Source organism: Pseudomonas poae, from assembly GCA_028869255.1.
GTDB lineage: Bacteria > Pseudomonadota > Gammaproteobacteria > Pseudomonadales > Pseudomonadaceae > Aquipseudomonas > Aquipseudomonas poae_C.
In genome coordinates this window covers 809,594-924,936 of record CP110972.1, presented here as the reverse complement: position 1 = coordinate 924,936, position 115,343 = coordinate 809,594, and the positions used below count along the sequence as shown (strand labels likewise).

The 115,343-nt window shown below is 61.9% G+C and carries 94 protein-coding genes and 4 pseudogenes (2 of these 98 running past the window's edge); 32 read left to right on the top strand and 66 right to left on the bottom strand.

What is annotated here, in order from left to right; genetic code table 11:
* Both LRS56_04290 and LRS56_04285 read left to right on the top strand, forming a co-directional pair.
* Positions 1-787: the 3' portion of an NCS2 family permease gene (locus LRS56_04290; protein ID WDU63761.1), read on the top strand. Its footprint begins 560 nt before the window's first position; only the last 787 of its 1,347 coding nucleotides appear in the window; its start codon lies beyond the left edge, outside the window; it ends in the stop codon at positions 785-787.
* A gap of 15 nt (positions 788-802) precedes the next feature.
* Positions 803-1,438, top strand: a complete 636-nt coding sequence (locus LRS56_04285) for a LysE family translocator (protein ID WDU63760.1) — start codon at positions 803-805, stop codon at positions 1,436-1,438.
* Here the strand turns inward: LRS56_04285 and LRS56_04280 are convergent.
* Complete coding sequence (locus LRS56_04280; GenBank protein WDU63759.1) at positions 1,425-6,620, bottom strand: hypothetical protein; 5,196 nt, start codon at positions 6,618-6,620, stop codon at positions 1,425-1,427. The genes LRS56_04285 and LRS56_04280 overlap by 14 nt on opposite strands.
* A gap of 154 nt (positions 6,621-6,774) precedes the next feature.
* Entirely contained in the window at positions 6,775-7,128 is a 354-nt protein-coding gene (gene uraH / locus LRS56_04275; protein ID WDU63758.1) for a hydroxyisourate hydrolase, read from the bottom strand.
* 391 nt (positions 7,129-7,519) lie between these two features.
* Between uraH and puuE the strand changes: the two genes are divergently transcribed.
* From puuE to LRS56_04235, 8 genes are all read left to right on the top strand, one after another.
* On the top strand, positions 7,520-8,446 hold the full coding sequence (gene puuE, locus LRS56_04270; GenBank protein WDU63757.1) for an allantoinase PuuE: 927 nt from the start codon (positions 7,520-7,522) through the stop codon (positions 8,444-8,446).
* Positions 8,443-8,958, top strand: coding sequence for a 2-oxo-4-hydroxy-4-carboxy-5-ureidoimidazoline decarboxylase (gene uraD, locus LRS56_04265; GenBank protein WDU63756.1), 516 nt, complete (start codon positions 8,443-8,445; stop codon positions 8,956-8,958). The genes puuE and uraD overlap by 4 nt, the downstream gene beginning before the upstream one ends.
* 79 nt (positions 8,959-9,037) lie before the next feature.
* Positions 9,038-10,033 (top strand): allantoicase, encoded by a 996-nt coding sequence (alc, locus tag LRS56_04260; GenBank protein ID WDU63755.1) that lies wholly within the window; start codon positions 9,038-9,040, stop codon positions 10,031-10,033.
* A gap of 147 nt (positions 10,034-10,180) precedes the next feature.
* Positions 10,181-10,684, top strand: a complete 504-nt coding sequence (locus tag LRS56_04255) for an ureidoglycolate lyase (GenBank protein WDU65689.1) — start codon at positions 10,181-10,183, stop codon at positions 10,682-10,684.
* Between the two features lie 51 nt (positions 10,685-10,735).
* Positions 10,736-12,037 carry a urate hydroxylase PuuD gene (locus LRS56_04250; GenBank protein WDU63754.1) on the top strand — a complete coding sequence of 434 codons (1,302 nt, stop codon included), beginning with the start codon at positions 10,736-10,738 and terminating at the stop codon, positions 12,035-12,037.
* A 194-nt stretch (positions 12,038-12,231) separates the two neighbouring features.
* A complete protein-coding gene (locus tag LRS56_04245) occupies positions 12,232-13,578 on the top strand; it encodes a nucleobase:cation symporter-2 family protein (GenBank protein ID WDU63753.1) in 1,347 nt (448 codons plus the stop codon).
* Between the two features lie 44 nt (positions 13,579-13,622).
* Complete coding sequence (locus LRS56_04240; protein ID WDU63752.1) at positions 13,623-13,991, top strand: hypothetical protein; 369 nt, start codon at positions 13,623-13,625, stop codon at positions 13,989-13,991.
* 23 nt (positions 13,992-14,014) lie between these two features.
* Entirely contained in the window at positions 14,015-14,800 is a 786-nt protein-coding gene (locus LRS56_04235) for a hypothetical protein (GenBank protein ID WDU63751.1), read from the top strand.
* 109 nt (positions 14,801-14,909) lie between these two features.
* Here LRS56_04235 and LRS56_04230 read toward each other — a convergent pair whose 3' ends face one another.
* Together LRS56_04230 and LRS56_04225 are read right to left on the bottom strand one after the other, a co-directional pair.
* Positions 14,910-16,040, bottom strand: coding sequence for a patatin-like phospholipase family protein (locus LRS56_04230; protein ID WDU63750.1), 1,131 nt, complete (start codon positions 16,038-16,040; stop codon positions 14,910-14,912).
* Positions 16,041-16,075: 35 nt separating this feature from the next.
* Positions 16,076-17,008, bottom strand: coding sequence for a lipid A biosynthesis lauroyl acyltransferase (locus LRS56_04225; protein WDU63749.1), 933 nt, complete (start codon positions 17,006-17,008; stop codon positions 16,076-16,078).
* 118 nt (positions 17,009-17,126) lie between these two features.
* Between LRS56_04225 and minC the strand changes: the two genes are divergently transcribed.
* From minC to LRS56_04190, 7 genes are all read left to right on the top strand, one after another.
* Positions 17,127-17,864: a septum site-determining protein MinC gene (minC, locus tag LRS56_04220; GenBank protein WDU63748.1), complete on the top strand. Its 738-nt coding sequence runs from the start codon at positions 17,127-17,129 to the stop codon at positions 17,862-17,864.
* 201 nt (positions 17,865-18,065) lie between these two features.
* The gene (gene minD, locus LRS56_04215; protein WDU63747.1) at positions 18,066-18,878 is read left to right on the top strand and encodes a septum site-determining protein MinD; all 813 of its coding nucleotides are present in this window, start codon (positions 18,066-18,068) and stop codon (positions 18,876-18,878) included.
* Between the two features lie 3 nt (positions 18,879-18,881).
* Complete coding sequence (minE, locus tag LRS56_04210; protein WDU63746.1) at positions 18,882-19,136, top strand: cell division topological specificity factor MinE; 255 nt, start codon at positions 18,882-18,884, stop codon at positions 19,134-19,136.
* Positions 19,137-19,232: 96 nt separating this feature from the next.
* Positions 19,233-19,868 (top strand): RluA family pseudouridine synthase, encoded by a 636-nt coding sequence (locus LRS56_04205; protein WDU63745.1) that lies wholly within the window; start codon positions 19,233-19,235, stop codon positions 19,866-19,868.
* 173 nt (positions 19,869-20,041) lie between these two features.
* Entirely contained in the window at positions 20,042-21,331 is a 1,290-nt protein-coding gene (locus tag LRS56_04200) for a M18 family aminopeptidase (GenBank protein ID WDU63744.1), read from the top strand.
* Between the two features lie 193 nt (positions 21,332-21,524).
* Positions 21,525-21,692, top strand: a complete 168-nt coding sequence (locus LRS56_04195; GenBank protein ID WDU65842.1) for a hypothetical protein — start codon at positions 21,525-21,527, stop codon at positions 21,690-21,692.
* Between the two features lie 52 nt (positions 21,693-21,744).
* The gene (locus LRS56_04190) at positions 21,745-23,910 is read left to right on the top strand and encodes a mechanosensitive ion channel family protein (GenBank protein ID WDU63743.1); all 2,166 of its coding nucleotides are present in this window, start codon (positions 21,745-21,747) and stop codon (positions 23,908-23,910) included.
* A 212-nt stretch (positions 23,911-24,122) separates the two neighbouring features.
* Here the strand turns inward: LRS56_04190 and LRS56_04185 are convergent, their stop codons facing one another.
* The 5 genes from LRS56_04185 to LRS56_04165 all read right to left on the bottom strand — a co-directional run bounded on the left by LRS56_04185 (position 24,123) and on the right by LRS56_04165 (position 29,719).
* On the bottom strand, positions 24,123-24,344 hold the full coding sequence (locus LRS56_04185; GenBank protein WDU63742.1) for an MbtH family protein: 222 nt from the start codon (positions 24,342-24,344) through the stop codon (positions 24,123-24,125).
* 82 nt (positions 24,345-24,426) lie between these two features.
* Entirely contained in the window at positions 24,427-25,839 is a 1,413-nt protein-coding gene (locus LRS56_04180; protein ID WDU63741.1) for an aspartate aminotransferase family protein, read from the bottom strand.
* 975 nt (positions 25,840-26,814) lie between these two features.
* Positions 26,815-27,582: an N-acetylmuramoyl-L-alanine amidase gene (locus LRS56_04175; protein ID WDU63740.1), complete on the bottom strand. Its 768-nt coding sequence runs from the start codon at positions 27,580-27,582 to the stop codon at positions 26,815-26,817.
* 122 nt (positions 27,583-27,704) lie between these two features.
* Positions 27,705-29,027 carry an ATP-binding protein gene (locus LRS56_04170; protein ID WDU63739.1) on the bottom strand — a complete coding sequence of 441 codons (1,323 nt, stop codon included), beginning with the start codon at positions 29,025-29,027 and terminating at the stop codon, positions 27,705-27,707.
* Entirely contained in the window at positions 29,024-29,719 is a 696-nt protein-coding gene (locus LRS56_04165; protein ID WDU63738.1) for a response regulator, read from the bottom strand. Before LRS56_04165 ends, LRS56_04170 begins: the two co-directional genes overlap by 4 nt.
* A gap of 175 nt (positions 29,720-29,894) precedes the next feature.
* On the opposite strand from LRS56_04165, the gene dsbD reads away from it, so the two are divergent.
* From dsbD to dsbG, 3 genes are read left to right on the top strand one after another with little or no spacing between them, the layout of a single operon-like run.
* Entirely contained in the window at positions 29,895-31,634 is a 1,740-nt protein-coding gene (gene dsbD / locus LRS56_04160) for a protein-disulfide reductase DsbD (GenBank protein WDU63737.1), read from the top strand.
* On the top strand, positions 31,634-32,479 hold the full coding sequence (locus LRS56_04155) for a TlpA disulfide reductase family protein (protein WDU63736.1): 846 nt from the start codon (positions 31,634-31,636) through the stop codon (positions 32,477-32,479). Before dsbD ends, LRS56_04155 begins: the two co-directional genes overlap by 1 nt.
* Entirely contained in the window at positions 32,455-33,231 is a 777-nt protein-coding gene (gene dsbG / locus LRS56_04150) for a thiol:disulfide interchange protein DsbG (GenBank protein ID WDU63735.1), read from the top strand. Before LRS56_04155 ends, dsbG begins: the two co-directional genes overlap by 25 nt.
* A 115-nt stretch (positions 33,232-33,346) precedes the next feature.
* Here dsbG and LRS56_04145 read toward each other — a convergent pair.
* A pseudogene (locus LRS56_04145) lies at positions 33,347-46,244 on the bottom strand (non-ribosomal peptide synthetase).
* A 53-nt stretch (positions 46,245-46,297) separates the two neighbouring features.
* The gene (locus LRS56_04140; protein WDU63734.1) at positions 46,298-47,050 is read right to left on the bottom strand and encodes an alpha/beta fold hydrolase; all 753 of its coding nucleotides are present in this window, start codon (positions 47,048-47,050) and stop codon (positions 46,298-46,300) included.
* Between the two features lie 301 nt (positions 47,051-47,351).
* Here LRS56_04140 and LRS56_04135 point away from each other — a divergent pair, with 301 nt between their 5' ends.
* The gene (locus LRS56_04135) at positions 47,352-47,903 is read left to right on the top strand and encodes an RNA polymerase factor sigma-70 (protein ID WDU63733.1); all 552 of its coding nucleotides are present in this window, start codon (positions 47,352-47,354) and stop codon (positions 47,901-47,903) included.
* 65 nt (positions 47,904-47,968) lie between these two features.
* Here LRS56_04135 and LRS56_04130 read toward each other — a convergent pair whose 3' ends face one another.
* Positions 47,969-48,757, bottom strand: a complete 789-nt coding sequence (locus LRS56_04130; protein ID WDU63732.1) for a transporter substrate-binding domain-containing protein — start codon at positions 48,755-48,757, stop codon at positions 47,969-47,971.
* Positions 48,758-48,850: 93 nt separating this feature from the next.
* Positions 48,851-49,474: a TetR/AcrR family transcriptional regulator gene (locus tag LRS56_04125; protein WDU63731.1), complete on the bottom strand. Its 624-nt coding sequence runs from the start codon at positions 49,472-49,474 to the stop codon at positions 48,851-48,853.
* Positions 49,475-49,627: 153 nt separating this feature from the next.
* On the opposite strand from LRS56_04125, the gene LRS56_04120 reads away from it, so the two are divergent.
* From LRS56_04120 to LRS56_04085, 8 genes and pseudogenes are all read left to right on the top strand, one after another.
* The gene (locus tag LRS56_04120) at positions 49,628-51,406 is read left to right on the top strand and encodes a DUF1446 domain-containing protein (protein ID WDU63730.1); all 1,779 of its coding nucleotides are present in this window, start codon (positions 49,628-49,630) and stop codon (positions 51,404-51,406) included.
* 12 nt (positions 51,407-51,418) lie between these two features.
* A complete protein-coding gene (locus LRS56_04115) occupies positions 51,419-52,291 on the top strand; it encodes an SDR family oxidoreductase (protein WDU63729.1) in 873 nt (290 codons plus the stop codon).
* Positions 52,292-52,294: 3 nt separating this feature from the next.
* Positions 52,295-53,911, top strand: coding sequence for an acyl-CoA carboxylase subunit beta (locus LRS56_04110; protein WDU63728.1), 1,617 nt, complete (start codon positions 52,295-52,297; stop codon positions 53,909-53,911).
* Between the two features lie 16 nt (positions 53,912-53,927).
* Positions 53,928-55,085: a citronellyl-CoA dehydrogenase gene (gene atuD, locus LRS56_04105; GenBank protein ID WDU63727.1), complete on the top strand. Its 1,158-nt coding sequence runs from the start codon at positions 53,928-53,930 to the stop codon at positions 55,083-55,085.
* The gene (locus LRS56_04100) at positions 55,082-55,843 is read left to right on the top strand and encodes an enoyl-CoA hydratase-related protein (protein WDU63726.1); all 762 of its coding nucleotides are present in this window, start codon (positions 55,082-55,084) and stop codon (positions 55,841-55,843) included. Before atuD ends, LRS56_04100 begins: the two co-directional genes overlap by 4 nt.
* Positions 55,844-56,686: 843 nt before the next feature.
* Positions 56,687-58,608, top strand: a pseudogene (locus LRS56_04095) (acetyl/propionyl/methylcrotonyl-CoA carboxylase subunit alpha).
* 74 nt (positions 58,609-58,682) lie between these two features.
* Positions 58,683-59,225, top strand: a complete 543-nt coding sequence (locus LRS56_04090; protein WDU63725.1) for an exonuclease domain-containing protein — start codon at positions 58,683-58,685, stop codon at positions 59,223-59,225.
* Between the two features lie 63 nt (positions 59,226-59,288).
* Positions 59,289-59,573, top strand: a complete 285-nt coding sequence (locus tag LRS56_04085) for a pyrimidine/purine nucleoside phosphorylase (protein WDU63724.1) — start codon at positions 59,289-59,291, stop codon at positions 59,571-59,573.
* Positions 59,574-59,637: 64 nt separating this feature from the next.
* Here LRS56_04085 and LRS56_04080 read toward each other — a convergent pair whose 3' ends face one another.
* Together LRS56_04080 and LRS56_04075 are read right to left on the bottom strand one after the other, a co-directional pair.
* Positions 59,638-60,444, bottom strand: a complete 807-nt coding sequence (locus LRS56_04080; GenBank protein WDU63723.1) for an MOSC domain-containing protein — start codon at positions 60,442-60,444, stop codon at positions 59,638-59,640.
* A gap of 39 nt (positions 60,445-60,483) precedes the next feature.
* Entirely contained in the window at positions 60,484-61,419 is a 936-nt protein-coding gene (locus LRS56_04075; GenBank protein ID WDU63722.1) for a chemotaxis protein CheV, read from the bottom strand.
* A 559-nt stretch (positions 61,420-61,978) separates the two neighbouring features.
* On the opposite strand from LRS56_04075, the gene LRS56_04070 reads away from it, so the two are divergent.
* The 3 genes from LRS56_04070 (at position 61,979) to LRS56_04060 (ending at position 64,311) form a co-directional block, all read left to right on the top strand.
* On the top strand, positions 61,979-62,428 hold the full coding sequence (locus LRS56_04070; protein ID WDU63721.1) for a hypothetical protein: 450 nt from the start codon (positions 61,979-61,981) through the stop codon (positions 62,426-62,428).
* A gap of 333 nt (positions 62,429-62,761) precedes the next feature.
* A complete protein-coding gene (locus LRS56_04065; GenBank protein WDU65688.1) occupies positions 62,762-63,655 on the top strand; it encodes a sensor histidine kinase in 894 nt (297 codons plus the stop codon).
* On the top strand, positions 63,652-64,311 hold the full coding sequence (locus tag LRS56_04060; GenBank protein WDU63720.1) for a response regulator transcription factor: 660 nt from the start codon (positions 63,652-63,654) through the stop codon (positions 64,309-64,311). Before LRS56_04065 ends, LRS56_04060 begins: the two co-directional genes overlap by 4 nt.
* Here the strand turns inward: LRS56_04060 and yegS are convergent.
* From yegS to LRS56_03805, 51 genes and pseudogenes are all read right to left on the bottom strand, one after another.
* On the bottom strand, positions 64,270-65,190 hold the full coding sequence (gene yegS, locus LRS56_04055) for a lipid kinase YegS (protein ID WDU63719.1): 921 nt from the start codon (positions 65,188-65,190) through the stop codon (positions 64,270-64,272). The genes LRS56_04060 and yegS overlap by 42 nt on opposite strands.
* Before the next feature lie 943 nt (positions 65,191-66,133).
* The gene (locus tag LRS56_04050; GenBank protein ID WDU63718.1) at positions 66,134-66,526 is read right to left on the bottom strand and encodes a DUF2802 domain-containing protein; all 393 of its coding nucleotides are present in this window, start codon (positions 66,524-66,526) and stop codon (positions 66,134-66,136) included.
* Positions 66,527-67,009: a chemotaxis protein CheW gene (locus tag LRS56_04045; GenBank protein WDU63717.1), complete on the bottom strand. Its 483-nt coding sequence runs from the start codon at positions 67,007-67,009 to the stop codon at positions 66,527-66,529.
* Positions 67,010-67,088: 79 nt separating this feature from the next.
* Positions 67,089-67,889 carry a chemotaxis protein CheW gene (locus LRS56_04040; GenBank protein WDU63716.1) on the bottom strand — a complete coding sequence of 267 codons (801 nt, stop codon included), beginning with the start codon at positions 67,887-67,889 and terminating at the stop codon, positions 67,089-67,091.
* Positions 67,889-68,677: a ParA family protein gene (locus LRS56_04035; GenBank protein ID WDU63715.1), complete on the bottom strand. Its 789-nt coding sequence runs from the start codon at positions 68,675-68,677 to the stop codon at positions 67,889-67,891. Before LRS56_04035 ends, LRS56_04040 begins: the two co-directional genes overlap by 1 nt.
* A 51-nt stretch (positions 68,678-68,728) precedes the next feature.
* Positions 68,729-69,616 (bottom strand): flagellar motor protein MotD, encoded by an 888-nt coding sequence (gene motD, locus LRS56_04030; GenBank protein WDU63714.1) that lies wholly within the window; start codon positions 69,614-69,616, stop codon positions 68,729-68,731.
* 223 nt (positions 69,617-69,839) lie between these two features.
* Complete coding sequence (locus LRS56_04025; GenBank protein ID WDU63713.1) at positions 69,840-70,580, bottom strand: flagellar motor protein; 741 nt, start codon at positions 70,578-70,580, stop codon at positions 69,840-69,842.
* Complete coding sequence (locus tag LRS56_04020; GenBank protein ID WDU63712.1) at positions 70,580-71,716, bottom strand: chemotaxis response regulator protein-glutamate methylesterase; 1,137 nt, start codon at positions 71,714-71,716, stop codon at positions 70,580-70,582. Before LRS56_04020 ends, LRS56_04025 begins: the two co-directional genes overlap by 1 nt.
* Positions 71,717-71,764: 48 nt before the next feature.
* Positions 71,765-73,984: a chemotaxis protein CheA gene (locus tag LRS56_04015; GenBank protein WDU63711.1), complete on the bottom strand. Its 2,220-nt coding sequence runs from the start codon at positions 73,982-73,984 to the stop codon at positions 71,765-71,767.
* Positions 73,985-73,995: 11 nt separating this feature from the next.
* Entirely contained in the window at positions 73,996-74,784 is a 789-nt protein-coding gene (locus LRS56_04010) for a protein phosphatase CheZ (GenBank protein ID WDU63710.1), read from the bottom strand.
* Positions 74,785-74,802: 18 nt separating this feature from the next.
* Positions 74,803-75,177: a chemotaxis response regulator CheY gene (locus LRS56_04005; protein WDU63709.1), complete on the bottom strand. Its 375-nt coding sequence runs from the start codon at positions 75,175-75,177 to the stop codon at positions 74,803-74,805.
* A gap of 170 nt (positions 75,178-75,347) precedes the next feature.
* Entirely contained in the window at positions 75,348-76,088 is a 741-nt protein-coding gene (fliA, locus tag LRS56_04000) for an RNA polymerase sigma factor FliA (GenBank protein WDU63708.1), read from the bottom strand.
* Positions 76,085-76,918: a flagellar synthesis regulator FleN gene (fleN, locus tag LRS56_03995; GenBank protein ID WDU63707.1), complete on the bottom strand. Its 834-nt coding sequence runs from the start codon at positions 76,916-76,918 to the stop codon at positions 76,085-76,087. The genes fliA and fleN overlap by 4 nt, the downstream gene beginning before the upstream one ends.
* A gap of 105 nt (positions 76,919-77,023) precedes the next feature.
* The gene (gene flhF, locus LRS56_03990; GenBank protein ID WDU63706.1) at positions 77,024-78,340 is read right to left on the bottom strand and encodes a flagellar biosynthesis protein FlhF; all 1,317 of its coding nucleotides are present in this window, start codon (positions 78,338-78,340) and stop codon (positions 77,024-77,026) included.
* Between the two features lie 12 nt (positions 78,341-78,352).
* On the bottom strand, positions 78,353-80,482 hold the full coding sequence (flhA, locus tag LRS56_03985; protein ID WDU63705.1) for a flagellar biosynthesis protein FlhA: 2,130 nt from the start codon (positions 80,480-80,482) through the stop codon (positions 78,353-78,355).
* A gap of 233 nt (positions 80,483-80,715) precedes the next feature.
* Complete coding sequence (locus LRS56_03980) at positions 80,716-80,919, bottom strand: cold-shock protein (protein ID WDU63704.1); 204 nt, start codon at positions 80,917-80,919, stop codon at positions 80,716-80,718.
* Positions 80,920-80,963: 44 nt separating this feature from the next.
* On the bottom strand, positions 80,964-81,164 hold the full coding sequence (locus LRS56_03975) for a cold shock domain-containing protein (protein ID WDU63703.1): 201 nt from the start codon (positions 81,162-81,164) through the stop codon (positions 80,964-80,966).
* A 164-nt stretch (positions 81,165-81,328) separates the two neighbouring features.
* Positions 81,329-82,465, bottom strand: a complete 1,137-nt coding sequence (flhB, locus tag LRS56_03970; GenBank protein WDU63702.1) for a flagellar biosynthesis protein FlhB — start codon at positions 82,463-82,465, stop codon at positions 81,329-81,331.
* A 3-nt stretch (positions 82,466-82,468) separates the two neighbouring features.
* The gene (gene fliR / locus LRS56_03965) at positions 82,469-83,254 is read right to left on the bottom strand and encodes a flagellar biosynthetic protein FliR (GenBank protein ID WDU63701.1); all 786 of its coding nucleotides are present in this window, start codon (positions 83,252-83,254) and stop codon (positions 82,469-82,471) included.
* A 4-nt stretch (positions 83,255-83,258) separates the two neighbouring features.
* Positions 83,259-83,528: a flagellar biosynthesis protein FliQ gene (gene fliQ / locus LRS56_03960; GenBank protein ID WDU63700.1), complete on the bottom strand. Its 270-nt coding sequence runs from the start codon at positions 83,526-83,528 to the stop codon at positions 83,259-83,261.
* Positions 83,529-83,532: 4 nt separating this feature from the next.
* Positions 83,533-84,276: a flagellar type III secretion system pore protein FliP gene (fliP, locus tag LRS56_03955; GenBank protein WDU63699.1), complete on the bottom strand. Its 744-nt coding sequence runs from the start codon at positions 84,274-84,276 to the stop codon at positions 83,533-83,535.
* A complete protein-coding gene (gene fliO / locus LRS56_03950) occupies positions 84,276-84,719 on the bottom strand; it encodes a flagellar biosynthetic protein FliO (protein ID WDU63698.1) in 444 nt (147 codons plus the stop codon). Before fliO ends, fliP begins: the two co-directional genes overlap by 1 nt.
* 1 nt (position 84,720) lies before the next feature.
* On the bottom strand, positions 84,721-85,188 hold the full coding sequence (gene fliN, locus LRS56_03945) for a flagellar motor switch protein FliN (protein ID WDU63697.1): 468 nt from the start codon (positions 85,186-85,188) through the stop codon (positions 84,721-84,723).
* A 39-nt stretch (positions 85,189-85,227) separates the two neighbouring features.
* On the bottom strand, positions 85,228-86,196 hold the full coding sequence (gene fliM / locus LRS56_03940) for a flagellar motor switch protein FliM (GenBank protein ID WDU63696.1): 969 nt from the start codon (positions 86,194-86,196) through the stop codon (positions 85,228-85,230).
* A 9-nt stretch (positions 86,197-86,205) separates the two neighbouring features.
* Entirely contained in the window at positions 86,206-86,706 is a 501-nt protein-coding gene (fliL, locus tag LRS56_03935; protein WDU63695.1) for a flagellar basal body-associated protein FliL, read from the bottom strand.
* A 219-nt stretch (positions 86,707-86,925) separates the two neighbouring features.
* Positions 86,926-88,272, bottom strand: coding sequence for a flagellar hook-length control protein FliK (locus LRS56_03930; protein WDU63694.1), 1,347 nt, complete (start codon positions 88,270-88,272; stop codon positions 86,926-86,928).
* 922 nt (positions 88,273-89,194) lie between these two features.
* Positions 89,195-89,543 (bottom strand): annotated as a pseudogene (locus LRS56_03925) (Hpt domain-containing protein).
* 30 nt (positions 89,544-89,573) lie between these two features.
* Positions 89,574-91,292 carry a fused response regulator/phosphatase gene (locus LRS56_03920; protein WDU63693.1) on the bottom strand — a complete coding sequence of 573 codons (1,719 nt, stop codon included), beginning with the start codon at positions 91,290-91,292 and terminating at the stop codon, positions 89,574-89,576.
* The gene (locus tag LRS56_03915; GenBank protein ID WDU63692.1) at positions 91,289-91,594 is read right to left on the bottom strand and encodes an STAS domain-containing protein; all 306 of its coding nucleotides are present in this window, start codon (positions 91,592-91,594) and stop codon (positions 91,289-91,291) included. The genes LRS56_03920 and LRS56_03915 overlap by 4 nt, the downstream gene beginning before the upstream one ends.
* Positions 91,595-91,670: 76 nt before the next feature.
* Complete coding sequence (fliJ, locus tag LRS56_03910; protein ID WDU63691.1) at positions 91,671-92,120, bottom strand: flagellar export protein FliJ; 450 nt, start codon at positions 92,118-92,120, stop codon at positions 91,671-91,673.
* 3 nt (positions 92,121-92,123) lie between these two features.
* Complete coding sequence (fliI, locus tag LRS56_03905) at positions 92,124-93,482, bottom strand: flagellar protein export ATPase FliI (protein WDU63690.1); 1,359 nt, start codon at positions 93,480-93,482, stop codon at positions 92,124-92,126.
* The gene (gene fliH / locus LRS56_03900; protein ID WDU63689.1) at positions 93,472-94,236 is read right to left on the bottom strand and encodes a flagellar assembly protein FliH; all 765 of its coding nucleotides are present in this window, start codon (positions 94,234-94,236) and stop codon (positions 93,472-93,474) included. The genes fliI and fliH overlap by 11 nt, the downstream gene beginning before the upstream one ends.
* 10 nt (positions 94,237-94,246) lie before the next feature.
* Positions 94,247-95,266, bottom strand: a complete 1,020-nt coding sequence (gene fliG / locus LRS56_03895) for a flagellar motor switch protein FliG (protein WDU63688.1) — start codon at positions 95,264-95,266, stop codon at positions 94,247-94,249.
* The gene (gene fliF / locus LRS56_03890) at positions 95,259-97,037 is read right to left on the bottom strand and encodes a flagellar basal-body MS-ring/collar protein FliF (GenBank protein ID WDU63687.1); all 1,779 of its coding nucleotides are present in this window, start codon (positions 97,035-97,037) and stop codon (positions 95,259-95,261) included. The genes fliG and fliF overlap by 8 nt, the downstream gene beginning before the upstream one ends.
* 16 nt (positions 97,038-97,053) lie before the next feature.
* Positions 97,054-97,383: a flagellar hook-basal body complex protein FliE gene (gene fliE, locus LRS56_03885; GenBank protein WDU63686.1), complete on the bottom strand. Its 330-nt coding sequence runs from the start codon at positions 97,381-97,383 to the stop codon at positions 97,054-97,056.
* A gap of 131 nt (positions 97,384-97,514) precedes the next feature.
* The gene (locus tag LRS56_03880; protein ID WDU63685.1) at positions 97,515-98,894 is read right to left on the bottom strand and encodes a sigma-54 dependent transcriptional regulator; all 1,380 of its coding nucleotides are present in this window, start codon (positions 98,892-98,894) and stop codon (positions 97,515-97,517) included.
* A gap of 7 nt (positions 98,895-98,901) precedes the next feature.
* Positions 98,902-100,112 (bottom strand): annotated as a pseudogene (locus LRS56_03875) (ATP-binding protein).
* 110 nt (positions 100,113-100,222) lie between these two features.
* Positions 100,223-101,698, bottom strand: coding sequence for a sigma-54 dependent transcriptional regulator (locus LRS56_03870; protein WDU63684.1), 1,476 nt, complete (start codon positions 101,696-101,698; stop codon positions 100,223-100,225).
* 168 nt (positions 101,699-101,866) lie between these two features.
* Positions 101,867-102,163 (bottom strand): flagellar protein FliT, encoded by a 297-nt coding sequence (gene fliT, locus LRS56_03865; protein ID WDU63683.1) that lies wholly within the window; start codon positions 102,161-102,163, stop codon positions 101,867-101,869.
* A gap of 41 nt (positions 102,164-102,204) precedes the next feature.
* The gene (gene fliS / locus LRS56_03860) at positions 102,205-102,609 is read right to left on the bottom strand and encodes a flagellar export chaperone FliS (GenBank protein WDU63682.1); all 405 of its coding nucleotides are present in this window, start codon (positions 102,607-102,609) and stop codon (positions 102,205-102,207) included.
* A 139-nt stretch (positions 102,610-102,748) separates the two neighbouring features.
* Complete coding sequence (gene fliD / locus LRS56_03855) at positions 102,749-104,152, bottom strand: flagellar filament capping protein FliD (protein WDU63681.1); 1,404 nt, start codon at positions 104,150-104,152, stop codon at positions 102,749-102,751.
* Positions 104,153-104,232: 80 nt separating this feature from the next.
* The gene (locus LRS56_03850; GenBank protein ID WDU63680.1) at positions 104,233-104,583 is read right to left on the bottom strand and encodes a flagellar protein FlaG; all 351 of its coding nucleotides are present in this window, start codon (positions 104,581-104,583) and stop codon (positions 104,233-104,235) included.
* Positions 104,584-104,657: 74 nt separating this feature from the next.
* Positions 104,658-106,115, bottom strand: coding sequence for a flagellin (locus LRS56_03845; protein ID WDU63679.1), 1,458 nt, complete (start codon positions 106,113-106,115; stop codon positions 104,658-104,660).
* A gap of 265 nt (positions 106,116-106,380) precedes the next feature.
* Positions 106,381-107,310 carry a ketoacyl-ACP synthase III gene (locus tag LRS56_03840; GenBank protein WDU63678.1) on the bottom strand — a complete coding sequence of 310 codons (930 nt, stop codon included), beginning with the start codon at positions 107,308-107,310 and terminating at the stop codon, positions 106,381-106,383.
* Between the two features lie 276 nt (positions 107,311-107,586).
* A complete protein-coding gene (locus LRS56_03835; protein WDU63677.1) occupies positions 107,587-109,224 on the bottom strand; it encodes a flagellar hook-associated protein 3 in 1,638 nt (545 codons plus the stop codon).
* A gap of 14 nt (positions 109,225-109,238) precedes the next feature.
* Complete coding sequence (gene flgK, locus LRS56_03830) at positions 109,239-111,293, bottom strand: flagellar hook-associated protein FlgK (GenBank protein ID WDU63676.1); 2,055 nt, start codon at positions 111,291-111,293, stop codon at positions 109,239-109,241.
* A gap of 10 nt (positions 111,294-111,303) precedes the next feature.
* Positions 111,304-112,569: a flagellar assembly peptidoglycan hydrolase FlgJ gene (flgJ, locus tag LRS56_03825; GenBank protein ID WDU63675.1), complete on the bottom strand. Its 1,266-nt coding sequence runs from the start codon at positions 112,567-112,569 to the stop codon at positions 111,304-111,306.
* A gap of 4 nt (positions 112,570-112,573) precedes the next feature.
* Positions 112,574-113,662 (bottom strand): flagellar basal body P-ring protein FlgI, encoded by a 1,089-nt coding sequence (locus tag LRS56_03820; protein WDU65687.1) that lies wholly within the window; start codon positions 113,660-113,662, stop codon positions 112,574-112,576.
* Positions 113,663-113,689: 27 nt separating this feature from the next.
* Positions 113,690-114,385: a flagellar basal body L-ring protein FlgH gene (gene flgH / locus LRS56_03815; GenBank protein ID WDU63674.1), complete on the bottom strand. Its 696-nt coding sequence runs from the start codon at positions 114,383-114,385 to the stop codon at positions 113,690-113,692.
* Positions 114,386-114,438: 53 nt separating this feature from the next.
* Positions 114,439-115,224 carry a flagellar basal-body rod protein FlgG gene (gene flgG / locus LRS56_03810; protein ID WDU63673.1) on the bottom strand — a complete coding sequence of 262 codons (786 nt, stop codon included), beginning with the start codon at positions 115,222-115,224 and terminating at the stop codon, positions 114,439-114,441.
* A 65-nt stretch (positions 115,225-115,289) separates the two neighbouring features.
* Positions 115,290-115,343 carry the 3' portion of a flagellar basal body rod protein FlgF gene (locus tag LRS56_03805; GenBank protein ID WDU63672.1) on the bottom strand. 687 nt of this gene lie beyond the right edge of the window, so the window shows 54 of its 741 coding nt (coding positions 688-741); the start codon falls outside the window, past its right edge; the stop codon is at positions 115,290-115,292.

The window sequence follows — 115,343 nt, the reverse complement described above, 5'->3', positions numbered from 1 at the left end:
TGAGCCCGCGCCGCTGCTGGCGGCGGTGTGCTTCCTGTTGATCGCGATCCTCAGCTACCACCGGGTGTTCGGCGCAATCCTGATCAGCATCATCGCCGTGACGCTGGCCGGCTGGAGCCTGGACCTGGTGCACTACAACGGCATCCTTTCGACCCCACCAAGCCTGGCACCGACCTGGATGGCGATGGACATCAAGGGTGTATTCAATGTCAGCATGATCAGCGTGGTATTTGCCTTTCTGTTTGTGCACATGTTTGATACTGCCGGTACACTGATGGGCGTTGCACAACGCGCCGGGCTGGTGAATGCCGACGGCAAGATCGATAACCTGTCCCGCGCCCTGAAGGCGGACAGCGCCTCCAGTGTGTTCGGCGCCATGGTCGGTGTGCCGCCAGTGACCAGCTACGTAGAAAGCGCCGCCGGTGTGGCTGCCGGTGGCCGTACCGGGCTGACGGCGGTGACCGTGGGCGTGCTGTTTGTGGCGGCGATGTTTTTTGCACCGCTGGCCGGCATGATCCCGGCCTATGCCACGGCGGGTGCGCTGATTTACGTGGCGATGCTGATGATGGCGAGCATGGCTCACATCAATTGGGATGAAGCGACCGACAGCATCCCGGCGATCGTCACCGCGATCATGATGCCGCTGACCTTCTCGGTCGCCGACGGTATCGCCCTGGGCTTTATCACTTACGTGGCGCTCAAGGCCGGCACCGGCAAGTACCGCGAGATTTCCGTGAGCCTGTGGGTGTTGTGCGCGATCTTTATCGCCAAGTTCGTCTTTCTATAAAAAAAGGAGCAAGCAATGAGTCTGGAAACCTGGCTGCTGTTCAGCGGCGCTGCGCTGGTGGTGATCCTGATCCCGGGGCCGCTGTCGTTGCTGATGATCAGCAACAGCCTGAACTACGGCCTGCGCCGCTCGTACCCGGCGTTTCTCGGTGGGGTGATCGCCTCGATCTGCCTGTTGAGTGCGTCGGCCCTGGGCCTGGGCGCATTGCTGCTCGCTTCGGAGCAACTGTTCAGTGCACTGAAGATCGTCGGCGCGCTGTACCTGTTCTACCTCGCCTGGCAAAGCTGGCAACAGTCGCTGCAACCGGCCCACGGCGCCGACGTGCCGCAGGTGACCAGCACGCCACGCTTTCGTGCGCTGTTTGGCCGGGCCTTTGTGCTGGGCGCCAGCAACCCGAAAGACATCCTGTTTTTCGCCGCCTTCCTGCCGCAGTTTCTAAGTGCCGAACAGGCATTTTTACCGCAGTTGCTGATCATGATCGCGACCTGGACCGTGCTCGACCTGCTGTGCAAGCTGGCCTATGGCCTTGGGGCCCATGGTGCGGCGCGGTACCTGCGCAGCGGCAGCGGGCAAAGCTGGTTCAACCGCATCAGCGCCGCCCTGTTCGGCTGCGCCGGCGCGGTCTCGCTGCTCAAGGCTAGAGTCGGTTGACCCTGGCAAAGTAAACGCTGGGTGGGACATTGCCGTGGGTGGGCCATTGAATACCGGCGGCGATCGGTACCAGGCGCTGTTCCTCCATAGCACTTCTGACGCGTGCGGATAAGGCCGAAGCACTACCTGCATGGGCGACTGTATTCAGCCAGTTATCCGTGAGTCGCGTTTTCAACTGGACGGTCCCGCGCCCGATCCACTGATAGACCATGTAGTACAGCCTGTTCGAACGGGGGTGGGTCACCACCCATTCCCGCGTGGATTTCCTGCCACGTCGCATGCTCAATTCCTCGACATTGAAGCCCTGCTGTTCCAGCACCGTCCGGATCGCCACACGCTGCGCGGTGTTTCTCTCTGCCGAAACCCGTACACCACCAGATCGCAGTCTGGGGTCCAATGCAACGGGCGGGCTGAAGTCGACACGCGTGAAGCCGGGTGCCTTGCCTTCAAAACCGATGTAGAGGGTATTCAGGCCCCTGTCGCTGGGCCGAAGCATCGCCAGCAAGTCATCGGTCTGGCCAAGCCTGACCGGATCAGGGGTCAGCCATCGGTCCAGGGTCGCACGCAGATTCAGCAGATGGCTGGCGGTTACCGAGCGGGCAGAGTCGGACAATTCAATTAATCGTGCGACTGCAAACTCGCGGCTCTTTCGCGTCATGCCAGGGAAAGCCCGTCCCACCAGCGGCTCCAACGGCCCCTCGAACAGCGGAGCATGGAGCTGCCAAGCACCTGCTGTAGTACGAGAGGTCGGAATCGGTTGTTCATGAAGGTCGGTGGTTGTCCAACGCCCAATATCCACCTGAGCTTTTGATACCAGCGGCCGGTCCGGGGCGATAAACGCGATGTCGCCCAACGGCGCGTGGTCGCCCTGGTGAAGCAACCGGTAGTAGCCCGCCGCAGATTGCGCCGGGGTGTCATACGTGCCACCCACGTAGATGACATCGTAGGGAAACCCCGGCGGGTCCAGATGAACATGGCATATCCCGGAAGCTCCGGGGCCAAACGGCTGGTTTTCAGGAACCCGAGTGCGCCAACTGAACCAGTTATTGCCCTGTACCGATGACTGCTGAATCCGCCTGTACGTCGCCGCACGCTCGACGGAGGGCTGCCAGCCCGCTGGCTGCAAAGGCACCGGCTGCGGCCGGACTGCCCGCGAGCTCGGGCCGGCCACCGGCGCATCCGCGCCTAACTGCCAGTCCGTAGGCTCATGGATCGTCAGGATCAACTCATCCGTACCCGGCGCCTCTTTGTTCTTCAAGCGCAAAAAGCGTTCGTCGCCTCGCCGGTAAACCGGGTAGTGGTGGGTATCATCCACAATGAAGCGCTCGCCGTTCTTCACGTAGACCCCTCTTTCGCCCGGCCCCCTCAACGCCACGGCGTCGCGAGGCAACCCCTGAACCTTGAACCGCTGCAGAGGTGTGAGCCGCGCAGCCGGCGATGGCGACGGGGACAGCAGAGAAAACCGGCCAACCTGCGCAACGGTTGAATGATGAATGCGATTCAAACCCCTCACCATCAAATCCGTCCTGGGGCGCGGTAACGTTCCCGCCTTGAGTTTGGGGCCAGGCGCAAAACTCAGCAAAAGGTCCACCGCCAGAAATATCACCCCAAAGGCCACGTTCACCGCATCGCGAGGGTCGCCATAGCGGTGATAACGCCGGGCGGCGAGCAGCAATTCATACACCTGATTACCCAAGCCGAAAAACGGCACGAACATCGCCAGAATGGCGCGCAGGCGGGTATCACTCTGCTCGCCCAGGCGTTGTTCACGGTACTTCTCCAGGGTCCTGCCAGAGTTACTGCCGGCCTGCGCCTGATGCTGCAGATCGAGCACCCGCGCCCGATACAACAGGGCCATGGCATCGTCGTGGGAAGTGGGCACCAGGGCCAACCAGTTCAGCGCGTCATGGGCAACCTGCTCATGGATCTGCTGTTCAATGCTGTCGACCAGCGCTGTGGGTATCAAGTGCTTGACCGCAAATGAACGCACGAACTCAACGCCGTGCCAGGCCCCCTGCACCAATGCCGAGCCGGGGAGCAATGAAAACGCCTCGAAGCGCTGATCCCTGCGCGCGTCACCTGGGTGATGGGTGATGGCTTCGAACGCCCACCCCGGCGCGACGTGCCGGGCCAGTGCCTTGACCGTGCCGGGTAGCGCCCAACTGCGGTTCACATGCTCCCGTGCCAGTTGCAGGCTGGCGTATTCACTAAGGTTGGCGGCCCCCGAAGCGGTGGGCCAGTAGACCACGCAGTGCTGGGACCGCAGGTCGTGAATCACCAGGACGCCGGCGATATAACGGTCATGCTGCAGCGTGTGGCCCACCAGATGCACCACCAGCAGTTGCACTTGCTGAGCCAGCCCATGCAACCCTGCCATTGCCAAACTGAATAGACGTTTCCCATCTGCCGAGAGCCCTTGTTGAACCGCCGAATACAGATCAGCCTCGGCACCCGCCTGCAAAGCGCGCCGCAACAGTTGCGGGACACGGGCGTCGTCAGCGCTCGCGGGCGGGTAAAAAACGCCGTCGATCAATGCCTCGTAGCGTCCGCCGATATCCAGCGAGGACACCATGGTGATCAAGTAATGTGGCGTCAGCTGCGGCTGCCAGGCCGGGATCAGGTAACGGGCGTACCTGAAACGCCACCAGGTGGGCATCATCTGCGGGTCCAGGTTCTGCAACGCCAGTTGCAGCAGGCTCAAGCATGTACGCGCCGCACTGGGGCTGAGGACTTCGCCACGCTCGCCCACCACACACGTGCTTTCCCAGGCACAGAACCGCCCATCGACGTGGTCCGGCAATTCGATGAAGGGTGTGTCGATGTCCAGTTGCAGGCCGTCTTCGCGCAACCGGGCAACCAGCACATGGCGGGCGTAGGCATGCAGGTCAGGCAAGCGTTGCGTGAGGAGCTCTTCAAAGGCAAACGCGCTGCCCAGGTAGTGGCGCTGCAAGTGCCTGAAGCGGTTACGCTGGGTCACGCTGGCATCGGCCAGCCAGCTCGGCAGTCGGTGTTTTGCGCTCGCGGCTTTGCGCACCAGTTCGACATGCGCCCGTGCCTGAGCCCGAGCGGCGTTGGCGGGCGCATTCAGGTGTTCATCCAATTCCACCGCCAGAAGCAGTCGGCTCAATGGGGTGTCATGGGTTTCACTGAAAACGTGCGCACTGCCGTCAAGCCGCTTCTGCTGGACCAGGTACCCCTTGAGTAGCCGCTTGAATGCCAACGCCAGCGGGTTGCCCTCAATGGGTTCATACCGCAGCGCCAGGGTTCGGCCGGCCACCTGTTCCGCGACCGTTGCGCGGTGTTCGCGCTCGACATAGCGCCACAGTACCGAGCCATCGCGGGCGCCGAGGCTGGCCTGGATGCCACGGGATAACGCCCCAAGCCTGGCAAACTCGAGCACCCCGCCCTCCCGTCCGAACGCACACAGCACCACCGGCACGCGCCGTTCCGGCTCGCCCAGCGCGGCGGTGCGGGTGATCGCAAACAGGCTGTGCAAAGGATGCATGGCAATGCCTTCGCCCCCCACCAGCACCGACAGAACGCAGGTTTCACTGCCCCCGCGTTTACTCGCCAGGGGCGTGTCCAGCACCTCGACCAGTAGGTCCCGATGGGCTGTCGAGATCAGCTTGAGTAGATGCTGCAACTGGGTTTCGCTGCGCAGCAGCTCGGCCCAGCTGTGGACGAGCATAACCAGGCGATTACGCTCACCTGTGGGGCGCGCCTTCCAGAACGCCGTCTCGAACAGTGTGAGTGGCGCGCCCTGCAGCAGCCTGCGCAAGGTGTTTGTCTGCTCCTTGAACCGCTCCTCAAGGGTAATGAAATCCTGCCAGCCTTGGGTATCTGCACCGGGGTCCTGCGAGTCCAGCAGCGTCATCAGGCCTTTTTCATAGCGCTTGACCTGTTGCAGCGCCGTTTGCACGGGCAACTCCGGTGCGCAACTGGCAAACATAATGTGCTTGTGCCGCCGCTGCTGATCCCATTCCTGCACTTCATGGCGAATGCTCCCCAGGCGCGCCTTGCCTGCCCAGTGGTGCCTGGCGCGTTCGATGTAAGTCAGAAAACGTGTAGGGTTCTCCACAGCAGGCTGGCGCCTGTCGGAATAGACCTGCGCAAGATTGATCGACACCGCGCAGGCCAGCTCGTTGTCCCATTGCCCCTCCAACACTGCCAGTGCACTGCTCTCCAAAGCATCGCCCTGCAGGGCGCAACTACGCCCCACCGCAAGGTTGGCGCTGGCAGTCCCGACCTCGGGCCGGCACACCTCATGCCGGCGGCGCAGCGGCAGGCACTGCCACAGGTTGTCGAACAAGGTGCCATTGATCAGCCCCGCCAATCCACATTGCAACTGGTCGAAGGACGGGTACTCGTAGTAATTACGCTGCACACCCGGCAGGTAGATCACATGAGGCGCACCTGGCGGCTCACCCTCACGATAAAGATGCAGGGCGCCGGGGATCGCCATCAATCGCGGCCCCACCCCCGGCCAGAACAACTTGCACACCTGCAGGCTGGCCCATTGCGCCCCGGCGTGCTGGCGGGCCTGCGCCGTCGGAGCGTCCACCAGGGCCTGGACCATTTCCAAGCCTGCAGTCGACAGCTCATCCAATTGCCGCGCCACAAAGGCCTGGTCGGCGAACAGCTGTGCGTGCAATTGCACCCAGCGCTCAGTGCGTTTCAGCCAGGAGCACGGCACCAGTGCCTGCCAATAGTCCCTGCGCGCCTGGGCCAGCCGCCCGAACAGATTGAGCGCAATCACCCGTCGCAATGCCTCCAGCGGCGTGAAAGGCAAGCGTCGCACGGGGTCGCCCTTGAGGCTGACGGCCGTAAAATGATTGAGATTGATCGGCAACGACGGCAGCACCAGCAGCTGCAATGCGCGGTCGGTCAAGGTGTCGACTTTGCGCGCGACTGCCGGCGGCTTGGGTTCGGTAAAGAGCACGCTGTCCGGGTCCAACTCGAAAGCCTTGCGTAACTCGGCACGGATCACCCGCAGGATCCTGGGCGCCTTGGAAATCAGGCGCAACCGATGGTGGGCCGCGTCGGCACAACGCAGGTCGGCAGCCGTGAGCCGATTGATCAAGAGGCTGGGCTGGGGGCTGCTGTCGATCCGCTGCGTCAGCTGAATACGCATGGACTGCAACGCATCGTCGTCAGACGCATCGGGGTCGGTAGGTAAGGTCACGGCAGTATCTTCGTCGAGGAAAACACCTAGCCTATGCAGCGCGCCCCCTCATCAGGCGCTAGATAATTGAACGGTGCACCGGGCAAAAAAAAGCCCGCAGTGTGGGCGGGCGAAAACCAACGAAGAGCTTTGGGGGTGTGAAGCGAGGTGACGCTCAGCTACCGCGATAGGTGGAGTAGCTGTAAGGCGAAATCAGCAAGGGCACATGGTAGTGATCCTGTTCGGCACTGATGCCGAAGCGCAGCACCACCACATCCAGGAAGGCCGGCTCCGGCAACTGAACTCCACGGGCGCGGTAGTAGTCACCCGCACTGAATTGCAGCTGGTAGACGCCGCTGCGGTACTCATCCCCCTGCAGCAGCGGCGCATCACAGCGGCCGTCGCTGTTGGTCACGGCGCTGGCGACCAGCTCCAGTTGCGCGCCTTCGACGCGGTATAGCTCAACCTGGATGGCGCTGCCGGGGCAGCCGTGGGCTGCGTCCAGTACGTGTGTGGTCAGTCGTCCCATGGGGTGGGGCTCCCTTGTATGAGGTGAAATGGGCCGCATCTTTTTGGGGCGCGCATGAGGCCTGCAAAAGTCGGCGACGGGCTGATTAAGACACTTTTAATAAAAGTTGTACACAATAAAAATCACAAAGTTTGGCATACCCTCGCCAGCCGTGATCCTCATTACGAATTCTCAACACGCCTTGCTTTTAAACGACCTTTTATCCATTTACTGACCAGCCAGGCAAGTTTCTTGCAGTACTAAGCTGGGGCAACCGCTTGGAAAAAATGCAGAAATACAGGCTTACAAAGTGACCATCAAGTTGTATACAATCAGCCCATCGCTGTGACGCCACCCAGTCTTTACGCTGGCCGCCACACACTTGCTACCACGAACAAGAAGGAAGACTGCAGTGAGCGCTGACTACCCACGCGACCTGATCGGTTACGGCAGTAACCCTCCTCACCCCCACTGGCCGGGCAAGGCGCGCATCGCTTTGTCGTTCGTACTCAACTACGAAGAAGGCGGCGAGCGTAACATCCTGCATGGCGACAAAGAGTCCGAAGCCTTCCTCTCGGAAATGGTCTCGGCCCAGCCGCTGCAAGGCGAGCGCAACATGAGCATGGAATCGCTGTACGAATACGGCAGCCGTGCCGGCGTGTGGCGCATCCTCAAGCTGTTCAAGGAATTCGACATTCCGCTGACCATCTTCGCCGTGGCCATGGCCGCCCAGCGCCACCCGGATGTGATCCGCGCCATGGTCGAGGCCGGCCATGAGATCTGCAGCCACGGCTACCGCTGGATCGACTACCAGTACATGGACGAGGCCCAGGAGCGCGAGCATATGCTCGAAGCGATCCGCATCCTTACCGAACTGACCGGCGAGCGCCCACTGGGCTGGTACACCGGCCGTACCGGCCCCAATACCCGCCGGCTGGTGATGGAGGAAGGCGGCTTCCTGTATGACTGCGACACCTACGACGACGACCTGCCCTACTGGGAACCCAACAACCCCACCGGCAAGCCGCACCTGGTGATCCCCTACACCCTGGACACCAACGATATGCGCTTCACCCAGGTGCAGGGTTTCAACAAGGGTGATGACTTTTTCGAGTACCTCAAAGACGCGTTCGACGTGCTCTACGCCGAAGGCGCTGAAGCACCGAAAATGCTCTCCATCGGCCTGCATTGCCGCCTGATCGGCCGCCCGGCGCGCCTGGCTTCGTTGAAGCGGTTTATCGAATACGCCAAGAGCCATGAGCAGGTGTGGTTCACCCGCCGCGTCGACATTGCGCGCCACTGGCACGAAACCCACCCGTATACGGGAGCGGCGAAATGACTGCGTTCCAAACCTTGAAACCGTCGACCTTAAGCCGTGACGCATTTGTCAAAGCCTTCGCCGATATCTACGAACATTCGCCATGGGTGGCCGAAAAGGCTTTCGACCTGGGCCAGGATGCGTCGATCGACCAGATCGAAACCCTGCACCAGCGCATGAGCGACCTCCTGTTGAGCGCTGATCACACCCGTCAACTGGCGCTGATCAACGCTCACCCGGACCTGGCAGGCCGTGCGGCCGTCCAGGGCCAACTTACCGAAGCCAGCACCCATGAACAGGCTGGCGCCGGTATTCACCAATGCACGGCCGAAGAGTTCTCGCGCTTCACCGAGCTGAACGATGCCTACAAGGCCAAGTTCAAGTTTCCCTTCATCATGGCGGTAAAAGGCAGCAACCGGCACCAGATCCTCGCCGCGTTTGAAACGCGTATTCACAACTCGGTGGAAGCCGAGTTCAAATGCGCCCTGGACGAGATCAACAAAATCGCGTTGTTCCGATTACTGACTCTTTAAGCAGACCTGGCCCGAGCGCTCATGACGCCCAGGGCCTGGCGAGCATCCCAAGCCACTTACTTTAAGGCAGACAAGAAGAATGAAAGCGCAACCCGTACCTTTCGAGAAGTTCGTCAACTTGGCCGACGCCCGCCTGGGCACCAAGATCATCTCCGTCACCGATGACTGGTTCGCCGACGCCAACCGCCTGTTCCAGCCGACCCCGGCCGTGTGGAAGGAGGGCGTTTTCGATGATAACGGCAAGTGGATGGACGGCTGGGAGTCGCGCCGCAAGCGCTTCGAAGGTTACGACAGCGCGGTGATCCGCCTGGGCGTGCCGGGCTCGATCAAGGGTGTGGACATCGACACTTCATTCTTCACCGGCAACTACCCGCCGTCGGCCTCGCTGGAAGCCTGTTTCCTGGCCTCGGGCGAGCCGGATGACAACACTCAATGGGTAGAAGTGCTCTCGGCCGTCGAGCTGCAAGGCAACAGCCACCACTACCACGCGATCAACAACGACCAGGCGTTCAGCCACCTGCGTTTCAACATCTACCCGGACGGCGGCGTGGCGCGCCTGCGTGTGTACGGCGTGCCGTTCCGCGACTGGTCCGCAGTGGGCGACAACGAACAGGTCGACCTGGCTGCGGCCTTGAACGGCGGCCGTGCGCTGGCCTGCTCCGATGAACACTTCGGCCGCATGAGCAACATCCTCAACCCGGGCCGTGGCGTCAACATGGGCGATGGCTGGGAAACCGCACGTCGTCGTACACCGGGCAATGACTGGGTGATCGTCGCGCTGGGCCACCCAGGCGAGATCGAGAAAATCATCGTCGATACCCTGCACTTCAAGGGCAACTACCCGGACACTTGCTCGATCCAGGGCGCATTCGTGAAGGGCGGTACCGACAGCCAGATCGAAACCCAATCGCTGTTCTGGCGCGAATTGCTGCCGGCGCAGAAACTGGAAATGCACGCTGAACACACGTTCGCCGAGCAGATCAAGGCGCTGGGGCCGATTACCCATATCCGCCTGAACGTGTTCCCGGACGGCGGTGTAAGCCGCCTGCGGGTATTGGGCAAGGTCGCCAAATAAGCGCAGAACCCCTGTGGCGAGCGGGCTTGCCCGCGTTGGGCCGCAAAGCGACCCCAAAAGATGGGCCTGCTGCGCAGTCCAACGGGAGCAAACTCCCTCGCCACAAAAGCAGACCAAACAACACAGCATTCGGAAAAGAAGACAGCCATGCGCACACTGATGATCGAACCCCTGACCAAAGAAGCCTTCGCCCCTTTCGGAGACGTTATCGAAACCGACGGCAGCGATCACTTCATGATCAACAACGGGTCGACCATGCGCTTTCACAAGCTGGCAACGGTCGAAACCGCCCAGCCGGAAGACAACGCGATCATCAGCATTTTCCGCGCCGACGCGCTGGATATGCCGCTGACCGTGTGCATGCTGGAGAGACACCCGCTGGGCAGCCAGGCTTTCATTCCGCTGCTCGGCAACCCCTTTCTGATCGTGGTCGCGCCACTTGGCGATGCACCTGTATCGGGCTTGGTCCGCGCCTTCGTTACCAACGGCAGGCAGGGCATTAATTACCATCGCGGCGTCTGGCACCACCCGGTGCTGACGATCGAAAAGCGGGATGACTTCCTGGTGGTTGATCGCAGTGGCACAGGCAATAACTGCGATGAGCATTTTTTTGAAGAGGATGAGCGGTTGATCCTCGCCCCCCACCAATAAGAGAAGGCCGGATCACCCGACAACAAGGGTGACAGGCGAGAGGTAAAGACTGTGGAAGCACATCTGTTGGAATGGCTGAACCTTAGCGTGCGCTGGGTTCACATGATCACTGGCGTCGCGTGGATCGGCGCTTCCTTCTATTTCGTCTGGCTGGAAAACAACCTTAATCGCGTCAACCCCAAGGACGGCTTGGCCGGTGACTTGTGGGCGATCCACGGTGGCGGTATCTACCACCTGGAAAAATACAAACTGGCCCCACCGACCATGCCGGACAACCTGCACTGGTTCAAATGGGAAGCCTATTTCACCTGGATGTCGGGCGTCGCGCTGCTGTGCGTGGTGTTCTACGCCAACCCGACCTTGTACCTGCTGGCTCCGGGCAGCAGCCTCAGTGGCCCCGAAGGCGTACTGCTGGGCATCGGCTCACTGTTCGCCGGCTGGTTCATCTACTCGTTCCTCTGCGACTCGGCCCTGGGCAAACGCCCTGCCTTGCTCGGTTTTATCCTGTTCGTGCTGTTGATTGCCGCCGCGTACGGCTTCAGCAAAGTGTTCAGCGGCCGAGGCGCGTACCTGCACGTGGGTGCGGTGATCGGCACGATCATGGTGGGTAACGTGTTCCGCATCATCATGCCGGCGCAACGCGCACTGGTGGCGGCAATCGCAGAGAACCGCACGCCCGACCCGGCCCTGCCGGCCAAGGGTCTGCTGCGTTCACGCCACAACAACTACTTCACCTTGCCGGTGCTGTTCATCATGATCAGCAACCACTTCCCGAGCACCTACGGCAGCCAATACAACTGGCTGATCCTGGCCGGCATCGCGGTGGCAGCGGTGTTGGTGCGCCACTACTTCAACACCCGGCATAACAGCCAGAAGTACGCGTGGACCTTGCCCGTTGGCGCATTGGCGATGATTTGCCTGGCGTACGTGACCGGCCCGAAACCTGTGGCAACCTCACCGGAAGTGGCCAAGGCACCGGCCGCCATCGAGTACCAGCCATTGCCGGAAACCGCATTGGGGGGTGGCTTGAAACCTGCTGTGCCAGCCGCTCCGGCAGAACCTGCTGCTCCCGCCGCACCGGCGCAGGCCACGATTGATTTCGACAAGGTGCACGGGGTGATTCAGGAACGCTGCGCCGTGTGCCATTCGGCCAAGCCGACCAGCCCGCTGTTCAGCACCGCGCCGGCGGGTGTGATGTTCGATACCCCGGCACAGATCCAGCAGCAGGCGGCGCGCATTCAAGCGCAGGCCGTAGCCAGCCAGATCATGCCGCTGGGCAACATCACCCAGATGACCCAGCAGGAACGGGATTTGATCGGCACCTGGATCAATCAGGGGGCCCGCACCAACTGACAGCCAGACGCAGATCCAAATGTGGGAGCGGGCTTGCTCGCGAATGCGGTGTGTCATTCAACACTTCAGGTGACTGAACCACCGCATTCGCGAGCAAGCCCGCTCCCACAGGGATCTGCAGTGTTTGAAAGATCCCGCTCCACCCGGCAATTGAATGCCGAACAACACAACAATAAAAAGATCCGAGGTGTTGCATGACCGAGTTAGTCGAACCGCAGATTCCTGCCGCACCCGCCATGGTGCGGCTGCCCCTCTTGCAACTGATTCTGGTAGGCCTGCAACACGTCTTGCTGATGTACGGCGGCGCCGTCGCCGTGCCCTTGATCATTGGCCAGGCCGCGGGCCTGAGCCGTGAAGAAATCGCCTTTCTGATCAACGCCGACCTGCTGGTGGCCGGCATCGCCACGGTGGTGCAATCATTCGGCATCGGCCCGGTGGGCATTCGCATGCCGGTAATGATGGGCGCCAGTTTCGCCGCCGTCGGCAGCATGGTCGCCATGGCCGGCATGCCCGGGATCGGCTTGCAGGGGATCTTCGGCGCGACCATCGCCGCCGGGTTCTTCGGCATGTTGATCGCACCGTTCATGTCCAAGGTCGTGCGCTTCTTCCCTCCGCTGGTGACCGGCACGGTGATCACCGCTATCGGCCTGTCGCTGTTCCCGGTGGCCGTGAACTGGGCTGGTGGCGGCAGCGCGGCGGCCACCTTCGGCTCGCCGATTTACCTGGCGATTGCCGCCCTGGTGCTGGCCACCATCTTGCTGATCAACCGCTTTATGCGCGGCTTCTGGGTGAATATCTCGGTGCTGATCGGCATGGGCCTGGGTTACGGCCTGTGCGGTGTGATCGGCATGGTCGACCTCAGCGGCCTGGCCCAGGCACCGTGGGTGCAGGTGGTGACGCCGCTGCACTTTGGCATGCCCACATTTGAATTGGCGCCGATCCTGTCGATGTGCCTGGTGGTAGTGATCATCTTCGTCGAGTCGACCGGGATGTTCCTCGCACTGGGCAAGATCACCGGCCAGGACGTCACCCCGAAGATGCTGCGCCGGGGCCTGCTGTGTGATGCCGGCGCCTCGTTCTTCGCCGGGTTCTTCAACACCTTTACCCACTCCTCGTTCGCGCAGAATATCGGCCTGGTGCAAATGACCGGCGTACGTTGCCGCTCGGTGACGATCATGGCCGGCGCCTTCCTGATCGTACTCAGCCTGCTGCCCAAGGCCGCATTCCTGGTGGCGTCGATCCCCCCGGCGGTGCTCGGGGGCGCGGCGATTGCCATGTTCGGGATGGTCGCGGCCACCGGGATCAAGATCCTCCAGGAAGCCGACATTGCCGACCGCCGCAACCAGTTGCTGGTGGCCGTCAGTATCGGCATGGGGCTGATCCCGGTGGTGCGCCCGGAGTTCTTCGCACAACTGCCGTTGTGGATGAGCCCGATTACCCACAGCGGAATCGCCATGGCCACCCTCAGCGCGTTGTCGCTGAACATCCTGTTCAACATTCTCGGCGGTGCTGAACGCCCCGCCGTCGCACAAACGCATTGATTCCTTTGTTAGTAAAACAATAACAACAGACAGGGAACACTCACATGCACGCCATTCACCCGGGGCCGGCCATACGCCGTGCCCCATTCTCGCCCCACGCGCTCTTTAACAGCGCACTTGAGCCAAGGCTTTGGAGCCAGTATTCTCCGCGCCCGCTCGAATCGACTCAAAAAAAAACAGCGAATGTAAAAGCTGACTGCAAGGCCAACTTACCCCGGCCTTATGTCTGCTGCCAACGTGCACAAAAGTCCTCTGAATTCGACTGCATCCACTGCAGCCGACGGGGATTTTTTGGCTTTTTAAACACCTTGGCGCAGCTCTTGCTAAAAGCATCAAAGCTGACCGAACAGACGATTTTTGCAGCGAACCAAAAGGCGCCACACCAGAGCGCCTGCGTAGAAGAAAAACCATAAAACTTTAACTCGGGAGCAACCGAATGAAACCTATGTTCAAAGGCCTGATGCTGGCGGGATCCCTGCTGGCTGGTGGCCAGGCCGTGGCCGGTGACCTGTTGCAGTGGCAGAACAACAGCCTGACCTACCTGTGGGGCAAGAGCTTTACCGTTAACCCGCAGATCCAGCAAACCGTCACTTTCGAACATGCCGATGCATGGAAGTACGGCGACAACTTCTTCTTCCTCGACCGCATCTTTTACAACGGCAAGGAAGACGGCAATGTCGGCCCAAGTACTTACTACGGTGAGTTCAGCCCGCGCTTATCGTTCGGCAAGATTCTGGACAAGGACTTGTCCTTCGGCCCGATCAAGGACGTATTGCTGGCGTTGACGTATGAGTTCGGCGAAGGCGACAACGAGTCCTATCTGGTGGGCCCGGGCTTCGACCTGAACATCCCCGGTTTCGATTACTTCCAGTTGAACTTCTACCAGCGCCAGACCGAAGGCAATCGCCCGGGTGACGGTGTGTGGCAGATCACCCCAGTGTGGTCGTACACCCTCCCCGTGGGCAGCTCCGACATCCTGATCGACGGTTTTATGGACTGGGTCACGGACAACGACAAGAACGCCCGTGGCACTTACCACGCCAACCTGCACTTCAACCCACAGGTCAAATATGACTTGGGCAAGGCCCTGCACTGGGGCGACAAGCAGCTGTATGTGGGCTTTGAATACGACTACTGGAAGAACAAGTACGGCATCGAGGATTCCGGCGCGTTCAAGACCAACCAGGACACGGCGAGCTTCCTGGTCAAGTACCACTTCTAACTGAACACCACCGATCTAATGTGGGAGCTGGCTTGCCTGCGATAGCGGTCTGTGCGTGCCAAGTGCATTGAATGACCCGCTGCCATCGCAGGCAAGCCAGCTCCCACATTTAGAGTGGGGAAAGGCCGAGGAATCGTGTGATCTCCTCGCGTTTGGCCAACGCATCGCGCCGGCCCAACTCAATCAACTCGCTGCAATACCCCGCCTCGAACAACAAGTAACTCAACACCCCCGCCCCGCTCGTCTTGGTCGCCCCCGGGCCACGCAAGAACAACCTTAAAGCCGCCGGCAATTCCTGCCGATGCCGCGCCGCGATTTCGTCGATCGGCTGGCTGGGAGCAATCACCAGCACTTCCACCGCTGCCACGCCAGGTGCGGCATGGCTGTACTGATTCAAGCGCTCCAGCAGCTCGATATCACTTTCCAGGCTGTCGATAAACGTGCTGTTGAGCATATGCCCACCGATCTGCGCCAGCGTCGGCTCCTGGCCGGTGTAGGTGCGTTGCATCGACGGCTCGTTGCCCCGTGGGTTGCCGCTGACCCCCACCACCAGCACACGCGTAGCCCCCAGGTGCAACGCCGGGCTGATGGGCGCCGATTGCCGCACGGCGCCATCGCCGAAATATTCCTGGTCAAGTTTCACCGGGGCAAACAACAAAGGGATCGCCGAACTGGCCAGCAGATGCTCGACCGTCAGTTGAGTCGGCATGCCGATACGCCGATGGCGCAGCCAGGCGTCGATGGTGCCGCCGCCCTGGTAGAAGGTCACGGCTTGCCCGGATTCGTAACCGAAGGCAGTCACCGCCACTGCATGCAAATGCTGGTGGCGAATCGCCTCGTCGATGCCGCCCAGGTTCAAGCGTTCCTGCAGCAGGTCACGCAACGGCGAGCTATTGAGCAAGGCGACCGGTACCTGGGCGCCGATGCCCAGCAGGCTGTGGATAAAGAAGCGGCTTGCCTGGCGAATCACCCCCGGCCAGTCACTGCGCAGCACCAGGTGGCTGCGAAAGCCCTGCCAGAACGCGGTAAGACGCTGGATGGCCGCCGTGAAGTCCATGGCGCCACTGGCCAGGCTCACCGCATTGATCGCACCGGCCGAGGTGCCGACGATCACCGGGAAAGGATTGGGCGCCCCCGGCGGCAACAGCTCGGCAATCGCCGCCAACACCCCCACCTGATACGCCGCTCGCGCCCCGCCGCCGGAAAGAATCAAACCTGTAACCGGTTCAGCTGGGCGCATCGCATCACTCCATGTGTAGAAATAGAGACTTCAGATCAACGGCGTTTGTCGTACAGCTTGGGTTCGCCCGGTGGCCGGCTCTTGAAGCGGCGATGGGTCCATAAGTATTGCTCGGGGCATTCGCGCACCGAGGCTTCGACCCACTGGTTGATGCGCAGGCAGTCGGCCTCATCGCTTTCGCCGGGGAAGTCGGTCAATGGCGGGTGGATCACCAGGCGGTAACCGCTGCCGTCCGCCAGGCGCTGCTGGGTGAACGGCACCACCAGCGCCTTGCCCAGCTTGGCGAACTTGCTGGTGGCGGGCACCGTAGCGGCCTGGATGCCAAACAGCGGCACGAAGATGCTTTGCTTGGCGCCGTAGTCCTGGTCCGGTGCGTACCAGATGGCACGGCCGGCGCGCAGCAGCTTGAGCATGCCACGCACGTCCTCGCGCTCGACGGCCAGGGAATCGAGGTTATGGCGCTCGCGGCCACGGCGCTGGATGTAATCGAACAACGGGTTGCCGTGCTCGCGGTACATGCCATCAATGGTGTGCTTCTGCCCCAGCAGAGCCGCGCCGATTTCCAGGGTGGTGAAATGCAGGGCCATCAGGATCACGCCCTTGCCATCGAGCTGGGCCTGCTTGAGGTGCTCAAGGCCCTCGACATGGGCCAGGCGTGCCAGGCGCTGGCGCGACCACCACCAGCTCATGGCCATTTCAAAGAAGGCGATGCCGGTGGAGGCGAAGTTTTCCTTGAGCAGGCGCTTACGCTCCTTGGCGGATTTTTCCGGGAAGCACAGTTCCAGGTTGCGTGCGGCGATGCGCCGACGTTCGCCGGCCACTCGGTACATGCCCGCACCCAGCAGGCGACCAATGGTCAGCAGCGCACGGTACGGCAACTGGGTGACCAGCCACAGCAGGCCGAGTCCCAGCCATAACAGCCAAAAACGCGGGTGAAAAAATACAGCTCGAAAACGCGGGCGATCCATTACAGATTCCGGTAAAGACAGGGCCGCGCATTCTACAACGGTTCGACTCGGCTTGCGGCCAGTGAGTGTTCTCGTTATAAGTCTCGACACTTTTCGTGACAAGCCGCTTTTGCCGACCATGAGCCAAACCGAACCGCTAGACCAAGATCCCGTGTTCCAGCTGAAAGGCAGCATGCTCGCCATCACCGTGCTGGAACTCGCCCGCAACGACCTCGACGCCCTGGACCGCCAGCTCGCCGCCAAGGTCGCCCTGGCGCCGAACTTCTTCAACAACGCCCCGCTGGTGCTGGCCCTGGACAAACTGCCGGCCGGCCAAGGTGCGATTGACCTGCCTGGCCTGATGCGCGTGTGCCGCTCCCATGGGCTGCGCACCCTGGCGATTCGTGCCAGCCGTATCGAAGACATTGCCGCCGCCATCGCCATTGAACTGCCAGTATTGCCGCCGTCGGGTGCGCGTGAGCGTCCGCTGGAACCTTTGGTCGGCGAAGTGAAGAAAAAACCGGAAAAACCGCCTGAGCCGACGATCAAGCCTACAAAGATCATCACCTCTCCCGTACGCGGCGGGCAGCAAATTTACGCCCAGGGTGGCGACCTGGTAGTCATCTCCTCGGTCAGCCCCGGCGCGGAACTTCTCGCCGATGGCAACATCCATGTATACGGCCCGATGCGCGGACGTGCCCTCGCCGGCATCAAGGGCGATACCAAGGCTCGAATTTTTTGCCAGCAGTTGACCGCTGAACTAGTGTCCATCGCAGGCCAGTACAAGGTTTCAGAAGATTTGCGCCGTGATCCGCTGTGGGGGGCCGGGGTGCAGGTCAGCCTGTCGGGCGATGTGTTGAACATCATCCGTCTTTAACGGATACTGCCGCATTTTCCAAGCATCTCTAGACTCTGATAGCAAAGCGAAACCGGCAAGACTTACGTAGGAATAATTGGAAGTTGGCGTTTGCCTCGCGCAAACCACATCTTTTCCCTACAAGGGCTGTCCGCCTGCAGCGAGTTTCAAGAGATGTTTTTCAGGGACTGAAAAGTCCTTTTTCCTTAGGGGTGAAACACCTTGGCCAAGATTCTCGTGGTTACATCCGGCAAGGGTGGTGTGGGTAAGACCACCACCAGCGCCGCTATCGGTACCGGTCTCGCTCTGCGCGGCCACAAAACAGTCATCGTCGACTTCGACGTCGGTTTGCGTAACCTCGACCTGATCATGGGCTGCGAACGCCGCGTGGTGTATGACTTCGTCAACGTGGTCAATGGCGAAGCCAACCTGCAACAGGCCCTGATCAAGGACAAGCGCCTTGAGAACCTGTACGTACTGGCCGCCAGCCAGACCCGTGACAAAGACGCGCTGACCAAAGAAGGCGTGGGCAAAGTCCTTGCCGAGCTGAAAGAAACCTTCGAATACGTGGTATGCGACTCCCCGGCCGGTATCGAAACCGGTGCTCACCTGGCGATGTACTTCGCCGATGAAGCGATCGTGGTGACCAACCCGGAAGTCTCCTCGGTACGTGACTCGGACCGCATGCTCGGCCTGCTGGCCAGCAAGTCCAAGCGCGCCGAAGAAGGCCAGGACCCGATCAAGGAGCACCTGCTGCTCACCCGTTACAACCCTGAGCGCGTCAGCAACGGCGAAATGCTCGGCGTTGAAGACGTGAAGGACATCCTCGCAGTGACCCTGCTGGGCGTGATTCCAGAATCCCAGGCGGTCCTCAAGGCTTCCAACCAGGGTGTTCCAGTGATTCTTGACGACCAGAGCGACGCCGGCCAGGCGTACAGCGATGCAGTTGATCGCTTGCTGGGCAAGACCGTGGAACATCGCTTCCTCGATGTTAAGAAGAAGGGATTCTTCGAGCGTATCTTTGGAGGCAACTAAACAATGAAATTTCTCGACTTCTTTCGCGCCAACAAAAAGCCAAGTACCGCGTCGGTAGCGAAAGAGCGTCTACAGATCATCGTGGCGCACGAACGCGGCCAACGCAGCACCCCGGACTACCTGCCAGCCTTGCAGAAGGAACTGGTCGAGGTGATCCGCAAGTACGTCAATATCGGCAACGATGACGTGCATGTCGCCCTGGAAAATGACGGCAGCTGCTCGATTCTGGAACTCAATATCACCCTGCCTGATCGTTAATCGAAAAGGCGGCTGCCACGGCGGCTCGTTCACCCTGGTCCCTGTTGGGGAACCGGGTGGGCGAGCCGCCGTTGGCGTTTGTTACGAGGCTGTTTGATGCCGCTGTCCAATATTCATATCCTGCATCAGGACGACGCTGTCCTGGTGGTGAACAAACCGACCCTGCTGCTTTCGGTGCCTGGGCGCGCCGACGACAACAAGGACTGCCTGATCACCCGCCTGCAGGAAAACGGCTACCCCGAAGCCCGCATCGTCCATCGCCTGGACTGGGAAACCTCGGGGATCATCCTGCTGGCCCGTGATGCCGACACCCACCGCGAGCTGTCCCGCCAGTTTCACGACCGCGAAACCGAAAAAGCCTACACCGCATTGGCCTGGGGCCAGCCGGAACTGGACAGCGGCAGCATCGACCTGCCCCTGCGCTACGACCCGCCGACCAAGCCACGCCACGTGGTCGACCACGAATTCGGCAAGCACGCGCTGACCTTCTGGAAAGTCCTGGAGCGTTGCGGCGACTGGTGCCGCGTCGAGTTGACGCCGATCACCGGGCGCTCGCACCAACTGCGGGTGCATATGCTGTCGATCGGCCACCCGTTGCTCGGTGATGGCCTGTACGCCCACGAACAGGCTCTGGCGGCCTGGCCACGCCTGTGCCTGCACGCGAGCATGTTGAGCTTTACGCACCCGCAGAGCGGCGAGCGTTTGCGCTTTGAGTGCCCTGCGCCGTTCTAAAATTGGCAATATGATCAAAATGTGGGAGCGGGCTTGCTCGCGAAGGCGGTGGATCAGTCAGCATATTCAGTAACTGACACACCGCCTTCGCGAGCAAGCCCGCTCCCACATTTGTTCTGTGCACTTCTTGCCATCGAACGGTAAACTCCGCGCATTGCTGTCTGGAGCTATTTATGCGCGAAGCGTTGAATCAAGGCCTGATCGACTTCCTCAAGGCCTCCCCTACTCCTTTTCATGCCACTGCCGCCCTGGCGCAGCGCCTCGAAGCGGCCGGTTACCAGCGTCTCGACGAGCGCGAAACCTGGGCCACCGAGGCCAACGGTCGCTATTACGTGACCCGTAACGATTCCTCAATCATCGCCTTCAAGCTCGGCCGCCACTCGCCGCTGCAAGGCGGGATTCGCCTGGTCGGCGCCCACACCGACAGCCCGTGCCTGCGGGTCAAACCCCAGCCGGAGCTACAGCGCCAGGGTTTCTGGCAGTTGGGCGTGGAAGTCTACGGCGGCGCGCTGCTGGCCCCGTGGTTCGACCGCGACCTGTCGCTGGCCGGCCGCGTGACCTTCCGCCGCGACGGCAAGGTCGAGAGCCAACTGATCGACTTCAAGCTACCCATCGCGATCATTCCCAACCTGGCCATTCACCTGAACCGTGAAGCCAACCAGGGCTGGGCGATCAATGCCCAGACCGAGCTGCCACCCATCCTCGCGCAATTTGCCGGTGACGAGCGCGTGGACTTCCGCGCCGTGCTCACCGAACAATTGGCCCGCGAACACGGCCTGAACGCCGATGTGGTGCTCGACTACGAGCTGAGCTTCTACGACACACAAAGCGCTGCGGTGATCGGCCTGAATGGCGACTTCATTGCCGGCGCACGCCTCGACAACCTGCTGTCCTGCTACGCCGGCCTGCAAGCCTTGCTCACCAGCGAAACCGACGAAACCTGCGTGCTGGTGTGCAACGACCACGAAGAAGTCGGCTCCTGCTCAGCGTGCGGTGCCGATGGCCCGATGCTGGAACAGACCCTGCGTCGTCTGTTGCCGGAAGGTGATGAGTTCGTACGCACCATTCAGAAATCACTGCTGGTGTCTGCGGACAACGCCCACGGCGTACACCCGAACTACGCCGAGAAGCACGACGCCAACCATGGCCCCAAGCTCAACGCCGGCCCGGTGATCAAGGTCAACAGCAACCAGCGCTACGCCACCAACAGCGAAACCGCCGGGTTCTTCCGCCACCTGTGCATGGCCCAGGAAGTGCCGGTGCAGAGCTTCGTGGTGCGCAGCGACATGGGCTGCGGCTCGACCATCGGCCCGATCACCGCCAGCCACCTGGGCGTGCGCACCGTGGACATCGGCCTGCCGACGTTTGCCATGCACTCCATTCGTGAATTGTGCGGCAGCCATGACCTGGCACACCTGGTGAAGGTTTTGGGGGCGTTCTACGCCAGTCACGATCTGCCTTGAGACCGAGGCGCGGCCATCGCGGGCAAACCCGCTCCCACACGTGGAATGCATTTTCCTGCGGGAGCGGGCTTGCCCGCGATAGCGATTTCAGGCGCACACAAAGCTATCTGACTCACATCAACTCGCTTTTCTGCAATCCGACCTAAACTTGTCAGTATTCCCACTCTGACAAGGCCGTCGCCCCATGATCTCCATGTCCTCCTTTCACGCCATGCTTATCCCCATCCTGATCGGCATGATCATGCTCGCGGTCGGTTTCAACTTTCGCGACAAGCCCCTTGGCGTGTTCGGCATGTGGCTCGGCATGCTGCTGATCCTGGGCACCGTGGTGTACAAGATCCTCGCCAAACTGGCCGAATGACGATTGCACTCGTACACTCGCTCAACCCGTCGTTTTCAAGGTTGACCGCCTCGTGCTTTCCCGTCTGTTTGCCCTGCCCTGCTACCTCCTGATCGCCCTGCTCACGCTGCTGCCGCTCTCGCCTGCCCAAGCCGTGAGCCTGCCCGGCATGCTGGGCAGCACCCACAAAACCCAGCCCCAGGCAGACGTGCCCCTCGGTCAATCCCTGGACGAGGTGATCAAGACCCTGGAAAACGACCAGCAACGCACCCAATTGCTGAGCGACCTGAAAAAACTTCGTGAAGCCACACAGAAGGCCCAGCCGGCCGCCGAACAAGGCGTGCTGGGGCTAATCGGCAGTACGCTGTCGGGCCTGGAGCAGCAGTTTTCCGGCGCCGACAGCCCGCTGGGGCGCTGGTCCAATGAGGTCGATCTGGCCAAGGATGAACTCAGCGCGCTGATGCTGCCGGCCAGCGAATGGCTGCCGATCATTTTCGGTTTTGCCTTGATCCTCGCGGTGTGGAGCCTGCTGGCCGCCGCGCTGATCTGGCTCAGCCACCGCGTACGCGAACGCTTCGGCCTGCCCGAAGAGCTGCCGCAACACCCGCGAACCTGGGATATGGTGCGCTTTGCCCTGCGCAAACTCGGCCCGTGGCTGATCGCCCTGGTGATCACGGTTTACCTGAGCTACGCCCTGCCCTCGTCCCTGGGTAAATCCCTGGCGATGGTATTGGCCTACGCGCTGGTAGTCGGCACTTGTTTCTCGGCCATCTGCGTAATTGCCTTTTCCGTGCTCGACGGCCCGCATCGCCATCGTGCGCTGTATATCCTGCGCCACCAGGCCTTCCGCCCACTGTGGTGGATCGGCAGTTTTGCCGCCTTCGGTGAAGCCTTGAGCGACCCGCGATTGGTCCAGGCCCTGGGCCAGCACCTGTCCCATACCGCCGCGACGGTCGCCAATGTCATGGCGGCGCTGTCGACCGGGGTGTTCATCCTGCGGTTCCGGCGGCCGATTGCGCACCTGATCCGCAACCAGCCGCTGTCGCGTCGCCTCACGCGCCGTGCCCTCAGCGATACCATCGAAATCATCGGCTCGTTCTGGTACATCCCGGCCCTGCTGCTGGTGGGTATCTCGCTGTTTGCCACGTTCGTTTCCGCCGGCGATACCAGCACCGCCTTGCGCCAGTCGCTGCTGTGCACCGTGCTGCTGGTGTTGTGCATGGTGATCAACGGCCTGGTGCGCCGCCACGCGCTCAAGCCGCAACGCGGGCACAAGCGCCATGCGCTGTATTCCGAGCGCCTGAAAAGCTTCGTCTACACCCTGGCTCACCTGGCGGTATGGCTGGTGTTTATCGAATTGGGCCTGCGGGTTTGGGGCCTGTCGCTGATTCGTTTTACCGAAGGCGACGGCCATGAGGTCAGCGTCAAACTGTTCGGCCTGGCCGGCACCCTACTGTTTGCCTGGCTGATCTGGATCCTCAGCGACACCGCGATCCACCACGCCCTGACTCGCTCGCGCAAGGGCCTGGCCAACGCCCGTGCGCAGACCATGATGCCGCTGATCCGCAACGTGCTGTTCGTGACGATCTTTATCATCGCCGCCATCGTCGCACTGGCGAACATGGGCATGAACGTCACGCCGCTGCTGGCCGGTGCCGGTGTAATCGGCCTGGCGATCGGCTTTGGTGCGCAGTCGCTGGTGGCGGATTTGATCACCGGCCTGTTCATCATTATCGAAGACTCGCTGGCCATCGATGACTACGTGGATGTCGGCGGCCACCTCGGCACGGTGGAGGGCCTGACCATCCGTACCGTGCGCCTGCGCGATATCGACGGCATCGTGCACACCATCCCGTTCAGTGAGATCAAGAGCATCAAGAACTACTCGCGGGAGTTCGGCTACGCGATCTTCCGGGTGGCGATCCCCTACAACATGGAAATCGACGATGCGATCAAGCTGATGCGCGATGTCGGCCAGAAAATGCGCAACGACCCGCTGCAACGCCGCAATATCTGGTCGCCGCTGGAGATTCAGGGTGTGGAAAGCTTCGAGTCCGGCAGCGCGATTCTGCGTGCACGGTTCAAGACGGCGCCGATCAAACAGTGGGAAGTGTCGCGGGCGTTCAACTTGTCGCTGAAACGGCACCTGGACGAAGCCGGTCTGGACTTGGCCACACCGCGCTTGAGTGTGCAGGTGGTGACGGGGGCTTCGGGCGTGTTGGCAAAAGAGACTGAATAATTCTGGCAAACGGGCTTGTGTGGCGAGCGGGCTTGCCCGCGTTGGGCTGCGAAGCGGCCCTAATCAATACGCATGCGGTGTATCAATTACAACTTAGCGGCGGGCTTTAGGGCTGCTTCGCAGCCCAACGCGGGCAAGCCCGCTCGCCACACAAGCCCGTTTGCCACATAGTCCCGCTTGCCACAGAAAGCCCGCTTGCTGCTGAGGTTGGGTCAGGCCAGCGCTGCGCCGTCCATCTTCTGGCGCAGGCTCAACGGGCGCATATCGGTCCAGACTTCTTCGATGTAGGCCAGGCACTCTTTTTTCATGCCGCTCTTGCCCACAGTGCGCCAGCCCTCCGGGACGGCCTTGTAGTCAGGCCAGATGGAATACTGTTCTTCGTGGTTGACCACTACCTGAAACAGGATGTCGTCGCGGTCAAATACTGAGGTCATTGCTGTTCTCCGTCGCTCAAAGGCTGGCTGCGCACCACGCGCAGCGCTGATATCTGTAGAAACGTACCAAGGCGCCAGAAAATTAGAGGCTGGCGACCGCTGCCGCCAGGGCGCGTCCGAAGATCTCGGCCACCCGGTCGACTTCCACGGCGGTGATCACCAGCGGCGGCAGGAAGCGCACCACGCTGCCATGCCGGCCGCCCAACTCCAGGATCAGGCCGCGCTTGAGGCACTCACGCTGCACCAACGGCGCCAACTGGCGATGTACCGGTGGGTGGCCTTGAATGTCAGGCGTGCCATCCGGGTCTACCAGCTCCACGCCGAGCATCAGCCCACGCCCACGAATATCCCCCAGGTGCGGGAACTCGCGCTGCAGGATGCGCAAGTGTTCGCCCAGGCGCTCGCCCATGGCCGTTGCGTGGCCGGCCAGGTCATGTTCCTTGAGGTAGCGCATCACCGCCGAGCCCGCCGCCATGGCCATTTGATTGCCACGGAAAGTCCCGGCATGCGCGCCCGGCAACCAGGTGTCGAGCCAGTCGCGATACACCACCACCGCCAGCGGCAGGCTGCCGCCGATGGCCTTGGACATCACCACCACGTCCGGGATGATGCCCGCGTGCTCGAAGGCAAACATCTTGCCAGTGCGGCCGAACCCGCTCTGGATCTCATCCACGATCAGCGCCACACCGGCCTGCTCGGTAATGCGCCGCAGGCCGCGCAGCCAGTCGAGATCGGCCGGGATCACCCCGCCCTCGCCCTGCACCACCTCGACAATCACCGCAGCCGGCAACAACACCCCGGCTTCCGGGTCATTGAGCAGGTTTTCCAGGTAATGCAGATTGACCCGCACACCCTCCGCGCCGCCCAGGCCGAACGGGCAGCGGTAGTCGTAGGGGTAGGGCAAAAACTGCACGCCATTGCCGAGCAAGGCGCCCAAAGGTTTCTTTGGGCCCAGGCTGCCCATCAGGCTCAACGCGCCCTGACTCATGCCGTGATAACCGCCCTGGAACGACAGCACAGTGCTGCGCCCGGTGGCGGTGCGCACCAGCTTCAACGCCGCTTCCACCGCATCGGTGCCGGTGGGTCCGCAGAATTGAATTTTCGCCTCGCGCGCCAGTTCTGTCGGCAGCAGGCCGAACAGGTCCTGTACGAATTGGTCCTTGACTGGCGTGGTCAGGTCCAGGGTATGCAGGGGTAATTCGTCACTCAGGACTTGCCGGATGGCGTCGATTACCACCGGGTGGTTGTGCCCCAGCGCCAATGTGCCGGCGCCGGCCAGGCAGTCGATGAAACGGCGGCCTTCGACATCTTCGACATAAATACCCTTGGCGCGCTTGAGCGCCAGGGGGATACGTCGCGGGTAACTGCGGGCGTTGGACTCCTGCTGACGCTGGCGGGCGAGTAGCGGGGTCTCGTCGAACTGGTAGAGCGTTTCCGCGGGTGCCGGGCTGGCGTGCACCGGGGCATCTTCGATACGGCTGGTAGCGACTGACATCTCTCGATCCCTCAATACGCTGGTGGGGGTGACCAAACTGCCGATCCGTTGGCGTCTGGCCCAAGGGCATGCGCACGGATTTCCTGTTCTGGAGACGCACCAGCGTGGGGGGATTTAGGGCTTTGGTCGTTTTTGATCTGAGTGCGTATCGGTTATTTGGGTAACGGCGGGTATTGGTTCCGCCCTTACGGCGGGTCACTTTTGGAAAGAGCCCAAAAGTAACCAAAAGGCTCTTGCCCCACCACTCGGCACCTCGCCTCCGGCTCGGTGTGCCCGCACGCAGACTTGAATCCGTGGGCCGCCGCGATGGGCCATCCTTGGCCCAGCGCGGCTAACCCGGCGTCCTGCCGGGTTACCCACGGATTCAAGCCTGCGTGCGGCCAGCGTGGTTAATGGGGCGCCTAGATCAAAATCAAAAGCAGAGCACGGCGGCCTAGTAGCCGACCTGAGTGGTGTAGATCAAGAGCGGGATGTCAGTGGATTGGCTTTTCTGTGGGAGCTGGCTTGCCTGCGATGCTAACAACTCGGTACATCAGGCACACCGAGTTGATGCTTTCGCAGGCAAGCCAGCTCCCACATTTGAACCGAGTACGGCTTCAATGCTCAGGTCGGCTGTCAGGCCGCCTTGCTTTGCTTTGTTTTTGCCGTGGCCCTTACATCATTACCGCTGACGAAGTCAGCGATCTTTTGATCTAGGCTTTTGATCTGAGGCGCCCCGTCAATCACGATGGCCGAACGCAGGCTTGAATCCGTGGGCAACCCGGCAGGACGCCGGGTTAGCCGCGCTGGGCCATGGATGGCCCATCGCGGCGGCCCACGGATTCAAGCCGGAGTGAGGGCACACCGAGCCGGAGGCGAGGTGCCGAGTGATGGGGCAAAGCGTTTTTGGTTACTTTTGGCGCTCTTCCAAAAGTGACCCGCTGTAAAAGCGGAACCAATACCCGCCGTTACCCCAACAACGGATATGTACACACATCAAATCCCCCGATACCTCTCATTCAACGCATACAAAACCGCACACGTCTCAGCATCCAACCCCCCAGAATAATCCCGCGCCCGAAAGTGCATCTGAAACGCCCTGGTCCTCAGCTCAAACGCCCGACGATTCTGCGCCGGCTTATACCCATACCGCTGAAACGCCCGCTCCACCTCCACCTCCGGCGGCAACCCCATACAAAACCGCCGCTGATACATCGCCCGCGTCGGCTCATCAAACCACGCCCCCACCCCAGCCTCGAACAATTCGCGCCAGGGCAACCGCGGCCCCGGATCACTCTTGCGCCAGTACGCCACATCCGAATGCCCCAAAATGTCGGCCGGCCCAATCTGCGGGTACCGCCCAAGGATGTCGAGCACCAACGCAATCAACACATCCACCTGCTCCTGGCCATACGCAGGGAAGGTAAACACGCCGTCATCATCCCGCGCCTGGTTAACGATCTCGATACCGATCGCCCGACTGTTGAGATTATCGCGCCCGCCCCAGTGGCTGACCCCGGCATGCCAGGCGCGCTTGTCCTCGCCAACCAGGCGAAACACACGCAATTCGTCATAGCCGGCGGCGCGATAGCCGGGCTCATCGGGGTCAGGCAGCAGATAGTGAGCGCTGACCCCATCCTGCGTCAGGGTCCGCAAGGAGGACGCGAAAGGCACCGCCGTGTAATGCAGGACCACTTGCCGCACGGGCTCGCCGTTACGTTCGTTGAAGCCCCTGGCAGGGAAACTGGTATCAATGACCAACATAAGAACTGTCCTTTTCAGTACAGGCCGAATCTTTCGGCCCGATCAAGCGCAAAAAATTACCGCCATCCTGAAGGGTTGAACTTCAAGAGGGCGGTAACTATTTGTTCGCGCATGAAAAAGGATCAGTGACGCAGTGGCATGCCCAGGTCAACACGCAGGCCATCCGCCTGGCTGTCGAACTTTAATGAGCAGGAGCAGCGCTGGACAATCGCCTGCACGATCGCCAGGCCCAGGCCGCAGCCCTCGCTGCTGCCGTTGCGCCAGAAGCGTTGGGTCAGGTATTGCAGGTCTTCGGCAGCAATCTGCTTGCCGTGGTCACGTACGCGGAACACCACATTATCGGCGGCGGTAAACACACTCAGCTCCACGCGGGTATCGCCCGGGGTGTGGCGCAGGGCGTTATCCAGCAGGTTGCGCAGGGCCGCGACCGCCAGGGCCACCGGCATCTCCACCGGGGTTTCACTGAGGTTATCCGCCAGGATCAGGTCAATACGCCGATTATCGCCGGCGTTGGCGTCCTGGACCGCCAACCGTGCAACTTGCTCGGCGCTCGATTGCAGGCCGTCGTCGAACGACAGGCTGCCCTCCACCCGCGCCAACAGCAGCAATTGCTCAAGGGTGCGGTGCAGGCGGTCGGCGCCCTCCTCGGCATGCGCCAGGGACTGGTCACGTGCCGCGCCTTCGGTCATGCGCGCCACTTGCAGGTGGGTCTTGATCGCCGTCAGCGGGCTGCGCAGTTCGTGGGCGGCATCGCCGGTGAGGCGCCGTTCGCGCTCGATGGTCTTGGCGATGCGCTGCAATAATTGGTTCTGGGTGTCGAGCAGCGGCTTGAGTTCGCTGGGCAACGGGTGAATCTGCAGCGGTTCGAGGGAGTCGGCACTGCGGCGCATCAGCGCGTCACGCATACGGTTGAGTGGCAGCAGGCTCTGACCGATGCCCAGCCACAACAGCCAGAGACAGCCAAGCAGCGCCACGCCCACCGGCACCGAAGCCGCCAGCAGGATCGACAGGTTCAGTGCCTCGCGCTCCACCTGGCGGTCGGCGGTGGTGATCAGCAGGTCGCCACGGGACAGGGTGAAACTGCGCCAACCCACACCATCGATGACCTGGTCGCGAAAGCCGCTCTTGCGCGACTCCAGGCCTTCATCCGGGGTGGTGTGGCTGCGCGCAAGAATTTCCCCGCGCAACGAGCTGACCTGGCAGGCCATGCCACCCGGTACATTCAGTTGGTCGGTGCGCAATTGCGTGCCGCCGCTCACGCTGGCCAGGCCCGGCATCTGCTCGGTCAGCCCCGCCACCATGCGTGCGGACGCCACCAGCCGCTGGTCGAGCGAGAACATCATCTGGTTGCGCAGGTCGTTGAGCATCCAGGCCGCCGCCAGCACCCAGATCAACACAAACGCGGCGCCCAGCTTGAACGTCAGGCGCAGGCGCAGGCTTTTCACGAAACCTTCTCTCCCTCACCCGCCGGGCCGCCATCCGCCGTGCCCAGGCGGTAGCCGAGGCCACGTACGGTTTCAACGATGCCATTACCCAATTTGCGCCGCAGGTGGTGGATGTGCACGTTGAGGGCGTTGCTCTCGAGTTCATCGCTGAAGCCATAGACGCTGTCCTTGAGCTGCTCGCTGGACAACACGCGGCCCTTGTTATGCAGCAGGGCTTGCAACAGCGCCTGTTCACGCCGCGAGAGGTCCACCGGCTCACCACCGAGGAAGGTCTCGCGGCTGCTCGGGTCGTAGGCCAGGCGGCCGTGTTCGATCAGGTTGACGCTGCGCCCCGCCACCCGTCGCAGCAGGGTTTGCAGGCGGGCGGCGAGTTCACGCAGGTCGAAAGGCTTGAGCAGGTAGTCATCGGCACCGGCTTGCAGGCCATCGACACGGTTGGTCACAGAATCGCGCGCAGTCAGGATCAGCACCGGAATTTCCAGGCCCTGGCTGCGCTGCTGTTGCAACAACTTGAGACCGTCTTCATCGGGCAGGCCGAGGTCGAGCACCATGATGTCGAACGTGGCCGCCTTGAGCATCGCCCGTGCGGCAGCGGCCGTGGCCACGCGCTCGACGGTAAAGCCCTGGGCGCCGAGACCGGCCACGATGCCGCTGGCGATCAGTTCGTCGTCTTCACAGACCAGTACGTGCATGGAGAACCCTTCATGAAAGATGCGGGAATTAAAGGCGGCGCGGATTAAGCGCAGATTATGCCGTGAAAAGAGGCGCGCTCAGCCACGCCCTTCACTTTAGAATAGCGCCTGGTTAATCATCGGTTAATCAACGCCACACATTGTGTGCCTACTTGCATCGAACAAAGGCTTGACCATGCGGCATCTGTTTACCTTTTTACTGGTAATGTTCGCGGGATTCGCCCAGGCAGCGTCTGGTAACAATCCTTTCGAGACCCAATCCAAGTTTCCCTCGGCAGAGAAAGTCTTCGTCTTTACCTCCGAACGCCTGGCTTCCGGCGAAACCCAGCTGTATTGGCAGATTGCCGACGGTTATTACCTGTACAAACAACGCATGAAGTTCGATGGCCTGGCCGAAAAGCCGGTGCTGCCGCAAGGCGAGCCGCACAGCGATGAGTTTTTCGGTGAACAGGAGGTGTATCGCCAGGGCCTGGAAGTGAAGATTCCCGCCGGCACCACCGGCCAGGTCAAGCTGGGCTGGCAGGGCTGCGCCGATGCCGGCCTGTGCTACCCACCGCAATCGATCACCGTAGACCTGGGCGGGCCTTCCGTGGCCCCGGCCACTGCCGACACCGGTACTGCTGACGACCAGCAACTGGCGAAATTCCTCGGCGAAAGCAACCTGTTCTGGAGCCTGCTGGCCATCTTTGGCCTGGGCCTGCTGCTGGCCTTCCTCCCCTGCTCATTGCCTATGTTGCCGATTCTTGCCGGCCTGGTCGTCGGCAGCGGCGCAAGCCCTCGTCGCGGCTTTGCGCTCGCCGGCAGCTACGTGGTGAGCATGGCGCTGGTGTACGCAGCGCTAGGCGTTGCCGCCGCCTTGCTGGGGGGCAACTTGCAGGCGTGGCTGCAACAACCCTGGATCCTTGGCTCATTCGCCGCGCTGTTTGTGGTGTTGTCATTGCCGATGTTCGGGTTCTTCGAGCTGCAACTGCCGGCGTTCCTGCGTGACCGCCTCGACAACCTCAGCCGCCAGCAAAGCGGCGGCAGCCTGCTGGGCGCCGGGATATTGGGTGCACTGTCCGGGCTGTTGGTGGGCCCATGCATGACCGCACCGCTCGCCGGCCTGCTGCTGTACATCGCCCAGACCGGTAATGTGCTGTTCGGTGGCCTGGCGCTGTTCACCCTGGGCATCGGCATTGGTGTGCCGCTGCTGCTGCTGGTGACCGTGGGCAACAGTGTGCTGCCCAAGTCCGGCACCTGGATGAACCTGCTCAAGGGCATCTTCGGCTTCCTGTTCCTGGGTACGGCGCTGGTGCTGATTCAGCCACTGCTCGGCGATGCGGTATGGGTGGGCGCGTGGGGCGCGCTGGCAATACTGATCGGCTACTGCGGCTGGCGCGTTGCCCGCGACACCGGGCGCGCCGCCATGCTGGTAGGCGCCTGCTCCCTGCTGCTGGGCCTCTGGGGTGGCGCGCTGGTGATCGGCGCCGCAGGCGGCAGTGATGACGTGTTGCAACCGCTGAAAGTCTACAGCGGCGCTCGAATCGCTGCCGCACCGAACGCTCACGAGGCCTTTACCACCGTCAACACGCCCAGCGCCCTGCAAGGCCAGCTCGACGAAGCCAAGGCCCAGGGCCAATGGGTGCTGCTCGACTACTACGCCGACTGGTGCCGCTCCTGCAAAATCATGGAAAAGAACGTGTTCGGCAAACCCGAGGTCATGGCGGCCCTTAACGGCGTGCGCCTGCTCAGGGTTGATGTGACGGCGGACACTGCCGCCAGCCGTGAGCTGTTGGAACGCTACAAGATTCCCGGCCCGCCGACCTTCATCTGGATCGGGCCCAACGGTGAAGAACGCCGCGCCCAGCGCATCACCGGCGAAGTGGATGCCGACACCTTCCTGCAACGCTGGAATCAGACCCGAGAAGCCCTCTGATGCTGACCCTGACCATCGGCACTTTCGCCATCGCCCTGAATCACATCCTGCTGATCAGCGCGCTGATTCTCGCCACCCTGGTGGGTTGGCGCGTGGCCAAGCGTGGCGGTGAAAACCCGGAGTCAGTGCTGTTCAGCCTGTTCCTGCTGGGGATGTTGGTCGCCCGTGTCAGTTTTGTGTTGATGTACTGGAGTGACTACAGCCACGACCCGCTGCAGATGGTTGACCTGCGCGACGGCGGTTTTCTCGCCTGGCCCGGCGTGATCGCGCTGGTGCTGGGCGCGCTGGTCTACGGCTGGCGCCGCCCTGCCCTGCGCAAACCGCTGAGCGCCGGGGTGATCACCGGGCTGGTGTTCTGGGGCATGACCAGCCTGTCCCTGAGCCTGTACGACAAGGGCTCGCAATTGCCGGAAATCACCTTGCTAAATGCCAATGGCGAGGTGGTGCAACTGGCCGACTACAAAGGCGGCCCGCTGGTGATCAACCTCTGGGCCACCTGGTGCCCACCCTGCCGGCGCGAAATGCCGGTGCTGGAACGCGCGCAGCATCAACGCCCCGATGTGACCTTCCTGTTCGTCAACCAGGCCGAAAGCATGCAAAGCGTTAGCACCTTCCTCGCCACCCAGGGCCTGACCCTCGACAACGTGCTGTTCGACGCCAGCGGCCGCCTCGGCCAGGCCGTGGGCTCCATGGCCTTGCCGACCACGCTGTTCTACCAAGCCGACGGGCGCCTGATCAACAGCCATCTGGGCGAGCTGTCCCAAGCCAGCCTGGCCCGCGCCATGGAACCCTTCGACACCGTCCCTGCAAGGAAACCGACATGCCAAGCCTCCGCCACCTGCTGACCCTGCTGCCGCTGACCTTCTTGTCACTCAGCGCGACGGCGACCCTGGCCCAGGCCGAAGACTGGCCGGCCCCGATCAAACAGATCGAAGCCAAGGGCGCCAAGATCCTCGGCAAGTTCGACGCCCCCAGCGGCCTCACCGGCTACGCCGCGCAGTACCAGAACCGTGGCATGGCGCTGTACCTGACCGCAGACGGCAAAAGCGTGCTCGCCGGCAACCTGTACGACGCCCAGGGCAATGACCTGAGCAGCGCGCCGCTGGAAAAGCTGGTGTACGCGCCGATGGCCAAGGAAGTCTGGGCCAAGATGGAAAAGAGCAGCTGGATCCAGGACGGCGATAAAAACGCGCCGCGCATCGTCTACCTGTTCAGCGACCCCAACTGCCCGTACTGCAACATGTTCTGGGAGCAGGCACGCCCGTGGGTAAAGGCCGGCAAGGTGCAGTTGCGCCACATCATGGTCGGCATCATCCGCGAAGACAGCCCCGGCAAATCGGCCGCGCTGTTCGCCGCCAAAGACCCGCAAAAAGCCCTGGAAGAACACGAAGCCGCCGGCAAAGCCAGCAAGTTGCAAGCACTGGACAAGATACCGGCCACTATCGAGGCCAAACTCGATGCCAATATGAAGCTGATGGATGAGCTGGAGTTGTCGGCGACGCCGGCGATTTTCTATCTGGATGACAAGGGTGGCTTGCAGCAACAGCAAGGCGCGCCTTCGCCGGAGAAGCTGCTGAAGATTATGGGGCCCAAATAAGCGGCGCCGGGTCTGACGCCATCGCAGGCAAGTCAGCTCCCACATGTTGAACTGTGAATACAGTCAAGTGTGGGAGCTGGCTTGCCTGCGATGCGGCCCTCAAAGGCACTGAAGACTAAAGCCCCTCCAGCTCCGCCATCAAATCACTCAAGCGATCCACTTTCTCCGCGCTGATTTCATTGGCTGCCAGCCCATCAATGTACTCGGCCAACTCCGCCACCGTGCTGCACTCGAACATCGCCCGCAGCGGCACATCGCGTTGCAGGTTTTTCTGCACCCGCGAGGCAATCTGCGTGGCCAGCAGCGAATGCCCGCCCAGTTCGAAGAAATTGTCCTGCACGCCGACCTTTTCGACTTTCAACACTTCGGCCCAGATCGCAGCCAAAGTGGTTTCCAGCGCGTTGCGCGGCGCCAGGTAGTCCTGGCTGTGCAACTGGCCGATCTCCAGTGCCGGCAGGGCGTTGCGGTCGAGTTTGCCATTGGCGTTAAGCGGCAGGCGGTCGAGCCATAGCCAGTGCAGCGGCACCATGTACTCCGGCAATTCGGCGCGCAGGCGTTGCTTGATGCGGTCCAGGCGTTCGCTTGGGTTGAGCGCCGCGTCGGCGGCTACCAGGTAACCCACCAAATGCTTGCCGTTGACGCCTTCCTGCACGCCCACGGCCGCGTCACGCACTTGCGGTTGCTCGTGCAGACGCGCTTCGATTTCACCCAGTTCGATGCGGTAACCACGAATCTTCACCTGGTGGTCGATACGCCCGACGTACTCCAGCACGCCATCGCTGCGCCGACGGGCCAGGTCGCCGGTGCGATACAGGCGCTCACCCGGTGCGCCGAACGGGTTCGGCACAAACACCTGGGCGGTGCGCAATGGATCGCTGACATATCCGCGCCCCACCCCGGTACCGGCCACGCACAGTTCACCCACGGCGCCCTGCGCAACCAGCTCCAGCGCGCCGTCCAGCAGGTACAGGCGGTTGTTGTCGGTCGGCGTGCCAATCGGCAAGTAAGTGCCACGGGTGGAGGCCGGATCGACGCGGAAGAACGCCACATCGTCCGAGCATTCCGCCGGGCCGTAGGCGTTGACCAGGCCAATCTGCGGATAACGTTGCAACCACTGGTGAGCCAGCTCCGGCGGCATCGCTTCACCCGTCGGCAACATCCAGCGCAAGCCGTCCAGGCTTATGCGCTCCTGAGCGAGCATGCCCTGGATCAGCGACGGCACGCTTTCCAGCACGGTAATGCCCTGCGCCTGAACATGCGCCAGCAAGCCTTGCGGATCATGCGCAAGGGTGTTCGGCACAATATCTACCCGCGCACCGAACAGCGGCGCCGCGAGGAATTGCCACACGGAAATATCGAAGCTTTGCGACGCGGTCTGGGCGATCACATCCGCAGGGCTCAGGTCCAGGTACGGCACCTTGCTCAACTGGTTATTGAGCATGCCGCGCTGCTCCACCATCACGCCTTTGGGCAGGCCGGTGGAGCCTGAGGTGTAGATCACGTAGGCGAGGTTGTCCGGCGCACTGTAAACCCCGGGGTTTTCCCCACGGCCAGGCACTTCCTCCCACACCAGCAACTGGCAGTCGGTGCCTTCCAGCAGTTCAATGGCTTGCTCGCGACACGCCTCGGTGCACACCAGCAACGGCGTACGGCTCAGCTCGATGATGCGGCTCAGGCGCTGGTGCGGCAGCCCTGGGTCCAACGGCAGGTAACCGGCACCGGCCTTGAAGCTGCCGATGATCATGCCCAGCAGGTCGAGGTTGCGCTCGGCCAGCAACGCCACCGGTTGATCCAGTCCGACACCGGCCTCGGTCAGCGCGTAGCCCAGGCCGTTGCTGCGCCGGTTCAACTCGTCATAGGTCCATTGCTGATCCAGGCAACTGGCGGCGATACGCTGCGGATGCGCGGCCACCTGGGCTTCGAACAGCTCGACATAGCTGCGCTCCAGCGGGTAGGCGTGCTCGCTCTGGTTGCAGCCGTCCACCAGGAACGCCCGCTCCTGCTCGCCAATCAACGGCAGGTCGGCCATCTCGCCATGGAAGCCCTGCACCAGCGCCAGCAGCAGGCGCTTGAACTCGCCCAGCATGCCTTGCACGGTGGTTTCGTCAAAGTAACGCTGGTCGTAAGACAGATGCAGGCCAAGGTCATCGCCCGGATAGCACACGGCGGTCAGCGGGAAGTTGGTGTGGGTGCGGCCGGAGTCCGAAGTGGCATTCAGGCTTTGCGCACGGTCGAGTACCGAGGTTTCAACCGGAGCGTTTTCAAACACGAACAGGCTGTCGAACAGCGGCTGGCCCTTGGGCAGTTCGCTGTGCTCCTGGATGGTCACCAGCGGCAGGTATTCGTACTCGCGCAGCTGCATATTGCTGTCGAGCAGGCCGCTCAGCCACTGGCGCACGCTGCAAGGCTGGTCGTCCTCAGGCAGTTTCACCCGTAGCGCGATGCTGTTGATAAACAGGCCGACAGTGCGTTGCATTTCGGGCATTGCCACCGGGCGCCCGGCCACGGTGACGCCGAACAACACGTCACGCTCGCCGCTCAAGCGCCGCAGTACCAGCGCCCACGCCGCCTGGGCGAAGGTGTTGACGGTGAGTTGATGGGCCTGGGCCAATTCGCGCAGTAGCGCACCGTCGCGGGCATCGAGACGGGTGTAGCAGTCGCCCACCACCATGCCGCCGCTGTGACCTGCATGTTCGCGCAGGAACGGCCGGTCGCTCGGGATCGGCGTGGTGCGCTCAAAACCTTGCAGGTTCTGCTGCCACCACTGGCGCGCTTCATTCAGATTCTGGCGTTGCAGCCAGGCGATGTAGTCGCGATAACGCGGCGGCGTCGCCAGTTGCGCCTCGCGGCCTTCACCGAGGGCCATGTAGATCTCGAAAAAGTCATTCATCAGCAGCGAACGGCACCAGGCATCGATGAGGATGTGGTGGTTGCTCATCATGAACCAGTAGCGCGCTTCGCCGACGCGGATCAGACGCAGGTGGAACGGCGCCTGGTTAAGCAGATCGAAACCGGCTTCGCGCTCGGCCTTGAGCAACGCTTGCAGACGAGGCTCCTGCTCGTCCTCGGGATCGGCGCTCCAGTCCAGGTAGTCAATCGGCGTGCTGCCCGGTTTGTGGATCACTTGCAGCATGTCTTCGCCGACATTCCAGCAGAACGAGGCGCGCAAGGCTTCGTGGCGGGCGATCACCGCCTGCCAGGCCTGGGCGAAACGCTCGGGGTCCAGCGCGCTGTTGATGCGGTAGCGGTCCTGCATGTAGTACAGGCCGGTGCCCGGTTCCAGCAGAGTGTGCAGCAGCAGGCCCTCCTGCATCGGGGTCAGCGGGTACACGTCTTCGATGACGCCTGCCGGCACCGGCAGGCTGTCGAGTTGCGGTTGGGTCAAGTGCGCCAGCGGGAAGTCGGACGGCGTAAGGCCACCGGCATCGTCCTGCAGGCAGTGCTGGATCAGGCTTTGCAATTCGGCCAGATACGCATCGGCCAATTCGCGCACGGTAGGCTGATCGAAACGTTCGCGGCTGAAGGTCCAGCGCAGCACCAGTTCGCCGCCGTACACCTGGCTGTCGATACTCAGCTCGTTGGGCAGCGGCGCATCCGGGTCATGGGCCTGGCCGGCGGATTCATCCAGCGGGTGGAACAGCGCATCGGCGCCGAAGCTCTGGTCGAACTGCCCGAGGTAGTTAAAGGTGATGTCCGCCGTCGGCAATGCGGCCATCGTCTGTTGGCACAGGCCGTCCGCCAGGTAGCGCAGCACGCCGTAGCCCAAGCCTTTGTGCGGCACGCCGCGCAGTTGCTCCTTGATGGCCTTGATCGAGTCACCCTGCCCGGCTTGCGGGGTCAGACGCAGGGGGTAAGCACTGGTGAACCAGCCGACGCTGCGAGTCAGGTCGACGTCATCGAACAGGCTTTCGCGGCCATGACCTTCCAGCTGGATCAGCGCCGACGCGTGGCCACTCCAGCGGCACAGCACGCGGGCCAGGGCGGTCAACAGCAGGTCGTTGACCTGGGTGCGGTAGGCGCTTGGGGCCTGTTGCAGCAGCTGGCGGGTGTGTTCGGCATCCAGACGCACACTGACGGTGTCGGCATCGCGGTTGCGCAGCGAGCCTTGGGGGCGATCCACCGGCAAGGCGACAGCCGGGCCGGCCAACTGCTGCTGCCAGGTGTGCATTTCTTCGCGCAGTGATTCGCTGCCGGCATAGGCCTGCAAGCGGGCGGCCCAATCACGCAACGCGCTGGTCTTGACCGGCAGGCTGACGGACTGGCCGTCGCTCAGTTGGCGGTAGACCGCTTGCAGATCTTCCAGCAAGACGCGCCACGACACGCCATCCACCACCAGGTGATGGATCACGATCAGCAGGCGTTGCTGGCCCTGCGGCCCGTCCACCAGCAAGGCACGCAACAGCGGACCGTGTTCCAGGTCGAGGCTGCGCTGGGTGTCGGTGAACAGGGCGCTGCACTGCTGAATATCGCGCACTTGCGCCTGCATCAGCACGCCGCCTTGTGGCACGGCCAAATGTTCGGCGTGCCATTGCGCGTCGCGTGGCGTGAAGCTCAGGCGCAGGGCGTCATGGTGCTCCAGCACGGCCAGCAGCGCTTGCTCCAGGCGATGGGGTTGCAGCAGTTGCAACGGTTTGAGCAACAGCGCCTGGTTCCAGTGCTGACGATTGGGAATCTGCGTGTCGAAGAACCAGTGCTGAATCGGCGTGAGACCCGAGCTGCCGGTCAGCACGCCCTGCTCGGCCGTGACCTGCTCGGAGCGCGTGGCGACGGCGGCCAGGGTTTGCACGGTCTGGTGCTGGAACAGGTCGCGAGGGCTGAAATGAATCCCCGCCTGCCGCGCACGGCTGACCACTTGGATCGACAGGATCGAATCGCCGCCCAGCTCAAAGAAGTTATCGTCGAGGCCGACTTGCTGCACGTTCAACACCGCGCACCAGATCGCCGCCAGGGTGTGCTCCAGTTCGTTGCGCGGCGCGACATACTGTTGGCGGTTCGCCTCGGGGTCGGGCTGCGGCAAGGCGCGGCGGTCGAGTTTGCCGTTGGCGGTCAGCGGCATGCTGTCCAGCACGATCAGGTGTGTGGGCACCATGTAGTCCGGCAGTTGCGCCTTGAGGTGCGCCTTCAGCGCCTCGCGCAATGCGCCGTGCTCGGCATCGCTGACCAGGTATGCCACCAGCTGTTTGCCGCTCGGTGAATCCAGCGCCAGCACCACCGCCTCGCGCACGGCCTCGTGCTCCAGCAGGCGCGTTTCGATTTCGCCCAGCTCGATGCGGAAACCGCGAATCTTCACTTGATGGTCGATACGGCCCAGATACTCCACCAAACCATCGGCACGCTGGCGCACCAGGTCGCCGGTGCGGTACAGGCGCCCGCCATTGGCGGCAAACGGGTCGGCGACAAACCGCTCGGCGGTCATGCCCGCACGCTCATGGTAACCCTGGGCCAGACCGGCGCCGCCGACGTACAACTCACCGGTCGCACCTTGCGGCACCAAGGCCAGGTCGGCGTCGAGAATATAGGCCACACGGGCCCCGATAATGCTGCCGATCGGCACGCTGCCGGCACCCTCCTCCAGGTGCTGCGGCGCCAGGCTGGCCAGCGGCATCACCACGGTTTCGGTCGGGCCATAGGCGTTGAAAAACACCTCGGGCTGGAAGGCGGCGCGGATGCGCTGCAGGTGTTCGCCGGTCAGCGCTTCGCCCCCGGTGATGCACATGCGCACCGGCAAGGTCTGCTGCTGGGTCGCCAGCCATTGCGCCAACTGGCTGCCGTAGCTCGGAGTAAAGCCGAGGATATTGATGCGATGGGTGCGGATCAGCGCGCAGATCTCTTCGGCATCCCACTGGCCCTGCGCACGCAATACCACCTGCGCACCACTGAGCAACGGCACCAGCAGACGCTCGGTGGCGGCGTCGAAGTTGATCGAATAGAAGTGCAGTTCGCAGTCGTCCGGGCGCATGCCAAAACGCTCGATCACCGCCTGGCAGTGCATGGCGATTTCACCGTGGGCCACCACTACGCCTTTCGGCTTGCCGGTGGAGCCCGAGGTGTAGATCAGGTACGCCTGATGCTGCGGCAGACTGATAAACGGCAGCTCGCCAGCCGGGTAATTTGCCAACACCGGCAGGTCATCTTCCAGGCACCAGCACGCGACGGTGGCCGGCAGTTCACCCAGCGCTTCGAACATCGCCGCGTCGCTGAGCAACAGGCCAATGCCGCTGTCTTCGATCATGTAGTGCAGGCGGTCCAGCGGGTATTCCGGGTCCAGCGGCACGTAGGCGCCGCCCGCCTTGAGAATCGCCAGCAGGCCGATGACCATTTCCAGGGAACGCGGCAGCGCCAGGCCGACACGCACCTGCGGGCCTACCCCGCGTTCGCGCAGCATCCAGGCCAGGCGGTTGGCGCGGGCGTCCAGTTCGGCGTAGCTGAGGGTAACGCCGGCAAAAGTCAGCGCCGGGGCGTCGGCGCGCTTGGCCGCCTGTTGGCTGAAGAGTTGCTGGATGCACTGATCGAGGCGGTGCTCGCCGGCTTCCACGCCGAGGCTGTCCTGCAACGCAGACTGCTCAACGCGGGTCAGCAACGGCAGTTCGCTGAGGCGTTGTTGCGGATCGGCGATCAACGCCTCGAGCAGGTTGCGCCAATGTTCGGCCATGCGCGCAATGCGCGGCTCATCGAACAAGTCGGTGCTGTAGGTCAGGCAGCAACCCAGGCGATGGTCGAGGTCGGTGACTTCCAGGTTGAGGTCGAACTTGGTCGCACGGGCATCGTTGGCCAGGTATTCGACGGTCATGCCGGCCAGTTGGCGGCGCTGTTGGAACTCCCAGCGCTGCACGTTGCACATCACTTGGAACAGCGGGTTGTACGCCGCACTGCGCGGGGGTTGCAGGGCTTCCACCAGGTGGTCGAACGGCAGGTCCTGGTGGGACTGGCCTTCGATCACCGTGTGGCGCACGTGCTCGAACAACTGCGCAACACTCATCTGCCCGTTGAGCTGGCAACGCAGCACTTGGGTGTTGAGGAAGGCGCCGATCAAGCCTTCGCTTTCCGGGCGGATGCGGTTGGCTACCGGCGCGCCGATGCGCAGGTCGGTCTGGCCGCTGTAGCGGTAGAGCAACACGGCCAGGGTGGCGGTCATGGTCATGAACAGGGTGAGGCCGCGCTCGGCGTTGAACGCACGCACACGGGCGGCCAGGTCATCGCTCAGGTCAAAACGGTACAGCTCGCCCTGGTAGCTTTGCACCGGTGGGCGTGGGCGATCGCCGGGCAGTTCCAGCAATGGATGTTCGTGACCCAGTTGCGCAACCCAGTAATCCAGCTGGCGCTGGCGTTCGCCGCCTTCCAGCCACTGACGCTGCCACACGCTGTAATCGAGGTATTGCACCGGCAACGGCGCGAGCGGCGACAGGCGTTCGTCGATAAAGGCTTCGTACAAGGCACTGAGTTCACGGGCAAAGATGTCCATGGCCCAGCCTTCGGTGACGATATGGTGCAGGGTCAGCACCAGAGTAGTGTTCCTGTTCGCCGGCCTTGACCAGGCACGCACGCAGCAACGGCCCGGTCTCCAGGTTGAACGGCGTGTGCGCCTCCTGATCGGCCAATTGCTGCAGACGTTGCTGGCGTTCGGTTTCATTCAAGGCCGAGAAATCCTGCCAGTCCATGCGCAGGCCGGTCTGCGCCGAGACCTTCTGCCAGGCCACGCCATCGACACTCGGGAACGTGGTGCGCAGGGTCTCGTGGCGCATGATCAAGGCTTGCAACGCCGCCTCGAAACGCCCCACATCCAGCACGCCGCGCAGGCGCGCCATACCGCCGACGTTGTAGGCCGGGCTGTCCGGTTCCATCTGCCACAAGAACCACATGCGCTGCTGCGAATAGGACAACGGCACAGGCACGCTGCGGTCGACCCGGGCGATTGCGGTTTGCTGGTTACGCTGGCCGGCCGCCTGGATCAGGCGCACTTGCTCGGCAAAGGCGCCCAACTCGCTGGCTTCGAACAGGGTACGCAACGGCAACTCCACGTCGCAGGCCTGGCGGGTGCGGGAGATGATTTGCGTGGCGAGCAACGAGTGGCCGCCGAGGGCGAAAAAGTCATCGTTCAGGCCAATACGCGCCAGCCCCAGCACTTCGCGCCAGATCGTCGCGACCTGCTGCTGCAGCGGCGTCTCGGGTTCAACGTGCTCGCGGGTGTGCCACACCGGCTCCGGCAAGGCGCGACGCTCGAGTTTGCCGCTGGGGCTCAGGGGCATCGCGTCCAGGCGCATCAACCGTGCGGGCACCATGTACTCCGGCAGCTCGGCGGCCAGGGCGGCTTTCACGTCCTGTTCATCCACTGCAGTGCTGGCGGTGTAGTAGCCGATCAGTTGCGCGTCACGCACCAGCACCACGGCCTGGGCGATACCGTCCAGGGCCAGCATCCGCGATTCGATTTCTTCCGGCTCCACACGGAAACCACGCAGCTTGACCTGCTGATCGAGGCGGCCGAGGTATTCGAGCACGCCATCCGCGCTCCAGCGCGCACGGTCGCCAGTGCGGTACAGGCGTGCGCCCGCCGCGCCCAGGGGGTCGGCGACAAAACGTTCAGCGGTCAGCCCGGCACGCCCAAGGTAACCGCGCGCCAGGCCGATACCACCAATGCACAGTTCACCTGGCACCCCGGCCGGCAGCGGGTTGAGCTGCTCGTCCAGCACGCGGCAGATCACATTGCCCAGCGGGCGGCCGATCGGCGAACGCTCGCCATCTTCGGCGGTGCAGTGCCAGTGGGTGACGTTGATCGCGGTTTCGGTCGGGCCATAACGGTTGTGCAATTGCACCGCCGGCAACTGCGCCAGCACCCGGTTGCGCAACTCGGCAGGCAAGGCTTCGCCGCCGGAGAACAGTCGACGCAGGCTGGTGCATTCGGCCACCAACGGCTCGTCGATAAACAACTGCAACAGCGGCGGCACAAAGTGCAGCGTGGTCACGCCATGCTCCTGCACAAGCTGCGCGATGCGATGCGGGTCACGGTGCTCGCCGGGGCCGGCCAGCACCAGGCGGCACCCGGTGATCAACGGCCAGAAGCACTCCCACACCGACACGTCGAAACTGATCGGCGCTTTTTGCATCAGCACGTCGCTGTCGTTCAGCTGATAGGTGGCCTGCATCCATTGCAAGCGCTCGGCCAGGGCCGCATGGGTATTGCCCACGCCTTTGGGCTGGCCGGTGGAACCGGAGGTGTAGATCACGTAGGCAAGGTTATCGCCATGCAGATGCAGGCCCGGCGCCTGGGTCGGCCAGCTGTCGAGGTGCAGGCTGTCCATGGCGACCACGCACACGCCCTCGGCGCTCGGCACGCGGTCCAGCAAGGCGGTCTGGGTCAGCAGCAGGTGCACGCCGCTGTCCTGGAGCATGTAGGCCAGGCGCTCGGCCGGGTAATCCGGGTCCAGCGGCACATAGGCGCCACCGGCCTTGATGATTGCCAGCAGACCGATCAGCAGTTGCGGCGAACGCTCGGCGGCGATGGCCACGCACACATCCGGGCCGACACCTTTGTCGCGCAGGTAGTGGGCCAGCCGGTTGGCCTGGGTGTGCAGTTGGGCGAAGGTCAGGCTACCGTCCTGCCAAACCAGCGCAGTATTGTCCGAGGTCTGCAGGTTGAGCAGTTCGGGCAGCCACTGCCGGGCAGGCGCACACGGCGCTTCGCTCCAGGGCTGTTGGTCGTCGTGCTGCAGCAGTTTGAGGTCGCCGATGGCCTGTTGCGGTTGCTCGCACACGGCCTGCAGCAGGTTGATGAAATGCTCGGCCAGGCGCTGAATGGTGGCGCTGTCGAACAGTTCATCGGCGTAGTCGAACGACAGGCTCAGGCGCCCATTACGATCCTCTTCGCTGTGCAGTTGCAGGTCGAACTTGGCCTCACGGCTGTGCCATGGCAGCTCATCGGCCAGCATGCCCGGCAGGCGGCGCAACGCACTCAAGTCGCGCTGCTGGTGGTTGAACATGACCTGGAACAGGCCCTGCTCGCGGGCCTGCGGGAACGCCTCCAGCAGTTGTTCGAACGGCAGATCCTGATGAGCCTGGGCACCCAACGCAGTCTGGCGGGTGGCGGCCAGCAACTGGTTGAACGGCAGGCGCCCGTCCAGCTCGGCGCGCAGCACCAGGGTGTTGATGAAAAAGCCGATCAGGCCCTGGGTTTCCTGGCGTGGACGGTTGGCATTCGGCACGCCGATGCGGATATCGCGCTGGCCGCTGTAGCGGTAGAGCAAGGTCTGGAACGCCGCGAGCAACAGCATGAACGGCGTGGATTCATTAGCCTGGGCGGTCTGGCGAAGCGCTGTGCTCAGGCTCGCGTCCAGGCGCACAGTGTGGCGCGACGCGCTATGGCGCTGTTGCGCAGACCGTGGGTGATCGGTGGCCAGGCTCAGGCTCGGATGCTCGTCGCCCAACTGCGCCTTCCAATACGCAAGCTGCCGCTGGCCTTCGCCTTCCGCCAGCCATTGGCGCTGCCAACTGCCATAGTCGGCGTACTGCAGCGCCAACGGCGGCAGCGTCAGGGGTTGGCCCTGGGAAGCAGCGGCGTACAAGCGCGAGAACTCGTCGATCAGGATATTCAACGACCAGCCGTCGGCGATGATGTGGTGCAGCGTCACCAACAGTTGGTGATCTTCATCGTCCAGGCGTACCAGCGTCACCCACAGCAGCGGGCCGTTTTGCAGGTCGAACTGGGTGCGTGCTTCGTCTTCGCGGATCTGCTGCGCACGCGCCTCGCGCTCGGCGACAGGCAGGTCGCTGAGGTCGATGACGTGCAGGTCGAATTCAACCCGCGCATCCACACGCTGGAAGGCTTGGCCGTCGCGCTCGTAGAAACGCGTGCGCAGAGCTTCGTGGCGCTGGATCAAGTGCTGGAGGCTTGAGCGCACCGCGTCTTCATCCAGCTCGCCACGCAAGCGCAGGGCACCCGGGATGGTGTAGGCGCTGCTGTTTGGGTCCAGCTGCCAGGTGATCCACAGGCGGTTCTGTGCCAGCGACTGCGGCAGCTCGCCCTGGCGCGACAAGGCATGGATCGTGCCTTGGGCCACGCCACCGTCGTGCTGCAATTGCGCGACATTCGCCGCAAAGGCGGCGAGCGTCGGCGCCTCGAACAGCAGACGCAGGTTCAGCTCCAGGCCGAGGGTTTCGCGCAGGCGGGCGACCACCTGAGTGGCGGTGATGGAGTTGCCGCCGAGCAGGAAGAAATGGTCATCGGCCGCCACCGTGGCGACTTGCAACTGCTCGCACCAGATCGCTGCTATCTGGCTCTGCAGTTCGGACTCCAGTGCGGAATCGCTCGCTCGCACCTGCAGGTCCGGGAACTGTGCATAGCGGTCGAGGCTGCCATCCTTGTGGCGCAGCGCGCAGGCCGCACGCTGCACCTTGCCGCTGGACGTCTTGGGCAAGGCGCCGGGGTTGAGCAGCACCACCACACTCGGCGCCTCTTGACAGGCTTCGGCCACCGCTTGGCGAATGGCCTTGATCAGCGCTTCGGGCGGCAGGATTTTCTGCACGCTGCGGCTGATTTCCGCCGCAATGCCGATGCCCTCCAGGCCCTGGTCATTCACCGCAAATGCCGCGACCCGGCCCTTGCGTACCACTTCCACTTCGCGCTCGATGGTTTGCTCGATGTCCTGGGGGTACAGGTTGTGGCCGCGCACGATCAGCAGGTCTTTCAGGCGGCCGGTGATATACACCTCGCCCTCGCGGATAAAGCCCAGGTCACCGGTGCGCAGCCAGGTACGGCCGGCGTGCTGCACGAAAGTCTTGGCGCTGGCCTCGGGGTTGCGCCAGTAGCCGTGAGCAATGCTTGGGCCGGTGGCCCAGAGTTCGCCGACGCTGTTATCCGCTAACTCATTGAGCGTGCTCGGATCGACGATCAACACCGCGTGATCCGGCTGGCTGGTACCGCAACTCATGATCGCGCTGCCCTGCCCAGGCTCGGCGCGGTTGGCCGCCAGGGCCTGTTCGTCGACCCGCAGTGCGGGGATGCCATGGCCACGGCGGCCGCCGGCGACAAACAGGGTCGCCTCGGCCAATCCATAAGAGGCGAAGAAATTATCCGGGGTAAAACCGCAGGCGGCGAACTTCTCGGCGAAGCGCTCCAGGGTGTCGAGGCGGATCGGTTCGGAGCCCGAATACGCCACGCGCCAGGTGCTCAAGTCGAGGCGCTCCAACGCCGAGTCGCTGACCCGCTCACTGCACAGGCGGTAGGCGAAATCCGGGCCGCCGCTGATGGTGCCGCCGTATTCACTGATCGCCTCCAGCCAGCGCAACGGCCGGCCCAGGAAGTAGGCCGGCGACATCAACACGCACGGCACGCCGCTGAAGATCGGCTGCAGCAGGCCGCCGATCAGGCCCATGTCGTGGTACAGCGGCAGCCAGCTGACGATCACGTCGTCGGGGTTCAAGTCGATGCCGAAGCCGCGACGGATCAGCACTTCATTGGCCACCAGGTTGCCGTGGCTGACCTGCACGCCCTTGGGCAGCGCGGTGGAGCCTGAGGTGTATTGCAGGAACGCGATGTCGTCGGCGTGTAATTCGGGTTCGACCCAGGCGTTGGCGAGGTGCGCCTCCAGGGTGTCGACGCTCAGCACCGGCGGCGCGTTTTCGAGCTGCGCCAGGCCATCGCCCAGGCTGGCGATGGTCAGCAGCAGGCGCGGTTCGGCGTCGCTGATGATCGAGAGCAGGCGCTCCTGGTGATGACGGCGGGTGGACTCCGGCGGATAAGCCGGCACCGCGATCACCCCGGCGTACAGGCAACCAAAGAACGCCGCGACGTAGTCCGGGCCGCTGGGGAACAACAGCACCGCCCGATCACCCAGTGCCGCATTCGCCTGCAAGGCGGCAGCGATGGTGCGGGCGCGTTGATCCAGGTCGCGATAACTCAGTACCACACTGTGCTCGGCCGACTCGGCCAGGAAGCGCAGAGCCACCTGGTCCGGGGTCTGCGCGGCGCGACGTTGAAGGGACTGGACCAGGGTGCGGGGAAGTTCGAAGGCGTCCATCATGGGGTTCCTGCCTGAAATCGGCTTACGGGAAATTCGGGAATTGGAAGCAGCGTTCAGCCGGCGGCCAGTTGCCGCGCCGCGCCATTGCGCCAGCGGGCCAGGTGCTCATCGGCGTAGCGCCGCACGCAGCGCAGTACCGCGCTTTCGTGCTGCACGAGGAAGAAGTGGTGGCCGTCGAACATGTCGAGGGAAAAGCCGCTGGAGGCATCGAGTTGCCAGTCGAGCAACTGGTCGGCGCGCACGCTGTCCTGCTTGCCGCCGAACACGTGGATCGGCATGCCCAGCGGCTCGCGCACGCCGTAGCTGAAGCTGCCGCACAGCAGGAAGTCGGCGCGCAGAATCGGCAGCATCAATTGCATCAATTCGGGGTTGGCCAGGGCCTCTTCGGCGGTGCCCTGCAGCTCGCGCAGGCGAGCGATCAATTGTTCATCGGTCTTTTCGATGGCGTATTCGCTGACATCGCGGCGCGCCGGGCCAGCCGTACCGGAGGCAAATAACGCCAGGGGCGCGGGCACACCACGCTCACGCAACGCATGGGCCAGCTCGAACGCCAGCAGACCTCCAAGGCTGTGGCCGAACAAGGCGTAGGGGCCGCTCAGGTCGCAGCTGATTTCATCTGCCAGCTGCGCCGCCAGGGCCTTGATATCACGCTGCAGGGGCTCATCCATGCGCATGCCACGCCCGGGCAATTCCAGCGGGCACACCTGCAGCCAGTCCGGCAAAGCGCGGCGCCAACGGGCATAAACCATGGCGCTGGCCCCCGAATAGGGCAGGCAGAACAGGCGCAGTCGAGTCGGCGTACTCATCACTTGAGTACTCCAAACTGAAACACGCTGTGTGCACGATAAAAACCCATGTCGCCCTCCTGGGGGTGCTGATCCTTGGTCGTTTTACTAACGGACCTGTCACCCAGAAGAACGGACGGCGGTGGCAAATAATTAGTCGCCGGGACGAGCGAGACACGGTTCACACCTTTCAGAAAGGCATAAGATTAGTTCGCCTTCTCATTTGACAATCATTATCATTAAGCATAATTTGTTGCCCGATGTGTAGGAGGCCTCAGCAAGGACGCCCTCCCCTAACCTCTTTTGCGACAAGGTGATTTCCATGACGGAACAAGTATCCACAGGCAGGTGCGACTCACCGCTTCTCCAGGCTTTTGTCGATAATCGACTGATTCTGGTGAAGATCGCGGCGCGCATTACCGGTTGCCGCTCCCGTGCCGAAGACGTAGTGCAGGACGCCTACTTCCGGCTGCAATCGGCGCCAACGATCACGTCATCGTTCAAGGCCCAGCTCAGCTATCTGTTCCAGATCGTGCGCAACCTGGCGATCGATCACTACCGCAAGCAGGCCCTGGAGCTCAAATACTCCGGGACGGAAGAGGAAGGCTTGAATGTGGTTATTCACGGCGCTTCACCGGAAACCTCGCACATCAATTTCAATACCCTGGAAAACATCGCCGACGCCCTGACGGAGCTGCCCCAGCGCACCCGCTACGCGTTCGAGATGTATCGCCTGCACGGCGTGCCGCAAAAGGACATCGCCAAGGAACTCGGCGTATCGCCGACCCTGGTGAACTTCATGATTCGTGACGCGCTGGTGCATTGCCGCAAGGTCTCGGGCAACCACAGCGATACGTTTGCGCGCAGGGTCTGAAAATAGCGCAATGCCAATGTGGGAGTGGGCTTGCCCGCTCCCACATTTGGCTCACTACTTTGATCTCAGGGCACCGGCATTACATCGATGCGATACGGCTCGAAGATCTTCAACATCTGCCCGTTATCGCGCAAATGCCTGAGCAGCACGGAAAACGCCTCACCCGTAATCGGCGCCTTGGGCCGCAGTAAGGCGTAGTGGTGATAGACCTGGTCGATGCGCTCCGACACCAGGAACTGCCCGGCCATATCAGCATTGCGCACCATGAAATCACTCAGGTACGAGCGCGTCACCAAGGCAATATCGGCACGCCCGCGCACCACCATCAGCAGGTTGCTGTCATGGGAGTAAGTCAACGTGGCGTTGAAGTGCTCGGCCATGTACTTGGGGTCGGGGTTGAAGTTGGCGAAGGCGTAGTGATAGCCGCTGAACACTGCCAGGCGTTTGCCGGCAAGGTCGGCGAAATAGTCCTGGCCGCGATCGGGCTTACGCTGGGCGACGAAAATTTCTGCGTCTTCCAGGCCCATGTCGACGCTGGTGTGGGGAATCTTCTGCCAGCCCCAGTCAGGGTTTTCGAAGATCGCCATGTCGACACGACCTTGCTCGAAATCCCGAAAACGCCGCGGGATGGAGGTGGGCACCAGCACAAATTGGTAATCGGTCTGTGAGGCGTTCAGCGCCTCGACCAGCTGCGGCAGCAAACCGGTGTCGGCGCCCTGCTCGGGGCGCACGGTGTAAGGCGGGAAATGCGCCGCGCCGATGCGCACCAATTGCGCAGCCGAAGCCGGCATCCACCACGCGGCGCCCAGTGCCCAAAAAGTAACTCCTGCAGCCAGCCGCCATGGCGAAAACATTGAGGCACGCACCGTTGAATACTCTGATGGCGATAAGCTAGGCGTTTTTGTCTGAGGAGACAACTTTCCACCGGTAAATTAATAGCTTGCGCCTCAATCGGCCTTCAAAACCATCAAAAGGGCCTCTTCGGCCAACTGTTCGAGGGTGAGGCTGCCTTCGGCGCGAAACCACGTGGTGGTCCAGGACAACGCACCGGTGAGGAAACGTCGAGCAATAAACACATCGCCCTTGATATACCCGGCGGCCTTGGCCTCGCCCAGCACCTGCAACCAGAGCGTTTCATACACATCGCGCAGCGCCAGCACCTGGGCCTGGCCCTCGTCCGACAGCGAGCGCCACTCATACACCAGCACCGCCATCGCCTCGCCGCTGCCGCCCATGATCGATTGCAATTCGCAGCGAATCAGCGCCAGCACACGCTCACGCACGTTCGTCGCTTCCTCAAGCGAGGCGCGCATCAGCGCGGTGTTGTAGTGGATGGTTTCCTCCATCACCGCCCGCAGGATCTCGTCCTTGCTCTTGAAGTGATGAAAGATGCTGCCGGACTGAATGCCCACCGCACTCGCCAGATCACGCACAGTCGTGCGCTCAAAACCCTTGTTACGAAACAGGTGAGCCGCGGTTTGCAGTAACTTGCCCCGGGCACTGTCGGGGTCGGTCAATTGGCCGGCGTCGACCATGGTGCGCATCACCCGCAGGGCTTTGTGCTCATCCATGCTGCTCTCCTTCACTTGTGCTGACGTCTTGGGCGGCAATTTAGGCCGTGGCAGCCACCCAAGCAAGCGCTTGGGTAAAACTTGCGGTCGGAGTTTACAAACCAAGCGCTTGCTTGGTAGTCTCGACCGCAGCCATTCGAGGAAGGATTTCTCATGAGCAAGACGGTTCGTATTGGCTGCGCCAGCGCCTTCTGGGGCGACACTTGCACCGCCGCCGCCCAATTGGTGCATGGCGGCGCGCTGGACTACCTGGTGTTCGACTACCTGGCGGAAGTCACGATGTCGATCCTCGCCGGGGCGCGGATGAAAGACCCTCACGCCGGCTACGCCACGGATTTTGTCGACGTGCTCACCCCGCTGCTGGCCGATATCCAGCGCCAGGGCCTGCGCGTGATCAGTAACGCTGGCGGCATCAACCCGCTGGCCTGCGCCGCCGCTCTGCAAGCGGCCTGCGACAAGGCCCGACTGCCCTTGAAAATCGCCGTGCTGCTGGGCGACGACCTGCAACCCCAGCTCAAGCACCTGCACGGCATCCACGACATGTTCAACGGCACGCCGCTGCCGCCGATGTGCGTGTCTGCGAATGCCTACCTCGGCGCGCCGGGCATCACCCAGGCGCTGAAGCTGGGCGCGGATATCGTGATCACCGGGCGCGTGGTCGACAGCGCGGTGGTCAGCGCCGCGCTGGTGCATGAGTTCGACTGGTCGTGGCAGGACTACGACCGCCTGGCCCAGGCCGCGCTGGCCGGGCATATCATCGAATGCGGCGCGCAGTGCACCGGCGGCAATTTCACCGACTGGCGCGACGTGCCGGACTACGAACACATCGGTTTCCCCATCGTCGAAGTCAGCGCCGACGGCCAGTTCACCGTCAATAAAGTCGACGGCACGGGCGGGCTGATCAGCGAACTCAGCGTGGCCGAACAACTGCTGTATGAAATCGGCAACCCACACGCTTACCTGTTGCCCGATGTGATCTGCGATTTCAGCCAGGTCAAAGTGCAGCAGCAAGGCAAACACAGCGTGCGCCTGCACGGCGCCACGGGCTTGCCGCCAACCGCGCAGTACAAGGTCAGCGCCACCTACCCGGACGGCTTTCGTTGCACCGCCAGTTGCCTGATCGCCGGGATTGATGCGGTGGCCAAGGCCGAGCGGGTCAGCCAGGCGATCATCCACAAGACCAGCGAACTGTTCAGCCTGCGCGGCTGGGCGCCCTACACCGAAGTGAATATCGAACTGCTCGGCAGCGAAGCCACCTACGGCGCCCACGCCCGGCGCCAGGATTGCCGCGAAGTGGTGGTCAAGCTTGCGGTGCGCCACCCAAGCAAAGCGGCGCTGGTGTTGTTCGCCCGTGAAATCGCCCAGGCCGCCACCGGCATGGCGCCGGGGCTGACCGGGATTGTGGGCGGGCGGCCAACCGTGTACCCGCTGATTCGGCTGTTTTCGTTTCTGATCGATAAGGCCGCCTGTGAGCGGGTGATCGACTTCCAGGGCGAACGCCACGTCTGCGCGCTGCCCCTGGCCGATGCCCCCACCCTGCCTGCCGCGCCGGTTGATCCGCCCAAGCCCCAAGGCCGCGCCGACGCCAGCGTGCCGCTGGTGAAGCTCGCCGTGGCGCGCTCCGGCGACAAGGGCAACCACAGCAATATCGGAGTGATCGCCCGCGCCCCCGAGTACCTGCCGTGGATCGCCGAAGCGCTGACCCCGCAAGTGCTCGTCGACTGGATGGGCCACGTGCTCGACCCCGTGCACGGCCGCGTCGAGCGCTGGTATTTACCGGGCAGCCACAGCCTCAACTTCCTGCTGGAAAACGCCCTGGGCGGCGGCGGCATCGCCAGCCTGCGCATCGACCCGCAAGGCAAAGCCTTCGCCCAGCAGCTGTTGGAAATCCCCATCGCCGTGCCGCAACACATCGCTGACTCACTCACCTAAAGGACCGTCGCCGTGGCCTTCGACTCGATCTTCAGAGCCCAGCTGTTCCAGGGGCAAACCATCATCGTCACCGGCGGCGGCAGCGGAATTGGCCGCTGCACCGCCCATGAACTGGCGGCCCTCGGCGCCCGCATCATCCTGGTGGGGCGCAAGCCCGAAAAACTGCAAAAGGTCGCGGCGGAAATAACCGAAGACGGCGGCGCCGTCCATTGGCAGACCTGTGATATTCGCGATGAAGAGGCGGTGCAGGCGTTGGTCGCACAGGTGGTTCAGGCGCACGGGCCGATCCATGGCCTGGTGAACAATGCGGGCGGCCAATACCCGTCACCGCTGGCGTCGATCAACCAAAAAGGCTTTGAAACCGTGCTGCGCACCAACCTGGTCGGCGGTTTTCTGATGGCGCGGGAAGTGTTCAACCAGTCGATGAGCAAGCACGGTGGGGCCATCGTCAATATGCTGGCGGACATGTGGGGCGGCATGCCCGGCATGGGCCACTCGGGCGCGGCGCGTTCAGGCATGGACAACTTCACCAAGACCGCCGCCTTCGAGTGGGGTTACGCCGGTGTGCGGGTCAACGCCGTAGCGCCGGGCTGGATTGCTTCCAGCGGCATGGACACCTACGAAGGCGCGTTCAAGGCGGTGATCCCGACCCTGCGTGAACACGTGCCGCTCAAGCGCATCGGCACCGAGTCGGAAGTCAGCGCGGCCATCGTGTTTCTGCTCAGCCCGGCCGCCGCCTTCGTCAGCGGCAGCACCCTGCGCATCGACGGGGCCGCCAGCCTGGGCAGCCGTGCCTGGCCGCTGCACAAGGCCCAGGCGCCGAGTGAAGCGTTCAACGGCTTCCACCGCGCTTACCTGCCGGATGTGCTCAAGGCGGAGAAATAACCCATGCCGGTGATTGAAAGCCTGATCGACCCCCACAGCCCGCAATTCGCGCAGAACCGCGAAGCCATGCTCGAAGGCATCCAGCACCTGCGCCAGCTGGAACACACCCTGCTCGCCAAGGCGCAGGAAGCCAAGCCCAAGTTCGACAAACGCGGCCAACTGCTGCCACGCGAGCGTCTCAACCTGCTGCTGGACCCGGGCGCGCCGTTCCTCGAACTGGCGAGCCTGGCCGGCTACAAACTGCACGATGACAAGGACGGCAGCGCCGCCGGTGGCGGCTTGATCGCCGGTATCGGCTACGTCAGCGGCGTGCGCATGCTGGTGGTGGCCAACAACAGCGCGATCAAGGGCGGCACCATTTCCCCCTCCGGCCTGAAAAAATCCCTGCGCCTGCAACAGATCGCCATGGAGAACAAACTGCCGGTGGTGACCCTGGCCGAAAGCGGCGGCGCCAACCTCAACTATGCCGCCGAGATTTTCGTCGAGGGCGCCCGCAGCTTTGCCAACCAGGCGCGCATGTCGGCCATGGGCTTGCCGCAAATCACCGTGGTGCACGGCTCGGCCACCGCCGGCGGCGCGTATCAGCCTGGGCTGTCGGATTACGTGGTGGTAGTGCGCGGCAAGGCCAAGCTGTTCTTGGCCGGGCCACCGCTGCTCAAGGCCGCGACCGGCGAGGTGGCGACCGATGAGGAACTGGGCGGCGCCGAGATGCACGCACAGATCGCCGGCACCGCCGAATACCTGGCACAAAACGATGCCGACGGCGTGCGCATCGTGCGCGAGATTGTCAGCCTGCTGCCTTGGGACGATCGCCTGCCACCGGCGCCTAAGCGGGCCTACAGCGAGCCGCTCTACCCCATCGACGACCTGCTGGGGTTGATCCCCGACGACCCGAAAAAACCCTACGACGTGCGCGAAATCCTCGCCCGCCTGGCGGATGCCTCGCAGTTCCTCGAGTTCAAGGGCGAGTTCGATGCCCACACCGTCTGCGGCCATCTGCACATCCAGGGCCGCGCCGTCGGTGTGATCGGCAACAACGGCCCGATCACGCCAAAGGGCGCAAGCAAGGCGGCGCAGTTTATCCAGCTGTGCGACCAGAGCCGCACGCCGCTGCTGTTTTTGCACAACACCACCGGTTTTATGGTGGGCACCGAGGCGGAACAACACGGCGTGATCAAGCACGGCGCGAAGATGATCCAGGCGGTGGCCAATGCACGGGTGCCTAAACTCACCGTGGTGGTCGGCGGCTCCTACGGCGCTGGCAACTATGCGATGTGCGGGCGTGGGCTGGACCCGCGCTTTATCTTCGCCTGGCCCAACAGCCGCACGGCGGTGATGGGCGGCGCGCAGGCGGGCAAGGTGCTGCGGATTGTCACCGAGGCCAAGCAATTGAAAAACGGCCTGGTGCCCGACCCCAAGGTGCTGGACATGCTGGAACAGGTCACCGCGCAAAAGCTCGACAGCCAATCCACGGCCCTCTATGGCAGTGCGAATTTGTGGGACGACGGGCTGATTGACCCTCGGGATACCCGCACGCTGCTGGGGTTGCTGCTGGATATCTGCCATGAAGCCGAGGTGCGGCCGTTGCAACCCAACAGCTTTGGTGTGGCGCGTTTTTAACAGGAGAACAACAACAATGATCTTCACCCAAGAACACCAGGAACTGCGCCGCACCGTCCGCGCCTTCGTTGACCGCGAGATCAACCCGCATGTGGATGAATGGGAGAAAGCCGGGCGCTTTCCCATCCACGAAATCTTTCGCAAGGCCGGCGAGCTGGGCCTGCTGGGCATTTCCAAAGCGGAAAAATTCGGCGGCATGGGCCTGGACTACAGCTACTCGATCGTTGCCGCCGAAGAATTCGGCAGCATCCGCTGCGGCGGTATCCCCATGTCCATCGGCGTGCAGACCGACATGTGCACCCCCGCCCTCGCCCGCTTCGGCAGCGATGAACTGCGCGAAGAATTCCTGCGCCCGGCCATCAGCGGCGAGCAGGTGGGCTGCATCGGCGTTTCGGAAACCGGTGCCGGTTCCGACGTGGCCGGGCTGAAAACCCATGCGCGCAAGGATGGCGACGACTACGTGATCAACGGCAGCAAAATGTGGATCACCAACTCGCCCAGCGCCGACTTTATCTGCCTGTTGGCTAACACCTCCGACGACAAGCCACACATCAACAAGTCGCTGATCATGGTGCCGATGAACACCCCCGGCATCAGCGTCAGCCCGCCCCTGGAAAAGCTCGGCATGCACAGCTCCGAGACCGCCCAGGTGTTCTTCGACGGCGTGCGTGTGCCCCAGCGCAACCGCATCGGCCATGAAGGCGCGGGCTTCATGATGCAGATGCTGCAGTTCCAGGAAGAACGCCTGTTTGGCGCGGCCAACATGATCAAGGGCCTGGAGCACTGCATCGACAGCACCATCGAATATTGCAAGGAGCGCCAGACCTTCGGCAAGGCGCTGATCGACAACCAGGTCATCCACTTTCGCCTGGCCGAACTCTCCACCGAAATCGAATGCCTGCGCGCCCTGGTCTACCAGGCCACCGAGCAGTACATCAAAGGCCAGGACATGACCCGCCTGGCGTCCATGGCCAAGCTCAAGGCCGGGCGCCTGGGCCGCGAAGTCAGCGACAGTTGCCTGCAATACTGGGGCGGCATGGGCTTTATGTGGGACAACCCGGTGGCGCGGGCCTATCGCGATGTACGCCTGGTGTCGATCGGCGGCGGCGCCGACGAGATCATGCTGGGCATCATCTGCAAACTGATGGGCACTTTGCCTGGGAAAAAGTCATGAACACCTTGCTGCTGGAACCGCATAACGGCGTGCTGCACATCACCCTGAACCGGCCTGAATGCCGCAACGCGATGAGCCTGGAGATGGTCAACGAACTGCGCGCCGTGGTGGCGCAACTGGACAGCCAGGTGCGCGCCGTGGTGATCAGCGGTGCGGGTGGGCACTTTTGCGCCGGCGCCGATGTGAAGGACCTGGTTCGCGCGGGTCATCAATTGCAGGCGTTGAATCGGGCGTTCGGCACCTTGCTGCAGGAAGTGGAAGCGATGCCACAGGTGATGATCGTGGTGCTGCAAGGCGCGGTGCTGGGCGGCGGGTTTGGCCTGGCCTGCGTGAGTGATATCGCGATTGCCGACCACCAGGCGCAGTTTGGTTTGCCGGAGACCAGCCTGGGGTTGTTGCCGGCGCAGATTGCGCCGTTTGTGGTGAAGCGTATCGGCCTGACCCAGGCCCGGCGGTTGGCGCTGACGGCGGCGCGGTTTGATGGGGTGGAAGCTTTACGCTTGGGTGTGGTGCATTTTGCCGAGGCGGATCCGCAGGCATTGGCGCAACGGTTGGATGAGGTGTTGGGGCAAGTGCTGCGGTGTGCGCCGGGGGCGAATGCACGGACCAAGGAACTGTTGTTGGCGAGTGTGGAGCAGCCGCTGGAGGTTGTGTTGGATCGGGGGGCGCAGTGGTTTGCCGAGGCGGTTACGGGTGAGGAAGGGATTGAGGGGACGCAGGCTTTTGTGCAGAAGCGCAGGCCGGGGTGGGTTCGCTGAGCTGGGGGTTTATCCGTTTTTGGGGTAATGGCGGGTATTGGTTCCGCCCTTACGGCGGGTCACTTTTGAAAAGAGCCCAAAAGTAACCAAAAGGCTCTTGCCCCACCACTCGGCACCTCGCCTCCGGCTCGGTGTGCCCGCACGCAGACTTGAATCCGTGGGCCGCCGCGATGGGCCATCCTTGGCCCAGCGCGGCTAACCCGGCGTCCTGCCGGGTTACCCACGGATTCAAGCCCGCGTGCGGCCAGCGTGGTTAATGGGGCGCCTAGATCAAGATCAAAAGCAGAGCACGGCGGCCTAGTAGCCGACCTGAGTGGTGTAGATCAAAAGCGGATCCGCGTGCGCAGTGGGGTGTGCTTTTCTGTGGGAGCTGGCTTGCCTGCGATGCAGACACCTAGGTGTATCAGGCACACCGAGTTGATGCCATCGCAGGCAAGCCAGCTCCCACATTTGACCGAGGTCGGCTGTCAGGCCGCCGTGCTTTGCTTTGTTTTTGCCGTGGCCCTTACATCCTTACCGCTGACGAAGTCAGCGATCTTTTGATCTAGGGCTTTTGATCGTGATCTGAGACGCCCCGTCAATCACGCTGGCCGAACGCAGGCTTGAATCCGTGGGCAACCCGGCAGGACGCCGGGTTAGCCGCGCTGGGCCAAGGATGGCCCATCGCGGCGGCCCACGGATTCAAGCCTGCGTTCGGGCACACCGAGCCAGAGCGAGGTGCCGAGTGATGGGGCGAAGCGTTTTTGGTTACTTTTTGCGCTCTTCAAAAAGTGACCCGCTGTAAGAGCGGAACCATAAGCAGCCGTTACCGCAAAAATGGATATACACCCGAGGACAACACCCATGCCGCAGCTAACAAAAATCCTAATCGCCAACCGCGGCGAAATCGCCTGCCGCATCCAACGCACCGCCCAAGCCCTGGGCTACCGCACCGTAGCCATCTACAGCCCCCCGACACCCACTCCCCACACGTCCAAATGGCCGACGAAGCCATCAACATCGGCCCCGCCCCCGTAAACCAGTCATACCTGAACATCAACGCCATTCTCAGCGCCGCCAAAAAAACCGGCGCCGACGCCATCCACCCCGGCTACGGCTTCCTCTCCGAAAACGCCCAATTCGCCAAAGCCTGCCTAAACGCCGGCCTCACCTTCATCGGCCCCAGCCCCGAAGCCATCGAACTGATGGGCAGCAAACGCCTCTCCAAACTCGCCATGCTTGAAGCCGGCGTCCCGTGCATCGCCGGTTACCAAGGCCCCCAACAGGACGACACCACGCTGCAACAAGAAGCCACCCGCATCGGCTACCCCCTGATGATCAAAGCCAGCGCCGGCGGTGGCGGCCGCGGCATGCGCCTGGTGCACGACAGCACACAATTGCTGGAGCAACTGCGCACCGCTCGCTCCGAGGCCATGAACGCCTTCGGCAGCGACGAACTGATCCTCGAACAGGCCCTGATCGACCCGCGCCATGTCGAAATCCAGGTGTTCGGCGACAACCACGGCAACCTTATCTATCTGGGCGAACGCGACTGCTCAATCCAGCGCCGTCACCAGAAGATCATTGAAGAAGCTCCCTGCCCCGTCATGACCAAAGCGCTGCGCCACGCCATGGGCGAGGCCGCGCTCAAGGCCGGGCGGGCGGTGAGTTACGTCGGCGCCGGCACCGTGGAATTCCTGCTCGACCGCAGCGGCCAGTTCTACTTCCTGGAAATGAACACGCGCCTGCAAGTGGAGCACCCGGTAACCGAACTGATCACCGGCCTCGACCTGGTGGATTGGCAATTGCAGATCGCCGCCGGCCAGCCCCTGCCACTGAAACAGGCAGACGTCACCCTGACCGGCCACGCCATGGAAGTGCGCCTGTACGCCGAGGACCCGGCCCAGGGTTTCCTGCCGCAAACCGGTGAGGTTCGGCGCTGGGAACCGGCCCCAGGCGTGCGGATCGACCATGGCCTGCTCGAAGGCGCCACCATCAGCCCGTTCTATGACCCGATGCTCGGCAAAATCATCGCCCATGGCGCCACCCGCGAAGAGGCGCGGCGCAAACTACTGCGGGCGGTGGAAGACACGGTACTGCTGGGGGTGCAAACCAATCAGCAACTGCTGGCCGACTTGCTCAAGCACGCGGATTTTATCGGCGGCGATTTCAGCACCGGGTTTATCAGCCAACACTTCAGCGAGGTTCCACCCCAGGCGGCGACCGGTGAACAAATCGCGTTGGCGGCCGCGCTGTTTTATCACCACAGCGCCGGCCGGCATCACCCGAGTGTGTCGGGCTGGCGCAACACGGCCAACACCCCCTGGGCCTACCGCCTGGCGGTCAACGAGCAAACCCACGACATCGCCGTGACGCTGCTGGACCATGAGCACCTGCATGCCAACGGTATCGACATCAGCCACCTCAGCACCGATGGCCGCTGGGCCAGCCTGGTACTCAACGGTATTCGTCGCCGCGTCGCCTACCACCTCGACGGCACTCAGCTATGGATGCCGGGTGTGCACGTGATCAATCGTACCCAGCAAGCCGCCGGGCGCCAGGCGGACGCCGGCAGCGGCACGGTCAAGGCACCGATGGACGGCGCCATCGTCGACGTGCGCGTGAGCGTCGGTGACAGCGTCACCCAAGGCCAACTGCTGCTGGTGCTGGAGGCGATGAAAATGGAGCACCCGTTGAAGGCGGGCCTGGCTGGCGTGGTCAAGGCCGTGCAGGTAATTGCCGGCGACCAGGTGCGCAATCGCCAGGTTTTGCTGGAGATCGAATAACCCCTGGGCGGGAACTACGGGGCCGCGCTACGCTCTATCCCCATCAGTAAGGGAAGAGTACGGGAACCTGCGCGATGCCTCATTGGCTGATTATTGACCTTGAAGCCACAACGGATGACGGCGGCTGGCCCGTGACAGAGATGGAAGTCATCGAGATCGGCGCGAGCCTGGTGAACCGCCAGGGCCGCGAACTGGATCACTTCCAGCGCTTTGTGCGACCGCTGCGCCGCCCATTGCTGACGCCCTTTTGTCGCAAGCTGACCCACATCACCCAGGCGAATATCGACAGCGCCGCGCCGATCACCGAGGTGTGGCCGCTGTTTGAGCGCTGGCTGGGCCAGCACCACACACGCCTCGAAGGCTGGGCCAGTTGGGGTGACTACGATCGCCTGCAGCTGGAACTGGAATGGCAACGCCATGACCTGACCAGCGCGCTGGCCCAGACGCCGCATGTGAACCTCAAACAGCGCTTCGCCAAGGCCCGGCGTCTGGACAAGCCTCTGGGGCTCAATGGCGCCCTGCAACTGGCGGGAATGCAGTTCCACGGCCAGCAACATCGGGCGTTGGAGGATGCACGCAACACCGCACGCCTGCTGCCGCTGATTTTACCGGTCTAGGCAGCTCCCCTGCCCTTGGGCATACTGGCCGACCTTTCCAGACCCTTTTCCGAGGAATCGCCCATGTTTAAAGTCAACGAGTACTTCGACGGCACCGTCAAGTCGATCGCTTTCGGCACCGCAGAAGGTCCGGCGACCATCGGCGTGATGGCCCCGGGTGAATACGAATTCGGCACCGCCCAGCGCGAAATCATGCACGTGGTGTCCGGCGCCCTGACCGTCAAACTGCCCGACGCCAACGATTGGGAAACCTTCGCCGCCGGCAGCCAGTTCAACGTGCCGGCCAACAGCAAGTTCCAGCTGAAGGTCGCCGTGGACACCGCCTACCTGTGCGAATACCGCGGCTGATTGTTACGCCGCACAAAAAAATGCCCGTCTCCTGCGAGACGGGCATTTTTTATGGGCCAGGGAATTATTCGAGGATGCTTACCGGCATGCCGACTTCCAGGCGCCCCGCGCCATCGCAGACCAGGTTCTGGCCGAAAATGGCACCCGCCTCGGTCTTGCGATACGTCTCAAGGGTCGCGAAAGGCTCACGGTCGGCACTGCGTTCGCCGGTCTGCGGGTCGATGGTGGTGAGGATGCAACGCGAGCACGGCTTGACGGCGCGAAACTCGACATCGCCGATGCGCAGGCGCTTCCAGCCGTCTTCGGCGAAAGCCTCGCTGCCTTCGATCACCAGATTGGGGCGAAAACGCAGCATCTCCATGGGCCGGCCGATGCGCTGGCAAAGGTCGTCCAAAGACGCCTGGCCGATCAACAGCAACGGATACCCATCGGCAAACGCTACTTGATCGTCGTCGCGGCCGTAACCGGCTTCGGTGTTGCGCGCACGCTCCGGGGGAATCTGCACCAGCCGGGTCGGCTTGCCGATAAAGTTGCTGACCCACGCCGCCGCCGCGTCACCCGCATCCGGCACGCGCAAGGTGTCGCGCCAGATGGTCACCCCGCGCAACTCGGCGTCGCTGCCCGGCAAGTTCACCTCCAGCGGGGTGAAACCGGGCGAACTCAGGGTCAGGCCACCGCTGTTGTTCCACAGCGCCGACAACTGGCTCATCTTCGCCACGGCCCGTTGCGTGAGGAAACGCCCGCTGGCCTCGTCCACCAACATCCACCGTCGATCACCGTCCAGCCCCAGTTTATCCAGGCCGATTTGCTGCAAGACCTCGGCCTTGCCGGACTTCAAGGGGTAACGGTACAACGCGCTGAGACGAAGCATGAGCCTGCATTCCTGAGGAGCAAAGATGCCACCCTAAGGTCAAGCCGGCACTTCGTCCAGCATCAGTCGCTGGCGCACCACATCCACCAGTTTGTCGGGCTGGAATTTGGACAGGAAATTGTCGCAGCCGACCTTCTTCACCATCGAATCGTTGAAGCTGCCCGACAGCGAGGTGTGCAGCACCACATACAGCCCACGCAGGCGCGGATCGTTGCGGATTTCGGTGGTGAGGCGGTAACCGTCCATCTCGGGCATTTCGGCGTCGGTGAAGATCATCAGCAGCTTGTCGGTCATCACCTGGCCGCTGTCGGCCCACGCCTTGAGCATGTTCAGCGCCTTGAGACCGTCGCTGGCGATGTGCATCTTGACGCCCAACTGGCCCAAGGTGTCGCGCAACTGCGACAAGGCCACATTGGAGTCGTCCACCAGCAGCACTTCGCGGCCACGGGCGCGCTCCAGCACCGGGTCGTCGAGTTTTTCGCGGGAGACCTTGGCGTTGTACGGCACGATTTCGGCGAGGACTTTTTCCACGTCGATGATTTCCACCAATTGGTCATCGACCTTGCTGATGGCGGTGAGGTAATGCTGGCGCCCGGCACTGGTCGGCGGCGGCAGGATCGCCTCCCAGTTCATATTGACGATGCGGTCCACACCGCCCACCAGGAAGGCCTGCACCGAGCGGTTGTACTCGGTGACGATAATGGTGCTGTTGGGGCCCGGCACCAGCGGGCGCATGCCGATGGCCTGGGACAGATCGATCACCGGCAAGGTCTGGCCACGCAGGTTGACCACGCCGCACACAAACGGATGGCGCTGGGGCATCAGGGTCAACTTGGGCAGTTGCAGAACTTCCTGCACCTTGAATACGTTGATCGCGAACAGCTGCCGCCCGGCCAGACGAAACATGAGGATCTCCAGGCGATTCTCACCCACCAGTTGCGTGCGTTGATCTACCGTGTCGAGAATGCCGGCCATTAAAAGCTCCTGTTTTGCGCTGGGAAGTGGTGCGCGAAGGGAATGTGCACTTCAGTTCTAATGCTAGTTATCGGCGGCGAACGCCAGACCTTGACCCCGGTAAAATGCCATGTAAATTCATTGATGTCACACTGACATCATGCTTTACTGCTTAGGCCCTCCATCCGGTGTGTTCAGAGACGTTGCGCGACACTCAAACCGCTGCAAGGTTCCGCACTCTAAGGGATTCCCCTATGCGCAATCGGGCCCAACCTGATATTCGCAATATCTAATAGCCATTAATGTGACGCCATTCTCAATGCATGAATGGAGTCAGGCTTTTGTTCGCCATCCCTAGCCCTCGGCCCACGGGCCTTCCAGACATTCACGTCGCGGCAACTGAAGGTGTGCAACTGACCCCGCTCATGAGGGCAACGCACAGCCGTCGCCGTCATTTAAATAAGCTTCCTACTGAAATCTCAGAAGCGCCCTACAGATTTCAGTCATATTTCAGCGCTAGTTTTAAGCCATTCACCCGGTGCGACATCTCATCACCCGACCTTATGTTGTGGAGACTTGCATGATGAACGACGGTAAAGAGTGGCAACTTGCACTTCCTGAGTTCTTGCATGAAGCCGAAAAGCTTTTGCTCAAGTCAGAAGAGTGCCTGAGTCATCTTCATCTGATTCGAAATGACAGCGACGCCATCGACTGCATGAAAATCAGCTTGATCAAACTCGCCGAAAAAGCCGACGCCCTGGCCCTGCAAGCGATCAGCGAATTCTCGCGGCATATCCAATACCTGATCGCCAATGCCGAGAACCCGCTGCAACTGCATGACCAGGCCCTGGATGCATTGCATGACTGCCTGACATTGCTGGCATGGCAGTTGGAGCTTATCGACGCAAAGACTGGCCAGCTGACATTGGATGAAACAGAACAAACCACTCTGATTGCCACGGTTACCCTGCAAATCCCGCAAAAGGACTTCAGTGCCAAGTCGCAGCACCGTGTGCATCACGCGTCCTGAACAACAGGTCGCATTCAATACACGAGTTATCTAAAAACGACAGACACAAATAGCAAATAGCCACTAACGGACATAACGATACAAACCAACTTAGGTAATACAACTACTTCCCACTCTTCAAACTCTGAGACTCTCCCAGGGTATTTGCCTGGATAATGACTGGGCAAAGCAAAGTGTCAGGCGACCAACGGTTACAGGGGTGGTACTATGCCCCGCTCGAAGTGACCCAACTTCATCATGTATAAATACGATTCGGCCACGCATTCCACACAGAGCCCCGTCATCCGCCGTGACTGGTCTTCCCGCAGCGAACCCTCATTGGCTCCATCCGCTATGTACGCCAACCTCAAGTCACTCCTCGCCAGGTCCGTGTCCCGCAGCCATGCACGCCGCTTGCTCCTCGCCCTGTGCCTGGGCTCGCTGCTGCTGAGCCTGGTGGCGTATATCAGCGCCGAACCCTTGCCGCTGGCGGTGTTGCTGCTGAACCTGGCGACGCTGATGGTGGTTGGCCTGCAACAGTGGCTCTCTCGCAAGTCCATCAAGTTCCAGCCCCAGGAACTGGCCGACCGCCTGCTGCAAGTGCAGGAAAACGAACGCCACCGCCTGAGCCGCGAACTGCATGACGATATCGGCCAACTGCTCACCGCCGCCAAATTGCAAAGTGAATGGCTCAAGCGCCGCCTGCCGGAAGACCTGCAAAGCCAATGCACGGTGCTGTGCAACACCTTGAACGAAACCCTGGCCAAGGTGCGCGACGTCTCCGCCATCCTCAACCCCCGTCAGTTGGCCAGCCTGGGCCTGGAAGCCAGCTTGCGTGCGCACCTGCTCAAGACCCTGGAAAACACCCCGATTCACTGGAGCCTGGAGTGCCAGCAGCGGCTAACCGGCATTCCGGAAGAAATGGCCGTAGCGGCCTTTCGCATCACTCAGGAAGCCGTGACCAACATGCTACGCCACGCCCAGGCGCGCAATTTGCTTGTACGCCTGCAACGCCTGCCCGAGGGCCTTTCGCTCACGGTCTGCGATGACGGCCAGGGCTTTTCGCCGGCCATCAACCCCGGCCTGGAAGGTCAACGGGGCATGGCCGGCATGTCCGAGCGGATTGATCAGCTTGGCGGTTCATTATCCGTCAGCAGCCAGCCAGGCGAAGGGACACGGATCGACGCGCTTTTCCCCTGGGCGCCCCGCGCCCTCGAACGGGCCAGTTCCCCTAAGGTTCTCGAGTGACCTGCAAATTACTCCTGGTGGATGACCATGCACTGATTCGGGCCGGCGTACGCGCGCTGGTCCAGGACATTCCCGGCTACACGGTAATCGGCGAAGCCAGCGATGGCGCTCAGTTGCTGGAGCAATTCAGCGCCTTGCAGCCCGATATCGTCTTGCTGGACCTGTCGATGAAGCACACCGGCGGCCTGGATGCCTTGCAGCAACTCAAGCGCGCCTACCCCAAGAGCCGCGTGCTGATCCTGTCGATGCACACCGATCCGGAACTGATCATGTGCGCGTTGGAGTCCGGCGCCCACGGCTACCTGCTCAAGGACACCACCGCCAACGAGCTGGAACACGCGCTGCTGGCCTTGCGCAACGGCGAGCGCTACCTGAGCCCGGCGATCGCCCACACCGTGATCAACCAGGCGCTGGTGCGCGGCCAGGGCCCGACTACGCCAGCCGGCCACAGCCATAACCTCACGGCCCGCCAGCTGGAGATCCTGCGCCTGATCGTGCGCGGCAAGTCCACGCGAGAAATCGCCCACGGGCTGGGCCTGAGCATCAAGACCGTGGAAGCCCACCGTTCGCAAATCATGAAGCGCCTGCAGATTTTCGACGTGGCGGGCCTGGTGTTATTTGCCGTGCGCGAGCAGATCATCAGCCTGGACGACTAACGGCGAACCCACCGGCAGGTGCACCCGCAGGGCCTTGGGCAGGGCTTCGAAATGCAGGTCATCGCCCTCCAGCGGCTCGCCATCCAGGTTGATGTACAAGCCTTGCGCGACCTTGATATTGACCCACGGCAGACGGGCCCGCACGAACATGGTGTCCAGGCCCCAGCCATTGTTCATCAGCTCACGCAGGGTGCCGACCACCTCCTGGGGCGCCGGCAGGATGCTGATATCCAGCAAGCCATCATCGGCCATCGCACCCGGGCATAGCTCATGCCCGCCACCTGCCTGGCGACCGTTGCCGATCCCCAGCGCCAGCAGTTCGCCTTTCCAGTGGAAGTCCGGCCCATCCAGTTCGGCATAGGCGGCTTTCAACTCGCTGAACCGGGTCAGGCCGGTGAACAGGTAGGCGGCGCCGCCCAGAACCTTCTTCAAGTCTTCGGAGGTATTGGCGGTGACCTGGCTGCCGAAGCCGCCGGTGGCCATGTTGAGGAAAATTTGCCCGCCGACCTTTCCGAGGTCAATCGACTTTGGCGGCACATCCAGCACCGTCATGGCTTGGACGGGCTCCAGCGGCACCCCGGCGGCCTTGGCGAAATCGTTGGCGGTACCCAGGGGCATCAGCAGCAGGCTGGCGTCGGTGTTGGCCAGGGCCATGGCTTCGGCCACGTCGCGCAGGGTACCGTCGCCGCCACCGGCGATGATGTGGGTGTAGCCGCCATCCAGGGCTTCGTTGACCAGGCGCTGGGCGTCGCCGCCTTCCCATGTGACCCGCACCGCCAGGTCCCAACCCAGGTCGCGCCGGGCCTGCACGGCGGTGCGCACGTCCTCGTTTAGGGCTTGCTTGCCGTGGAGGATTAACAATGCCTTGGGGGTGGTCATGGGGGGTTACTCCTGGATTCAAAGGTGCTTGAAGGATGTGGACCTTTGGCGGGGGGAAAAAAGCCATGGAGTGGGAAAATAATTGAGGGGGTGGGGGAGTGGGTACATATCCGTTATTTGGGTAACGGCGGGGATTGGTTCCGCCCTTACGGCGGGTCACTTTTGAAAAGAGCCCAAAAGTAACCAAAGGCTCTTGCCCCACCACTCGGCACCTCGCCTCCGGCTCGGTGTGCCCGCACGCAGACTTGAATCCGTGGGCCGCCGCGATGGGCCATCCTTGGCCCAGCGCGGCTAACCCGGCGTCCTGCCGGGTTACCCACGGATTCAAGCCTGCGTGCGGCCAGCGTGGTTAATGGGGCGCCTCAGATCAAAGTCAAAAGCAGAGCACGGCGGCCTGGTAGCCGACCTGAGTGGTGTAGATCAAGAGCGGGATGTCAGTGGATTGGCTTTTCTGTGGGAGCTGGCTTGCCTGCGATGCTAACAACTCGGTACATCAGGCACACCGAGTTGATGCTTACGCAGGCAAGCCAGCTCCCACATTTGAACCGAGTACGGCTTCAAGGCTCAGGTCGGCTGTCAGGCCGCCTCGCTTTGTTTTTGATCTGGCCCTTACATCCTTACCGCTGACGAAGTCAGCGATCTTTTGATCTAGGGCTTTTGATCGTGATCTGAGGCGCCCCGTCAATCACGATGGCCGAACGCAGGCTTGAATCCGTGGGCAACCCGGCAGGACGCCGGGTTAGCCGCGCTGGGCCAAGGATGGCCCATCGCGGCGGCCCACGGATTCAAGCCTGCGTTCGGGCACACCGAGCCGGAGGCGAGGTGCCGAGTGATGGGGCAAAGCGTTTTTGGTTACTTTTGGCGCTCTTCCAAAAGTGACCCGCTGTAAGAGCGGAACCAAAGGCGGCCGTTACCGCAGCAACGGATATACACACAAACCCAATCAGCTCTTGTGCAGCTTACTCATCAACTGCGCCTCAGCCTGAGTCAACCCACACGACTGCGTCAACTCATCCACCGTAGCCCCCATCCCCACCAACTTAGCCGCCTGAGCAAACGAAAGACTCGAAGGATCCCGCTGCTCAATCTGCGCAAGCTTATCGGGCAACGGCGCAAGAATCGCACGCAGTTCATGCACCTCATCCCCCACCTTCACCGCACTCTGCTGAAAGTGGTCGACCCGCTTGACCAACTCCAGAACCCGCCGATCACGCACCGCATCACGCTCGGCCTGCTGCAAAGTCAGTTCGCGCTGCTGACGCACATAACGCAGCAGAAATGCCAACGTCCCGGCCCACAACAGGGCCAGGACAATCACCGCTGCCTCAAGGAACAATCAGATGCTCTCCAGTTCCGACCACTCTTCTTCGCTCATCATCTTGTCCAGCTCAACCAGAATCAGCAGCTCGCCGTTCTTGTTGCACACGCCCTGGATGAACTTCGCGGATTCCTCGTTACCCACGTTCGGCGCGGTTTCCACTTCCGATTGGCGCAGGTAAACCACTTCCGCCACGCTGTCGACCATGATCCCGACCACTTGCTTGTCGGCTTCGATGATGACGATACGGGTGTTGTCGTTGACTTCGGTAGGCACCAGGCCAAAACGCTGGCGGGTGTCGATCACCGTCACCACGTTGCCGCGCAGGTTGATGATGCCGAGCACGTAGCTCGGCGCACCTGGCACCGGGGCGATTTCGGTGTAGCGCAGCACTTCCTGCACGCGCATCACGTTAATACCATAGGACTCGTTGTCCAGTTTGAAGGTAACCCATTGCAGGATCGGATCATCCAAACCTTGTGCGGACGCTGACTTATTCATACCCCTGACCCCTTCAAATGCCGTCTACACGGCGTGTGTGCTTCGCTGACCGCACTCGCATGCGGCCCTTATTGTTCAATCAACTGTGTTTATTCAGCGCCATCGTCTTCACCGCACCGCTGGCGATCAACTCGGCCAGTTCGGCGACGTCGAGCAACGCGCACATGTGTTCGATCACGGTACCGGCCAGCCAAGGCCGTTGGCCCCGGTGGCTGCGCCATTTGATTTCATTCGGGTCCAGGCGCAACGAGCGGCTGACTTGATGCACCGCCAGCCCCCACTCGTAGCCCTGCACCGAGATCACGTATTGCAAGCCCTGGCGAAAATCATCACGGTAGCGGTCAGGCATCACCCAGCGCGCCGTGTCCAGTACCTTGAGGTTGCCGGCCTGGCTGGGCAGGATGCCGAGGAACCACTCCGGTTGCCCAAACAGCGGCGTCAGCTCCTGGCCTTCCAGGGAGTAGATCGAGCCCAGGCACACCAGCGGCACCGCCAGGGTCAACCCGGCGACGTCGAACAGCAGGCACTCGAACGGTTCCGCAGCCCACGCGGGGCGGCCGTCGCCGGTGTCCGGCGGCGGCGTGATGCTCGGCGGCAGGTGCACTTCCACCACGGGCTCGACCACTACCGGGGCAACCACTGCGGGCGCCACCACCACCGGGGTGATTGGCACCACCACCGGTGCGGTCACCACCAGCGCATCACGGGCCTGTTCTTCCAGGACCGCCAGCTGGAACTCATCCAGCGTACTTTCAGGCTCTACAGCCGGTTCCAATACCAGCAGCGGCTGTTCTTCTTCGGTCGCATCCTGCAGCAAGGCATCCAGGTAGGATTCCAGTGCCAGTTGCGGCCGGGTCTTGAGTTCTACGGGACGATTCATCACGCCACCTGCGCCACAAGCTGCTGCGACAGCAAATGCTTGAGCAGTGCACGGTAGGCCAGCACCCCACGGCTTTTGCCGTCGAACTGCGAAGGTGTGAGGCCCGCACGGCTGGCGTCACGCAGGCGCGTGTCGACCGGGATGTAGCCGTTCCAGATGGTGTCCGGATAGGCATCGCGCAGTACGCGCAGGGTGCCGAGCGAAGCTTGGGTGCGACGGTCGAACAGGGTCGGCACGATGCTGAACGGCAGCGCCTGTTTACGTGAACGGTTGATCATCGCCAGGGTGCTGACCATGCGTTCCAGGCCCTTCACCGCCAAGTGCTCGGTCTGAACCGGGATCACCAGTTGCTGGCTGGCCGCCAACGCGTTAACCATCAGCACGCCGAGCAAGGGCGGGCTGTCGATGATGGCGTAGTCGAAGTCCTGCCACAGCTGCGCCAGCGTCTTGGCGATCACCAGGCCGAGGCCGCTCTGCCCCGGCGACTGGCGCTCAAGGGTGGCCAGGGCGGTGCTGGACGGCAGCAGGGAAATACTTTCATTGCTGGTGGGCAGCAGCAGTTGCCCGGGCAGGTCGGCCGGCACACTGCCTTTGTGCAGGAACAGGTCGTAGTTGCTGTGTTCCAGCGCATCCGGGTCGTAGCCGAAATAGCTGGTCATCGAGCCATGGGGGTCCAGGTCCACCACGACCACACGCTTGCCCGCCTCGGCCAGCAAACCGGCTAAGGCGATGGAAGTGGTGGTCTTGCCGACTCCACCTTTTTGATTGGCAACTGCCCAGACTCTCATTCGGATGGTTCCTCCCGGCAGGCACAGGCGCGACCGAGACATTGCATAAGGTTATTGAGCCGGTGACGGAGAATTGACGGCACTCTGACGAACCGGCGGCTTTGCAGGGGCCGGTGCAGTTTGTGTGCCAGCACGCTTCAAGGCCGCGTCCGGTGTTGCATTGGCGGTGCCGGTACCGGTCAGGCTGCGGCGCACATCCAGGTTACGCGAGACCACCAACACCACCCGCCGGTTACGCGCCCGGCCTTCCACCGTGGCGTTATTGGCCACCGGCTGGAACTCGCCGTAGCCCACCGAGGCCAGCCGGCCAGGGTTTACACCCTGCATCGCGAGCATGCGCACGATGCTTGCCGCCCGCGCCGAAGACAGTTCCCAATTGGTCGGGTACTGCGCGGTGCTGATCGGGAAATTGTCGGTAAAGCCTTCCACGTGGACCGGGTTTTCGAACGGCTTGAGGATCGCCGCCACCTTGTCGATGATGGTAAATGCCTGGTCACTCGGCATCGCATCGGCACTGGCGAACAACAGGCTGGAATTGAGCTCGATCTCCACCCACAACTCATTGCCGCGCACGGTCATCTGGTTGGAGCTGATCAGGTCGCCAAACGCAGCGCTGATATCGTCGGCGATGCTTTTCAGCGGGTCACTGGTGCCCCCCACGCCGGCGGCGGTTTCATCACTGTCGTTGACCAGCGGCTTGGCCGGGGTCACCGTCTTGGGCCGCTCTTCGCCGATAGGGATCGGCTTGAGGGCGCGGTCGGCGTCGTTGAACACCCCGATCAGCGCCTGGGAAATAACCTTGTACTTGCCTTCGTTGATCGACGAGATGGAGTACATCACCACGAAAAACGCGAACAGCAAGGTAATGAAGTCCGCGTAGGACACCAGCCAGCGTTCGTGATTGACGTGTTCTTCAGGCTCGCGACGGCGACGGCTCATTGGCAGGCACCCCTCCATTCAATGTGGCGAGCGGGCTTGTTGTGGCGAGCGGGCTTGCCCGCGTTGGGCTGCGAAGCAGCCCCAGTCCAGGCAACGCGTTTTTTCAGACGGATCGCGGCGTCTGGTTTTGGGGCCGCTGCGCGCCCCAACGCGGGCAAGCCCGCTCGCCACAGCAAGCCCGCTCGCCACAAAAAGGCCGTCCACCCATTGGTATCCATGGCCATCAATCCATGAAGCCTTGGAGCTTCAATTCGATGGAGCGCGGGTTCTCGCCTTCGGCAATCGACAGAATGCCTTCGAGCAGCATTTCGCGATAACGCGACTGGCGCATGGCGATCGACTTGAGCTTGCTGGCCACCGGCAACAGCACCAGGTTGGCACTGGCCACGCCGTAGATGGTAGCGACAAACGCCACGGCAATCCCGCTGCCCAACTGCGAAGGGTCGGCCAGGTTGCCCATCACGTGGATCAAGCCCATCACCGCACCGATGATGCCGATGGTCGGCGCGTAGCCGCCCATGCTTTCGAAGACTTTGGCGGCGTTGATGTCTCGGCTTTCCTGGGTATAGAAGTCCACCTCAAGGATGCTGCGGATCGCTTCCGGCTCGGCACCGTCCACCAGCAATTGCAGGCCTTTGCGGGCGTAGCTGTCGGGCTCGGCATCGGCCACGCCTTCCAGGCCCAACAGGCCTTCCTTGCGGGCGGTGAGGCTCCAGTTGACCACGCGATCGATGCCGCCGGGCAGGTCCACGCGTGGCGGGAAAATGATCCAGATCAGGATTTGCATCGCCCGCTTGAACGAACTCAGGGGCGACTGCAATAACGCCGCGCCCACCGTGCCGCCGATTACGATCAGCGCCGCCGGGCCGTTGGCCAGAGCACCCAAGTGGCCGCCTTCGAGGTAGTTGCCGCCAATGATCGCGACAAACGCCATGATGATGCCGATCAGGCTCAATACATCCATCAGAGGCAGGCCTCCACCAGATGCTTGCCGATGTCGTCCAGGCTGTAGACGGCGTCGGCCAGGTCAGCCTTGACGATGGCCATGGGCATGCCATAGATCACGCAGCTGGCTTCATCCTGGGCCCAGATGGCGCTGCCGCCCTGCTTGAGCAGGCGTGCGCCTTCACGGCCGTCGGCGCCCATGCCGGTGAGTACCACCGCCAGAACTTTGTCGCCGTAGGATTTAGCCGCCGAACCGAAGGTGATATCCACGCACGGCTTGTAATTCAGACGCTCATCGCCCGGCAGGATTTTGATCGCGCCACGGCCGTCCACCATCATTTGCTTGCCGCCGGGGGCCAGCAACGCCAGGCCTGGGCGCAGGATGTCGCCGTCTTCGGCTTCCTTGACGCTGATGCGGCACAACTTGTCCAGGCGCTCGGCGAACGCCTTGGTGAACGCGGCAGGCATGTGCTGGATCAACACGATCGGCGCCGGGAAGTTGGCCGGCAGTTGCGTCAACACACGCTGCAGGGCCACCGGGCCGCCAGTGGAGGTGCCGATGGCGACCAGCTTGTAAGCCTTGCGCTTGGGCGCAGGCGAATGGGCGCTCGGCGCAGGTGCACGTACAGGTGCCGCCGCAGGCCGTGCAACCGGGGTCGGCGCAGGCGCCGGGGCTGGGCGGCTGAACGAGGAGCTGGTGGGTGCGGCAGGTGCCGCCACCGGCGCAGGCGCCGGCGTGCTGAACAAGCTGCGCCGGTTACTGCGGGAAATACTGTGGACTTTCTCGCACAGCAGTTGCTTGACCTTTTCAGGGTTGCGCGAGATGTCTTCGAAGTTCTTCGGCAGGAAGTCCACCGCGCCGGCGTCCAGCGCATCCAGGGTTACCCGGGCGCCTTCGTGGGTCAGCGAGGAAAACATCAACACCGGAGTCGGGCAGCGCTGCATGATGTGCCGAACTGCCGTGATGCCATCCATCATCGGCATCTCGTAGTCCATGGTGATCACGTCAGGTTTCAACGCGATGGCCTGATCAATCGCCTCTTTGCCGTTAGTGGCCGTGCCGATCACCTGAATCGTTGGATCGGCGGAAAGAATTTCCGAGACGCGGCGGCGGAAGAAACCCGAATCGTCCACCACCAGGACCTTGACTACCATAAACACTCCGTTAGGCGGGGCAGGCATTACCGCCCTGCCCCACCAGAATCAAATACGCCGTGCGGCGTAACGCTTGAGCATGCTCGGAACATCGAGAATCAGTGCGATCCGACCGTCACCGGTGATGGTCGCACCCGACATGCCCGGGGTTCCCTGCAGCATTTTGCCCAAAGGCTTGATGACCACTTCTTCCTGGCCCACCAGTTGATCGACCACAAAGCCGATGCGCTGGGTGCCCACGGAGAGGATCACCACGTGGCCTTCGCGCTGCTCTTCATGGGCAGCCGATGCCACCAGCCAGCGCTTGAGGTAGAACAGTGGCAACGCTTTGTCGCGCACGATCACTACTTCCTGGCCGTCCACCACGTTGGTACGCGACAGGTCGAGGTGGAAGATTTCGTTGACGTTGACCAGCGGGAAAGCAAACGCCTGGTTGCCCAGCATCACCATCAGGGTCGGCATGATCGCCAAGGTCAACGGCACCTTGATCACGATTTTCGAGCCCTGGCCCTTGGTCGAGTAGATATTGATCGAACCGTTGAGCTGGCTGATCTTGGTCTTCACCACGTCCATGCCCACACCACGGCCCGACACGTCGGAAATCTCGGTCTTGGTCGAGAAGCCTGGCGCGAAGATCAGGTTGTAGCACTCGGTGTCGGTGAGGCGATCGGCAGCATCCTTGTCCATCACGCCGCGCTTGACCGCGATATTGCGCAAGATGGTCGGGTCCATGCCCTTGCCGTCATCGGTGATCGACAGCAGGATGTGGTCGCCTTCTTGCTCGGCCGCCAGAATCACCTTGCCGCCACGCGATTTGCCTGAGGCTTCACGCTCTTCCGGGGTTTCGACGCCGTGGTCGACGGCGTTGCGCACCAAGTGGACCAGCGGGTCGGCCAGGGCCTCGACAAGGTTCTTGTCGAGGTCGGTCTCTTCACCCACCAGTTCCAGGTTGATCTCTTTCTTGAGCTGACGCGCCAGGTCACGAACCAGGCGCGGGAAACGGCCGAAGACTTTCTTGATCGGCTGCATCCGCGTTTTCATCACCGCGGTTTGCAGGTCGGCGGTGACCACGTCGAGGTTCGACACGGCCTTTTGCATGGCTTCATCGCCGCTGGTCAGGCCCAGGCGCACCAGGCGGTTACGCACCAGTACCAGCTCTCCGACCATGTTCATGATGTCGTCCAGGCGTGCGGTATCAACGCGCACCGTGGTTTCGGCTTCACTGGCGGGTTTCTCGGCCACTGCAGCGGCCGGGGCACGTGCGGCTGCCGGAGCGGCAGCAGGTGCCGGAGCCGGCTTGGCGGCGGCAGGCGCCGCCGCCTTGGCCGGTGCCGGTTTCGCCGCGACAGGGGCTGCGGTCGCCGCGGCGGCCGGGGCCACTTCGGTGAACTTGCCCTTGCCGTGCAATTCATCCAGCAAGGATTCGAACTCGTGATCGCTGATCAGCCCATCGCCGGCCGGTGCTGCAGCGGCAGCAGGCGCGGCAGGCGCGGCAGCGGTAGAGGCGACTTCCGGCAAGGCGTCGGCCGCAAACGTGCCCTTGCCATGCAGTTGGTCCAGCAGCGCTTCGAACTCGTCATCGGTGATGTCGGTGCTGGTGGACGCGGCAGGCGTGTGCGCCACTGCGGCCGGTGCCACGGCGTCGGCCGCGAACTGGCCTTTGCCGTGCAACTGGTCGAGCAGCGATTCGAACTCTGCGTCGGTAATGTCTTCGCTGGTCGGCGCCGCCGCTGCAGGTGCCGCTTGCGGTGCCTCAGCCTCGGCCTTGACGGCATTGAGTGAGTTGAGCAGCTGCTCGAACTCGCTGTCCGTCACATCCGCTTCAGGCTCTGCCACAGGTTCCGGCGCAGCCTCAGCCACCGGCGCAGCCGACAGGTCGGCAGGCTCTGCGTAGCGCGCCAAAGCGGCCAGCAGTTCCGGGGTGGCCGCCGTGATCGGGGCACGTTCGCGCACTTCGCTGAACATGCCGTTGACCGCATCCAGTGCTTCGAGAATCACGTCCATCAACTCCGAATCAACGTGACGCTCACCCTTGCGCAGGATGTCGAACACGTTCTCGGCGATGTGGCAGCACTCCACCAGCTCATGGAGCTGGAGGAAGCCGGCGCCCCCTTTTACAGTGTGAAAACCGCGAAAAATTGCATTGAGCAGGTTCGCATCATCCGGGCGGCTTTCCAGCTCGACCAGTTGTTCGGACAGTTGCTCTAAAATTTCGCCGGCCTCTACAAGGAAATCCTGAAGGATTTCTTCATCGGCGCCGAAGCTCATGTGGGTGCTCCTTAGAAGCCTAAACTGGATAACAGGTCATCTACGTCATCCTGACCTGACACAACGTCTTCACGTTTATCGGCATGAATCTGCGGACCTTCACCCTTGGCGAGATGTTTTTGTGGATCTTTTTCCGAGAGGATCGCTTCGCGGTCATGTTCGATGCCGGCAAAACGATCAACCTGGCCTGCCATAAGCACCAATTTGAGCAAGTTGCTTTCCACTTCGGTGACCAACTGGGTCACACGCTTGATCACCTGACCGGTGAGGTCCTGGTAATCCTGGGCCAGCAGAATGTCATTGAGGTTGCTGGAAACCGTGCGGTTTTCCTGCTCGCTGCGTGACAGAAAACCGTCAACCCGACGCGCCAGCTCACGAAACTCTTCAGCCCCGACCTCGCGACGCATGAAACGGCCCCAGTCGTGGCTCAACGCCTGGGCTTCAGTGGCCATGCCATTGACCAGGGGCGTGGCGTTTTCTACCAGGTCCATGGTGCGGTTGGCCGCCGCCTCAGTCAGCCTGACCACGTAGGACAGGCGTTCGGTGGCGTCAGTGATTTGCGAGATTTCCTCGGCCTGGGGCATGTGCGGGTCAATCTGAAAATTGACGATTGCACTGTGCAGCTCGCGTGTGAGCTTGCCCACTTCCTGGTACAGGCCGCGGTCACGGGTCTGGTTGAGCTCATGGATTAACTGCACCGCGTCGCCGAACTGGCCTTTTTCCAGGCTGTCGACCAACTGGTGAGCATGCTTTTTCAGGGTCGACTCAAAATCGCCCTGTGACGTTTCTTTATGCTCCATAGCTCCCCCGCGATGGCATTAGCCGTGGATGCGTTCGAAGATTTTTTCGATCTTCTCTTTCAAGGCCAATGCAGTGAATGGCTTGACCACGTAACCGTTAACCCCGGCTTGGGCGGCTTCGATGATCTGTTCACGCTTGGCTTCGGCGGTCACCATCAACACGGGAAGGCTGCGCAGCTTTTCGTCGGCGCGCACGTGGCGCAGCAAGTCAATACCGGTCATGCCTGGCATGTTCCAGTCCGTTACCAGAAAGTCGATGCTCCCGCTGTTGAGGATCGGAATCGCCGTAATGCCGTCATCCGCCTCGACCGTGTTAGTGAACCCAAGGTCACGCAACAGGTTTTTTATGATCCGCCGCATCGTTGAGAAGTCATCAACGATGAGGATTTTCATGTTCTTGTCCAATTCGACCTCCAAGCAGTCTTAAACGCGCCCAGCACCTGGACGCGCCATTTCAATCAACAGGCATTACACAAAAAGGACTGCAGGGGGCACAACGGGTCGAACCCGCGAAGGTCAATCACCCTCGCGGTCTCGTCTGCAGTGCTCCCCAACACTGCCTGTCAGCGCGCTCGCCACTCTCCCAAACGCCCCCGCAAGCGGGCTGCGCACTGGCTGTGCAACTGGCTGACCCGCGACTCGCTGACCCCCAGGACCTCACCGATTTCCTTGAGGTTCAGCTCTTCGTCGTAGTACAGCGCCAACACCAGCCGTTCACGCTCCGGCAAATTGGCAATCGCGTCCGCCAGCGCCCCCTGGAAGCGTTCATCTTCCAGGTCGCGCGATGGCTCCATATGAGCACTCGCGCCGTCCTCGTGCAGCCCTTCGTGTTCGCCGTCCTGCAACAGGTCGTCGAAACTGAACAGGCGGCTGCCCAAGGTATCGTTCAAAATCCCGTAGTAATCGTCGAGACTCAATTGGAGTTCGGCCGCAACTTCGTGATCTTTAGCGTCGCGACCGGTTTTTGCTTCAATTGCGCGAATTGCGTCACTGACCATGCGCGTATTGCGATGCACCGAACGCGGCGCCCAGTCACCTTTACGCACCTCATCGAGCATCGCGCCACGGATGCGGATCCCCGCATACGTCTCGAAACTCGCACCCTTGCTCGCGTCGTACTTGGTCGACACTTCGAGCAGGCCGATCATGCCCGCCTGGATCAGGTCTTCGACCTGGACGCTGGCGGGCAGGCGTGCCAGCAGGTGATAGGCAATGCGTTTGACCAACGGCGCATAGCGCTCGATCAACTCACCCTGACTGTCACGGGCAGACTTTTTGTAAGCGTTGTAGCCGTTCGATGTCATAGCACCGGTCCTGCGCTCGTCTGATGCACCAATCGCTCGACGAAAAACTCCAGATGCCCCCGAGGGTTGGCGGGCAACGGCCAGGTATCGACCTTCTGGGCAATAGCCTTGAACGCCAATGCGCATTTGGAACGAGGGAACGCTTCGTAGACTGCACGCTGCTTTTGCACAGCCTTGCGTACGCACTCGTCGTAGGGAACTGCGCCGACGTATTGTAAGGCGACATCGAGAAAGCGATCCGTGACCTTGGTCAACTTGGCGAACAGGTTTCGCCCCTCTTGCGGGCTTTGGGCCATGTTGGCCAGCACCCGGAAGCGGTTCATGCCGTAGTCACGGTTAAGCAGTTTGATCAGGGCGTAGGCGTCGGTGATCGAGGTGGGTTCATCGCAGACCACCAGCAACACTTCCTGCGCGGCGCGCACAAAGCTGACCACGGACTCGCCGATCCCGGCGGCGGTGTCGATCACCAGCACGTCGAGGTTGTCGCCGATATCACTGAAAGCCTGGATCAGGCCGGCATGCTGCGCCGGGCTCAGGTGCACCATGCTCTGGGTCCCGGAGGCAGCCGGCACGATGCGAATGCCACCGGGACCCTGCAGCAGCACATCGCGCAGCTCACAGCGGCCCTCGATCACATCGGCAAGCGTGTGTTTGGGCGTCAGCCCCAGCAGAACGTCGACGTTCGCCAGCCCCAGGTCAGCATCCAGCAGCATGACGCGACGGCCAAGCTCTGCCAGGGCCAGGGACAAATTCACTGACACGTTAGTTTTCCCGACGCCACCTTTGCCGCCGGTCACCGCGATCACCTGTACGGGATGCATGCTGCCCATTTTATTTCTTTACCTTGTCTTGCTTAGACGCAGGCTACATGGCTTGGCCGCGTGAATCGCTTGCAGACCATCGATGTAGGTACATTTCACGGTGTTCATCCTGACTCAACCCACCCGCTTTGCCGGGTTGTGGTAGAGATCGGCGAACATATCGGCCATCGCTTCCTCGCTAGGCTCTTCTTGCATTTGCACGCTGACTGCACGGCTGACCAACTGATGACGGCGCGGCAGATGCAAATCATCCGGAATCCGCGGCCCGTCGGTCAGGTAGGCGACCGGCAATTCATGACTGATGGCCAGGCTCAGCACTTCACCCAGGCTCGCCGTTTCGTCGAGTTTGGTGAGGATGCAACCGGCCAGGCCGCAGCGCTTGTAACTGTGGTACGCAGCGGTAAGAACCTGTTTCTGGCTGGTGGTTGCAAGCACCAGGTAATTTTTCGATTTGATCCCCCGCCCGGCCAGGCTTTCCAGCTGCATGCGCAAGGCCGGGTCGCTGGCTTGCAGGCCGGCGGTATCGATCAACACCACGCGCTTGCGCAGCAGTGGGTCCAGCGCGTTGGCCAGGGACTGGCCCGGGTCGACGTGGGTCACCGACACATTAAGAATACGGCCCAGGGTCTTGAGCTGCTCCTGGGCGCCAATACGGTAGCTGTCCATGCTCACCAGCGCGATATTCTGCGCGCCGTACTTGAGCACGTAGCGGGCCGCCAGCTTGGCCAGCGTGGTGGTCTTGCCCATGCCGGCAGGGCCGACCATGGCGATCACACCGCCCTCTTCCAGGGGTTCGATTTCCGGGGTAACGATCATGCGCGCCAGGTGCGCCAGCAGCATGCGCCAAGCCTGACGAGGTTCGTCGATTTCGGTGGTCAGCGCCAGCAGGTCGCGGGACAACGGGCCGGACAGGCCAATGCGTTGCAGGCGACGCCACAGATTGGCCTGTTGCGGCTTGCTGCCTTGCAACTGGGTCCACGCCAACGAGCCCAGCTGCACTTCAAGCAGCTCACGCAGGCCATTGAGTTCAAAGCGCATCGAGTCGAACACACGCTGGTCGACGGCGGCTGCCGGGGCTGGCGCGGTAGGTCGTGGCGGCTCTTTGAAGGTCGGTTCAACCAGCGGCTCGGCGGCGGTCAGCGGCAGGCCGGCAAACAACTGGCGATTGGTGGTGGCATCGCTGTCGCCACGCATGCTCAGTTCGGCCTGGGCCGAGACAATGCGCGAGGCGGTCTTGCGCAGCTCGTCTTCGAGCTCCATGTTCGGCACGCGCGGCGCCAAGGCCTGGGGGGTGTAATCCAGGGCAGCCGTCAGTTCGACACCGCCGGCAATACGACGGTTACCGATAATCGCGGCGTCGGCGCCCAGCTCATCACGCACCAGTTTCATGGCCTGACGCATATCGGCGGCGAAAAAACGCTTAACTTGCATAACCCACTACCCTCAGCCGTTGGGCCCTACTGTCGCGACGATAGTCACTTGCTTGTTGTCAGGAATTTCCTGATAAGCCAAAACGTGCAAATTCGGTACTGCCAGACGCCCAAACCGCGACAACATCGCTCGGACCGGGCCTGCCACCAGCAGAATCACCGGTTGGCCCTGCATTTCCTGGCGCTGTGCGGCGTCAATCAACGAACGCTGCAGTTTCTCAGCCATGCTTGGCTCCAGCAGAACGCCCTCTTCCTGGCCTTGTCCTGCCTTCTGAATACTATTGAGCAATATTTGTTCCAACCTTGGTTCCAAGGTGATCACAGGCAGCTCGGAGTCAAGCCCTACAATGCTTTGCACGATTGCACGCGACAATCCGACGCGCACCGCAGCCACCAGGGCGGCAGTATCTTGACTCTTGGCGGCATTGTTGGCGATGGCCTCGGCAATGCTGCGAATATCGCGCACCGGCACTTGTTCGGCCAGCAGCGCCTGCAACACTTTGAGCAATTGCGACAGCGACAGCACGCCCGGCACCAGTTCTTCGGCGAGTTTTGGCGAGGCTTTGCCCAGCAACCCCATCAATTGCTGGACTTCCTCGTGGCCGATCAGCTCGTGGGAGTGCTTGTACAGAATCTGGTTGAGGTGGGTGGCAACCACAGTACTGGCGTCCACCACGGTGTAACCCAGGGACTGCGCCTGGCTGCGCTGGCTAATTTCGATCCACACCGCGTCCAGGCCAAAAGCCGGATCTTTGGCGGTGATGCCGTTGAGGCTGCCGAACACCTGCCCCGGGTTGATCGCCAGCTCGCGGTCCGGATAAATTTCGGCTTCGGCCAGGATCACGCCCATCAGGGTCAGGCGGTAGGCGCTGGGGGCCAGGTCGAGGTTGTCGCGGATATGCACGGTGGGCATCAAGAAGCCCAGGTCCTGCGAGAGCTTCTTGCGCACACCCTTGATCCGTGCGAGCAATTGGCCGCCCTGGTTGCGGTCCACCAGCGGAATCAGGCGGTAGCCGACTTCCAGGCCGATCATGTCGATCGGGGTCACGTCGTCCCAGCCCAGCTCCTTGGTTTCCTGGGCGCGGGCCGGCGACGGCAGCAGCTCCTGCTGGCGTGCGATCTCTTGCTGGGCCTGCACCTTGATCACGTTCTGCTTTCTCCAGAACAGGTACGCGCCACCGGCCGCCATGGCCGCCATGCTCAGGAACGACACATGGGGCATGCCCGGCACGATCCCCATGACCGCCATGATGCCCGCCGCCACGGCCAGCGCCTTGGGCGAGGCAAACATCTGGCGGCTGATCTGCTTGCCCATGTCTTCGGAGCCCGAAGCACGGGTCACCATGATCGCGGCAGCTGTGGATAACAACAGTGATGGCAATTGCGCCACTAAACCGTCACCAATGGTCAGCAAGGCGTAAACCTTGCCCGCATCGCCGAAGGTCATGCCGTGCTGGAAGATACCGACCGCCATGCCGCCGATCAGGTTGATAAACAGAATCAGCAGGCCGGCAATGGCGTCACCGCGCACGAATTTGCTGGCGCCGTCCATGGAGCCGTAGAACTCGGCTTCCTGGGCGACCTCAAGGCGGCGCGATTTGGCTTGGTTCTGGTCGATCAGGCCGGCGTTGAGGTCGGCGTCGATCGCCATTTGTTTGCCGGGCATGGCGTCGAGGGTAAAGCGTGCGCTCACCTCGGAAATACGCCCGGCACCTTTGGTCACTACCACGAAGTTGATGATCATCAGGATCGCGAACACCACGATACCGACCACGTAGTTACCGCCGATCACCACCTCACCGAAGGCCTGGATCACCTTACCGGCGGCGGCGTGGCCGTCCTGGCCGTGGAGCATGACCACGCGGGTGGACGCCACGTTGAGCGCCAGGCGCAGCAGGGTCGCCACCAGCAGAATCGTCGGGAACACCGCGAAATCCAACGGGCGCAGGGCGTAGACGCACACCAGCAGCACGACCACCGACAGCGCAATGTTGAAGGTGAAGAACACGTCCAGCAGGAACGGCGGCATCGGCAACATCATCATTGCCAGCATCACCAGCAACAACAACGGCACACCCAGATTGCCCCGCGAGAGGTCAGTCAGGGTGCCACGGGCCGTGCTGAGCATTTGAGAACGTTCCACCGGTATTCCTCGTTTCCTTGAAGCAAACTTTTGACGCCGGGAGGCGTCCTGCAGGCGGTATTGCAAGAAGCCTTCCAACTTTTGCTTTGAGGTACGAATCCCCTGATTCAAGGGGGGTGGAAGCCTGACAGGCGGGCGAGGTCATCAAGTGCAAACCGGCTCAAGCCAGCTCCGAGATTTTGGTGGCGGTACATCCGTGGCGCTCGAGGAAGTGTGCGACAGGTCGATCGTTGCTACGCCACTCGCACGTTCACAGCCTGAGGGCCTTTTTGCCCTTTCTCGATATCGAACTCAACGCTCTGGTTTTCCTGGAGCGTCTTGAACCCGTCACCCTGGATCGCGGAAAAGTGCACAAAAACATCAGCGCCACCCCCGTCCTGAGTAATAAAACCAAAGCCCTTTTCCGCGTTAAACCACTTCACAGTGCCGGTTGCCATAACCACTCTCCTGACATCTCCCTCGATAACCCGCTCGGGCATCGCTAGATAATCTTGATGCAACACGCAAAGACGCCTTTGGGCCGGTGGATCATCGCGAATTGCACACGCAGGCCCAGCTTCAAGCAAACCCCGGCCGAGCTTTTGAGATCCACATGGACGAGATCTGGCCCGTTATCCAGTGAGATCAAGCCCTCTCCGGTTTTTTGGCTATACGATTTGATCGTGCCCGTGATCGCTTGCATTGCCCCTTCTCCCGCTTCTATTGACGACTTGCGTGCAGTGCAGAGCGTCATAGAACCGCAGGAGTGCAGTGCTGGATACTGTCAAAGTTGACAGGTGCCGTGAATTTCAGATGAATGACATGGTGGCAATTTAGCACTCATTTGACTGACTAGCGGGGTATTAATCAGGAATCCCGACGAAGGTCCGGCGGAATGGGCAGGTCTTTGAGTGGGTCCGGCCGCTTGCCCTTGCCGGCGCGGTATTGGCGAATCTGATAGACATACGCCAACACCTGGGCGACGGCCAGGTAGAGCCCGGCAGGGATTTCCTGGTCGAGTTCGGTGGAGTAGAAGATCGAGCGCGCCAGCTCCGGCGACTCCAGCAGCAGGATGTTGTTGGCCACCGCGATTTCGCGGATCTTGAGGGCGGTAAAGTCGCTGCCCTTGGCCAGCAGCATCGGCGCGCCGCCTTTTTCCGGGTCGTATTTGAGGGCCACGGCGTAGTGGGTCGGGTTGGTGATGACCACGTCGGCGTCGGGGACCGAGGCCATCATCTTGCGTTGCGACATTTCGCGCTGCAGCTGGCGAATGCGTTGCTTGACCTCGGGGCGGCCCTCCTGATCCTTGTGCTCGTCGCGCACTTCCTGCTTGGTCATCAGCAGCTTTTTGTGGCTCTCCCACAACTGGATCGGCGCATCCACCGCCGCAATGATGATCAGCCCCGCCGCCATCCACAGCGCGCTCCAGCCCACCACCTGCACGCTGTGGATGATCGCCGACTCCAACGGCTCATGGGCGATACGCAGCAAGTCATCGATATCCGATGACAACACCGTGAGCGCCACGAACAGAATCAGGATGAACTTGGCCAATGCCTTGAGCAGTTCCACCAACGCCTTGGGGGAGAACATGCGTTTGAGCCCGGCCGCCGGGTTCATGCGGCTGAATTTGGGCGCCATGCTGCCGGCGGCGAACAGCCAGCCGCCCAGGGCGACCGGGCCGATCAAGGCAGCCAGCAGCAAGGTGATCAGGATCGGCTGCACCGCCAGGATCGCGATTTTCCCCGAGTGCAGCAGGTATTGGCCCATGGCGTCTGGGTTGAGCAACACCTCACGCGGCAAGCTGAAGTTGTGTTTCATCAGCTCCAGCAGGTCCAGGGCCAGGCCGCCGCCGTAGATCAGCAGGCCACCGGCGCCGGCCATCATGGTCGCCACGGTATTCAGCTCTTTGGAGCGGGCAATCTCGCCCTTTTCCCTGGAGTCCTTTTTGCGTTTCTCCGTGGGGTCTTCTGTTTTGTCCTGACCACTCTCGCTCTCGGCCATGGCTCAGCGCGCCCGTGCCAGATCACGTAAGAACTGCAGGGCGTCGGTCGCCAGCGGTTGATACTGATTGAGAATGTCAGCCAGGCCGACCCAGAAAATCCCCATGCCCAATACCAGGGTCAATGGGAAACCAATCGAGAAAATGTTCAGTTGCGGCGCCGCGCGGGTCATCACGCCAAACGCGATGTTGACCACCAGCAACGCGGTGATCGCCGGCAGCACCAGCAGCAAGGAGGCGCCCAACACCCAACCGAGGCGCCCCACCACTTCCCAGAAGTGGTTGACCACCAGGCCCGAACCCACCGGCAAGGTGGTGAAGCTCTCGGTGAGCACCTCGAACGCCACCAGGTGGCCGTTCATCGCCAGAAACAGCAAGGTCACCAGCATGGTCAGGAACTGCCCGATAACCGCCGCAGACACGCCGTTGGTAGGGTCGACCATAGAGGCGAAGCCCATGCCCATCTGGATCGAGATGATTTGCCCGGCAACCACGAAAGCCTGGAAAAACAGTTGCAGGGAGAAACCGAGCATGGCGCCGATCAGGACCTGTTCGGCAATCAGCATCAGGGCACTGAGGTCCAGGGCATTCACCGGCGGCATCGCCGGCAAGCCGGGCACAATCACCACGGTGATCGCCACGGCAAAGTAAAGGCGCACGCGCCGTGGCACCAGGGTCGTGCCGAACACCGGCATAGCCATCAGCATCGCCGTCACGCGAAAGAGCGGCAGGATGAAGGAGGCGACCCACGTGCTGATCTGGGTGTCGGTCAATGCCAGCAAGGACTGCATCGGGTCAGCCGATCAACTGCGGAATACTGCCGTACAGCTGCAGGATGTATTCCATGAAGGTCTGCACCAGCCACGGGCCGGCGACGATCAGGGTGATCAGCATCACCAGCAAACGCGGCAAAAAGCTCAAGGTCTGTTCGTTGATCTGGGTCGCGGCCTGGAACATCGCCACCAGCAGGCCCACCAACAGGCTCGGCACCACCAGCACGGCGACCATCATGGTGGTCAGCCATAGCGCTTCACGGAACAGGTCGACGGCTACTTCTGGAGTCATGCCGCTACACTCCGCCGAAACTGCTGGCCAGGGTGCCGATTATCAGCGCCCAACCGTCCACCAGCACAAACAGCATGATCTTGAACGGCAACGAGATGATCAGCGGCGACAGCATCATCATACCCATGGCCATCAGCACGCTCGCCACCACCAGGTCGATGATCAGGAACGGGATAAAGATCATGAATCCGATCTGGAACGCGGTCTTCAGTTCAGACGTGACAAACGCCGGCACCAGGATGGTCAGCGGTGCCTGATCCGGGGTGGCAATGTCGGTACGCTTGGACAGGCGCATAAACAGCTCAAGGTCGCTGGAGCGGGTCTGCGACAGCATGAAATCCTTGATCGGCACCTGGGCCCGGTCGATTGCGACCTGAGCGGTAATGGTTTCCGCCAGGTAAGGCTGCAGGGCTTGCTGGTTCACCTTGTCGAACACCGGCGCCATGATGAACATGGTCAGGAACAAGGCCATGCCGGTGAGTATCTGGTTCGACGGTGTCTGCTGCAGGCCCAGAGCCTGACGCAGGATCGAGAACACGATGATGATCCGCGTGAAGCTGGTCATCAGCATCACGAACGCCGGGATAAAACTCAGCGCGGTCATGATCAGCAGGATCTGCAGACTGACCGAATACTCCTGAGCCCCGGCCGCGTTGGTCCCCAGCGTAATCGCCGGGATCGACAACGGGTCCGCGCCGAACGCCAACGGCGCGGCCAGCAACAGCATGAGCGTCAATAAAACGCGCATTACTTCTTATCCTTCTGATCCTTGCCCAGCAACTCCATCAGGCGCTGGGCGAACTCTGGCGTGGCGGGCTTGGACTGGTCGACGTTGACCGGGGTCTTCAGCACATGCAGCGGGGTGATGCGGCCGGGGGTGATGCCCAGGAGGATCTGTTCCTCACCCACTTGCACCAGCACCAGCCGGTCACGCGGGCCAAGGGCACGCGAGCCGATCATTTCGATCACCTGCCCGTTGCCCGGGCCTACGCTCTGCACGCGACGCATCAGCCAGGCCAGCACAAAAATCAGCCCGACCACCAGCAACAAACCCAGCACCAGTTGGGTCAACTGCCCACCCATGCCGCTGTTCACCACCGGCGCTGCCGCCGCAGTCGCTTGCGCCACTGGCTCAGCCGCGAGGGCGCTCAATGGCAGCGCCAGCATCAGTCCCGCCATCGAATACCGCATATCAGCGCAACTTCTTGATGCGTTCACTCGGGCTGATCACGTCGGTCAGGCGGATGCCGAACTTCTCGTTCACCACCACCACTTCGCCGTGGGCGATCAGGGTGCCGTTGACCAGCACGTCCAGCGGCTCACCGGCCAGGCGGTCAAGCTCGATCACCGAGCCCTGGTTGAGTTGCAGCAGGTTGCGGATGTTGATTTCGGTACTGCCGACCTCCATGGAAATCGACACCGGAATGTCCAGGATCACATCCAGGTTCGGGCCGTCGAGGGTCACCGGGTCGTTGTTCTTCGGCACGCTGCCGAATTCTTCCATCGGCAGGCGGTTGCTCGACGGCGCGGTGGCCGCGTCGGCGGCCAGCAGGGCGTCGATATCGTCCTGGCCGACATCACCGGTTTCTTCCAGGGCCGCGGCCCATTCGTCAGCCAGGGCCTGGTCTTCGGCGGAAGTGTTTTCGTGTTCGGTAGCCATTACATGTCCTCGGCGGAGCAAACATTCATAAATAAGGGATTAGCGACGGTTGATGGGCTCAACCACTTGCAAAGCCAGGTTGCCCTTGTGGGAACCGAGCTTGACCTTGAACGACGGCACACCATTGGCGCGCATGATCATCTCTTCCGGCAGCTCGACGGGGATGATGTCCCCAGGCGCCATGTGCAAAATATCCCGCAGACGCAGTTGGCGACGGGCCACGGTGGCGCTCAGCGGCACGTCGACGTCCAGCAGGTCTTCGCGCAGGGCCTTGACCCAGCGTTCGTCCTGGTCGTCGAGGTCGGACTGGAAACCGGCATCGAGCATCTCGCGCACCGGCTCGATCATCGAGTACGGCATGGTCACGTGCAGGTCACCGCCGCCGCCATCGAGTTCGATGTGGAAGGTGGAGACCACAATGGCTTCGCTGGGGCCGACGATGTTGGCCATGGCCGGGTTCACTTCCGAGTTGATGTACTCGAAATTGACTTCCATGATCGCCTGCCAGGCTTCCTTCAAGTCGATGAAGGCTTGCTCCAGCACCATGCGCACCACCCGCAGCTCGGTGGGGGTGAACTCACGGCCTTCGATCTTGGCATGACGGCCGTCGCCGCCGAAGAAGTTATCCACCAGCTTGAACACCAGCTTGGCGTCGAGGATGAACAGCGCGGTGCCGCGCAGCGGCTTGATCTTGACCAGGTTGAGGCTGGTGGGCACGTACAGCGAGTGCACGTATTCACCGAACTTCATCACCTGCACGCCGCCCACCGCCACGTCCGCCGAGCGGCGCAGCATGTTGAACATGCTGATACGGGTGTAGCGGGCGAAACGTTCGTTGATCATTTCCAGGGTCGGCATCCGTCCACGGACGATGCGATCCTGGCTGGTCAGGTCATAACTTTTGACGCTGCCGGGTTCGGCAGCCATTTCGGTCTGTACCAGCCCATCGTCGACGCCATGCAGCAGCGCGTCGATTTCATCCTGGGACAGCAGGTCTTGCACGGCCATGTCGTGATCCTACTGCAATACGAAGTTAGTGAAGAGCGCCTGCTCGACCACGACTTTGCCGAGCTCTTTCTGGGCCACTTCCTGCACGCTGGCAGTGACCTTCTGGCGCAGCATTTCCTGGCCCACCGGAGTGGCCAGGGAGTCGAAGCTCTGGCCCGAAAACAGCATCACCAGGTTGTTGCGGATCACCGGCATATGCACCTTGAGCGCGTCCAGGTCCGACTGGTTACGCGCCAGCAAGGTGATGCTCACCTGCAGGTAGCGTTGACGACCGTTCTGGTTGAAGTTGGCGACAAAGGCCGGAAGCATCGGCTCGAAGATTGCCGGTTGCTTGACGTTACTGGCGGTTTCGGCGGCGGGTGCCGGTTTGCTCGCACTGCTGTGCATGATGTACCAGGTGCCACCCACCGAGGCGCCGATGGCCAGGAGCAGGCCCAGGACTATCAACAGGATAAGCTTGAGCTTACCTTTGCCTGCGGGTGCTTTTGCTGCGTCGTCGCTCTTCGCCATGCCAATAATCCGTCACTATTCGGGGATTCATAGATCTACGGAAAGGCAAGAGCAAGTGTTATGCCAGAGTTGTCTGGCACACGGGGAAGAAGGCACACCCCCACTCAAATGTGGGAGCTGGCTTGCCTGCGATAGCGGTGGGTCAGCAGTGGACAGGTCAGCTGACTTACCGCTATCGCAGGCAAGCCAGCTCCCACATTGACCGTGTTTTGACAGGGATCAGGCGTAGTAATCGACGGCGCTGGAGCCGATCACGGTGGAGGTCACCGGCGCTACCGCTTCAGCCACGTCGATGTGATTGCCGCTGTCGCCGTTATCACCGCCGCGGCCGCTGCCGCCACTCACGCCCCGGGTCTGAGCCTGCTGTTGCTGCTGCTCCTGGCCGCGGGACTGGTCGGACACATTCACGTCCACCTGCCCCATGCCTTGCTGGGCAAACATCTCCCGCAGGCGGCCGGACTGGCTTTCCAGCGCCTCACGCACCACCGGGTGGGCGCTCATGAAGTTGACCTGGGCCTGCTGGTCGGCCGTCATGTTGACCTTGATATCCAGGCGCCCGAGCTCGGCCGGTTGCAACTGGATCTCCGCCGACTTGAGGTTGGCGCTGGAGAGGTACATCACACGGTTGACGATCTCGTCAGTCCAGCCGCTCTGGTGCATCGCCAGTGGTGCATTCGTCACCGGCGGCAAAGCGTTTGCGGTTTTCGGCGTGGCGGCCTGGGTCAGCGCAGCCAGGCGGTTGGCGAAGTCATCGACACGGGTGTCGCTGCTGGCGTTCTTGAGGTCCTTGAGGCCGTCTTCGATCAGGCCGCTGAAGGCCTTGTCGCCACCCGAGTCAGTGCTGTCCTTGGTGGCTTGCTGGTCGACCATGGTGGCCAGGCCGGCGGCGAAATTCTGTGCAGCGGTCGGCTGATCCTGGGTCGACGCTGGAGCGGTTTTCACTGGGGTCTGGCTGCTGGCGGACACGTGCCCACCCTGCTCCATCGCCAGGCGCACGGCCGGCATCGCATCCAGCGGGTCAGCCTCGGGGTCGAAGGCCGGCTTGGCCTCCTCGGTCGCCGCAATCGGTGTCGCGACCACCGGCTGAGCCTTGTCGTCCTTGGCGGCAGCAACCGGTGCCGGGGTTTCCACCGCAACCGGTACCGGCACGGCGACCGGCGTCACGGCGGCAATCATTGCCGGGTCGACGACCGGATCAGCCGGAGGTTGCTGCACCAGGGTCGGGTCGACCGGGGCGTCATCTTCTGTGCTGGCGCTGTCGTCGGACTTGGCTGGCGGCGTGGCAGGCAAGGTATTGCCGCTATCGGCAACCGCTGGCGTGCCGGCGGCAGGCTTGTCGTTACTGGCGACGGGCTTGGCACTGTTGTCGGAAGGCTTGTCCCGGGTGGGTTTAGCCGAGTTGTCGTCGGCTTTGGCGGTGGGTTTGGAGCCTTGGCTGGCGAACACTTGGGCGAAGCCAGGGCCCTTGTCCCGTGGGTCCGCAGCCGCTACCGGTTGGGTGGCGGCGGGCGCTTGAGGCTTGGCCGCGGGGGCAGCCTGAAGGAGCGAATTCGGGGCGACTGGCATGGGTATTGGTCTCCACTGCATGGGGATCGGGGATGCAGTATCAGGAGGTGGAGCAAGAGTCGGGCCAGGTTTTTGGTTGGGCTGGGTTTATTGTGTACATGTCCGTTATTTGGGTAACGGCGGGTATTGGTTCCGCCCTTACGGCGGGTCACTTTTGGAAAAGAGCCCCAAAAGTAACCAAAAGGGCTCTTGCCCCACCACTCGGCACCTCGCCTCCGGCTCGGTGTGCCCGCACGCAGACTTGAATCCGTGGGCCGCCGCGATGGGCCATCCTTGGCCCAGCGCGGCTAACCCGGCGTCCTGCCGGGTTACCCACGGATTCAAGCCCGCGTGCGGCCAGCGTGGTTAATGGGGCGCCTAGGATCAAGATCAAAAGCAGAGCACGGCGGCCTAGTAGCCGACCTGAGTGGTGTAGATCAAGAGCGGGTCAGCGTGCGCAGTGAGGTGCTTTTCTGTGGGAGCTGGCTTGCCTGCGATACAGGCACCTCGGTACATCAGGCACACCGGGTTGATGCTATCGCAGGCAAGCCAGCTCCCACATTTGACCGAGGTCGGCTGTCAGGCCGCCGTGCTTTGCTTTGTTTTTGATCTGGCCCTTACATCCTTACCGCTGACGAAGTCAGCGATCTTTTGATCTAGGGCTTTTGATCGTGATCTGAGGCGCCCCGTCAATCACGATGGCCGAACGCAGGCTTGAATCCGTGGGCAACCCGGCAGGACGCCGGGTTAGCCGCGCTGGGCCATGGATGGCCCATCGCGGCGGCCCACGGATTCAAGCCGGAGTGAGGGCACACCGAGCCAGAGCGAGGTGCCGAGTGATGGGGCGAAGCGTTTTTGGTTACTTTTTGCGCTCTTCAAAAAGTGACCCGCTGTAAGAGCGGAACCATAAGCAGCCGTTACCGCAGCAACGGATATGTACACATCAAACCCCAGCAACCCGCTCCCGCTCCAACTCATACATCGGCCGAACCAAAGCAAACTCCCGGTCAATCTGATCCACCAACGCCCCCAGGTCCGCGGAGCACTCAACCGACTCAACCTCCAACCGCTGACACAACTGCGCCAACCGCACCGCCCCAAGGTTCCCACTGCTCCCCCTTGAAACTATGCGCAATCCGCCCCAACGCCTTGGCATCATCACGCGCCTTACGCAACGCCTCGACACGCTTCTGGGAATCATCGAGGAAAGTATCAAGCAACTTGGGATACTCCCCCTCCATGACCTCCTGCAAACCCGACAACACGTCCGGGTCCAGATGAATATCAACCACTTGCTCGCTCCTTGATCAAGAATCGGCGAATTATGCCAGAGCCCCCCAGCAAAACTCCACGCAGACACTGCGCCCTCCATCAGACCAGCGTACATCGCTGCTCAACTGACGCACCAAGCTCAGCCCCCGGCCAGACAGACGGTCGATATCCAGCGGCCGCGCCAACACCTGCTCCACATCGAACCCAGGCCCGCTGTCTTCAAGACGCAAGGTCATCTTGCCGCCCGTCTCAATAGGCACCACCTGCACATGCACCCGCACATAGCCGCTGTTCAATCGCGCCAGGCGGTCGTTACGCTGGCGATAATACTCGGCAAACCCTTGGGCATCGCGCTTGAGCCGCGAATCCAGGCCCAGCACGCCATGCTCCAAGGCATTGGAATACAACTCAGCCATCACACTGTAAAGCGCCCCGCTCTGCTCACGCAGGCCATGAATCTCCAGCAGCAACTGCAGCAGGTAGGGCAATGGGTTGTAGCGCTTGAGGGTTTCGGCGCGAAACTCGAAACTCACCGACCAATCCAGCGGGCACGACTGGCCGCTGTCGGCATACAGCGGCCCGGTGGCGCGTAACGCCTGACCAGGTTGCAGGGTGATTTCCACCATGCTCACGTCATCGCGCGCCTCTCCGCGAAAGGCCGCCAGCGCCTGCTCGATGTCTTCGAACAGCCGGTCAGGCTCACGATTGACGGCAAATACCTGCTGCAAACGCTCGGCACCAAACAGCTGGTCATTGGCGTCGGCGGTATCCAGCACGCCATCGGACAACAGGAACACCCGGTCGCCCAGCGCCATCGGCCAGACTTCGGTGCGGTCGTCAAAGGCCTGTGCCGACAGCACGCCCAACGGCAAATGCCGTGACTCCAGCGGCGTGCGTTTGCCGCTGGCGATTTCATGCACATAGCCGTCGGGCATACCACCGTTCCACACCTCCACCACCCGCCGCTGAGTGCTCAGGCACAACAGGGTGGCGCAGCAAAACATGTCCACCGGCAGGATGCGCTTGAGCTTGGCATTCATCTCGCGCAAGGTCTGGCCCAGGCCGTAGCCCTTGGCGGTCATGCCGTAGAACACCTCCGCCAGCGGCATCGCGCCCACCGCCGCCGGCAGGCCGTGGCCGGTGAAATCGCCGAGCAGCACATGCATATCGCCGGACGGTGTGTAGGCCGCCAGCAGCAGGTCGCCGTTGAACAGCGCATAGGGCGATTGCAGGTAGCGGATATTCGGCGCGGCATTGATGCAGCCGGAGTGGGCGACCTTGTCGAACACCGCCTTGGCCACCCGCTGCTCATGCAATAGATAGTCGTGGTGTTTGGCGATCAGGTCGCGCTGCTGCAATACCGTGGCCTGCAACCGGCGCAAACGGTCCATGGCGTTGATCTTTGCCGCCAAAATCAGCTGGTTATAGGGTTTGGGCAGAAAGTCATCACCGCCGGCATCCAGGCACTGGGCCAGGGCTTCGCTTTCGCGCAGGGAGGTGAGGAAGATGATCGGGACCAGCGCCTCCCCCGCCAGCTGCTTGATCCGGCGCGCCGCCTCAAAACCGTCCATTACCGGCATCAGTGCATCCATCAACACCAGCTGCGGACGCTCGCGGGCAAACACCTCCAGCGCTTCCTCGCCGTTGCGGGCGGTGAGCACCTGATGGCCCTGGCGGCGCACGATGGTCGACAACAGCAGCAGGTCCGCCGCGCTGTCTTCAGCGATCAGGATCGTCAGCGGCTCAAGGACAGGGGCCAGGACGCTCAACTGATGTCGAACAGTTTGTCGAAGTTGGAAATACCGAGAATCTTGCGCACATCGCAATTGCTGTTGATCACCCGGATGTCCGCGTCATCACCGCCGGCATGGTCGCGCAGCAGTAACAGCATGCCGAGGGCGGAGCTGTCGAGGTAAGTGGCTTCTTTCAAATCCACCACGATGGCGTCGGGCTTGGGGTAGATGCGCTCGTAGACTTCACGAAATTGCTGGTGGCTGCTGAAATCGAACCGTCCCTTGATCGAAATCGTCAATTTTTTTCCGTCCGAGGACACTTCCGGAACGACTGACATGCGACTGCTTCCTTGTCATTGGCAATAGACACAAGGTGTAGCAGGTGAAGGGGATGTGGGCAACTTCTAACGGGTATCAATACGCATCTTTGCGCGGCAGGCGCTGAGACAGTTCATCGAGCAGCTTTTGCTCGCGCTTGTCTTCAATTGCCCGCGCTTCGTCAATGTAGCGCTGCACCAGTTTGCGCAAGCCTTCAACGCGGGCAAACGCTGCCTGCCAGCTCTCGCGAGCCTTGTCGAGGTTGTTCTGGTGCCAGGCCAGGCTTTGGCGCTGCTGGCCGACGGCGGTTTCCAGCTGGTTGAGAAAGCCCTGGTAGCCCATCAACCATTGGCCGGATACGCCCTTGCTGCCGCGCTCGATCCATTGCTGCTGGTATTCGCCGCGAAAACGCTCCAGGTCGCCGAGCTTGCTCTCCGCCAGGCGCACTTGCCCCTGGAAATACCCCAGGCGCTGCACCGCGGTTTTCTCGGCCTTTTCGGCCATGTCCACCACTGGGGCCAGGCGTGAAGAACGGGTGCTGGCCATGGCTTAGCCGCCTGGCGCCGGGGCGAAGATCGAACCCAGGTGCGCTTCGCTTTCACCCATGCTGATCTTGTCGTTGAGACCCTGGCGCAGGTAGGTCACCAACTGTGGTTGCAGGGCGATGGCCAGGTCGGTTTCGCGATCACCGCCGGCCACATAGGCGCCGACGCTGATCAAATCGCGGCTCTGCTGATAGCGCGACCACAACTGCTTGAAATGCTGCGCACGGGCCATATGCTCCGGCGTGACCACGGCCGGCATCACCCGGCTGATGGAAGCTTCGATATCAATGGCCGGGTAATGCCCCTCTTCCGCCAGGCGCCGCGACAGCACGATATGGCCGTCGAGCACGCCCCGCGCCGAGTCGGCAATCGGGTCCTGCTGGTCATCGCCTTCGGACAGCACCGTGTAAAACGCGGTGATCGAGCCGCCACCGGCCTCGGCATTACCGGCACGTTCCACCAGTTTCGGCAGCTTGGCGAACACCGACGGCGGGTAGCCCTTGGTGGCCGGCGGCTCGCCGATGGCCAGGGCAATTTCCCGCTGGGCCTGGGCGAAACGCGTGAGCGAATCCATCAGCAACAGGACGTTCTTGCCCTTGTCGCGAAAATACTCGGCGATGCGCGTGCAATACATCGCGGCGCGCAAACGCATCAGGGGTGCATCATCGGCCGGGGACGCCACGACGACCGAGCGCTTGAGGCCCTCTTCACCCAGGCTGTGCTCGATGAACTCCTTCACCTCGCGGCCCCGCTCACCGATCAGCCCCACCACAATAATGTCGGCCTCGGTAAAGCGCGTCATCATGCCCAGCAACACCGATTTACCCACGCCGGTACCCGCGAACAGGCCCAGACGCTGGCCACGGCCGACCGTCAATAAACCGTTGATGCTGCGAATACCCACGTCCAGCGGCACGCTGATCGGGTTGCGGTTGAGCGGGTTGATGGTGGGGCCGTCCATCGGCACCCAGTCTTCGGCCTTCATGCCGCCCTTGCCGTCGAGGGCGCGGCCGGCGCCGTCGAGCACCCGGCCGAGCATGCTCATGCCCATGGGCAGGCGGCCGGTATCGGCCAGCGGCACCACGCGGGCGCCCGGGGCGATGCCGGCCAGGCTGCCCACGGGCATCAGGAAAATCTTGCTGCCGGAAAAGCCCATCACTTCGGCTTCGACCTGCACCGGGTGGTAGCTGTCGTCGTTGATCACCATGCAACGGCTGCCCATGGCGGCGCGCAGCCCCTCGGCTTCGAGGGTCAGGCCGACCATGCGCAGCAGGCGCCCTTCGAGGATCGGCTGGCCAGGCAATTGCGTGGCTTCGGTGTAGCCGCTCAGGCGCTTGGCGAAGCTGGTGCGATCAAGGCGCATCGGCGGCGTCCAGGTCTACGCTCAGGTCAGGCTCGGCCGGATTCAGGACTTGCTCGTGGACCTGATCGAGCAGCTTGGCCATGATCTGGCTGATGCGGGTTTCCACCGTCGCATCGATGCGGCTGTGTTCGGTCTCGACGCGGCAACCACCCGGCAGCAACGCCGCGTCCTCGACGATGCGCCAGGTTTCTTCATGGCGCTCGCGCAGGGCTTTGACCTGTTCGAAATCCTGCGGGTTGATGTACAGCCGCACATTGCCAACGCCCAGGGGCAGCAGCTTGAGGGCTTCGCGCATCACGCTTTCGATATGGCTGGAGTCGAGCACCAGTTCACGCTGGATCACCTGGCGGGCAATGTGCTCCACCAGGCCGACCATGGCTTTTTCGATCTGCGAATCCTGCTCGGCGATAGGCTCGAACAGGCCGCCCATCAGGCGCTCCAGGCTGGCCAGCTTGACGCTGAGCGCCTCCTCGGCTTCCTGGCGGACCTTGAGCGTGGTGCTGCGAAAACCGTCTTTTTCACCGGCGGCGAAGCCCTCGTTGTAAGCCTCCTGACGGATGCTTTCCAACTCTTCCAGGGTCAGTGGCTGAACTTCTTCCAGCGGCACTTCTTCCATTTCCGCCGGCAATTCTTCAACCGGTTCCGGCTCAGGCTCCGGCACATGCGGATCGAAGCTGGGCAACGACCAGATATCGAACCCGCCGACATCCCGTGCGCGAATCAGATCGCTGGGTGCCTCATCTTTGTTCGACATGAGTGGCGCCTTAAATCATTTCTTCGCCGCCCTTCCCGCCGAGAACGATTTCTCCGGCTTCGGCCATACGGCGGGCAATGGTGAGGATCTCTTTCTGCGCGGTTTCCACGTCGCTGACGCGCACCGGGCCCTTGGCCTCGAGGTCGTCGCGCAACAGTTCGGACGCACGTTTGGACATGTTCTTGAAGATCTTTTCCTTGACGCCTTCGTCCGAGCCCTTGAGTGCCAGTACCAGCACATCCGAGGACACTTCGCGCAGCAACGCCTGGATGCCACGGTCGTCGACATCGGAGAGGTTGTTGAACACGAACATAAGGTCTTCGATCTGGCCGGACAGGGTGTCGTCGATCTCGCGGATCGAGTCCATCAACTGGCCTTCGACCGAGCTGTCGAGGAAGTTCATGATGTCGGCCGCACGCTTGATACCACCCAGGGTAGTACGCGAGGCATTCGAGTTGCCCGAGAACTGCTTCTCGAGAATCGTGTTGAGTTCTTTCAGGGCCGCCGGCTGTACCGTGTTCAGCGACGACACGCGCAGGATGATGTCCAGGCGCACTTTATGGTCGAAGTGGCCAAGCACTTCACCGGCCTGGTCCGGGTCGAGGTACGCCACCACGATCGCCTGGATCTGCGGGTGCTCGTAGCGGATCACGTCGGCAACCGCACGCGGCTCCATCCATTTGAGGCTGTCGAGGCCGCTGGTGTTGCCGCCCAGCAGGATGCGGTCGATCAGGCCGTTGGCCTTGTCTTCGCCCAGGGCCGAGGTCAGCATCTTGCGAATGTAGCTGTCGGAGCCGACGCCCAGGCTGGTCTGGTCGCCGACGATCTCGACGAACTCGCTCATCACCTGCTCGACCTGCTCGCGGTGCACATTGCGCATTTGCGCCATGGCTACGCCCACGCGCTGGACTTCTTTGGGCCCCATGTGGCGCAGCACTTGGGCGGCGTCGGTTTCACCAAGGGACAGCAGCAGGACTGCGGCTTTATCGACCTTGGTGAGCTTGGCAACAGCGGCTCGATTATCACTCATCTGCGTTGATCCACTCTTTCACGACCTGGGCCACACGGCCCGGGTCTTCTGCCACCAGACTTTTGATTGCGTTCAACTGAGCGTCGTAACCTTCGCTCGGGCTCGGCAACAGGATGCTTTGCGGGCCGCCGAGGCTGACGCGGTCGTTGGCCAGTTCGCCATCCAGGCCGCCCATGCCACCCAACTCCACGTCGCTGCCCCCAAAGGCCGCCAGTTGTTTTTTGCCATTGCCGGTGATGTTGTTGAGCACCGGGCGCAGCACGCCGAACACCAGCACCAGGATGAACAACACACCCAGCACTTGCTTGACGATGTCCCAGAACCACGGCTGCGTGTAGAACGCGGCTTCGGCAATCACTTCGCCACGCTCAGCGGAGAACGGCATGTTGATCACGCTGACGCTGTCGCCACGGCTGGCATCGAAACCGACGGCGTCCTGCACCAGGCGGGTGAAGCGCGCCAATTCGTCGGCGCTCCATGGCGCACGGGTAACCGCGCCGTCAGCCGGGTTGATCTTGACCTGGTCGTCGACCACCACCGACACCGACAGGCGATTGACACGGCCCTGTTGTTGTTTGGTGTGGCTGATGGAACGGTCAAGTTCGAAGTTCTTGGTGGACTGGTTACGCTTGTCCGCCGGGTAAGGCGCGAGCATCGGCTGGCCGGTGGCCGGGTCCATGATCTGCTGACCATTGGCGTCCAGCAGCGGCTGGCCAGGCTGAATCGCGCCGGCAGTGGCTGCGGCGCCACCGGTGGTCTGCGGCGCCGAGGCCGGGGCTGGCGGCTGGTTGCTCAGGGCACCCGGCACACCTTGCGGGCCATTGCTGGCGGTGCGTTGTTCGCTGGTGGACTGCTCGCTGCGCAGGGCCGGCTGGTCGGGGTTGAACTGCTCGGAGGTCGACTCGACGGCGCTGAAGTCCACATCGGCCGACACTTCAGCCTTGTAGCGGTCGTTGCCGAGCACCGGTTGCAGGATGTTGTGCACGCGCTGGGTGAGCATGCTTTCCATGCGGCGGCTGTAGTCGAACTGCTTGCCGGCCTGGGTCAGCGCGGAGTTTTCCGCCATGTCGGACAGCAGGTTGCCCTTCTGATCCACCACGGTGATTTGCGATTTGCTCAGTTCAGGAACGCTGGTGGCGACCAGGTTGATGATCGCCAGCACCTGGCCAGGCTCCAGGGAGCGGCCGGAAAACAGCTCAACCAATACAGAGGCGCTGGGCTTGCGCTCATCGCGCACAAACACCGAGCTTTTCGGGATGGCCAGGTGCACGCGGGCACCCTTGACGTTATTCAAGCTGGAGATGGTGCGCGCCAGTTCGCCTTCCAGGCCACGGCGGTAGCGGGTGGCTTCCATGAACTGGCTGGTACCCAGGCCCTGGTCCTTGTCGAGGATTTCAAAACCGATATTGCTGTCGGACGGGGTCACACCAGCGGCCGCCAGCTTCATGCGCGCACGCGCCACATCGTCGGCCTTGACCAGCAACGCGCCGGAGTTCGGCTCTACGGTGTAGGCGATGTCGGCGGCGGCCAGGGTTTCCATGATCTGCTTGGAGTCCATACCGGCCAGGCTGCCGTACAGCGGCCGGTAATCAGGTTGCTGCGACCACAGCACCACGGCAAAACCAATCGCCACGCTGGCAGCCAGGCCGACCATCAGGCCCACCTGACGCAACATGGTCATTTCCGAGAGGTTTTCCAGGAACGACAGGCCAAACAGCGGCGGCTTGCCGTCTGCCTTGGCGGGTACGTTGTCCACGACTGCTTCTGCCATGACTTAAATCTCGTCCTTAAACCGGCATCTGCATGATGTCTTGATAGGCTTGAACCAGCTTGTTACGTACCTGGGTCAACGCCTGGAACGAGACGCTGGCCTTTTGCGAGGCGACCATCACATCGGTGAGGTCCACGCCGCTTTTGCCGATCTCGAACGCGTTGGCCAACTGACTGGAAGCTTGCTGGGTGTCACTGACTTTGTTGATGGCCGAACCCAGCATGTCGGCGAAACTGCTTTGGCCCAATTCCGGCGCTGGCGCGACGGATTTCGGTTGAGCCATGGCATCCATTTGCATGGAGCGCATATCCAACATCAACCGATTGAACTCAATACCCTGGCTCATGACCTTCTCTCTCCGACAACCCGCAAATTTTTGACACTACGCAGCGATTACTAGGGGAGGTAGCAACAAGGGTGCCAGCTCTGTAGCAACTCGTAAGAAAAGGCGACAAACCTTGTCAACCTTGTTACCGGCTATGTGGCGAAGAGATACGCTTCCACATCCATTCCGGCGTCGCGCATCTGCGCCAGCTTGTAGCGCAGGGTGCGCGGGCTGATCCCCAGGCGTTCGGCGGCCTCTTTGCGGCGACCGCGTTCGGCACGCAGGGTGTCGATGATCATCTGGAATTCGCGGCGGCGCAGGTCGTCGCCCAGGGCCCCGGCCGACTCGGCTTCGGCCACCACCACCGGCGCCGGCGCGAGGCTCGGCAAGGGTGCGGCGCCACTGCCCATGGCCAGGCAGAAATCCTGGGGCTGGATCAGGCCGCCTTGTTGCAAGATCAATGCGCGCTGGATCGCGTTGTCGAGTTCGCGCACATTGCCCGGCCATGGGTAGGCGATCAGGCACGCCTGCGCCTCGGCCGACAGCCGCGCCTGGGCGTGCTTCATTTTTTTGACGTGGTTGTTCAGAAGGCGCTCGGCCAGCGGGATGATGTCCGCCGGGCGCTCGCGCAACGGGCGCCAGGCCAGCGGGAATACCGACAGCCGGTAGAACAAGTCTTCACGGAAGCGCCCCGCCGCCACTTCGCCGGCCAGGTCGCGGTTGGTGGTGGCGACCACGCGGATATCCAGCTGGATCGGCTTGCGTGCGCCCACCCGCTCCACTTCGCGCTCTTGCAGTACCCGCAGCAATTTGGCTTGCAGGCCCAGGGGCATTTCCGAGATTTCATCGAGCAAAATGGTGCCGCCGTCGGCCTGTTCGAACTTGCCCGCCTGGGCCGCGATGGCGCCGGTGAACGAGCCTTTTTCGTGACCGAACAGCGTGGCTTCGAGCATGTTGTCGGGGATCGCCGCGCAGTTGATGGCGATAAACGGTTGTTTGGCGCGGGTCGATTGCTGGTGGATATAGCGCGCCAGCACCTCTTTACCGGTGCCGGACTCGCCGGAAATCAGCACGGTGGAATCGCTGCGCGCCACGCGGGCCGCCAATTCCAGCAGCTGTGCACTGGCCGGCTCGAAGGCAATCGGGCCCTCGCCTTCGGTGGCCGGGATCACGCCCAGGGCATGCCGCGCCACCAGCTCGATGAGCGCTTTGGGCTCAAAGGGTTTGACCAGGTAATCCGCCGCGCCCTGGCGCATCGCGTCCACCGCCCGCTCCACGGCGCCATGGGCGGTCATCAGCAACACCGGCAGTTGCGGCTGGCGTGCGCGCAGCAAGCCGAGCAACTGGTGGCCGTCCATACCGGGCATGTTCACGTCGCTGACCACCAGGCTGAAAGCCTCCTGCTCCACCGCCTCCAAGGCGTCCTCGGCAGACCCGACCGCCCGGTAGTCATGGCCCGCCAGCAGCAGCGTGTCAGCCAATGCTTCACGCAGGGCGCGATCGTCTTCCACCAACAGAACCTTGATAGCCATTACTTTTTTACTCCGCGCTTGCCGCGCATGAGAACAGCGGCAAGGTCATCAATGCACACGTGCCACGCCCCAACCGGGAATGCAGTTGCAATTCTCCCTGATGGGCACGCGCCACGGCCTTGACCACGGTCAGGCCGAGGCCGGTGCCGTTGGTCTTGGTGGTGAAAAACGGCTCGCCCAGGCGCTGCAGCACAGCGGGGTCGATCCCGCTGCCGCTGTCGCTGATGCACAGGCGCAGGGTTTGCTCGCGGTTGTACAGGTGCACCTTGAGCCGCGCACCGGGGCCGCTGGCCTGGGTGGCGTTTTCGATCAGGTTGAGCAGCGAGCCGACCAGCGTGTCGCGGTTGCACAATAGCTCGCCGAGGTGGCTGTCGCACTGCCAGCGCACGTGCACATCCTGAATATGCGTCGCGGCCGCAGCTTGCAGGGCCTGCATCAGCTCAGCCGGAGTGATGCGATCGGTCAGCGGCAATTCGCCGCGGGCAAACACCAGCATGTCACGCACCTGATGCTCCAGTTCATGCAGGCGCTCCTTGAGGCGCCCGGCAAATCGCTGGTGAGTGGCGGCGGGCAATTGCTCATCAGTCAAATGACTGGCGTAGATCAACGCAGCCGACAACGGCGTGCGGATCTGATGCGCCAAAGAAGCGACCATCCGCCCCAGCGATGACAAGCGCTCATGGCGCGCCAGCTGGTCTTGCAGGTGACGGGTTTCGGTCAGGTCGTTGAGCAGCACCAGCTGGCCCGGCTCCGCGTCCAGGGAACGGGTGGCGATGGACAAGCGGCGGCCGTCTTTCAGAGAGATTTCGTGGCCGTCGTCTTCACGCGGCGCAAAGCAGCGGGTGATGACGTGACGCCACAGCTCGCCTTCCAGCGGCAGGCCAAGCATGTCGCAGGCAGCCGGGTTGGCTTCGCGCACGCGGCCTGGTCGTCGATGACGATCACGCCACCGGGCAACAGCGACAGCAGGTTTTGCAGACGGTTGGCCAGGCGCTCTTTCTCGGCCAGCTCTTCCATGCGCTGGGCACTGACCACGGCCAGCTCGCCTTTGAGTTCGGAAACCCGAGCTTCCAGCAGGCTGTAGGAGTCAGTCAATTGGCTCGACATCTGGTTGAACAGCGAAAACGCCTGCTCAAGACCCTGGCGGCTTTGCTGTTCTACAGACGGAAGAAGCCCCGGGATGGCGGGGCCGACAGATTGTTGGGCGGCGTGGGGCATCATGCTCTCTCGCTTGGCTGACCGTCAGTTAAACGGAACGTTGCGAGGGCTGTAGCAATACTTGTGCCGAAAAAAAACCGCTGATTAATCAGCGGCTTGAAAAACAGGCGTCAATCATCCGCCTGTTCATCACCTTCTTTGCGGCTCATACCGTACTTGCGCATCTTCTCCACCAGGGTGGTTCGACGGATGCGCAGGCGCTCGGCGGCACGCGCGACGATGCCGTTGGCGTCGTCCAGGGCCTGCTGGATCAGCCCTTGTTCGAGGTTGCCGAGGTAGTCCTTCAGGTCCAGGCCTTCGGGCGGCAGCATCGCGGTGGAACCGAAGTCAGGGGTGTGGCCGTTGATGGCGACCCGTTCTTCCATATCGCTGCGCAGGCTGTCCACAAGCTGCTCGTCTTCATCGTCGACGTAGCGGAATTTCTTCGGCAACTCGACCACGCCGATCACCCCGTAGGGGTGCATGATCGCCATGCGCTCCACCAGGTTGGCCAGCTCACGCACGTTGCCCGGCCAGCCGTGGCGGCACAGGGACATGATCGCGGCGGAGTTGAAGCGAATCGAGCCGCGCTTTTCGTGTTCCATGCGCGAGATCAGTTCGTTCATCAGCAACGGGATGTCTTCCACGCGCTCACGCAGCGGGGCCATCTCGATGGGGAATACGTTGAGGCGGTAGTACAGGTCTTCGCGGAAGCTGCCGACCTCGATCATGCTTTCGAGGTTCTTGTGGGTGGCCGCGATGATGCGCACGTCGACGCTCTGGGTCTTGTTGCTGCCCACGCGCTCGAAGGTGCGCTCCTGCAACACACGCAACAGCTTGACCTGCATCGGCAGCGGCATATCACCGATTTCGTCGAGGAACAGGGTGCCGCCGTTGGCCAGCTCAAAACGCCCGGCACGGCTGGTGATCGCCCCGGTAAAGGCGCCCTTCTCGTGGCCGAACAATTCGCTTTCGAGCAATTCTGCCGGGATCGCCCCGCAGTTGACCGGCACGAAGGGTCCGTCGCGGCGCTTGGAGTGATAGTGCAGGTTGCGGGCGACCACTTCCTTGCCGGTGCCGGATTCGCCGAGGATCAGCACGCTGGCGTCGGTATCGGCCACTTGCTGCATCATCTGGCGCACGTGCTGGATCGCACGGCTGGTACCGACGAGGCTGCGGAACAGGTTGGGCTCGCGGTGGCGACCGCGCTCGCGGGCCTGGTCGTACATCTCGCGGTAGACCTGGGCGCGGTGCAGGGAATCGAGCAATTTGCTGTAGCTGGGAGGCATTTCCAGGGTGGAAAGCACGCGGCGGCGTTGGTCTTCCGGCAGGTCCACGGAAGAAATATCGCCCATTAGCAACACTGGAAGGAACTCATCCCAGGTAGACAGTGTCTTTAACAAGCCCAAAACAGCGCCAGGAGCGTTTACCGTCCCGATCAGCACACAAATGACTTCACGGCTCGACGACAATGAGCTGACCGCCTGCTGCCAGTCATGGCTGCCGCAGGGCAAATTTTCTTCGCCAAGAAAATTCAAAATCACCGCCAAATCGCGGCGGCGGACGCTATCGTCATCGATCAGCAGAATTTTGGTTTCACGCCACATGCAATAGCAACTTCCCTAGTAAACGCTCTGCCCCGAAGTGAGGGCAATCGAGACGCTTGTAAGACTTCTTACATTACAAGACGTCTGAAATCTGAAAACAGCACTAGTTAAGTCAAAAAAACTCGCGCAGTCAAATTTATGACGCGCATTCGGATTAACTGAGCCAGTTCAGCCGAACAGATGGTAAACCTTTGACGCATTTTTCGCTTGGTTGATCTGCGACATCTCTTCAAAAATCGCCTGGCGTTCGCCGGTCGTCACTTCCAAAAGCTGCTGATACACCGCCAGCAAACTCTCAAGCTTTTCACGCAACGCATCCTCGTCTACCGGCGCCTCACTGAGCACCTGCTCGATCACGTCGCGGCAGCCCATATCGAGCTCGCCGATGGCGTCCCAGTTACGGTCCGCCAGCGCGCCCATCAGCGCCTCACGGGTTTCATCAATGCGTTGCAGTGCTTGGCTCATCACGTATTCCTCAAGGCCCTCAGGCCCCTCTCTGCTGCGCCTTACTCGGTTACAGCCTGTGGCGCGGCGATGGCGTCCCAGCCTTCTTTTACGGTAATCAGCAAACGCGCCACTTCGTCGATCATGTCGGCATCGTTATGCAGGTTAGCTTCCATCAGGCGGTTGGTCATGTACGCGTACAGACTTTCCAGCTGCTGGACGTAAGCCGGGTTATCACTTTTTTGCGCATCCAGGCCGTCACGCAGGCCGATCACGATGTCGATAGCCTTGCCGAGCATCAGGCCCTTGGCCGCGATGTCACCGCGAGCCAGCGCACCTTTGGCCTGGGCCATACGGTCCAGCCCGCCTTCCATCAGCATCTGCACCAGACGATGAGGGCTGGCTTCGGAGATCTGAGCATGGGAATTGACCTTCTGGTATTGGCGAAGGGCTCTCATGGGATTCATGTTTCTACCTCGTGACAGGCGACAGCGAAAAGGATTCTAGTAACCAATATGTCGACGGGTTCGCAAAAAGCTTTAGCGCCAGTCGTCTCTCGATAAAAAAAGGCCAGGCAGGTTGCCTGGCCTTTTTCACTAACGGGGATCAGCTATTGGTCTTGACGTTGTTCAATGCATTGAGCGTGGTCATGACACTGGTGCTTTGCTGACGCAGCTGCGCGACCAGGGTGTCCATGGCGTTGTACTTGGCGGACAGGCTGCTGGTAAGCAGGGTCATGCGCTCGTCGAGCGATGACTGCTGTTTGGTCAGGTCCTTGAGGGTGTCGGACAACGATGCGGAGCGTGTCGCCAGGATGCCTGTGCTGCTTTTAGCGTAGTCATCCGTGGCGCTTTTCATACGCGCCAGCATACCGGTCGGACCGCTGAACATACTGTTGATGTCGGCCGCGTTGGTTTTTACCGCCGCGTCCCACTTCTTGTCATCCAGGGTCAGCAAACCGGTGCTGGAGCTGGTGGCAACACCAAATTGGGCCAGGGACTTGAGCTGCCCGGTGCCCGACAGTGTGTTGAACTCATTACGAATCGCAGACTGCAGCGAGCGCATGGTGGAGTCGCCGGTGAGGGTCGCCGCCGTGGTGCTGCCGTCCAGGTTCGTGGTGACCTTGGTTTCGGCGTTCATGGCGGTAATCAGCGCGTTGTAGGTATCGACAAAGCCCTTGACCCCGGATTTGAGCGCGGTGTTGTTAGTGCTGACGGTAATCAGCGTGGCAGTTCTTTCCGGGTTTTCAGCGGGGTCATTGGCCGTCTTGGTGGCCGACACCGACACCAGCTTGATATTCACGCCACTCAACGCGCCTTCGATGTTGTTGGTCTTGGAAACCGAAGCAACACCATCAATGCTGTACAACGCGTCTTTCGGCGGATCAACCACCGTAGAGCCGACATCCAACCCCGAATTACCCGACAGCGTCAGGTCGGAGCCCGTCCCCATGTTGGTAGAGGTCAGGATCAAACGCGAACCATTGGAGTCGGTCTGGATGTTTGCACTCAGGCCCGACGTACCGAACTGGGTGTTGATCGAGTCACGCACCTGTTGCAAGGTCGCGCCAGCAGGAATATTGACGTCGTAAGCCTTACCCGACTGCGAGATGGTCAGCGTGGTCGGCTTGTCAGTGGCATTCACCACAGTGGAGGTGCCGCCCGCGAAGTTTTTGCTCGACAACTTGGATGCCTGGGCCAACTGGCTGACGATCAGTCGGAAGCTGCCGTTGGACGCCGTGTTGCTGGCTGTCATCGTGGCGACTTTTTCATCCGAGGACGAGCCGCTCAAGCCCGTGAAGCTGGAGCTGGCCGTCATAGTGTCCAGGGCACCACGAAACGCATCCAGCGCCGCCTGAATCTTGCCGATCGAAGACAGCGTGGTGGTCGCTTTCGCGGAAGCGGTGTTGATCTGCGTCTGCTTGGGCACCTTTTCGGCGTTGACCAAGGATGTCACGATCGCTTGCGTATCGATGTTCGAACCGATACCACTTACCGTTGAACCCGCCATCATCTATCTCCTGTTCGGTGGCTGCCGTTATCTTGACTTATTACGCCTCAAGCCATGACAGCAACAAGTTTCATGCCAGCTCAGACCTTGTCATCAAACAACAAGTTGCTTGCGCTGGAAAGGTTCTGTGCCAGCTTCAATGCTGTTTCCGACGGAATCTGGCGAATCACTTCACCATTGTCGGTATTGATGACCTTGACCACCACACGGTGGGTGGAATCATCAATCGAAAAATCCAGACTGCGCTGAGTCGATTGAACGAACTCACGCATATCGGTGACTGCTTTTTCCAGGTCCGCGCGCTCCGGCTGTTTGCCGATGGCGGGAGCTTCCAGGACTTTAGTGACGCTTTTGTCGGCTGCCACCTGAGCAGGTGCGCTTTGAGGTGCAACCGGCGGATAAGACGGGCTCAGCTTTACACTCATGTCCATGTCCAATCTCCTCTAAACCGAAAAAACGGAAGGGCACGTAGACGCGCCCTTCCGTTAGTTACCAAGCGCTGGAATTACTGAAGCAGCTTCAGTACAGCGGATGGCAGCTGGTTAGCCTGCGACAGGATCGCGGTGGAAGCCGATTGCAGGGTTTGTTGCTTGGTCAGTTCGGCGGTTTCGGAAGCGAAGTCGACGTCCTGAACGGTGGAACGTGCAGCGGTGGAGTTCTTCTGAATGTTCTGCAGGTTGTCTGCAGTGGTAGTCAGACGGTTCTGGGTAGCACCCAGGCCCGAACGCACGCTGTCGATGGTGCCGATAGCTTTGTCGATTACAGCCAGGGCGTTCTGAGCGTTGTTGGCGTCGGTCACGTCGGTTTCGGCAACAGAAGTCTTCTTGGAAGAGATCTGAGCTGCGCCGAACAGGTCGGTTACCGAAGTACCGGTAGCGCCGTTAGCCAGGGAGTAGCCTTTAGCCGAATCCAGGGAGATCTGGCCAGTTGCCACGATTACACCGGCAGCAGCAGCGGCAAGGTTAGTAGCGGTGGCAGCGTATGCGCCAGAGCCGTCTTTAACTTTGATGCCAACAGCGTCAGCGCCCACTGCGTCACTGGTGAAGCTCAGGTTTTCGCCGGAGTCGGATTTAACCTGCAGAGTGCCTTTGGCTTCGTCGTAGTTAACGCTGATGCCCAGTTTGGCAGCGTTGGACTTCAACTGGTCAGCCAGGTCAGCGGTGCTGGTTACGCCTACGAACTTAACGCTGGCGGTACCCACGCCGATGCTGAAGTTTGCCGGAACGCCGGTAGCGCCCTTGGTCTTGGTCTCGTCTACCGAGAACTCAACTTCGGTGCTGGCAGTAGCGCTCAGGCCACCGATGGCGCCGTTCAGGCCAGCAGCGATAGTCTTGGCAGAGTCGCCGGCGGCGACAGCAACCGAAGTCGACTGACCGTTACCGGTGATGGCGATGGAGCCAGCAGCCAGGCCGGTAGCGCTAGGGGTCAGGCCAACCGATTTAACCTGCTGGGAACCGATGTTGTTAGCAGCAACGTTTTCCAGGCTCAGGTTGATGGTTTCGTTAGCGTTGGCGCCAACCTGGATTGCTTTGGTACCGTACGAACCGTCCAGCAGCTTCTGGCCACCGAAAGTAGTGGTTTGCGAGATACGGGTCAGTTCCGAAGTCAGAGCCTGGTATTCGTCGTTGTTCGACTTACGGTCGTCAGGGCTGAGCGAGCCAGTAGCGGAAGACAGAGCCAGGGTACGCATTTTTTGCAGGATGTCGGTCGAAGCCTGCATCGCGCCTTCAGCGGTCTGAGCGATCGAGATACCGTCGTTCACGTTTTTGACTGCTTGGCCCAGGCCGTTGATTTGGCTGGTCAGGCGGTTAGCGATCTGCAGGCCGGCAGCGTCGTCTTTAGCGCTGTTGATACGCAGGCCGGAAGACAGGCGCTGCATAGAAGTGGCCAGGGCGCCGCCAGCTTTGTTCAGGTTGCTCTGAGTAGTGATCGAAGCAATGTTGGTGTTTACTGTTAAAGCCATGACGAAATCCTCGTTGGATGGATACTGCGGCTTCCGGCCCTGGCAACCGCCGGGTGTGGCCTGAGAACCTACGTAATAGTTATCGTCGTGGTAGCCGGTTGCTTGAGGATTTTTTTCGATTTTTTTGCTGGCGCGGTGCCACCCCTTGTAATTCAAGGGTTTACGCAGGTGAAAATCCCAGTATTCATTGGCTTTTCTGGCGCCAAATAAAAAACGCCGATGATCGAAAGATCATCGGCGTTTTGTTGTGCGGGCTATCAAGGCATCACGGACGATAGAGAATCGCCGAACCCCACGACAGGCCCACACCAAAACCGCTGATTGCCACGCGCTTCCAGGTGGCGTCCATCACGTGCTTTTCCAGCAGCAACGGAATGCTCGACGACACGGTGTTGCCGGTCTCGACCATGTCCTTGATGAACTTGTCCACCGGCGCATCTTCAAAGCGCCGCGCCACGGCGTCGACAATTGCCGCACTGCCCTGGTGAATGCAGAACGCGTCGATATCGTCAGCCTTGAGGTCCGACTCGTTAAGCAGCTCGTGCAAATGCGCCGGCACCTTGAGCAAGGCAAAGTTGAAGACCTGGCGGCCGTTCATGAAGAACACGCCATCGCTGACCTTCAGGTGCGGCGCGCCGGAACCGTCGGTGCCGAACTTGGACTTGCCCAACAACCACGGCGCATCTTCGCCCATCCAGGTGGCGGTGGCGGCGTCGCCAAACAGCATGGTGGTGTTGCGGTCTTCTGGGTCGACGATCTTCGAATACGGGTCAGCGGTGATCAACAGGCCGTTTTTCAGGCCGGCGGCTTCCATAAAGCCCTTCATCGCGTAGATGCCGTAGACGTAGCCGGAGCAGCCCAGGGAAATATCAAAGGCGGCGACATGGGTCGGCAGGCCCAGTTTGTCTTGGACGATGGCAGCGGTGTGGGGCAAACCCTCTTCGTCGCCGTTCTGGGTGACGACGATCAGCGCGTCGATGGACTCGCGCTTCAACTGCGGGTTATTGGCAAACAAAGCGTTGACCGCCTCGACACACAGATCGGAGGTTTCCTGCGCAGCTTCCTTGCGCGGCAAAAACGCCGACCCGATCTTGCCAATGATGAACTCTTCATCCTTGGCGAATTTGGCACCCTGGGCGTAGTTATCGATCCCGTCTGCCGGCACGTAACTGGCGATGCTTTTTATGCCAATCATTGTGGCTTCCCAATACTAAATAGCTGGAGAACACCCCGCGGACGACGCCTGGGGTGCTGACAATAAAGGGGATAACCCCATAAAAATCCCGCTGAAAGCCGCCGTGCATGGACCCTGTGACGACTTATCCTTTTCACACGATACAGTGAAGATGCGCTTTATGACTCACAGGTCACTCAATTTTGTGTGCTTTATGCAAAACCTTCAAACAATTAAACCGCGAAAACGACAACGGCCCAGCCTGCTTCCAGACTGGGCCGCTTGACGTGCCGCCGCTTACATCTTGTTGAACAGGCTCAACTGCGAGACTTTCACAAACGCCAGCTGCGAGGCTTCGAGCATGGTTTGCTGCATGGTCAGGTTGATCGCCGCCTCGCCCATGTCGATGTTGGCCAGCGCACTCATGGTGGTGGTATTGGCCAAGCCGATGCTGGTGTTTTCGCTGGACTGCACGTCGAGTGCATTCTGGCGCGCGCCGATGGAGCCGCGCACGTTGTCCAACTGGGTGGAAGAGTTGCCCAGGTTGCTGACCGCCGCGTTCAGCGCATCCTGCAGCTTGACCCGCGCCCCGGGAATACCGTCGGCCGGCTGCTCCAGGGCCTGGCGCAGCTGGCTCAGGGTGTCGAGGGCGTTCTGGGTTTTCTGGGTGCTGTTACCCACCGAAAACTGATCGCCAACGTTCGGGGTGCCACTGAGCTCAAAGGTGACGCCTGCCGCCGTGATCGTATTCGGGGCCGGCGGCGTGCCGGGGGTAACTACGCCATTGTCGACAATCGGCTTGCTGTTGGCGGTATACGGCTGGGCATACACCTTATAGGCATTCGGGTCGGTGTCATCGAACTTGATCAGGATCCCGCTGTTACCCGGGAAGGTGTTGGCATAGTCAGTCGGGCTGCTGACGGTGCCATTGACCAATTGCGCGGCAGAGGTGTTGCTCGCGGTACGGGCAACGTTGAACGTATCGGGCTTGGCCGCCAGGCTGAACTCACGGCCTTTGACCAGCGCATCGGCGTCAGGCCCGGTGGCGGTATTGGTGAGGTCCACGGTGATATCGAACTTGACCCCACGCACGTTGATGCTCGCGCTGCCCTCTTTGGTGGAGTCGAACGTACCGTTGCCCGGCAGCTGCGACGTAATGTCGTTGTTGTCCTTGTCGGTGACAACGTACTGGGTGCTGCTGGTAAAGGTCACCTTGTACGGCTGACCATCGGAAAACTGCTTGGTGTAGTCGGTGCCCGAGGTCACCAGGCCGGCCGAAATCGCGACCTTTTTGTCATTCACCAGCGGCGGCGAGATCGCCGGCGGCACAGGCGCAGCGGTAGGCGCAATGTAGCCGGCCTGGGTACGGCTGGTATTGATCGCGCCTTCCAGAATGTTTTTGCCGGTGTCGCCCATGCTCACCGTCAGCGTCTGGGAGACCTGCAGGCTCAGCGCGTTTTCATCGCCCTGATAGGTGTAGGTACCGTCGTTGTTGCGCGTGTACGGTGGCGTCTGGGTCTTGGAGCCGGAGAACAGGTAGTTACCCGCCGCATCCTTGCTGTTGAGCAGGCCCAGTACCTGCTCCTCCAGAGCGCCGATCTCGACCGAGATGGATTTGCGGTCCGCATCGCTGGTCACGCCACCGGCACGCAGGGCCAGCTGCTTGCCGGCCTCCAGTGCGGTATTGAGCGAGTCCAGAATACTTTCTTCGTTGGTCAGCGAGCTTTTCAACGTGGTGATGTTGCCGCTGTACTGGCTGAGCATGTCTTTTTGCTGTTGCAGCATCAGCAGGCGCTGCGCGGCAACCGGATCATCCGCGGCGGTCTGTACACGCACGCCGGAGCTCGCCTGTTCCTGGGCCTTGACCACGCCGGAATAGTTGTTCTGATACTTGCTGGCACTGGTGTCGAAATACTGCTGAGTAGAAATGCGCATCGTCCCAGACTCCCTTAAAGACTATTGATCAGCGTACTGAAGGTTTCTTGCGCAGCCTTGATGATCTGCGACGACGCGGTGTAGTACTGCTGGAACTTGATCATGTCGCCCGCCTCTTCGTCCAGGTTGACCTGGGACACCGAATTGCGCGCATTCTTGTTGGCCGTCAACAGCGCGTTGGTGGCCGTGGTGTCCGTGGTGGCCGCTGCGGCCTTGGCGCCGACGGTCGACACCAACTTGCTGTTGGCCCCGATCAGGCTGGTGCCGCCACTGCCGTCCGCCGCCTGCCCCACGGTCGCCTTGGTTTGCAGGTTGATCAGTTCCTGGGCGTTGCGGTTGTCGGACTTGCCAGAGGCATTGAACGAAAACGAGGTGCTGTCGCCCTTGGTCGGCGAACCGGCCACGGTGGTGTCGAAACTGAAGCTCTTGGCCGGGTTCAACAAGGTGCCGTTGGCATCACGCATCGGTACGCTGATGGTGATCTTGTTGGCCTGGCCCGGGACGATAGTGCCCGACCCGATAGACTCACCCTTGGAGTTACTCAGGGTGTAGCTCTGCGTGCCATCGGCCGCCGTGTCGCCGAACACCATCTTCACCGGCATCGAGTTGGCAATACCGACACGCAGCTGTGCAGCGTCGGCGCCGCCCTGGATGTCGATAGGCACCGTCAGGGTCGGCGGCGTGAACGTGCCGGTGCCCTCGTTGGTCTTGCCGGCTTCGCCCAGCAACGGCGCGGCAAACGCAATCTTGCTCGGGTCGGTGAGCACGGTGCCGATTTCCTTGGCGCCGTTGGCGGTCGGGCTGACTTTGAAACTGTCGCCGGCCTTGACCCCCACCGCGCCGTTGTTGACCGCCAGGGTGAACCCGTCGATGACCGGAGGCGGCGTGGTGCTGAGGTCATAAGTGCCCATGGCCTTGCCGTCGGAACGCAGCACGGTGACCTTGTTGAGGTTGGTACTGTCGTTGAAGGAGACCTTGTAGTCGAAGTTGGTCAGCTTGCTGCTGTCCTCAATCGTCACGCCCAGGTTGGCGTCGCCCGTGTTGCCTTGCGCCGCCTGGCTGCGCAGGGCGATGGACGCCGCGCTGTTGATGTCCTTGAACATCGACGCACCGAACTCACCATTCAGGTCAACACCCTGGCCGAGCTGGCTGTTGATCGCGTCGGAGGTGACGATGGCAATACGACCGAGGTCGTTGATCGCCGGCATCAATACGTCGCTGCGGTAGCGCAACAGGCCACCAATGCTGCCGCCACTGACCACGTTACCCAGGTCGACTGCGGTGTTGCCGGCCATGTTCAGCTGGATGGTGTACTGGCTGGTGTCGCTTTTGCTCGGCACGGCGGAAATCGTGTTGGACTGGTCACCCAACACCAGCGATTGACCGCTGCCGGTGCTGACGCTGAACACGCCGTTTTTCTCAGTGGCGGTCACGCCGATCAGTTCATTGAGCGAGCGCACGGCCTCGGCACGCGCATCCAGCAGGTTGGCCGGCGAGGTGTTCGACGAGCCTTGCACCTGGTTGATCTGCTTGTTGAGCGAGGCAATCGATGAGGTCAACTGGTTGACCTGGTCGCTCATGGAGGTCAACTGGCTGTTGATGGTTTCTTTCTGCTGGCCCAGCTGGGTGGAGATCGAGTTGAACCGGTTGCTCAAGGTCTGGGCGCTGGTAAGCAGAATCTGGCGCGCCGAGGTGTCGCTCGGGTTGGCTGCTGCGGTCTGCACGGCAGCGAAGAACGAGCTGAGCACGGCCGACATGCCGGTGGTCTTGTCCGACAGGGTTTTGTCGACGGCACTGACCTGGTCCAGGTAAGCCGCCGCATCGCTGTTGAGCGAGGTGCTGTTCTGATAGGCCGTGTCCAGGTACTCGTTGTACACCCGGCGCACGTCGGCCAGGGTAGTACCGCTGCCGATGAACACGCCGCCGAACTGGTTCGACGCAGTTGCGTTCTGGGTGGTCTGCTGACGCGAATAGCCCGCGGTATTGGCGTTGGCAATGTTATTACTCAAGACCGACAACGATCCTTGAGCGGCATTGAGCCCTGACATCCCGATACTGAGCAAACTCATGGTTCAGACCTTATAAATGTGTGGTTGCGCCAGCGGCAGCGTAGTTCTGGTAACTGTTCATCGTTTTGGCGATCTGCGAAATCTTGCTGGCGTAGTCCGGGTCGGTTGCATAACCGGCTTTCTGCAACTCGCGTACAAACTGTTCCGGGTTGTCGGCCGACTTCACAACTTCTTTATAGCGATCATTGCTTTGCAGCAACGTCACGAGGTCATGGAAGCTGTCCTGGTACGAATCGTAGGAACGGAACTGCGCCGTTTCCTTGACCATCGCCCCATCACGAAACTCGCTGGTGATCGCCCGGGCCTGGCCGCCCTGCCAGCTCTGACCGGCTTTGATGCCGAACAGGTTGTGGCTGCTGCTGCCGTCCTCGGCGCGCATCACCGATTTGCCCCAACCGGTTTCCAGCGCCGCCTGGGCTACCAGGTATTTCGGGTCGACGCCAATACGTGCGGCGGCCGCCTTGGCCATCGGCAACATGGTGGCGACAAACTCATCCTGCGAGCTGAAAGCCTTTTTCGCCGGCGCCAACGGTGGCTGGGCCACGGCGCGGCCGTAGACCTGCATGCCCCCGCTGGGCACGGCAAAGGTGCGCGCAGTGCTATTGATCACAGTGTCGGCGGCGGCGCTGTTACGCAGCGGCGCGGCCGGGGCCACGGTGGCGGCGTCCGTGCTCGGCACGATCCCGGCCAACAGCCGATCAGTCAGCTTGCTTGGCAAGGCGATACGACGCTGGTTCATCAGCGCCATATCGTTGCTGTGGGCGCTGGTGCCTGCGGGCACTTCCACACGGTAAGCCCACAGCGGGCGCTGGCCATTGGAACGGCCCAGCGGGCCTTCGGCCTGAGTGCCGGCGGCAATCGGCGTAGGCACATCGACTTTCTTCGCAGGCTCTGCGGCGGCCGGGCCTTGCAAGGTGGCCGCCTCGGCAGCCACCGGCTTGTTCTTCTGCATCTGGCGCATCAGCACATCGGCCAGGCCAATACCGCCGCCTTCGCGAGACATCGAAACCGCCAGCTGCTGGTCGTACATTTCCTGGTACTGCTTGGCCGCAGGGGTGTTCAGCGGGTTGTCCTTGCCCAGGGCCTCGGTGGCCGAACGCATCGACTTGAGCATCTCGCTCAAGAACAGCGACTCGAACTCCTGCGCCACTTTGCGCATGTTGCCTTCGCTGTTCTTGTCGGCGCCGACCTTGAGCTGATTAAGCCGGTTCAGGTCGGAGTAGGACCCCGAGTCCGCCGTGCTGGTGATCCCGCTCTTGCGCATATCCATGGCCATGGTCTCAGATCACGATCAGGTCGGCTTGCAAAGCGCCGGCCTGTTTCAGAGCTTCGAGGATCGCCATCAAGTCGCCTGGGGCTGCGCCCACCTGGTTCACCGCACGGACAATCTCATCCAGGGTGGTGCCGGGGCCGAACTTGAACATCGGCTTGGCTTCTTGCTGAGCATTCACCCGCGAGCGCGGCACGACCGCTGTCTGGCCATTGGACAACGGCCCAGGCTGGCTGACGATCGGGTCTTCGGTGATGGTCACGGTCAGGCTGCCGTGGGTCACCGCCGCCGGCGAGACCTTGACGTTCTGGCCGATCACGATGGTACCGGTACGCGAATTGATGATGACCTTGGCCACTGCTTGGCCCGGGTCGACTTCGAGGTTTTCCAGGATCGACAGGTAGTCGACACGCTGGCTTGGGTCGAGCGGCGCGGTGACGCGGATCGAGCCGCCGTCGATGGCCTGGGCCACGCCAGGGCCGAGCATGTCGTTGATCTTGTCGACCACGCGCTTGGCGGTAGTGAAGTCGGAGCGGTTGAGGTTCAAGGTCAGGCTGTTGCCCTGGTTGAAACCGCTCGGCACGGTGCGTTCAACCGTGGCGCCGCCGGGAATACGACCGGCCGACGGCACGTTCACGGTGATCTTCGAACCGTCACGGCCCTCGGCGTCAAAACCACCGACCACCAGGTTGCCCTGGGCGATGGCGTAGACGTTGCCGTCGATACCTTTGAGCGGCGTCATCAGCAAGGTGCCGCCACGCAGGCTTTTCGAGTTACCGATGGACGACACGGTGATATCCACCACCTGCCCCGGCTTGGAGAACGCCGGCAAGTCGGCACTGATCGACACGGCCGCGACGTTTTTGAGCTGCACGTTGCCCGAACCCGCCGGCACCTTGATGCCGAACTGCGAGAGCATGTTGTTGAAGGTCTGCAGGGTGAACGGGGTCTGGGTGGTCTGGTCACCCGTACCGTTGAGCCCCACGACCAAGCCGTAGCCGATCAACTGGTTGGAACGCACGCCGGAGATGCTGGCGATGTCTTTCAGGCGTTCGGCCTGGGCAACTGCGCTCAAGCTCAGCAGGAGTGCCGCCGCCATCAGCTGTTTGAGTTTCAAAGTGGCCACCTAGAAAGGGAACAGCGGGCTAAGGAAGAAACGGTCGAACCAGCCCGGCTGACTCGCGTCAGCAAACGAACCCGTACCCGAGTAGGTAATGCGAGCATCGGCAATCCGCGTCGACGACACGGTGTTGTCGGTGGCGATGTCATCGGCACGTACCATCCCGGCGATGCGCACCAACTCGTCACCGGTGTTAAGGGTCATCCACTTTTCACCGCGAATGGCAATGATGCCATTGGGCAGCACATCCGCCACGGTCACGGTAATCGAACCGGTCAGCGTATTACCCTGCGCCGCCGCACTCTTGCCGTTGGTGGCGCGGTCGCCGCTGTAGCCGGCATTGAGGCTCAGGTCACCGCTGCCCAATGGGTTGTTAGTGTTCACCCCTGCGCCGAACAGAGAGGTCAGGCCGATGGCGGTCTTGCTAGTCTTGTCGATCTGGGAGTTGGCGTTCTTGCTGGCCTGCGTCCGTTCGTTCAGGGTGATGGTAATGATGTCACCCACGCGGAACGCCTTGCGGTCGCTGTACAGGTTCTGTTCGAAACCGGCCTGATAGATCGAGCCATTGTTGGCAGCCGCCGGCAGCGGCGTGCGCGGCAACACCGGTGCGTAGTACGGGTCATTGGGTTTTGGCGTCGGGGCGACACAGCCCGCGAGCACGGCAATCCCACTCAATGCCAGAACGGAAACATAGCGATTCATGACCCTTACCTCACGGTGTTGCAGGCGCCTTCAAGGGCGCCCCATAGACTTGATTACAGATTCTGCGTTACGAACGAAAGCATCTGGTCGGCGGTGGAAATCACCTTAGAGTTCATCTCGTAGGCGCGCTGGGTGGTGATCATGTTGACCATCTCCTCAACCGTGCTCACGTTGGAGGTTTCCAGGGTGCTTTGCAGCGTGGTACCGAAACCGTTCAGGCCAGGGGTGCCGATTTGCGGCGCGCCGCTGGAGGCAGTTTCCAGGAACAGGTTGTTACCTATGGCCTGTAGGCCGGCCTGGTTGATGAAGTCGGCGGTTTGCAGGTTGCCGATCACTTGCGACGCCGGGTTGCCAGCCACGGTGATGGACACGGTGCCATCGTTGCCGACGGTGAAGGTCTGGGCGTTGTTGGGGACGACGATAGCCGGCTCCAAAGCAAAGCCGTTGGCCGTCACGATCTGGCCATTGGAGTCCAGGTGGAAGGTGCCGTCACGAGTGTACGAGGTGGTGCCATCCGGCTGCAGAATCTGGAAGAATCCTTTGCCGTTGATCGCCATATCCAGCGGCTGGCCGGTTTGCTGCAAGTTACCGGCGGTGAAGTTCTTTTGGGTGCCGACGATCTGCACACCGGTACCCAATTGCAGGCCCGACGGTAGCTCGCTGTCCTGGGTCGACTGGGCGCCTGGCTGGCGTTTGATCTGATAGAGCAAGTCCTGAAACTCGGCGCGATCACGTTTGAAACCCGTGGTCGACACGTTGGCCAAGTTGTTGGAAATGGTGGTCAGGTTGGTGTCCTGGGCGGACAGACCTGTTTTGGCAACCCATAGAGCCGGAAGCATGCTGTTCTCCTTCGTGCGCCTGTTTGTTGGCGCTGCGCCGCAAAATTAGTTTAGTGAAGCGTCAATCAGGTCATTGCCAGGACGCGCGTCATCGCCTGGTCGTCTTCTTTAGCGCTGTT

Bases quoted from the DNA above. Each gene is read 5' to 3' on its own strand.
- LRS56_04285 (WDU63760.1), top strand. From the start codon at position 803: ATGAGTCTGGAAACCTGGCTGCTGTTCAGCGGCGCTGCGCTGGTGGTG.
- uraH (WDU63758.1), bottom strand. From the start codon at position 7,128: ATGGGACGACTGACCACACACGTACTGGACGCAGCCCACGGCTGCCCC.
- uraD (WDU63756.1), top strand. From the start codon at position 8,443: ATGACTGCGTTCCAAACCTTGAAACCGTCGACCTTAAGCCGTGACGCA.
- alc (WDU63755.1), top strand. From the start codon at position 9,038: ATGAAAGCGCAACCCGTACCTTTCGAGAAGTTCGTCAACTTGGCCGAC.
- LRS56_04255 (WDU65689.1), top strand. From the start codon at position 10,181: ATGCGCACACTGATGATCGAACCCCTGACCAAAGAAGCCTTCGCCCCT.
- LRS56_04245 (WDU63753.1), top strand. From the start codon at position 12,232: ATGACCGAGTTAGTCGAACCGCAGATTCCTGCCGCACCCGCCATGGTG.
- LRS56_04240 (WDU63752.1), top strand. From the start codon at position 13,623: ATGCACGCCATTCACCCGGGGCCGGCCATACGCCGTGCCCCATTCTCG.
- LRS56_04235 (WDU63751.1), top strand. From the start codon at position 14,015: ATGAAACCTATGTTCAAAGGCCTGATGCTGGCGGGATCCCTGCTGGCT.
- LRS56_04230 (WDU63750.1), bottom strand. From the start codon at position 16,040: ATGCGCCCAGCTGAACCGGTTACAGGTTTGATTCTTTCCGGCGGCGGG.
- LRS56_04225 (WDU63749.1), bottom strand. From the start codon at position 17,008: ATGGATCGCCCGCGTTTTCGAGCTGTATTTTTTCACCCGCGTTTTTGG.
- minC (WDU63748.1), top strand. From the start codon at position 17,127: ATGAGCCAAACCGAACCGCTAGACCAAGATCCCGTGTTCCAGCTGAAA.
- minE (WDU63746.1), top strand. From the start codon at position 18,882: ATGAAATTTCTCGACTTCTTTCGCGCCAACAAAAAGCCAAGTACCGCG.
- LRS56_04205 (WDU63745.1), top strand. From the start codon at position 19,233: ATGCCGCTGTCCAATATTCATATCCTGCATCAGGACGACGCTGTCCTG.
- LRS56_04200 (WDU63744.1), top strand. From the start codon at position 20,042: ATGCGCGAAGCGTTGAATCAAGGCCTGATCGACTTCCTCAAGGCCTCC.
- LRS56_04195 (WDU65842.1), top strand. From the start codon at position 21,525: ATGTCCTCCTTTCACGCCATGCTTATCCCCATCCTGATCGGCATGATC.
- LRS56_04185 (WDU63742.1), bottom strand. From the start codon at position 24,344: ATGACCTCAGTATTTGACCGCGACGACATCCTGTTTCAGGTAGTGGTC.
- LRS56_04180 (WDU63741.1), bottom strand. From the start codon at position 25,839: ATGTCAGTCGCTACCAGCCGTATCGAAGATGCCCCGGTGCACGCCAGC.
- LRS56_04175 (WDU63740.1), bottom strand. From the start codon at position 27,582: ATGTTGGTCATTGATACCAGTTTCCCTGCCAGGGGCTTCAACGAACGT.
- LRS56_04165 (WDU63738.1), bottom strand. From the start codon at position 29,719: ATGCACGTACTGGTCTGTGAAGACGACGAACTGATCGCCAGCGGCATC.
- dsbD (WDU63737.1), top strand. From the start codon at position 29,895: ATGCGGCATCTGTTTACCTTTTTACTGGTAATGTTCGCGGGATTCGCC.
- LRS56_04155 (WDU63736.1), top strand. From the start codon at position 31,634: ATGCTGACCCTGACCATCGGCACTTTCGCCATCGCCCTGAATCACATC.
- dsbG (WDU63735.1), top strand. From the start codon at position 32,455: ATGCCAAGCCTCCGCCACCTGCTGACCCTGCTGCCGCTGACCTTCTTG.
- LRS56_04140 (WDU63734.1), bottom strand. From the start codon at position 47,050: ATGAGTACGCCGACTCGACTGCGCCTGTTCTGCCTGCCCTATTCGGGG.
- LRS56_04135 (WDU63733.1), top strand. From the start codon at position 47,352: ATGACGGAACAAGTATCCACAGGCAGGTGCGACTCACCGCTTCTCCAG.
- LRS56_04130 (WDU63732.1), bottom strand. From the start codon at position 48,757: ATGTTTTCGCCATGGCGGCTGGCTGCAGGAGTTACTTTTTGGGCACTG.
- LRS56_04125 (WDU63731.1), bottom strand. From the start codon at position 49,474: ATGGATGAGCACAAAGCCCTGCGGGTGATGCGCACCATGGTCGACGCC.
- LRS56_04120 (WDU63730.1), top strand. From the start codon at position 49,628: ATGAGCAAGACGGTTCGTATTGGCTGCGCCAGCGCCTTCTGGGGCGAC.
- LRS56_04110 (WDU63728.1), top strand. From the start codon at position 52,295: ATGCCGGTGATTGAAAGCCTGATCGACCCCCACAGCCCGCAATTCGCG.
- atuD (WDU63727.1), top strand. From the start codon at position 53,928: ATGATCTTCACCCAAGAACACCAGGAACTGCGCCGCACCGTCCGCGCC.
- LRS56_04100 (WDU63726.1), top strand. From the start codon at position 55,082: ATGAACACCTTGCTGCTGGAACCGCATAACGGCGTGCTGCACATCACC.
- LRS56_04090 (WDU63725.1), top strand. From the start codon at position 58,683: ATGCCTCATTGGCTGATTATTGACCTTGAAGCCACAACGGATGACGGC.
- LRS56_04085 (WDU63724.1), top strand. From the start codon at position 59,289: ATGTTTAAAGTCAACGAGTACTTCGACGGCACCGTCAAGTCGATCGCT.
- LRS56_04080 (WDU63723.1), bottom strand. From the start codon at position 60,444: ATGCTTCGTCTCAGCGCGTTGTACCGTTACCCCTTGAAGTCCGGCAAG.
- LRS56_04075 (WDU63722.1), bottom strand. From the start codon at position 61,419: ATGGCCGGCATTCTCGACACGGTAGATCAACGCACGCAACTGGTGGGT.
- LRS56_04070 (WDU63721.1), top strand. From the start codon at position 61,979: ATGATGAACGACGGTAAAGAGTGGCAACTTGCACTTCCTGAGTTCTTG.
- LRS56_04065 (WDU65688.1), top strand. From the start codon at position 62,762: ATGTACGCCAACCTCAAGTCACTCCTCGCCAGGTCCGTGTCCCGCAGC.
- yegS (WDU63719.1), bottom strand. From the start codon at position 65,190: ATGACCACCCCCAAGGCATTGTTAATCCTCCACGGCAAGCAAGCCCTA.
- LRS56_04045 (WDU63717.1), bottom strand. From the start codon at position 67,009: ATGAATAAGTCAGCGTCCGCACAAGGTTTGGATGATCCGATCCTGCAA.
- LRS56_04040 (WDU63716.1), bottom strand. From the start codon at position 67,889: ATGAATCGTCCCGTAGAACTCAAGACCCGGCCGCAACTGGCACTGGAA.
- LRS56_04035 (WDU63715.1), bottom strand. From the start codon at position 68,677: ATGAGAGTCTGGGCAGTTGCCAATCAAAAAGGTGGAGTCGGCAAGACC.
- motD (WDU63714.1), bottom strand. From the start codon at position 69,616: ATGAGCCGTCGCCGTCGCGAGCCTGAAGAACACGTCAATCACGAACGC.
- LRS56_04025 (WDU63713.1), bottom strand. From the start codon at position 70,580: ATGGATGTATTGAGCCTGATCGGCATCATCATGGCGTTTGTCGCGATC.
- LRS56_04020 (WDU63712.1), bottom strand. From the start codon at position 71,716: ATGGTAGTCAAGGTCCTGGTGGTGGACGATTCGGGTTTCTTCCGCCGC.
- LRS56_04015 (WDU63711.1), bottom strand. From the start codon at position 73,984: ATGAGCTTCGGCGCCGATGAAGAAATCCTTCAGGATTTCCTTGTAGAG.
- LRS56_04010 (WDU63710.1), bottom strand. From the start codon at position 74,784: ATGGAGCATAAAGAAACGTCACAGGGCGATTTTGAGTCGACCCTGAAA.
- LRS56_04005 (WDU63709.1), bottom strand. From the start codon at position 75,177: ATGAAAATCCTCATCGTTGATGACTTCTCAACGATGCGGCGGATCATA.
- fliA (WDU63708.1), bottom strand. From the start codon at position 76,088: ATGACATCGAACGGCTACAACGCTTACAAAAAGTCTGCCCGTGACAGT.
- fleN (WDU63707.1), bottom strand. From the start codon at position 76,918: ATGGGCAGCATGCATCCCGTACAGGTGATCGCGGTGACCGGCGGCAAA.
- flhF (WDU63706.1), bottom strand. From the start codon at position 78,340: ATGCAAGTTAAGCGTTTTTTCGCCGCCGATATGCGTCAGGCCATGAAA.
- LRS56_03980 (WDU63704.1), bottom strand. From the start codon at position 80,919: ATGGCAACCGGCACTGTGAAGTGGTTTAACGCGGAAAAGGGCTTTGGT.
- LRS56_03975 (WDU63703.1), bottom strand. From the start codon at position 81,164: ATGCAAGCGATCACGGGCACGATCAAATCGTATAGCCAAAAAACCGGA.
- flhB (WDU63702.1), bottom strand. From the start codon at position 82,465: ATGGCCGAGAGCGAGAGTGGTCAGGACAAAACAGAAGACCCCACGGAG.
- fliR (WDU63701.1), bottom strand. From the start codon at position 83,254: ATGCAGTCCTTGCTGGCATTGACCGACACCCAGATCAGCACGTGGGTC.
- fliQ (WDU63700.1), bottom strand. From the start codon at position 83,528: ATGACTCCAGAAGTAGCCGTCGACCTGTTCCGTGAAGCGCTATGGCTG.
- fliP (WDU63699.1), bottom strand. From the start codon at position 84,276: ATGCGCGTTTTATTGACGCTCATGCTGTTGCTGGCCGCGCCGTTGGCG.
- fliO (WDU63698.1), bottom strand. From the start codon at position 84,719: ATGCGGTATTCGATGGCGGGACTGATGCTGGCGCTGCCATTGAGCGCC.
- fliN (WDU63697.1), bottom strand. From the start codon at position 85,188: ATGGCTACCGAACACGAAAACACTTCCGCCGAAGACCAGGCCCTGGCT.
- fliM (WDU63696.1), bottom strand. From the start codon at position 86,196: ATGGCCGTGCAAGACCTGCTGTCCCAGGATGAAATCGACGCGCTGCTG.
- fliL (WDU63695.1), bottom strand. From the start codon at position 86,706: ATGGCGAAGAGCGACGACGCAGCAAAAGCACCCGCAGGCAAAGGTAAG.
- LRS56_03930 (WDU63694.1), bottom strand. From the start codon at position 88,272: ATGCCAGTCGCCCCGAATTCGCTCCTTCAGGCTGCCCCCGCGGCCAAG.
- LRS56_03915 (WDU63692.1), bottom strand. From the start codon at position 91,594: ATGTCAGTCGTTCCGGAAGTGTCCTCGGACGGAAAAAAATTGACGATT.
- fliJ (WDU63691.1), bottom strand. From the start codon at position 92,120: ATGGCCAGCACCCGTTCTTCACGCCTGGCCCCAGTGGTGGACATGGCC.
- fliI (WDU63690.1), bottom strand. From the start codon at position 93,482: ATGCGCCTTGATCGCACCAGCTTCGCCAAGCGCCTGAGCGGCTACACC.
- fliH (WDU63689.1), bottom strand. From the start codon at position 94,236: ATGTCGAACAAAGATGAGGCACCCAGCGATCTGATTCGCGCACGGGAT.
- fliG (WDU63688.1), bottom strand. From the start codon at position 95,266: ATGAGTGATAATCGAGCCGCTGTTGCCAAGCTCACCAAGGTCGATAAA.
- fliF (WDU63687.1), bottom strand. From the start codon at position 97,037: ATGGCAGAAGCAGTCGTGGACAACGTACCCGCCAAGGCAGACGGCAAG.
- fliE (WDU63686.1), bottom strand. From the start codon at position 97,383: ATGAGCCAGGGTATTGAGTTCAATCGGTTGATGTTGGATATGCGCTCC.
- LRS56_03880 (WDU63685.1), bottom strand. From the start codon at position 98,894: ATGGCTATCAAGGTTCTGTTGGTGGAAGACGATCGCGCCCTGCGTGAA.
- LRS56_03870 (WDU63684.1), bottom strand. From the start codon at position 101,698: ATGTGGCGTGAAACCAAAATTCTGCTGATCGATGACGATAGCGTCCGC.
- fliT (WDU63683.1), bottom strand. From the start codon at position 102,163: ATGAGCCAAGCACTGCAACGCATTGATGAAACCCGTGAGGCGCTGATG.
- fliS (WDU63682.1), bottom strand. From the start codon at position 102,609: ATGAATCCCATGAGAGCCCTTCGCCAATACCAGAAGGTCAATTCCCAT.
- fliD (WDU63681.1), bottom strand. From the start codon at position 104,152: ATGGCGGGTTCAACGGTAAGTGGTATCGGTTCGAACATCGATACGCAA.
- LRS56_03850 (WDU63680.1), bottom strand. From the start codon at position 104,583: ATGGACATGAGTGTAAAGCTGAGCCCGTCTTATCCGCCGGTTGCACCT.
- LRS56_03845 (WDU63679.1), bottom strand. From the start codon at position 106,115: ATGGCTTTAACAGTAAACACCAACATTGCTTCGATCACTACTCAGAGC.
- LRS56_03840 (WDU63678.1), bottom strand. From the start codon at position 107,310: ATGATTGGCATAAAAAGCATCGCCAGTTACGTGCCGGCAGACGGGATC.
- LRS56_03835 (WDU63677.1), bottom strand. From the start codon at position 109,224: ATGCGCATTTCTACTCAGCAGTATTTCGACACCAGTGCCAGCAAGTAT.
- flgK (WDU63676.1), bottom strand. From the start codon at position 111,293: ATGAGTTTGCTCAGTATCGGGATGTCAGGGCTCAATGCCGCTCAAGGA.
- flgJ (WDU63675.1), bottom strand. From the start codon at position 112,569: ATGGCCATGGATATGCGCAAGAGCGGGATCACCAGCACGGCGGACTCG.
- LRS56_03820 (WDU65687.1), bottom strand. From the start codon at position 113,662: ATGGCGGCGGCACTCCTGCTGAGCTTGAGCGCAGTTGCCCAGGCCGAA.
- flgH (WDU63674.1), bottom strand. From the start codon at position 114,385: ATGAATCGCTATGTTTCCGTTCTGGCATTGAGTGGGATTGCCGTGCTC.
- flgG (WDU63673.1), bottom strand. From the start codon at position 115,224: ATGCTTCCGGCTCTATGGGTTGCCAAAACAGGTCTGTCCGCCCAGGAC.